We start from the raw sequence: 115,343 nt of genomic DNA on the forward strand, positions 1-115,343 counted from the left end.
TTCCACCGAGCGGTTGGATCTGTTGAAGGGTGCAGTGATTTATGGTGCAAATGCAAGCGGTAAAAGCAATTTCATCAAGGCTATGTCAACAATGAGACGTTTGGTTTTGCAGTCTTTCGAGCAATCATCTGCCGATGAATTAGATATTGTTCCGTTCCTGCTAAATACTGATACGGAGCAATCAGCTTCCTTTTTCGAGACTGTTTTTATCATTGATAATATCCGCTATAGATATGGGTTTGAAGTTGATGATAAGCAAGTACATGCTGAATGGTTGTTTGAGGCTCCTAAAAATGCGGAAAAACCTCTATTCGTCCGTGAAGACGAAGGCATTGAAGTTATGAAAAGCTTTCCGGAGGGAAAAGATCTAGAAGAGCGTACAAGAGATAATGCCCTGTTTCTGACAGTTGCTGATCAATTCAATGGCAAGATCGCCAAGAAAATCATGCAATGGTTTAATAACTTTATCACCATATCAGGCTTGAGCCATGAAGGCTATAAAGGCGTAACTTTTGGTATGCTGGAAAATAAACACACCAGTTCCACACTGCTTAATTTCTATAAAAAATTAGACTTAGGTTTCGATGATATCAATATAAGCAAGAAGCCGTTCGACCCCAAAGAACTTCCAAACGATATGGCTGAGGGTTTATTTAAGCAATTGGTTACGGATTTGGAAGGGGCTTTTAGAATTGATATTAAAACAATTCACAAAAAATACAGTGCCAAAGGCAAGCTTGTTGGTAATGTAGAATTTGATATGCGAAGCCAGGAATCTTCCGGTACCAATAAGCTCTTCAACATTTCCGGCTCTGTTTTCGATGTATTAAATGATGGTGGCGTGTTGGTTGTAGATGAGTTAGACGCAAGCCTTCATCCATTATTGACACTTGCGGTTACTAAACTTTTCAACTCCAGGGAATTTAATCAGAATAACGCACAGCTAATTTTTGCCACACACGACACGAACCTATTGTATTACGGCAACTACCGGAGAGATCAGATTTATTTCGTTGAGAAAGATACCTACGGATCATCTAATATGTATTCATTAGTAGAGTATAAAGAAGAAGGAAAGACAATCCGTAAAGACCGTTCATTCGAAAAAGATTACATCGAGGGACGTTATGGTGCTATTCCGTTTATTGGAAACTTATCAAATGTTGTAACGGAATGGCAAGAAAAATAAAAATCCCAAATGAACACTTAAAGCGGTTTGCGAGAGAAGAACAAAAGCGCAAAAAGGACATACGAAACAAACGGAAATATTATCTGATCGTATGCGAAGGAGAAGCCACTGAACCCAATTACTTTGAAGGGTTAAAGCAGGATTTGCCAAAAGGAGTATTGACCGCCTATCAAATAGACATTGCGGGAACCGGTCGTAATACTCAATCTTTGATAGATGAGGCCTTCCGTTTGCAAACAGTATATGAAAAAAGCACTACGCAAAAGATAGACAGACTGTGGGTGGTTTGTGATAAGGATAATTTTTCAGCCCAGGATTTCAACGGTGCTATTCAACGTTGCCATACTTCAGATGTGGGTTGTGCCTGGAGCAATGAAGCTTTTGAACTATGGTATCTTCTACATTTTCAATATTACGAAAATGCAATGTCCCGGAGGGTTTATAAAGACATGATCGAAAATCATCTTAAACCTCTTTTAGATGAGGATTTTCGATACGAAAAGAATAGTGAGCAGATGTACGCTTTGCTAAAAGAACACGGCAATTTACAAGATGCGATCCGGAATGCTAATAGATTAGCGGGACGATTTGAAGGCAGGCAGGATTATGCAAATCATAACCCTTGTACGATGGTATGGATGCTGGTGGAGGAATTATTAAAACTTAAACAATAAAAATTATGTGGGCGGATAATGAAACATCAGAAGACCTGCTTGGATTTAAAGTTCACGCAGACTTATTAATAAATGTAATCAATGACGACACTGTATTACCGGTAACGATCGGGGTATTCGGTGATTGGGGAAGTGGAAAATCAAGTATCCTTCAAATTATAAAAAGTGAATTTGATAAAGAAGAAAACAAGGATACTTTATGCATCTATTTTAATGGCTGGACATTTGAGGGATATGACGATGCAAAGGCTGCGCTCTTAAATGCTATTTTAAAAGATCTGGAGGACAACAAAAAATTATCTGAGGAGGTAAAGCAGACTGTCAAAGAAAAGGCTAAGAAACTGTGGAAGTCAATTGATTGGATGCGAGGTGCGGGTATGGTAATGAAAAACATAGCACTCCCGGCTGTATCAGCTTACTTTACCGGTGGATTGAGTTTAATTCCATTTGCTGCACAAAAATTATCAGAATGGGAAATCGACAGCCCTGAAAAATTAATTGCAAAACTTCAATCTGAAGAAGGTGCAGGCGTATTTAAAGCTCTTACAAAAGAACAACAGGAAAGAGAAGATAAGACTAACGCAGTCGCAGATTTCAGAAAAGACTTTGATGATTTATTGACAGCTACAAAGTTCAAGAAACTTGTTGTTATTATAGACGACCTTGATAGATGTACCCCTGACAGGATTATTGACAATTTAGAAGCAGTGAAGCTGTTTTTAAATGTTTCAAAAACAGCTTTCGTCGTAGGTGCAGATCCCAGAATTGTAAAGCACGCTATTGAATACAGATATAAGCAAAAAGGTAAAATAGTCGATACCGACGATGCTGATATTGTAAAAGACTATTTGGAGAAATTAATTCAAATCCCCTATAACCTTCCTAAATTATCAGACTCCGAAGTTGAAACCTATATTTCGTTATTAATTTGCAAAAGGGAATTACCTCAAGAGAATTTCAAGAAAATTCATGAGTTTTTTACCACATTTAGACAACGGGATCGGTATTCTGTATGTGGATTTGCAGCGATGAAAGATTCGATTGATGAAGCCCACAGGGATAAGATACTTCAGAGCTTAGTATCTATACCCGCGCTTGTTCCAATAATAACCCAAACACTTTCTGGCAATCCCAGACAAATTAAGAGATTTCTTAACACCCTGACTTTAAGGCAAAGGCTGGCTACAGTAGCAAACATACACGGTTTCAACACGGCTATATTGGCGAAACTCATGGTACTTGAATATTCAAATACCGAAATTACCCTTTTCAAACAGCTATACGATTGGCAGGTAGACCAAAAAGGCATCCCAAAAGAAATCAAACAACTTGAGACAATAGTTAAAGAAAATCCAGATCCGCTTAAAGCAAAACAAGAAATCGAAAAAGTCGATGAACTCAAAAAGTGGAGTAGCGCTCGCATTGTCAATTGGCTAAAAGTAGAACCCATTCTTTCCGACATTGATCTAAGCGATTACTTCTGGTTATCCAGGGATAGAATAGCATCAACTATTCCTGGAGCATCCCTCATCCCAACTGTAGTAAAAAATCTTTATCAAAAGATGGATTCGGAATCAATGACCGATGCCGTGACAAAAAAAATTATTTCTTCCGAGGTACTAATTCTTAGTGAATTTGAAAGGAATAGCTTTCTCGAGTTTTCATCCCAAATGCTTATACGACACCCGAAGAAGAAGAGATCTTATGACATCTTTCACTTGATGATTGATTCTAAAGTGGAAAACGCAGAAATAACCTATGCGAATGCCCTTGACTTCATATCTGCTAATGATATTCCTCCTGCGATAGGTGTCGCGTTGAAACGGTATGAGGGAATAAATGTAATTAAGAACTATATCGAGAATAAACTAAACAAGGTTGAATCAACGGCAAAAAAGGCCTATAAGACAAAATAATGGGGACATCAAAATCATATTCAGCTTCGATTAAAGGGCAACCTCAATGGGGCAATCTAAGCGGCGCAGTAACCAGTAGTTGCGGAGGTGGTACGGTAACCTCGAGCAATTTAGGAAATATACTTTCAAGATATGTTTCCGTAATCGGAGGATCTGGAAGCGCAGGACGAGGAAGGTCAAAGATTGCAGGAAGAGCAGGTATAAGGACAGCCAAAAATCTTGGAGCCTTCCTCGGATCATTTAGTAGCTCGGGGGGCGATGTAAGGGAAGCATTAGAGCAAATCGGATTGCCAGGACTTGGTGGACTTCCGTTAAATGAGGTGATTGATAGACTCATTGAGCATTGTACAGGCCCAGCATCCACTTTGGACGATGTTGCGGCTAAGGCTGCTTCGCAAAAAATATTGGAAGAATTGGTTTCTGACGCTGAAACAATAGAGGAATGGCAACAACAGTTGACTGAAGTGCTAGATAAGGAGACATTAGAAGAGGTTATTGAACGATATTTTGGATATTATATATTCGAACATCTTTCAGTAATGTTCTACGAGAAACTGATAGTTGACAAAGGGAAATCAGATTGTGAAAACCTGTTTAAGCAGATAAAGGATTATATTTTCGAAAAAGTCAAGAATATGAATCGAACTAACCCGCTTAATAATATTAATTGGGCAAGTGATGAGGCCGACCGGTTGATCAAAAATATTCAGGAAGATGTTTTAAAAGTATTTGAAGGTTATGAAGGTTAATGTAATAATTAGTAATCCGCCAAAAACAGGTCGTTTTGCAACGGTTAAGCTGTCATTTGAAGACGCATCTGGAAATACCAGGTCGGTAGACTTACATATATCCTTTCAATCCATGAAGGATTTTTCAAATGATACCACTTCAATAAGTTTTGATTTTTTTCTGGTTTCCTCATTAATTTATGGGATTGACAATCTATTGGAGAGATACCAATATTCAATAGATGGATGGGCAAGAGATATAGAAGTAGCCCTTCCTGTTAATAACCTACAGATTTGGAATGATAATAAAGATCTGTTCAATCAGCTACTGAATTTTCTTACTGGTGATTATTGGACTGTTACTTTTGAAAAAGTTGGCAATATTGATTTTTACACCGATAAAGCAAAAAGGTGGAAATCCAAGATCCCAAGATATAATTTAGATGATTATACTTTTGCTTCCCTTTTCTCAGGTGGACTTGATTCATTGGTCGGAGTTATAGATGGTTTGAACAGTTTAGACGACAATAAAAAAGGATTGTTGTTATCTCATTTTGATTCTTCTTCTCCTGGTGCAAATAGTGATCAACAAAATATAATCAACTTTTTTGCCGGCAATGCTGAACTAAAAAATAAATATGATTGGATACAGTGTGTTGTTGCTCTTGACAATCATGATAATAACGACAATGAAATTATTAAAGAAGCAAGCTTTAGAAGCCGTTCTTTGTTATTCATTGGCATCTCTCTATTTTGTGTAGAAAGACTACCCAATTGTAATGTACTTACGGTTCCTGAAAATGGGACAATTTCTATTAATTATCCCCTAACCCCATCCCGCAGCAGTACGCTTAGCACACGCACAACCCATCCGCACTACATCAGCCAACTCCAAACACTATTAAATAAACTTGGTTTAACCACTAACCTAAAAAATCCCTATAAATCCTTAACTAAGGGACAGCTTGTGCAAAGCTGCAACAACGAAGACCAGCTTAAGAAAACATATAGCCTATCTGTGTCTTGTGGAAAGCGGGGAAGAAAGATGCATTGGGATACAAAAGCTGGAACTCATCACTGCGGTATATGTATGCCGTGCATTTATCGCAGAGCTGCATTGCACACTCTTAATTTAGACAATCAATTATATGGAATAGATATCTTTTCAACTCCAAATCAAATATTTGATAAGTACGATTTTCCAGCGCTGTTCGATTTTCTGAACAGCAACTTGACATCGGAACAGATTAGGCGGACATTATTAGTGTCCGGTGCAATTCCCTTAAATGAAATGGATGATTCTGTTCGGGTAGTTGAACAAGTTCGAGAAGAAATAAAACAATGGATTGGAGACAAAGGAAATAATAGTTTAAAAAAATTGGCTGGTATTCAATGATAGACACACATTGCCATATTGATTTGTATCAACAACCTGAAAAAATTCTTTCAGAATGTGAAAAGGCTGGAGCAACTATAATAACTATGACCAATTTGCCTAGTCATTTTGAAATGGGTTTTCCACATGTTTTACCTTTTAAGAGAATTAGGATGGCCTTGGGCATGCATCCTCTGTATGCGGAACAACACATTAGGGAGTTCCCTACTTTTTTAAAAAATTTACATAAAACCTCCTATATCGGTGAAATTGGATTGGACTTTTCGAGAAAGGGCTTTTCAACAAAAGAAACCCAGATTGTAACGTTTAGCAAAATATTGGCGGAAATCAACAATCAGCCGAAAATATTAAGTGTCCATTCAAGAAGAGCGGAAAAAGAAGTATTAGACATGTTGATTAAAAACAGAATACAGTATGCAATTTTTCATTGGTATTCAGGGCCATTAAATCTAATAGATAAAATCACAGAAGCAGGCTATTTTTTATCTGTTAATCCGGCAATGATAAAGTCTGAATCTGGCAAAAAAATCATTCAAAGAATTCCAAAAGACAAATTGTTGACTGAAACTGATGGACCATTCGTTGAAATTGACCATCGTCCGATAAAGCCGGGCGAGGTGATGGGTGTGTATAGATATCTTTCCAATGTTTGGGAAATACCATTAATTGAGGTCGAAAAGCTGATTTCGAACAATCTTAAACAGATAATTTTAATCATCAATAAATAAATGTGAACTCTGTACATCATAACTACGAATGTATTTTTTACGGCTGGCTATATGAAAAGTTGAGGACTTATTATACACTTCAACAAAAAAGGGCTTAAATGGCTTGCGAATAGCTTCTGTGATACTATTAACGGTTTTCGATATATGGACAATTTAAACAGATACTAATTCACAATGATATACATAATTCCGACAAAAAGAGGCCTGGGGGTAGAAATTTGGGGTACCTATGACGACTTGAATAACTTTTACGATGTTATCGGAAAGTTCTGGAACGATGAGAACAAAACAAATAAAAAAGGCTTCGATAACAGAGATACCCTGATCAGTGGCTTTTCGTACGAAATACGAAAGGCAAAAGACGGAAGCCGGTTAAAAAGAGGCCGTGGGCATTTCTCTTTCGAGGAACAAGAATACTTTGGTACTCAGATATCCTGGGTTCATTTCTTGTTTTCATTAACTGCGTTAAAATTCAACATGCGGTATGCTGAAACCAACAAGTTCGATATTTCACAAATTCTGCTGATAGAATTTTGGCTTGAAAAAGCAATGAACAGCTATGATGAAGTCGGTGCAAGAGCCTTGATTGGATTCCAAGAGGATGGACTTTATGGAGGGAATAACCACATCTACCAATGTATGAGAAGTGTAAACCTTGATTTTTTTCTTTTGGGAGGTGGTAAAAAGGCTTTTCGAAAGCTTCCCGATCTTTTAAAACGGGGTGTTTATTATACTGAAGAATACAAAGAGTATGAAAAGTTTTTGGAAACAGAAGCTAAAAAACTAAACTGCAAAATTTCAGACCTTGAATTAAGTGACGATGATTTTGATTATGAAAACTTAAAATGGTAAACGTTATAAAGCTACAGTAGTACTGGTTTCCGTCTGCAATAACCGACACATTTCGTCCCTCTTTGCAAATCAAAACTTTCCTGGCTATTTTGATAGGTTGTGGAGTGTCTAAACAAATATTACTTAATAAATGAACTACGAAAAAGCCTTATCCTTTTATAAAAACGACAAGACCCTTCAGCTACTTCGGGCAGAGCACTTCCCGCTATTAGTTGCTTTCTTTCATTTAGCATTCAAGCAGCAAGACAGGATTTCGTATTTGCAGAGTGAATTGCAAAGCCTTTTGGGAGACTACATATATGCACTCCAGCAGCAGGGTATCAATGATTACGGAAAATCAGCCGTGGATTATTTGCAAAAATGGGCCGAACAAGGGTATCTGCGGAGGTATTATGAAAGAGCGGACGAACCCGTTTATGAACTCTCCCCTGCTACAGAGAACGCCTTAAAATGGCTGGAAGATCTAAATAAACAACAGTTTATAGGTACCCATAGTCGCCTCATACAATTCTTCCATTTACTGCAACAGATTGTCAATACAACCTCCGGTCCTTACGAACGTATCCAGCAATTGCAGGAAGAACGCAATAAAATTGATCAGGAAATCGAACAGATCAGACAGGGGAATTTTTCCAAGCCATCCAGCACCCAGGTCAAAGAAAATTACTTCCTGGCAGAAGAAACAGCCAGAAGGTTGTTATCCGATTTTCGACAGGTGGAAGAAAACTTCAGAGAGCTGGATACACAAACCCGGCAGACGATCATCAAGAGCAGTCTGGCAAAGGCAGACCTCTTGGACAATGTATTTCAACAACAGGATTATCTCTGGAATACCGACCAGGGAAAAAGCTTTAAAGCTTTCTGGGAGTTTTTGATGAGTGAGCAGATGCAGGAAGAACTCGAACAGTTACTTGAAAAGATCAACAGCATACCTGCAATCGTGGAAATCAAAAATGAACAGACGGTGAACAGAATTAAAACAAATCTCGTGGACGCAGGTGATAAAGTAAATCGCAGCAATGATGGTTTAATAGAACAGCTCAGGAAGTTTGTGGAGCAAAAGAACCTCTCGGAAAGCAGGCATATCCTTCAAAGCATCGAACAGATAGAAAGCCTTTTGTTGGAGCATAAAGAAACTATAGACCAACAGGAAGTTTGGATGGAAACCAATGGACTTTTTAAACCCTCGCTCACGATGGATCGTCCGCTTTTTAATCCTCCGGTAAAAGTTGCCTTTGAAAATACAGCTATCGAAGACGGTCTGGCCGAAGCAGATACAGACATCCTGTTTGAACAATTTTATGTGGATATAGATCTGCTGAGAAACAACGTGAGATCCTTATTAAGACACAGATCCCAGATCGCACTTTCCGAGTTGTTAAACCATTACAAACCTACCAAAGGCGTTGCCGAAATATTAGGCTATATGCAGATAGCTACAAATGAGGGCAAACACATAGTGAACCGGGATCAACTCGAATATCTGACCATTGAGAACACGAGCAGCGGGAAAAAGTATCGTATGGAGACACCAGTCATCATTTTTAGCCGATAAACAATATGGAACATAAATATTCTCTAAGTCTCATTGCCCTGCTAAAAGGAATTGTGTACAATCACCAAAAAGAAGTATGGGACAACTTACTGCACTACGAATCCGATATCAAAAAATATTTCGTCCCGATCGGTCTTGAATTGTTTTTGGATAAAAGTGAAGGTTATGCTTTTCTACGACAAAAAGAATGGGAAGAAGATGAGTTGCAACTGCCAAAGCTGGCAGAAAAACGGCAGCTCAATTTTATGACTTCGCTAGTATGTATTGTGTTAAGAAAATATTTGCTTGAACATGACGCTCAGGGAGGGTCCGTACGCTCTATCATCAGCGAACAGGAAATCATCAACCGGACAAAGGTGTTTTTACCAAACGCAAGTGATGAAGCCAAACAGCAGGAAAAGATAACAACCACCATAAACCGGGTACTTGAAATAGGTTTTTTGAGAAAGCTGGAAGATCTGGAAAAAAACTACGAGATACACCGCATTATCAAGGGTTTTGTAAATGCCGATGTAATAGACGATACATTGAAGAGGTTCCAGAGCTATGCGGCAGAAAAACAGACAACAGAATAAACATTAGGTATGGAAGAAATTTTAAATATCTTACCGGAAGAGATTAATCTGTCTGGTTTTCGGCTTCAATATTTGGAAGTACTCAACTGGGGTACCTTCAACAAAGTGCGCTGGCAAATACAACCCAACGGGCATAACGCTTTGCTGACAGGCGATATCGGTTCCGGTAAATCTACCCTGGTGGATGCCCTGACCTGTCTTTTGGTACCGCATAACAAGATTGTTTTTAATAAAGCTGCCGGAGCCGAAGGAAAAGAGCGCAACCTATTGAGCTATGTGAAAGGCGAGTATAAAAAGGAAAAAGAAGAGATCACCAAGGTAGCCAAGAAAGTGTATCTACGGTCGGATGAAAATACCTATACGGTAGTGATCGGGAATTTTCACAATGAGGGTTATAATGAAGATATCTGCCTTGCTCAGTTCTTTTGGATAGGGAAAGAAGGAAAAGTAGAGAAATTGCTCATTATAGGAACAGTCCCCTTAACTATTAAAGATCACTTTGGAAATTTTACAGATATTAATGATCTGAGGAAAAAACTCCGTAATACGGAGGGTGTACAACTGTTCAACGAGAACTTCTCGCAGTATAGCGAATATTTTCGAAGGCTTTTTGGCATGAACAGCGATAAGGCCATTGACCTGTTTTATCAAACCGTTTCGATGAAATCTGTGAGCAGTCTTACTGATTTTGTCCGCGAACAAATGCTGGAGAAGACCGATGTCAAAGAACAGATCATAGCGTTGCTGAAACGGTTTGATGATCTTAACAAAGCCCATGCCGCTGTGGTTCATACCAGGGAGCAATACCTGATATTGAAACCATTAACCGAAGCTTGTATCGAGTACGGAAAAGTTACCCGCGAGATAGAGGATATTGAAGCCATGCTGGAAGTGATGCCAGTATGGTTCGCTGAAAAGAAATGGGGGCTGTTGGAGCAGGCTATTGAAGATGCCAGCAATGAATTGGAAAAGGTCATGCAGCAGCAGCAACGTATGGTAGAGGAGCTGGACGACCTAGAAGGCAGAAGGCAAACGATTATACAGGATATTGCCAGCAACGGTGGAAAAAGAATAGAGCAAATTGCCGGAGAGATCAAAAGGCATGAACAGGATAAGGAAACCAAGCAGAAAGAATTTGACGATTATGAACGTCTTGCGCTGCAAGCAGGACTTAAAGGCGTACAGGAGGAAAGTGAATTTGAGGAAAATATTAAAAAGGCAAAGGAACTTGACGAACAATGTGGACAGCTTGAAGAACAGCTTCGTGAACAGCGAGACAATCAGGTAACGGAGTTGCGCAAGCAGGAAACAGAATACCGCCAGGAAGAAAAAGAACTTCAATCCTTAAAAGAACGAAAAACACAGATACCGGCCTGGCTTGTCGGCTTTCGTTCGCAATTATGTGATGATTTGCGCATTGATGAAGAAGAGCTGCCTTTCGCAGGAGAACTCTTGAAAGTGAATAAAGATGAAACTGCATGGGAAGGTGCGATAGAAAAACTATTGCACGATATTGGCATCAGTCTCCTGGTGCCTAAAAATCATTATAGGAGCGTTAGCACTTACGTAAATAACAACCCGTTAAAAAGTGCTGATGGACGGGGTATCAAACTCACTTACCTGGAAGCGGATTTGTATAACAACAACAGCCGCATAATTAAGGAACTGGATCAGGATAGTATCGCATATAAAATGGACATCAAGCCTGAAACACCTTTTTACGATTGGCTGGAAGCCTATATACAACGGAGCTTTGGAGACTATATCTGTACCGATGTAAATGGCTTGCAACATGTCTCTTTTGGTATTACCCAACAAGGTTTGATAAAAAGCGGCCGTATAAGACATACAAAGGATGACCGCAAACGTATCGATGACAGGCGTAACTATGTATTGGGATGGAGCAACACGGAAAAAATAAAAGCACTGGAAACTTCTGTTGATAAACTAGAGAAAAAGATAAATGAGCTAAGATCGCAACTTAACAATATTGAAGGGCAAGAGAAGAAAAACAAAGAGCAAAAGCAACTCCTAGGTTTGTTACTTTATGTCAGAGACTTTTCCCGTATCAACTGGCAGTATCACGTTGGGAAAATCTATGAACTGGAGCAGGAACGCAATGAATTGCTTCATAACAACGATGTTCTTGCTCAATTACAACGCAATAAGAGCGATGTCGATCAGCAGATCAGTGAAACCAAAACAAAAGAAAAACAATTAACAGAAAAAATCGGTGGTTTAAAAACGACCATTAACAGCTATGAGGATCAGCAACAAAGTGCCTATCAGCAAAAGGAACAATTAGCCATCCACCTAAAAGAAAAATGGTACCCGTTGATTGAACAAAAACTCACTGAAATAAAAATCACCCTAAGAGGTATCGATAACAGGCAGGAAGAATTCCGTAAACAATTTCAGGGCGAAAATGGCGAATTACGAAAACTCCGGGGAAGACAAATGGGCTATCGTTCCTCCATTGAGAAAAAGATGCGGGAAATTAAGGAACATTCCAGGGCTGAATACAGTGAGATTGCGGAAAGTATCGAAGCCCGGGCAGAGTATATTAGAAAGTTTGAACAGTTGGTTTCCGAAGATTTAAAGCGTCATGAAGAACGTTTCAAGGAAGAACTGAACAAGAATGTGATAAACAGTATTGCGGTATTCGACAGTCAGCTACAGAAACATGAAACGGATATCAAACAAAAAATACGTACCATTAATCAACATCTTTCCGAAATAGTGTACAATGCTTCGCAGAATACCTATATAACCATTCTCATGGACGCTACCGCCAATAAGGAAATACGTCTTTTCAGAGAAGAGCTAAAAAAGTGTTACATCCATTCGTTCAGCAGTAATAATGATTTATATACGGAGGAAAAGTACGAACAGGTTAAACGCATTTTGGATCGCTTCGCAAGTATGGAAAATATAGACCGCGACTGGACTTCTACCGTTACCGATGTGCGCCAGTGGTTTGAATTTAATGCCAGCGAACGTTTTCGCCTGGACGACAGCGAAAAGGAATTCTACGAGGGTTCCGGCGGAAAGAGCGGTGGTCAGAAAGAAAAACTGGCCTATACCATTCTTGCAAGTGCCTTAGCCTATCAGTTCGGACTACAATTCGGGGAGAGTAAAAGCCGAAGCTTTCGCTTTGTGGTGATTGATGAGGCTTTCGGTAGAGGTAGCGATGAAAGTACGCGCTATGGGCTTGAACTGTTTAAAAAACTTAATCTGCAGCTGCTTATTGTTACCCCCTTACAAAAAATACATGTGATCGAAAGTCATGTCAATTCTTTTCATTTTGTCAGCAACCGGGAAGGTAACAACTCACAGGTCAGTAATTTTACAAAAGAAGAATATAAAACTGAACGGGATAGGCATAACGGTGTCTTTCAAAATGTATCAGACCTATGATTAGTCCAGCCGAAATAAAAAATCAAGCTTTAAAGTGGTGGAAGCCTTTGTTACAGAGCTATATTCGGGAAGTACTATTTTTTCCAAAAAGTATAAACCGTATTGGAAAAGTCAAATCAAGTCATGTCACGGCAAGATTTGAATCGCTGCAACAGGAAATCGAAGCGCTATACCGTCATTCTAAAAATCAGACCGGATCAGGTTATGTCGTACAGACTGCCGGTAGAAATTTCAGGCGCACAGGTACCCATGAACTGCCAGATGCCATTGTCTTTGAAACCATAGAGGACTATATAACTTTTACAGGTTACAATAAGGAATGGAATGTTTTTCTGACAAATTACAATATTATTAAAAACAGCATTCCTTCATTGCATGATTGGGCTTTGCAGAATTGTTTATGGCTAACGAATAAGAATATCAATTGGAATGATGTACTTAAAGTTTGCCAGTATTTTATAAAAACTCCAAGGCCTCAGCTTTATCTACGACAGCTGCCTATAGAAATACATACCAAATTCATTGAGGAAAATAATGCATTAATCCAATCTTTGCTTGATTATCTTATTCCCGACCAGATACGATCAGTAGGTCAAAAGCGTTTTGCAGAACGCTATTTTTTGAAATATGACGAGCCGCTTATCAGAATACGCATGCTGGACATAGATCTGACCTGTTTTGGTAATTTCTCTGATATTAGTATCCCACTTTCTGATTTTGAAAAACTGGATATACCAGCAAGGAACATATTGATTACAGAGAATAAGATGAACTTTCTCACATTACCGGCCATGCCTTCTACAGTTGCTGTTTGGAGCGGCGGCGGATTTAATGTCAGTTACCTCAAAAATGTTCACTGGCTGACGGAGAAGCGCATTTTATATTGGGGAGATATTGATGAACATGGTTTTCAAATTCTCCACCAGCTTAGAAGTTATTATCTAAGTACACAAAGCATCATGATGGACTGTAAAACTTTTGAGTATTTTTCGAAGTTTGCAGTAACAGGATCACGCAACAAATCTGAACGGCTTTCGTTACTAAACAATGAAGAACACAACCTTTTTGAAAAATTAAAACAAATAGATAATAACAGGTTGGAGCAGGAAAAAATTTCTCAGAGGTATGTCGAAGAATATTTAAAAAGCCTTCTACCATAAAAGCTTTCAGCAGAAATAAGAAATATGGAAGAACTTGCATTAAGTAATAGTACAATGCATCGTTTAATAGAATTAACACGATAACATTTAATAGAATTACAACAAATTCCCGAACGCATTATTAAATGATCGTAAATTTTTAATAAAGTCGCTAGCTCGATGTTTTAGATGTTTACAATTCACTTAGTAGTCTTAAGTCCGCTAAAAAGTGGTTCGAGTTTTGTACCACAGGGTTCACGGAGTAACCTCCAAACAAGCACAAAGCCACTTGAAAAAGTGGCTTTTTTGCTTTCCAAGGCACATTTCTCAAAAATTTCAGTACAAACAAATCCAAAGGAAACCAACCAAATCGGTTACCTATTCGGTTACCGGTCGCTTCTTCCGAAATTAGGTAACCGAATTCAAGATTAGGTAACTGAATTATTTGAATTCCATTATTTAAAGAGCTGATTTTCAAAATTTAAAATTTGAAATCATGAAAATTAATGAAGATTTATCGGTACTGTTTTGGTTATTCAAGGCGAAGAAGACGAAAGATGGAATGATTCCAATTTACGTTCGGATCACCATAAAAGGTGTGCGCGAGGATTTTTCCTCGGGAAAGAAGATTCATGCAGACTATTGGGATGATGAGAACGGGAAAGCAAAATCCTCCTGCCCGGATGCCAAGCAGATCAATAGTTATATCCGCAAAACTCAGGTTGAGCTTGAGAAGCACTATGAGCGCTTGAAAGGCGACAATGAGGTGATAACACCAAAAATGGTTAGGGAGGCTTATCAGCCCGCTCCAGTTAACAAAAAAACGCTCATGCAAGCCTTTGTTTTTCACAATAGCTTATTCAGCCAACTTGTGGAAAAGGGAAAAGGATCTCCCGCTACCCTAAAGCGCTATGAAAGGCTCAAGGGAAAAGTAGAAGGTTTTCTAACTAAAAAGTTTAAGGTTGAGGATATACCATTGGAGGACATTGAATATGCAACTGCCACAAAATTCTACCACTATCTCTTGATGAATGATATTGATGAAAATACTGCAATGAAGTATGTGAAGACTTTAAAGCAGGTTATTAAAAAGGTTGTGGATCACGGTTGGATCAAGTACAATCCTATTGCTGGGTTTAAATGTCCGTATAAAGACCCCGACAGAGATTATCTCGAAATGAAAGAAATCTTGTCTATTTACAAAAAGGAAATCGAAATAGAACGTGTAGCCACCGTTAGGGACGTTTATATTTTCTGTTGCTTTACAGGCTTTGCTTATGAAACGGTTTACAGCCTTCAATACGAAAATATCTTTACCGGAGTAGATGGACGCCTCTGGATTTCAAAAGACAGAGCTAAATCAGGAACCGAAGAAACTGTTCCTCTTCTTCCCATTGCCATTGAGATTATAGAGAGGTATAGGAATCACCCGTATTGCCTGGAGAACGATAAGTTGCTTCCGGTTAATTGCAATCAGCGATACAATGCATACTTAAAAGAAATCGCCGATTTATGTGGCATTAAAAAGAATCTGACAACCCATACAGCCCGGCATACATTTGCAACAACCGTTACACTTGAAAATGATGTCCCGATTGAAACTGTAAGTAAAATGCTCGGACACAAGGATATCCGTACAACTCAGATCTATGCAAAGATCACTAAGCGCAAAATGAGTAATAATATGAAGGATCTGCAGGAAAAGCTATTCTGTGAGGAGGGATTTTTAAGAACAGCATTATAGGTGAATTATGGGAACTATCAATAACACACTTCTTCATTCCGTATCTCTTTTAATTGAAGAGTCGAGAAAGGTATTGGTAAGAAACGTAAATACTACAATGGTATTTACCTACTTCCACGTTGGGAGGATGATCGTTGAAGAAGAACAGCAAGGTAGCCAAAGAGCAGCATACGCCGAATCGATAATATCCGAATTAAGTACCCATCTCACCCGGGAGTATGGGAAGGGGTTCTCGAAACGGAACTTAGAGTATTTTAGGCAGTTCTATCTCTTATACAGAAGTAAGATTGCGCAATCGCTGATTGCGCAATCTAAACAATCAGCTGAGCCGTCTTCCATTGCGCAATCACTGAGTGCGTTTTCTGAGGTATTTCGATTAAGCTGGACTCACTACATTCACTTGATGAAGATTGAAGATTCTGAGGAAAGAAAATTCTATGAGATTGAAGCCATTTCAAACAACTGGTCTGTAAGAGAGCTACAACGGCAATTCAGCTCTTCACTTTTTGAACGGCTGGTTCTAAGCAAGAATAAAGCTAGCATTAAAGACCTCTCTTCAGTTGGCAACGTCCTTGAAAAGCCTTTTGACGCTTTAAAAACACCTTTTGTTCTCGAGTTTTTAAATCTGAAAGAAAGTGAATCTTATTCCGAAAGCGATTTGGAAACCGCTATAATCAATAAGCTTGAGCATTTTATGATGGAGCTTGGTAAGGGATTTTTATTTGAAGGGCGACAACGACGGATTACGCTTGTCGGTGACCACTTTTATATAGATCTCGTGTTTTATAATCGGTTACTAAAGTGCTTCGTCTTAATTGACTTAAAAATTGGAAAGCTTAGCCATCAGGATTTAGGACAAATGCAGATGTACGTTAATTACTATGACCGCAAGATTAAGTTACCTGACGAGAAAAACACCATTGGTATTGTCTTATGTAAGGAGGAGAATAAGGCAGTTGTAGAATTTACCTTACCCCTGAACAACGAACAAATTTTTGCGAAGGAGTATAAGTTGTATCTACCAAGTAAAGAGGATCTAAGGAAGCAACTGGAGGTGTAAGTGCAGCAACCTATTCAGTTTAGATTAGAGGGAATGTGTGGCTATTGAATAAAAACGATTTGGATTTAGGAACGTCCCTTCCTAACATATCATGGATTATACTTATAAAAAAACTGAACTTATCAATAATTTCGGTATTTCGAGTGGCGATTTGCAGAACAGTATATTCCGAAAATTCGAAGATCGATACAATTGATGCTTTGTCTTATTGTATTTCTTTCTGATCGTTTGCAGCAGTCGGCAACCAGAACGCTCACTTCTTCCGGTAATCAGCATCACATCTTTTGGGTAGATACAAATTCTTTCAGTTATCATAGCTTTAGAATTAAAGACGCAAGGTGAAAAAAAGCTAAATTTTTGAATGGACATTTTTTAAAGTGTACCTCAGTCAGGATCATGGTTTCGTGGTAAAATATTAGGGTTCCTATAAGCTTCTTCTCAGCAGCTGGGCGTTGATGGCGACAATAATGGTGCTTAAACTCATTAATACAGCCCCAGCTGCGGGACTAAGAATAAATGAGGGATATAAAATGCCTGCAGCAAGTGGGATTGCTACAACGTTATATCCTACCGCCCACACCAGGTTCTGAATCATTTTACTGTAAGTTGCTCTGCCAAAGCGAATCATGGCAGTTACATCACGAGGGTCGCTGTTTACAAGAATAATATCAGCTGTTTCCGCTGCCACGTCTGTTCCGGAACCGACAGCGATGCCGACGTTAGCCTGAGCCAGGGCGGGAGCGTCGTTCACCCCGTCTCCCGTCATAGCTACAATTTCCTGTTTTTGCTGAAACTCCAGCACTTTTTGTTGCTTCTGATCAGGAAGAACGTTAGCCAGGAAGCCATCCATTCCCAGTTGTTTTGCTACCGCGGCAGCAATTTGTTCGTTATCACCTGTCAGTAAATAGGATTTTATTCCCATGGATCTTAGCTCATCTACTGCCTGGCGGGAAGTAGGCCTGATTGTGTCTGCCAGAGTAATTATACCAACCGGCTTCCCTTCAATTAGTACAAAATTGAGCGTCTCCAGCGACTGGTTGATCTGTGGGGGGATTTCCGGCAGCGCCTGACCATTTCCTTTAAAATAATTCGGACCGGCTGCAACCACCTTCCTGTCTTTAACCCATGCCGAAACACCTATCCCGGGAAAGTACTCAAAACCGGATGAGGGCCATAGCTCCAACCCTTTTTCCTTCAGCAGTGTCAAAACTCCTCTGGCAATATAATGCTCAGAGTGCTGCTGGATAGCCGCAGCGTTCTGAAGGATCTCATTTTCCGAGAACTGAGGGTCAAGAGAAATAACCTGCTGAACCTTGTGTGCACCTTCGGTAAGCGTTCCGGTTTTGTCATAGATGACGAGGGTTAATTTCCTGGCATTTTCAAAGGCAGTACGATTGCGGATCAGAAGGCCTCTGGTAGCCGCTCTGGAGGTAGAAATGGCAACCACCAAAGGAATGGCAACGCCGAGCGCATGCGGACAGGAAGTAACCATCACGGTCACCATTCTCTCGAGCGCAAATGCAAGGTCGCCTTCTTTTCCAAACCAGTAAATAAAAGTACCCGTACCAACAGCGAGGGAGATATAGGTGAGCCATTTGGCTACGGTATTTGCCAGATTTTGCGTCCTTGATTTCGTGGCCTGAGCCGTCTGAACCATATCTATTACCTTATTAAGGTAGCTCTCTTTTCCCGTTCCGGTAACAAGAACTTTTATCGATCCGTCGCCGTTGATTGATCCCCCAATCACCGGATCCTCTGTCTCCTTATTTACAGGAACACTCTCGCCGGTAAGCATACTTTCGTTAATTGAAGAATGGCCTTCAGTTATTTTCCCATCTGCAGGAATTTTCTCGCCGGGTTTGATCTCGATCAGATCCCCCTTCTTTAAATTGCTGAGGGGAATATCAACCAGGGAACCCTCCCGATAGACATGCACATCCGAAGGAAGCAAAGCAACCAGTGATTCCAATGCCCGGGAAGCAGCCAGTTGAGATCGCATCTCAAAATAATGTCCCAGCAGCATAATGTCGATCAGGGTAGCCAGTTCCCAGAAGAAATCCATTCCCTTTAAACCAAGAACGACTGCGGCACTATAGGCAAAAGCAGCCGTAATAGCTATGCCGATCAGGGTCATCATACCCGGATTAACCCTTTTTAGCTCACGATACATTCCGACCAGAAACGGTTTCCCTCCGTACAGAAAAATGATCAGACCCAAACCAGCCAAAACAAAACTATCACCGGGAAAAGCAATGCGATAACCGAACCAAAGCTGAACCATTTCCGACAGAAGGATCACCGGGATGGTGAGCGCGAGGCAGATCCAAAACCTTCTTAGAAAATCTTCTGTATGATGCCCGGCATGTTCGTCATGGGCACTGTGCTCTGCAGTTCCACGATCTCCAGGCTTTTTAATCTGTTTCCCATGCTGCTCATGCTGGTGGTGTTCGGAATGGTGATGCTGATGGTTCATACGAAAAACTTGAACTTAAAAGTGAGGAACGGCTGCTGATTTTCCTGTTCCTGAACCTCTTGCCATAGAAGAAGGTCAGATCAGTAGGTGACCGTCAAACCAGCGCCGTATCCCATATCGCTATCATAGTGTGTAGACAATGAAAAATATTTCGTTAAGACGTATCGCAGCCCTCCCATAAATTCCCGGTCGGTATTCCCCATCAGTGTGGCTCTTAGGCGGTTGGTTACAGGAATATCCTCTCGCCTTAACTGGAACCGTAGCTTTCCCTTGCTGTCGATACGGAACTCTGAGTTAACGAGCATAGGAAGCGTATACTGGATACCCGCAACGAAGGCTTTCCGGTTATTCTGATTGGTGCGCTGACCGAACATATTCTTTTCGGTTTCATTCTCAACATTGTTTTTATGGTAGTCGAAGCCGATGAAAGGAAAGAGCCACTGCATTTTGCCAAAGAAGCGACCGAAGTAGGTTTCGCTCTCATATCCATATTTTGATTTTATTCCCAGGCGCCACTCGGTAGACAAGCGATAACGGGTATTGTTGAAGGCCGCTTCCCCATCGCTGCCATTGCTTTCCAATCCCACATTGGTCATGAAGTAGTACATGTTGCTGTTTTCTTTCACGAACATACGGCGGGCCCGGGCAGGGTCGGGAAGTTCAGGGTTTGGGGGCGAATTCACATAACTGAAGACGCGTCCCATACCGCTCATCATATGATAAAGGATGTGGCAATGGAAAAACCAGTCGCCGCTTTCTGAGGCTGCGAATTCAATCGTATCTGTCTCCATCGGCATAATATCGATAACATTCTTCATTGGAGCGTATTCTCCCTGCTTATTCACTACTCTGAAATCGTGACCATGCAGGTGCATGGGATGCCGCATCATGGAATTGTTGAACTGGATAATCCGTACGTTTTCCCCTTTTTTAATCAGGATCTTGTCGGATTCGCCTACTGTTTTATTATCGATCGTCCATACGTAACGATTCATGTTGCCCGTTAGCTCGAACCGGAATTCCCGCCATGGGCCTTCCTTTAAAGTTGTTTTTTCAGTCGCCCGAAGCATTCCATAATTCAGGGTAACCATATCAGAACCGGTGCCAGCATTCATGTCATGGCCTTCGTGCCCCGCAGGCTGAGGCATCTGATGTCCTTCGTGTCCCTGCATCTCTCGGGGAGCTTTCCTCGTGGTGTCCGCTTCCTTAGACTTGTCCATGTTGTGCATGTCATGGCCTTCGTCAGCCGGCATCCCGTTTTCTTCGCCCGTAGCTTCCGGATACATCACTGAATTCATATCCATCTGCTGGTTACTCATCTGCATCCCCATGGGCTCCATGTCCCCATTCATTTTCATCATGCCATTCATCATCTTCATGCCCTCGAAGTACTTCAGTTTCCCTAAAGGTTTTGCGGGCATCTTCATCCCGCTACCAAGCCAGAGAGAGGTGGATTGTGTCCGGTCTTCCGCAGTCGCCAAAAATTCGTAGGTCATATTTTCAGGAATGGTCACAATGATATCGTAAGTTTCAGCAGTGGCAATAATTAGACGATCTACCTCTACGGGCTGCACATCATTCCCATCGTTCGCCACCACGGTCATTTTTCCTCCGGAATAGGTCAGCCAGAAATAGCTGGAAGCACCGCCGTTCACTACCCGGAGCTTGACCTTATCGCCGGCTTTGAACTGAGGAGCCTCGGCAATGGGCTTGCCATTGGTGAGGAAGCGATCGTAGGCTACGTCACTCACATCCATGGCGGTCATCCGCTTCCATTCGTTAATCAGCTTCGTTTTAAAATAGCCCTTTCTGATCGCCTCCCAGTAACTCTGGGTGGACCCTTTTCTTATGGCAAACCAGTCTGTAGCATTATGCAGCGATCTGTTTACTTCCATAGGGTTCATATCAGTCCAGTCGCTTAACACGATTGGAATTGCAGGAATGGATGGTTCGTTCGGTTTATTAAAGATCAGCGCGCCATACATGCCGCTCTGTTCCTGCAGTTCAGTGTGACTGTGATACCAGTAGGTTCCGTTCTGAATGACGGGAAACTTATACACATAGGTTGAATGAGGCTTAATCGGCATTTGAGTAAGATAGGGTACCCCGTCGAAACGATTGGGCAGGAACACTCCATGCCAGTGAATGGAGGTTTCCATATGCATCATATTATGCACATAAATCTCAGCGGTATCTCCCTGGGTAAAAGTTAAGGTCGGGGCAGGAATACTACCGTTAATTGCCACCCCCTTCCTGTTTTTTCCGGTGAAATTGACTATTGTATCGTTCACATACAGATCGTAGCGTACCGTTTTAGGCTTATAGGTGAGTCCTGGTTTTTCAACTTTGTGTCCGGCTTTTGGAACTGGGCGTGCTTTTTCCACCGGATTTTGAACCGGCATCTGTTCTTTCTGTAGTGGCGTGGCTTTCGCAGGTGGCTGTTTTTTTACAGGAGCAGGTTTGCTTACTTTTTTCGGCTGCTGCTTTTTGGGTTCTGCCGGCTTAGCGGGCGCGCTCCGCTTTGCTGTTTTCTTAACCAGTTCCATCCCGCACTTCGGGCATCTGCCCGGCTTATTACTGATCACTTCAGGATGCATTGGACAGGTATAAACCTCTTGTCGTACAAGCAGTGCTGACTGATCAGAAGTTTGCCCGAAAAGTGCCACAGAGGAAAAAGTAAATACCAGATAGATGAGTAGTGTTTTCATGATCATTTTAATTAAGGCTCGCCCGCACGCTGTCGATCCATTTCACTAAAAGCTCCTTTTCCTGCGAGCTAAGCCTTGCTTCGCTATGAATGATGGTGTAAGATGACAGAGGCATGGATCCGTCTTCGATACTTTCAGCCATCGACTTCAGCCTGCTTTTTCTCCGGCGGGCCGAATAGTCTTTAAACTCAGACAAATTCAGTTCCTCTTTTCCCTCTTCTATATGGGAAGACAGCCACCAGCCGAAAGGTTGGATATAAGAATACCAGGGGTAATGGGTTGAATTGCTGTGGCAGTCGTAACATGCTTTGCCAAGGATAGTCTTCACATTGGGAGGCATTGGATAAACACGGAAAATGTCAGCCGATGTCTCCGGTGCTGTGTTGTTTTTTGAAGACTGAAAAAGCTGCATAACAACAAATACAACAACCAGAATCAGCAATATTTTCGTTTTAAGGCCCATGCCTGCTATAGTTCTTCTTTAAGCGTTCCACACTCCGGCATCGACTTTCCTAAATAAGGGTTCTGAACCTCTTTGGTTTCGCTGACCCAATTAGCGCCTTTGCCTTCATTATACATGGGGCAATGCAGATAGTAAAGCTTCTGATCTCCTCTGACAGCTTTTTTAAGATCATAAATATCTTCGCTTAAGGTTTCAAAATGTTCCCTCTGGTGGCTGATATTTCCGACGTTCCTGGAGATGTGGGAAGCATGATCAATTGCATCTTCCCGGATGTCTTCAAATGCTTTCAGTTCAGCTTCCTTCATGCCCGACGTGTTGATTTCTTTAAAGCTTGCAGCAAGTTGCTTTCCCGCTTCTGCCGCAGCCTTGTCATCGTCTTTTACCAGCGCGTTTTTCAAATCAAGGTAAGCTGTCATTATTGCTTCAGCTCCTCGATCGGATTTTCTACTTTCAGTTGCTTGTTGCGAAGTATCAGAACTGCCTCCACGAGCTATTTCCTTTTTCGAATCGCTCTGGCAGGATACCAGGAGCATAATAGCTGTACTAATAGTGATCAGGGATATTTTCATGCAGTCTTTGAATAAGATTATTTGTATTTCAGTCCTTATTTTCCATTCGCTTAAGCATCTGTTTCATTTCAGTAATTTCCTTTTCCTGGGAACGGATGATTTGTTCAGCCAACCGCTTCAGTTCCGGATCTTTCAATTTCGCCTCCTGGCTCACCAAAATGGCAGAAGAATGGTGAGGAATCATTGCTTTTATATACTGACGATCACTTATAAAGGTTTGATTTCTAAGAAACACCAGCGTCAGGATGAACACGGCAATGCTCGTTAGAGCAATTATCCCATTTAATCGCTTGTTGGGGTACATCATGGGCATCATTGCCAGCATCAGCAAGGCCATCGGGGCTACCATAAGCAAGGCCATATAAGCCCGTGTAGTACTCAGATACACATGATCCAGCTTGTCGACATTAAGGAACATCACCGCGTACATGATGATAAATGATGCCAGTAGCATCCATCCAAACTTGTTATAATTATTCGGTTTATTCTCCATTCCAATGATTTGTTTTTACACTATCGCTTAAGACTATTTTTTATGTTTATCCAGCCACTCGTCTAGCTTCTCAATGTCTTTTTTCTGCTCCTTCATGGTTTTCTGAGTCATCGATTTAAAGTTGGCGTCCTTAGCGTGTTTCACAATCATTTCACCCATTTCGACGCCGTCCTTATGGTGTTTTTTCATCATGGACGCAAACTGATGATCGGTGCTCTTCGACATGTCATGGCCCATCTCCATCATTGATCTCATACTCTTATCCATGTCTTGCCCAAGACCTTCGTTTTTATTCGCCGGATCATAATTTTTCGGACCGGATTTATATTTGTCAGCAATGGCCTCCAGATCCCGGATTTCCTTCTTTTGTATATCGATCGTTTTCTGAGCCATATCTTTCAGCTGCTCATCGGTTCCGGATCTGAGCTCTGCTTCCGACATATCGATTGCTCCCTGATGGTGATGTTTAAGCATCATCGCCAGATCGTAATCGGCATTGCCGGTCATTTTCATTCGGTGCATTTCTTTCATCATAGCATTCATGCCCGCCATCATGGAAGAGTCTTGACCCATCATTGAGGTATCTGATCCCATACTGGACATGTGCTCGTTAGCAGACGTGTCTTCAGTGTTGGTTCCACTGCGAGAATCGGGATTTTGGCAGGCGCCAATAAGTAGCCCGAGGGCGATGCACGAAAGAACGATTCTAATTGTTTTCATAGTTTTGGAATTAGTTGATCTATCAGAATGTTTGACTTAAAATCGGACCGCATTAGCAGCTGGTATCTAACAATACACATTGAAAAAAGTAATTGTTTTTATAATTATACCCGTTTGAACCGAGGGATATTCGTCCTTTTTTGAATGTACATTTTTAAAAGCGTACCTCCAGGAACTGCCCCCTTATAATCTTTGTATGCTAATCTTTTTAATATGGCTACTGAAATAATTACAAGCGAAGATTTGCAGCAGTTCCGGGTTCAATTATTAGAGCATTTCAAACTGCTTTTAAAAGATTATAAAGATCTTCCAAGAAAAAAATGGCTTCATTCAAATCCTTTGAGGTGATGACCATGTTGAATATCACAAAAAATACCTTAAAAACCTATAGGACAATAGGGATCCTATACGGCAAGAAAATTGGCGGAATTTATTATTACGCTTACCAGGAGATTCAAGGATTACTTCAAAAGAAATAAAATAAATTAATTAATGGTGGCAGGTCTTCTACAAATCAACTTTGATCAAGATTATTTAAATCATTGAAGATTGCTCTGGCGGCATCAGAACTGATAAATTTCTGAGTATTCTTTTTGACCTCCTGAACGATCTTTTCTTGCTGGTGTTCTGAAGCACCCGGGATAGACTCTATAACTCGCACCCTTTGTATTACATTTTCTATCATGTGCGCGTCGTGTATATGCTGAGGAAAATGTATAAAGCCTCGACTCGGGCGGATTTGAGGCTCGCTGTTTATGTTTGTATGTCTTTGATCACTGACCATACCATAAACCGTAAGAACTTGCAGTATGTGGCAACAAAGGAACCGTCAGAACTGGCGAAGATGGTAAAATCCAAAGTTCGTGTAAAGTAGTAGTCTAGTCCGGTAACATTTATATTATGAGCGCGAATTGAATCAGTTAGAAACAAGTTAACGTCCGGGAATTTAACAGGGGTTGCTCCACCTCTTAGATAATCCTTCCACTCTCTTTCAACCTCAAAAAGAGACCCATAATATTCCTCTTTGACATAGTCCGGATTTTCAAGTTCGGATAGTAATCCTCGCCAAAGAAGGGAGATTAAAAAGTAATAAAGATTCTCATCATATTCGAAGAGTCTCCTTTTTTCCTCTAGAAAAGGATTAAAAATTTTCTCTGCAAACCACTTTTCCCTCTTGCTAAAATCCAACTCGGCCCTTTCTGACAAGTAGTAGCCTTTTTTACCGTCTTGTCTTCGCCTATTCGGGTCAACGACTGTCCTGAGATAATTAGATCCAGTTTTTTTAAAATAATCGATAATAAACTTAAGAAGAATGTGGCTTTCCTTCAATTCGCAGGGCTCCTCATATAGTTTACAAATACCAATCATATTTTAAAAATTGTAGTTCTTAGAAAAATAGGGATTGCCTATTCAAACTCCTCTCTGTCTTCTCTCGCCCATTCTATACATTTATTGACACCGCACTGCAACGCAAGTAAAAATGGTAAACCGTCCTTTCCGACAGCGCTATTAGGGTTACAAAGCTCTAATAATGCGCTGAGTGAGTTGGAAAACCAGGAATAATTTCCTCGAAGAGGGGGAATTGCCTGTGCATTTAAATATCTGATCGCACCCAGCAGTATTGCTTCGGAATCCGGAATATCTTCTATCTGATAGTAACACTGTTTTGCAATTCTTACAAATTCATTTGTCATTTCAGACAATTCTGCCATCTGTTCAGGGAGACGTTCAATCCGGGCCTGTTCACTTTCCCACATTAAATCGTCAGCTAATGAAAAGCAGGCCTCAAATACTTTTGCTTCTTCCATGTGTTACTTTTAATATCGGAAAATTAAGAGATGTTAGACAAGTTTGGATTCGCATAGAAGTCGACTATTCCCTATATTTTCCCCTACCTTTGCATATGCCCAATGAATTAACAGTATCCCAATATATCAATCAGTTCTTTCCTCAATTCGAGCCTGGCTTGAAGGAAAAGCTGATCGCAAATTGCTATATCAAAAAGTTTGAGGCCGAGGAAGTAATGATGTCTCCCGGACAATACTTTCGCTCTACCATGCTTATAGTGGAAGGCCGGGTAAAGCTTTATCGGCAGGGCGAAGAGGGCAACGAGTTTTTCCTGTATTACATAGAACCGGGTGGAGCATGTGCTTTGTCGATGATCTGCGCTGCAAGGCAGGAAACCAGTGAAGTAATGGCTAAGGCCGTTGAAGACACTGTCGCCTTACTTATTCCCATACAGCTGATGGACGAGCTGATGCGGGATTATAAGACTTGGTACTATTTCGTACTGGAAACCTATCGTAACCGCTATGAAGAACTTCTTACGATGGTAGATAATATCGCTTTTAAAAGCATGGATGAGCGATTGGAATTTTATTTGAAAAACCAGTCAGAGAAGCTGGAAACAAGGCAGTTAAATATCACTCATCAGGAGATTGCCAATGACCTCAGTACTTCACGTGAAGTGATATCAAGGTTATTAAAGAAGATGGAACAAAGAGGTTACCTAGCCCTGCACAGGAATTATATAGAGTGGAAAAAGTAAGATTCTTTAATTTCGAACAAGGGGCTAAAAAATTTATATAGAAACTAAATGTGGAGGTTTTTATAATGCTTTTCGACCTCTGTACCGATGAGATTAACCGTCTCCTGATCGATCATTCCTGCAACAATGCTCCACGAATTATCACCATTGTTGATTATCGAAATTGCTTGCCCGTCTAATTCGAAATCAAAAGTTTCTGTATTATGAGTCAGAAACAAGGTTCTTTGTTCGCCGTTTCCATTCAGATCTACGGTAATACTAAAAGGCTGTTTCATCTTGTCCATACTTCCTTTAACTATGCATTCAGATATTTGTTTATGATCCATGAATTTGCATCAGTAAACGCCTCGGGATTTGAAATTTTACAATTAATTCCCAAGTCCCGCTTTCAGACCTCCTGGTGACTTTTGTCACAAACATTCGTTTCTATTCTCCTGACTTTTGTCTAAGGAAAACGAGAGACGAATGGAAACACTTAGAAAAACATTACTCACCGGTTGGAATTTATGAGGTGGTTGAGGTTAGCAATGGGGGTACTTGTTGCTTACCAAGCTTTTGAATTACAAAACGGACTATTAGGACTTCTGGCAGGCTTGTTTGTTTTCCAGGCCCTGGCAAATGCAGCTTGTTGTGGAACGAGCGCTTGTAATACCACTCCGAGGAAGCAAAACATCGATAAAACAGTGGATGTTGAATTTGAAGAGATTAAGGGTAGATAAACAGAAAGAGATATGGCAACATTTTTTGAGATCATAAATTCTGATAAACCTGTATTGGTTGACTTCTCTGCAGAATGGTGCGGCCCGTGTAAGATGATGGCGCCTATTTTAGAGCAATTAAAAGGATTGGTTGGTGAGGGTGCAACGATTTTGAAAGTTGATGTGGATAAAAACCCTGAGGTAGCTCAATCTTATCATATCCACGGAGTTCCTACTTTAATCTTATTCAAAAACGGAGAAACGAAATGGCGGCAGTCTGGCGTCATGCAGGCTTCCCAGCTAAAGCAGGTCATTGAAAAATATACTTAATTCACTTTTGAATCGTTACACTACACAAGAGAAAGAATACATTTAAGGGAAAAATGGTTAAACAGCTCAACGGATTTTCTAGAAAAATTGGCTTCTTGTCGGTATTCTTACTGACAATAAGTTTCCTTGTGCTGGGCTCGTGCCCCTTGAAAAAGGCCATTAACGTTTACTTGAATGGTACCAACCAAACGGAGCATACCGGTGGCGGGCAAGGGAAAAGCCTCGCTTCCGTTATATGTGTCGCTGGAGAAAGTAGCTTCAGTAAGAAAATGTCTTTGCCTGAGCGTCCGGCAGAAGCTAATGCGCCCTTGTTTACAGCTGTATTAATTACTGCTTTTTGGGCTATCTCGGCCATGTTTAAATCCGATTCCCTGATTTTATTTTCCAGGGAACGTGAACCCTTACCCCTGTATTCTGTTCCCCTATATCTTCGGAACAGGACCTTTCTGATTTGATTTCGCCCAAACTTTCTTGTATCTGAAAACCTGCTTACAGGCTTTCACAGGCTGCACTATGTCTGGTTCAGCACTAATTATTCAATTTATTTCTTACGACTCTTCGGAGCCAACTATTAAACACCAAAAAATGAAATCTAAGATCTTTTCTAAGGCAGGCATCTTTTCTGCTATTATCATACTTATTACTGGAATTTTATTAATAAGCCCGGATGCGAAAGCGCTTTTATTTGGAGGCGCAAAAAATAACACCAGTGAATCTGAAATCAACGCAGAACAGGAAGCATCCGTTTCTGCTCAAGAGGTAAACAATGAATCTACAGGAACTGCAGAACTGGCTCCGGCCCCATCAGTGGTATTTAAAGATGGCAGTGGTAAAACCGTGGATATTTCTAAACAAAAGGGAAAGGTCCTCTTCATTAACTTTTGGGCGACCTGGTGCCCTCCTTGTATTCAAGAGATGCCATCTATTAATGAGCTTAAAAAGCAATTCGACGAAAAAGACATCCAATTCCTCATGGTAGATGTAGACGATAACTACAAAAAGTCGAGCAAGTTCATGGTGAATAATAAGTACGACTTGCCAGTATATACCGCGGTTAGTTCGGTTCCTCAGGAGTTCCTTTCAGGATCCATCCCAACGACTGTAATAATTGACAAAGATGGTAAAGTAGTTGGCAGGCATGAAGGTGGTGCAGATTACATGAACCCGGAAATTGTAAAGTTTTTTAAGGAATTAACAAGTAAATAAACAACTCCCAGATATTGGGTAGTCCAATAATATTAAGATGAAAAATATCCTTTTCCTGATAGTAGCACTGTTTTTCAGTGCTACTTCATATTCTCAGATTTTGAAGCCGGTGAAGTGGTCGTACGCGACAAAAAAGACCGGAAAAAACGAGGCCATTATCTACTTGAAAGCAACGATCGATAAGGGCTGGCATATTTACTCGCAGAGGGTACCGGAAGGCGGTCCCGTAAAAACAAGCTTCAGCTTTACTCCCTCTTCTTCTTATAAGAAGTTGGGGGCAACCCTGGAGCCAAAGCCAAGTACGGCGTTTGAAAAGGCTTTCAACATGAAAGTCAGCTACTTTTCAAATACAGTCGTCTTTCAGCAAAAAGTAAACCTCTCCAGGCTACCTGCAGTAGTTAAGGGAAAAATTGAATATATGGCCTGCGATGACTCCAGATGTCTTCCTCCTGAAGAGGTCGATTTTAGTCTTACAATTAAATAATCATTTCAATCATTAAACGATTTTAGGATGATCAGGCTGATCTATCTCGTTATATTAACACTTCTTATCAGTGTCACACCGATATTGGCGCAGGAGGAAAGTATTGCAGATACTTTCACCGATATTGAAAATCTGCAATTTACTCCCATCGAACAGAATGGGGACAGCATTCAAGCGGAAGGCTTAGAATTCACCGAAATCCCAGCGGAAACCGATGAGCCAAAAGAGAGCGGTAGCGAACCGACACCAACAACACGGAAGGCAAAAGAAACCTCCAGTTCGCTTTGGTCGATTTTTCTGGCTGGCTTACTTGGTGGTTTCGCAGCTTTTTTAATGCCCTGTATATTCCCTATGCTGCCTCTAACAATCAGCTACTTTACGAAGGCAGCCGAAAACAAAGGAAGAGCTATTGGACGATCGCTGGTATACGGTATTTCCATTGTCGTGATTTACGTAGTATTGGGTTTATTGGTAACAGTGCTTTTTGGTGCTGATGCCCTCAACGCCCTATCCACAAACGGAATTTTCAACTTCGCATTCTTCCTGCTGTTACTGGTGTTTGCTACTTCCTTCCTTGGAGCATTTGAAATTACCCTTCCAGCATCCTGGGTAAATAAAATGGATGCGAAGAGCGAGAAAAGCGGATGGATGGGGATCTTTTTTATGGCTGCCACACTGGCCCTGGTATCTTTCTCCTGTACCGGACCAATCATCGGTACGCTATTGGTGGAAGCTGCTTCCACCGGAACCTTGCTAGCTCCGGCAATTGGAATGTTCGGATTCGCGGTGGCACTAGCTATTCCATTTGTGCTGTTTTCTATGTTCCCATCCTGGATGAAGTCCTTGCCTCGTTCGGGTGGATGGCTGAATATGGTGAAAGTGGTACTGGGCTTTCTGGAACTCGCCTTAGCCCTGAAATTCCTGTCGAATGTAGATCTGGCTTATCATTGGGACTGGTTTGATCGTGAGGTATTTCTTTCCCTTTGGATTGTGATCTTCGGTCTACTTGGACTTTACCTTCTGGGTAAGCTGAGGTTTTCTCACGACTCAGATAATTCTGTCATCAGCATCCCTCGCCTTAGTTTTGCTATTATGACTCTCTCTTTTACGATCTATATGATCCCTGGCTTGTGGGGCGCACCTTTGAAAGCAATTTCGGCATTCTTTCCGCCTCAGACTACGCAGGATTTCGATTTGTATACTAATTCGATCTCTTCTGCAGGTATACCTTTAGATCAAAAGTCGAAGAGGAAGTACTCCGATATTTTTCATGCACCCCTCAACCTGAATGCTTTTTTCGATTATGAAGAGGGTTTAGCCTATGCAAAGGAAGTGAACAAGCCTGTGCTTATCGATTTCACCGGACATGCCTGCGTAAATTGCAGAAAGATGGAGTCAACCGTCTGGCCCGAGAAGGAAGTTTTGCGCAGGCTCCAAAACGACTATGTGTTGATTCAGCTGTATGTGGACGACAAGACCGAGCTACCGTCAAACGAGCAAAGGGTTTCATCTTTCAGCGGTAAAAAAATCAAGACAATTGGAAATAAATGGAGTGACTTTCAGGCAAGTCGTTTCAATTCCAATTCTCAGCCTTACTATGTCCTGCTTGACCATGATGGCGAAATGTTAAATGAGCCTCGTGGTGCAGATTATGATCCTGAGTCATTTGCTGATTTTTTGGATGAGGGTAAAGTCCGATTCGAAGAAAAGAAGCTTACTTTAGTTCAATGAAACGATTAAAAGCAAAAGATATACTGTTCGTCGGTCTTCAGCTTTTGCTTTTCATTTTATTTTTTCTGTTGCCATCCCGGCAGGGATGGCAATCTCCTTCCTGGGTTAAAGTAGCGTTCCTGGTTATAGCGATCATGGGTTTATTGATTGCAGTACTTGCCCTGCTTCAGCTAAGAGGAAATTTAAGTCCATTTCCCAGGCCGGTATCCCAGGGAACTCTTATTCAAACCGGTTTATACAAAAAGATACGGCATCCCGTATACACTGGACTGCTTCTGTTTTTCTTTGGGTACGCTATGTGGGAACCAAGTTTGTTCAAACTCTTTATCGCCTTTCTTTTGCTGCTGTTGTTCTATTTTAAGTCAAGCTACGAAGAGAAATTGCTGCTCGAAAAGTTTCCTGAATATAGAGAATATCAAAAACGCAGCTACCGATTCTTCCCCTTCCTATAGCTAAGCCACACCGGGTGACTTTTGTCACAAACTCCAGAAATTCTAAGCATGACCTTTGTAGTATCAAAACAAAATAATGGAACTACTAGGCTATATTGCATCAGCTTTAATCGGGATCTCACTGGGATTAATAGGCGGCGGTGGATCGATCCTGACCGTACCGGTGATGGTTTATCTTTTTGGGGTATCTCCCTTGCTGGCAACTTCTTACTCTCTTTTTATTGTTGGTTCAACCAGTCTTATCGGATCCGTAAATAATTTTCGTAAAGGGCTAGTGAGTTTGAAAGCGGCTTTATTTTTCGGAGCCGCCTCTGTAATCACTGTATTTGCAACACGGAAATTTCTTGTTCCGATCATTCCCAGGGAAATAACTACAATAGGCGGATTTACCATTACAGAATCATTCCTCACCATGGTGCTTTTCGGATTACTAATGCTGGTAGCATCCATTAGCATGATCCGGGACAAGAGTGGAGCCGGTCCTGAAAAAGAATGCTCCGACTGCATTAAATTTTTCAAACTACTCGGCTATGGTATTAGCATCGGATTAGTTACCGGCTTGCTTGGTGCCGGAGGTGGTTTTCTGTTAATTCCAGCCCTGGTGTTTCTGATAAAACTGCCAATGAAAAAAGCGGTGGGGACATCTTTGGCAATTATTGCCATGAACTCGCTATTCGGTTTTGCCGGAGATTTAGGACACTTTACTATCAACTGGACTTTCCTTTTAACCATTACAGGAATTGCAGTGGCCGGAATATTTGTAGGCGGCCTATTGAGCAAGAAAATACCGGGAGAAAAGCTTAAAAAAGGCTTTGGCTGGTTTGTTCTGGTAATGGGTATTTACATCATTTTCAGAGAAATAAGCGGATAGTTCCTTCTGTAACAAAAGTCACCGTCCCTGCTTTAGGAGATACCGAAATTTGTACTATCAAAATGAAATTAAAGAATAATAAAGATATGATCCTTGAACAAATTTACACCGGATGTTTAGCACAGGGTGCTTATTACATTCAATCGGGAAACGAAGCTGCGATTATAGATCCACTACGGGAAGTCAGTCCATACATAGAAAAAGCTAAGGCAAACGAGGCAATCATCAAGTATGTTTTTGAAACGCATTTCCATGCTGATTTCGTTTCAGGACACGTAGATCTTTCAAAACAAACAGGCGCTCCCATTATCTACGGACCGAATGCCGACCCCAGCTTTGAGGCTTACATTGCCAAGGATAACGAAGAATTTAAAATTGGGGATATAACCATCAGAGTTCTTCATACTCCCGGCCACACAATGGAATCGACTTCGTATCTTTTGATTGACGAGCAGGGGCAAGAGACTGCTTTGTTTTCGGGTGATACACTATTTATCGGAGATGTTGGCCGCCCCGACCTGGCACAAAAAGCAGCGGATATGACTCAGGAACAGCTTGCCGGAACTCTTTTCGATTCCCTGAGGACTAAAATCATGCCCTTGAATGATGACATCATTGTATATCCTGCCCACGGTGCGGGTTCTGCTTGTGGCAAGAATATGAGTAAGGAAACTACTGATACGTTAGGCAATCAGAAGAAAACCAACTATGCGTTAAGGGCAGATATGACCAGAGATGAATTCATTAAGGAGGTTACCCATGGTCTGACTCCTCCTCCTGCATACTTTCCTTTAAATGTAAAATTGAATAAGGAAGGCTACGAGAGCTTTGAAACCGTATTGAAAAAAGGAACACAGGCTTTAGATCCTGAAGCTTTTGAGGCAGCAGCGAATGAAACCGGAGCCCTGCTTCTAGATACTCGTGATCCTCAGACATTCGCGAAAGGTTTTGTACCGAATTCAATCAATATAGGGATTGATGGAAGTTTCGCTCCATGGGTTGGGACTTTAATTCCGGATATTCAGCAAGAACTATTAGTGATCACGGATGAAGGCCGGGAAGAAGAAGTTATAACCCGTTTGGCCCGCGTTGGTTATGACAATGCCTTAGGATATCTGAAAGGCGGCATCGAAGCCTGGAAAGCAGCCGGAAAAGAAGTGGATCAGATTGAGTCGATCACTCCTGAGGAGCTGGCTGACAGAGTAGCAAATGGTAAGGAAGTGAATATCCTGGATGTGCGGAAAAATACAGAGCATTATTCAGAGCATCTGATCAATTCAGAAAACGCGGCTCTTGATTACATCAATGACGCAATGACTCAAGTGGATAAAAATAAGCCCTACTATGTGCATTGTGCAGGTGGATATCGCTCCATGATCTTCAACTCGATACTTCGTGCACGTGGCTTTGATAATCTTATAGACATCAAAGGCGGATTTAAAGCGCTGAAAGAATCAGGAAAATTTGAAATTAGTCCTTATGTATGTCCAAGTACAATGGCCTAAGCATAAAAATCTATTAATCATTAAAAAGCACAATCATGTTTAACAGCATTTTTTCAAAGAAAGAAAACGATTTAGACGGAAAGAATTTCAAACAGAAGTTTGAAACAACAGATAAAGCAGAGCTGATTGACGTACGTACTCCGGGAGAGTTCTCCTCTGGTAGTATTCCCGGAGCAAAGAACCTCGATTTGATGGCTCCTGATTTTCAAAGCCGGGTTCAAAAGCTCGATAAAGACAAAACTTACTTCCTGTATTGCCGTAGTGGCAACAGGAGCGGAAGCGCGGCATCGCTTTTTGAGAAGCTTGGATTAAAATCTTACAATTTAGTTGGTGGAATTGGAGCGTGGCCACGATAAGGGCGACCTCTTTTATCAATAAAACAATGATGGAAACTCTAAATATTCTAATTCCTACCGATTTTTCTGAAGTGAGTTCCCTGGCTATAGAAATGGCGCAGGTGCTTGAAAGAAAAATCCCGATCCAGATTCATATGCTTCATGTGATGCAGGTGAACGATTCTGATTCCGACTATCTTGAAGGTCGCTCTGATGCTGTGCTGGAGAGCAAGAAGTTGGAAGCCTTAAATAAGTTTGAAGCATTGAAAAGCCGCGGGGCGAAATTCGAAGCGCATATACGTGTAGGGAAACTGACAGACCAGATCAATCTGGCCACTGCTGAACTGGGAGCTGACCTGGTATTAATGGGCACTAAGGGTTCTGATGGATTTATGGAAATGATTTCCGGATCGGAAGCACAGCACGTGGCCCGCTATTTACAGGTTCCTGTTCTGACAATACGTCCGGGAACACCGATGCTTGACCTGAAAAACATCCTTTTAGTTGCTGACTTTGAGCAGTTTGGAAAAGGCATTCAGATCGAGACCATTAAGAAACTGGCAAAGGCTTTTGACAGCACCATCCACCTGCTCCAAATCCTGACCGAAGGTGAGGAAAAATATGCGGATGAAATTGAAGCGCAGATGAAGTTTTTCGCCGAGGAACATCAGTTGGAAAAATATGAGACACATCTGTACCGCGACAGAAAAGTTACCGATGGTGTCAGAAATTTTAACCGCGAGGCCGAGATGGATCTGGTATGTATCAGAACTAACGCCCGTAAAGGGATTAATCATCTATTGTTTGGCAGTATTGCCGAACGTTTGGTGAATCATTGCATCAAACCTTTATTGACATTTCAAATAAAAAAACAACATGCTTGAACTACTTAGACAGCCCTGGCCCTGGTATATTTCGGGAGCGGCTATTGCTTTCATCATGGTATTGCTTCTATTTTTCGGCAAATCATTCGGTGTATCGGCAAACCTGCGCACCATGTGTACTATCGCTGGTGCCGGAAAAAAAGTAAAGTTCTTCGACTTCGACTGGAGAACTCAAAAATGGAACCTCCTCTTCCTGTTCGGATCTGTGCTGGGAGGCCTTGTGGCCTCAACCATTCTTCAGAACGAGGAGCCGCTTCGCCTGTCAGCAGCTACGATCGAAGATCTGAAAAGCCTGGGGATAGCCTTCGACGGCGGATTAAACCCTTCGCAGCTTTTTACGGCAGATGTTCTTACATCCCCGAAAGGGATATTGGTTTTACTCATTGGCGGAGTACTGGTAGGCTTCGGAGCCCGGTATGCGGGAGGATGTACCTCCGGACATGCGATCAGTGGTCTTTCCAATATGCAGCTCCCTTCTCTCATAGCAGTGATCGGATTTTTTATAGGTGGTTTGGTAATGACTCATTTACTACTCCCATTAATATTTTAAGAGATAAAGATGAAAGGATTAAAATATATTTTAACCGGACTGGTCTTCGGCGTAATCATGGCCAAGTCTGAAGCCATTTCATGGTACCGTATCCAGGAGATGTTCCGTTTCCAATCGTTCCACATGTACGGAATTATCGGAACGGCTGTGGTACTTGGGGTGTTGGCTGTGTTTCTCATCAAAAAATTCCGAATGAAAGACACTCAAGGCAATCCAATTACCTTTCAGGATAAAGATAAAAGCTGGCCGAGGTATATTATCGGAGGCTCAATCTTCGGCCTAGGCTGGGCCTTAACGGGAGCATGTCCCGGCCCGATGTTCGTAAATATCGGTTACGGCTATTTGGCAATGATCATCGTCGTGATCGGAGCCCTTTCGGGTACTTATTTATATGGGTTAATTAAAGACAAACTACCTCACTGATGCAGAAGACAACATTAATTACATTTGTTCTCACCCTATTTGTAGCGTTTACGTCCTGGGCGCAATTTCCAGCGAAGCCACAATTGGTAAAGGATCCCTGGACTAGAACTGACTTGATGGCCCCCGCTTCGCTGGCGGCTATGATAAAAAATCCGAAAGGTTCAAAACCGCTTATCTTCAATATAGGCGTGGTTGAGAATATCAAAGGGGCAAGAAATATGGGTGGTGCTAGCGAAAAGGAAAATCTGGACCGGTTTAAGAAGGCTTTATCAAGCATTCCAAAAGCTTCAACGGTAGTTGTTTATTGTGGCTGTTGTCCGTTTGACCGTTGTCCGAACATCCGTCCGGCCTTTACCGCCTTGAAAGCTGCCGGATTCAAGAATGGGAAGCTTCTAAATTTAGCAACCAATATTAAAGTCGACTGGATCAATAAGGGCTACCCTGTAGAATGAGCAGTAAAATCCAACTGGGGCTCCGGCAGAACTGGAAGCAGTTCACGCTTCTTATAATCATAAATGCCTTTGTTGGGGGAATGATCGGTCTTGAACGTTCGATCCTACCCGAGTTAGCGCGGGAAGAATTTGGGATTGTAGCTAAATCCGCACTTCTTTCTTTCATTGTTGTTTTCGGTTTTACAAAGGCTATAGCAAATTACTTTGCAGGAGCACTTGCAAATACTGTTGGCCGGAGAAAGCTCCTGATCTACGGATGGCTTTTTGCCATCCCCGTGCCGATCATACTTATCTTCGCTGAAAGTTGGACCTGGGTAGTTGCTTCTAATGTGCTCCTGGGGATAAGTCAGGGATTAACCTGGTCATCCACCGTGGTGATGAAGATCGACCTGGTAGGAGAAAAGAACCGGGGACTGGCTATGGGACTTAACGAGTTTGCTGGTTATCTTGCTGTCGCGCTGGTAGCTCTTCTAACCGGTTTTATTGCTTCTGAATATGGCCTCAGACCCTATCCTTTTTATATCGGAATTGCTATTTCCACTCTGGGCCTTGCTGGCAGTATTTTTTTGATCAGAGACACCAGGGGCTTCGTCTTAACAGAAAAAAAGACATCAACCATAAAACCGCTTGACAAAGTTTTTCTTGACACAAGCCTTCGTCATCCAAATTTATCATCAATTACGCAGGCAGGTTTAGTTAATAATTTAAACGATGGAATGGTCTGGGGGCTGCTTCCTCTTCTTTTAAGTAATCATGGATATGGACTGAAGGAGATAGGGATGATTGTTTCGATCTATCCTGCAGTATGGGGACTAGGGCAGCTTTTTACCGGTAGACTTGCTGATAGAATAAATAAAAAGACACTGCTATTTTGGGGCATGTTTGCCCAGGGCTTAGCTCTGTTGCTGTTAATCCCTGCATTCGAGTTGACTCATTACGTGCTTATCTCAGTAGTTTTAGGGATAGGAACTGCTGTGGTATATCCAACCTTTCTGGCCGCTATTGCAGATGAAACGAGGCCCGAACAAAGGGCTGAAAGTCTTGGTATTTTCAGGCTATGGAGAGATTCCGGCTATGCTTTTGGTGCAATCCTTTCAGGAATCCTTGCAGATACTTTCGGTCTTTCCACGGCTATCGCAGCAATCGGTGGGTTAACTATTTTATCATCCCTGGTTGTGCAGCTTAGGATGATCCCCGGACAAAAGAAAGGGAGGTCATAGCGCAAAATATCATTCAGTCTTCCTTTCCTTTTTAAACGTATTACCCAGTAAACCACCCATCAATGCCCCGTACAAAGTGCTGTTTACGGGACTGGAAGTAATTGCGCAGGTGCCGCTTACACAGCCCACATAATTCCAATATAGAAATCCTGCTAACATCCCAAGTACAATTCCTAAAACTATCCCTGTGTTTCTTTTTGAAAATTCCATAGTCCACAAATTTCTTACAAAGCTAATTTCGGTAACGTGAATGTTCGGTAACTTTTGTCACCAAAGACGCTTTATCAACTCCTTACTTTTGTATTAGTCGGGCAACTTTTACGAGCCCGGTAAATGTTAGTGTAAAACCTTAAGAAGTGATAGTGATGACTAAGATATCAGCTGGGATTAATGAAAAATGTCCACGGTGTAGAAAGGGTGATATTTACAAGAACTCAATATTTAGTTGGAAGTACGCTGCTATGCACGAAAGATGCCCATACTGTAATCAAAAATATGAGATAGAACCGGGTTTCTTTTACGCTGCGATGTACGTCAGTTACGCATTTACGGTAGCGGAACTAGTGATAGCAGGCATAGCCGCCTTTTATACTGTTGGAGAAAGTAATTTATGGCTTTTAATGGCAATTACCATCTCACCCGTTATCTTACTCATGACAATCAATTTTAGGTATTCAAGGACGATATTACTTCATTACTTGTCACCAATTAAATATCAAAAGGATCTCTAAACGGATCCTTTTTGATTTTTTATCTCTCCACTTTTTAGTACCACTGGCGAACTTATTGCAATTGTTCATTTGGCAGAATCAGAGAACTTAATGCGCTAGAGGGTGTTCTATCTCTAATCGTGAACATTTAGCAATGGACCAGATGAATTATTATCATACCAGGGAAGTAAGCGACTCTTTTGAAACGGCTTTAACAAAGGTTAAAAAGGCACTGGCAGACAGAGGGTTTGGAGTCATTACTGAAATAGATCTAAAGGAAAAATTCAGGGAAAAACTTAACGTCGACTTTCGTGAGTACCGTATTCTCGGTGCTTGCAACCCAAAATGGCTCACCAGGCAATTGAACAGGAAGATAGAATAGGTGTATTACTACCATGTAATGTACTTGTTCAGGAACGCACGAACGGCAAAGTAGAAGTATCTGCAGTCAATCCTATGGAAACGATGTCTGCAGTTCAAAATCAAAATCTGGAAGCAATAGCTGGCGAAGTGAGCCTGAAATTGAAGGAAGCGATCGATTCACTCTAATTATATAGCAGCAGATGAATCAGGAACTTTTACGTCATCTGAAGGAGAAACAGCAAGTTGTAGAGTCTGTTCCCTCTAACGACATCATTAAAGGTTGGGTACAAGACCTTATTTTCCTTTTATATCCGGAGCACAATAAAATAATTTACCCCAGCACTGCGGAAATAGACAATCGATTTGATTTGTTAAAAGAGCAACTTTTAAAAATATTCAAAGGTACTACGGCTTGTGATGGCTGCGACAATGAATTAAAAGCCGAACAGTTTTTTGAAAATATCCCTGAATTGTACCGGGTCTTGAACACGGATGTAGATGCTATTTTCCAGGGTGATCCTTCAGCTAAATCGCGTTTCGAAATAGTTAGAGCTTACCCCGGGTTCTTTGCTATTTGCTTCTATCGCGTCGCGAATTCATTGCTGAAGCTTGGGATACCCTTACTTCCCAGGATTATCACCGAATGCATTCATGCCCAAACCGGTATTGATATTCATCCCGGAGCTGAAATTGGCGAGTATTTCTACATCGATCATGGAACAGGACTTGTGATTGGCGAAACCTGTAAAATAGGGAAACATGTTAAGGTCTACCAGGGTGTGACTTTAGGCGCACTGAGTGTCGAAAAAGAACTGGCTGAAACGAAACGACATCCAACTGTTGAAGACTCGGTAGTAATTTACGCGAATGCAACTGTTTTAGGAGGCTACACCGTAATAGGTCATGATAGTATTATCGGTGGCAACGTATGGATTACAAAAAGCCTTCCTCCGTTTTCAACGATTTATCATACTTCAACGAATAAGGTTATTGAAAATCAATAGGAAATTGATTACATACCACGTTTTTAAAGGATAAGGCCTGCACCTTTCGCAGGCCTTGAATCTCCCTACAAAACCTCTGCTTCCGCCTGCTCCATCTCATCCTTATACGTCTTCCACAGCAGGTAACCACCGGAAAGATTAGTGACATTCCTAAATCCGCTTTGAACAAGGATCCGTTGTGCCAGGTAGCCCCGCATTCCTTGCTGGCAGAAAATATGAAGCGGTTTATCTGTAGGAACTTCAGTCAGGCGATTTCTTATTTCATCCAGAGGAATATTCACAGCGCCTTCAATTGTTCCTCCTGCAAACTCCGTCGGGGTGCGCACATCAATTAAAGCTGCATTTGCTTCCACTGAATCCAGTTTTGAACATTCGATAACTTTCAACCCGCCGAGTAAAATATTTTCAGACACAAAACCCACCATATTAACAGGATCTTTAGCGGATGAGAACGGAGGCGCGTAAGCTTGTTCAAATTCAATCAGATCATAAATCGTTCCCTTGTTTTTGATTACCGAAGAAAGCACATCCAGCCGTTTATCAACGCCTTCTCCGCCAATAACCTGGGCACTCAGCAGTTGTCCGTTTTCAGGAGAAAAAGCAATCTGGATAGTCATCAGTTGGGCGCCAGGATAATACCCCGCATGTGAATTTCCATGAATGGTTGCAGTGAGGTGAGGAATTTTATTTCGTTCCAAATGTTTTACAGCCATCCCAGCAGCTCCTACAGTCAGGTCGAAAAGCTTCACAATAGCGGTATTGATCGAACCATTGTATTTCTGATTATTGCCGAACGCTAAATTATTTGCACAAATGCGACCCTGCTTATTCGCAGGCCCTGCAAGAAAAGTAATTGTCGGCTGACCAGATATCGGGTTAGCATACTCGATGGCATCACCAACTGCATAGATATCAGGATCGGAGGTTTGAAGATATTCATTTACCCATATCCCTTTTGCCTGTCCTATTTTTAAACCTGCATTTTCAGCCAGCTTCGTATCAGGCCTGACACCGATAGAAAGGATTACCAGATCTGCATCCAGGGCTGCCTTATCCTGCAGCTGAACTTTCAAGTGGTCATCTTCTTTCTCAAAGCCGGTTACAGCAGTGTTCAAATGCAATTGAATCCCTTTTTCTCTGAGATGTTTCTGCGCAATAGCGGCGATAGGAAGATCTACCGGAGCAAGGATTTGATTGCCCATTTCTACCACACTTACTTCCAAACCGAGTTCATGCAGATTTTCGGCCATCTCTAAGCCTATAAAACCGGCTCCAATCACAACGGCTTTTTGTGGCTTTGATTCGGTAACGTAGCCTTTAATATAGTCAGTGTCGCCCACATTCCGAACGGTGAAAATCCCCTCGATCTGTATTCCAGGTAGAGCAGGCCGTATCGGACTGGCGCCCGGCGACAGCACCAGTTTATCATACGATTCTGTGTACTCTTCGCCAGTCAAAAGATTAATGGCGCTTACTGTTTTTACAGAAGGATTGATGGCGGTGACTTCGGTACTTACTCTCACATCTACATTGAATCTTGCAGCAAAGGAAGTGGCAGTCTGGACGAAGAGTTTGTTTCTATCCTTGATCACATTTCCGATGTAATATGGAAGTCCGCAATTGGCGTAAGATATATACTGTCCTTTTTCAAAAATGACGATTTCCGCATGTTCGTCTAATCTTCTTAATCTTGCTGCGGTGCTGGCTCCGCCCGCTACAGCGCCTATAATTATGTATTTCACAATCTTTTTTGTTTCTCCAAAATTGCTCATAATGAGAAAGGGAGCTCGGTGACAATTGTCACAGAACAAAAGTGATTGTGGTCATACTTTTGCATGAGGACAAACACAAAATCTATCCAAATGAAAGTTCAACAATTTGAGGACAAGTATTTAGCACAATACAGTTACGCAGTTTTAAGTGAGTGCGAAAATCAAATAGTGTTAATAGATCCTTCCCGCAATCCTAACCCATATTATCGATTTGCAGAAGAACACAAGGCTGTAATTATTGGAGTGATCGAGACGCATCCACATGCCGATTTCGTGAGCAGTCACCGGGAAATTCAAAATAAAACCGGAGTAAAGATCTATGGAAGCAAATTGATGAAGGCAAGTTATCCTGTTACTCCTTTCGATGAAGGCGATAGTATTGAATTTGGAAAGATTAAGCTAAAAGCTCTAAATACCCCAGGTCATTCTCCCGACAGTATTTCTATTGTTTTAGAACACAATGGAAAAGATAAAGCAGTGTTCACCGGAGATACTTTGTTTGTTGGTGACTGCGGTCGTCCCGACCTACGGGAATTTGGCGGAGAGCAGGAAGCTTTACGCGAATACCTTGCGAAGCAGATGTATTCTTCGCTGAGAGAGAAACTGGCAAAATTGGATGATGACGTCGTTCTCTATCCCGGACACGGAGCCGGAACACTTTGCGGAAAGGCTTTGAGCGATGCAAGCAGTTCCACTATTGGCGAAGAAAAGCAACACAACTGGTCGTTACAAGATCTGCCGGAAGAGCAGTTTGTGAAGGAACTAACTTCTGACCTACCGTTTATCCCGGTATACTTCTCCTACAATGTTGATCTGAATAAAAAAGGAGCACCAGATTTTTCACCAAGTGTTGCCGCTGTGCAGATTGCGAAGAAGATCAATTCTGAGGAAGATACAAAAGATCTGGATAAGCAACTCTGGGTAGTAGATGTCAGAAACGATAAGGATTTCAAGAAAGGGCATCTTGCTCATTCTGTCAATATCATGGAAGGCGAAAAGTTTGAAACCTGGCTTGGCAGTATCATTAAACCTGGAGAAAGCTTTTATCTGGCAGCTAAAGACGAAAATCAATTAAAAAAGATGATTGAACGGGCGGCTTCAATTGGCTATGAAAGCCGGATAAAGGAAGCTTTTGTTCTTGATTTTGCGGAGCAGGAAGAGGCCCTTTTGGATCTCAACAACCTTAAGGAAAATCCTGAGGAATATACCATTGTTGATGTGCGTAATCCTTCGGAGGTAAAACAACAAAAGATCTTTGCAAACAGCCTGTCAATTCCTTTAGCGGAACTCCGTGGCCGGGTAAAGGAAATTCCAACCCATAAACCGGTAGCAGTCCATTGTGCTGGAGGCTATCGGAGCGCCGCCGCCAGTTCGCTGCTTTCTTCAGAACTGAAAGGCAAAGCCGACGTGTATGATATCAGTGAGGCGATAAAGGAGTTTCAAAAATAGCTAGCATTTGAGGGGCTGCATCGCTAGCCTCCTTGAACATAAACGATCAGATAACACTATGAAAAGAATAGCAATTCTTCTTACACTTTTTGCATTTGTTTTCCTCTGCACTGCACGAGCTCAGGAAAATATTCCTTTTACCGGGGCAAAAGCCACATTAGACTCTTATAAGGCCTTGTACGTTTTAAATAATGGGGACGAGAAAAAAATCAACGGAACGCTCAGAAATATCCAAAATGCATTGGAAGACCCGCGATTAAAAGGCAAGCTTCAAATCGAATTAATTGTCTTTGGAGACGGCGTGAAGGTGTATGAAAAAACAGGGCCTTTTGAGGCTAAACTTAAAGATCTGCAACAGAAAGGCGTGATCCTTGGTATGTGCGAAAACACTCTGCGGGAAAGAAAGATCGACAAGAGAGCATTGTTCCCTTTTATTTCGTATGTCCCTTCCGGTAATGGAGAAATTATTATTCGCCATTATGAGGGCTGGGCCATTGTTCATCCATAAATAGCAATGTATGAAACTATCAATCGCTTTTATTAATGACGTTCACGGATATTTAGAACTACACCCTGAACTATTTTTTACGGGGAATGGAAATGTTGTAAGAACTGCGGGGGGATATTCTAGGATTCAAACTCTGATCAAAAGCATCAGAAAGGACAATCCTTATACTCTTGTTTTTGATGGGGGCGATACGTTTCACGGTACGCTCCCCGTAGTTGAGTCGAAGGGAGAAGTTCTCATACCAATCCTAAATGAAATAAGATTCGACGCGATGGTAGGGCACTGGGATTTTGCGTTTGGCCCGCAGCAGTTGTTGCATCTGTCTGGACAACTTCGCTATCCCATTCTAGGGATCAACGTTTATAATGCTGAAAAAGAGCGCCTGCTGAAGCCTTACTCCCTGCAGCAGATCGGAGAAATAAAAGTAGCTACCATTGGCATTTGCTCTAATATCATCGACAAAACAATGCCCGAACAATTCAGTCAGGGAATAAGTGTAACTACCGGCATTGATGAACTGCCTAAATTTATTGAAGAAGTAAGGAGTCAGGGAGCCGATCTTGTAATACTATTATCTCATAATGGTTTTCCTCAGGATGTGAGAATATTGTCGCAGGTTCCGGGCGTTGATGTTTGCTTAAGTGCCCACACACATAACCGATTGTTTGATCCCGTTTTGGTGGATGATACAATTGTTATTCAAAGTGGTTGCCATGGTTCGTTTCTTGGACATTTGGAGCTAGAAATAGAATCGAAGACTATCAAAAGTTTCAACTACCAACTTAGAGAGGTTCAGGAATCTTTGGCTCCGGATCGGGAAATGGAAGGATTAATAAATGCGGCGCAGGAACCGTATCAATATCTACAGAAACAAATTATTGGTGAAACTTCAACCGTTTTGCACAGGTATGACACTTTGAACAGTTCTGCGGACCATCTACTTCTTTCGGCTGTACAAGCAGCGACTAAAGCCGATGTTAGTTTCTCTAATGGTTGGCGCTATGGCGCACCGATTCCAGCCGGCCCAATTACAAAATGGGATATTTATAATTTAGCCCCAATGAATCCTGAGATTTCAACTGTCGAAATCACGGGATTGGAAATTACGGAAATGCTGGAGGAAAACCTCGAACGGACTTTCTCAGTAGATCAGGTGTCTCGGACTGACGGTATTCATGAGGATCGAAAATCCGAAAGGAAGCAGAATTCAACAAATCTTTATTGGAGATGAACTTTTGAGCAAAGAGAAGGTGTATAGTGCCGCTTTTATTACCACCCAGGGAGTGCCTGACAAATATGGAAGAAATCGGCAACATACGCAGGTCAAATTAGTGGAAGCAGTAGTTTCATACCTAACGATGCACTGTTCATTCGATGTAAAAAACTATCAAAACTTCCACCTAATTTAATTGTTACTTGTGGTTCTACCCATTAAGCACTTATCTTTGCAGCCAATGTTCAATTCCAGGATAATAAGTTGTATCAGGAAAGCAAGTAACCTTAAAACTATCGTTTTAGGCTTACTTGTTACTTGTATGCTGTTATCAACCTGTGCGGTGAGGAAAAGTATTGAAGCGTTTTTTCAAGGTTCAGCTCACACGGAATCCAGCATGGTTAATGGGTTTGGGTTTAAGAAGATCAGGGCAATATCTGATAATGTTCAGTTTGCAAGTCCTCAACTTTGCTCTTCTGATGACAGAACTATATTGCAAAATATTGATCAACCAGGATCAAAAGTCCTGGGTTCATTATTACCACAAGCACTGTTTCTAACTACGCTGCTGGGTTTCATCTCCGCTGTCTTACTTGCTCTATGGCATCACAGGCTCGCACGGTTTTATCCGCAAGCTTCACTTGCTTTCAATAGCACACCTCTCTACATAAAGAATAGATTACTTCTGATTTGATCCTTCCCTAAGCCAATCTGGCTTAATCATTTCCTGCCTTAACAGGCAGCTTTAATTCTATTCATTTCTTAAAAATTTCATAGCATGATAAAGCAGAAGCTTTACCTGACGGCGGTTCTCATGCTGCTCGTCAATCTTAAGTCTTACTCGCAAGAGAGACAATTACCTCTTTCCGAGGCGTGGGAAGCCGCCTTTTCGAGATACCCGGGCTTGACGGAAAAACAGGCCCTGATACGGGAATCAGAATATCAGAAAAGGGAACTGCAAAACGACTTTCTACCCAACTTACAGTTGCAGTTGCAGAATTCTTACGGAACTTTTGCTGGGAGTACAGGTGCATTTTTCCCTTTACCGGGTACGTTCAATGTAAGCGGCAATCCGGCGATTTCCGGAGCTTCAGCCGCTGCAAACACTTTTGGGTCAGTTCTCGTGGACTGGCGCGTTTTCGAGTTCGGAAGACAAAGGAAGGCCGTACAAGCTGCAAAGGCAAATATCCAAAAAGCGGAAAGTACTTTTGATGCAACAAAATTATCCGTCCAGGCAAAGGTAAGCCGTCTGTATTCCGATATCCTCTATACCGGCTCAAAACAGCAATGGGCAAAAGACAATGCGGAGCGGGTAAAGGAGATCGTTGAGCTGTCCAAGACCTTAGCTGACGCAGGGTTAAAACCAGGTGCTGACACCCTGCTTGCCGCTTCTTCCTACCTGCAGACCTTAGGAGAACTAGACGACTGGACAGGTCGGCTTGAAGCAAGCAAAGTCCGTTTGACAGAGCTGGTACCGATTAACGAAAAAAGCGTCTATTTCGGCTTTTCAAACTATCTTTCAGCCGCTCCGCTTTCACCTGCGGATACATCAACTGCTGGCCATCCCTACTTAAATGTCATTTCAGATCAAGTGGAGAATGACAAGTTAAGGGCTGAAGTTGCTGCCCGAAAACTGTTTCCAAGCGTATCAGTTCTCGGGGGACTTAGTTCACGAGGTAGTGGCATTGGATCAAATGGTCTGATAAATTCCGGCTGGTCGTCTGGTTTCAACAATCAGAATAGTAATTATCTGATCGGCGTTGGCCTGACCTGGAATATCAGCAGCGCCTTCAATAGTATTACAGAAAGAAACCGGATTAAGCAACAACAAGCTGCTACCCAATCAAGATTTGAGGCGCAGAGCCTGCAATTAAATACCGGTTTACAATCTGTTAACAGCCGCCTAAATGAAAGCAGGAAGCAGGTTGAAAAGACCAATAGCGCGGTTGATAAGGCCCGGAAAGCTTATGACCTGTATTTATCGCGCTATCAGAACGGTCTGATCAATTTGACCGAACTGCTGCAGATCCAATTACTTCTTCAGCAATCCGAAAAGGTAAACATTGAAGCCTACCAGCAATTCTGGGATCAGGTGATTGCCCGCTCGGAGCTATCAGGCGACTTTAGCTATCTCTCTAACCAATTCAAATAGAACAAGATGAACATGATAAGACTTGCTCTGAGGAAACCCATCACGGTAATGGTGGCGGTGCTGGCCATTGCCTACTTTTCCTTCACAGCAATAAAAAAGATCAATGTCGATATATTCCCGGAAATAGAATCTCCGGCTATCTATATCGCCTTGCCATACGGAGGCTTAACTCCGGCCTACATGGACGGTTTTATGGCCAACGAATTCCAGAAACTGCTCATATTCGTCAGTGGCGTTAAAGATATCGACTTTAAAAGTATTCAGGGTTTTACCCTGATGAAGCTGACGTTTTATCCCGGAACAAACATGGCGCAATCCTCAGCGGAACTTTCAGCCCAGGTCTCCCGTGCGATGGCGCTTCTGCCGCCCGGGGCCATTCCTCCTCAGGTAGTACGTTTCGACGCCAGTTCGCAACCTGTAGGACAACTCGTATTTGAGAGCCCCAAGCGGACCATTACGGAACTGCAAACATTAGCGCTCACCAAGATACGACCGATGTTCGTAAATATCCCTGGTGTTACCGCACCTGCCCCATTCGGAGGGAATGTCCGGACAATTGTGGTAAAAGTAGATCCTGGATTGATGCAATCCTATGGTTTATCTGCAGAGGAAGTGACTACTGCCATTGCCAAAAACAGTTTTCCATCTCCTGCCGGAAATATTCGAATTGGGGATAAAAACCTGATGAGTCCGGTAAATACCATGGCCAAAGGTCCGGAAGAGTTTTTGAATATGCCACTTCGCACAGGTTCCGGAACTACGGTTTTTGTTAAGGATATCGGAACGGTAGAAGATGCCGCGGATATCACAACCGGATATGCAGTCATTAACGGAAAGCGTTCGGTGTACCTGCCGGTGATCAAAAAAGCAGATGCCTCTACTCTGACCGTCGTCGACAACCTGAAAAAGTCAATCCCCATGCTGGAAGGTGCTCTTCCTGAGGATGTGAAAGTGAACTATGTATTCGATCAATCCGGCTACATCTCAAGAGCTTTGAATAATCTTGTACATGAGGGAATTCTCGGTGCCGTGCTCACCGGATTAATGGTTCTGTTGTTCCTGGGCGATAAACGGGGCGCACTGATCGTGGTGCTGACTATCCCGATAGCAATCCTCTCCGCAGTGATCATGCTTTACATTATGGGTCAGACGATCAATATTATGACGCTTAGCGGTCTTGCTCTGGCAATAGGAATTCTGGTAGATGAAGCAACGGTAACCATCGAAAACATTCACCAGCATTTTGAGATGGAGAAGCCCAAAGACCGGGCAATTCTGGATGCCCTGCTGGAAATATCCATCCCTAAACTACTGATCCTGCTTTGTATCCTGGCAGTACTGGTGCCATCGTTTATGATGACCGGCATTCCAAAAGACATGTTCCTGCCTCTGTCTTTAGCCGTTGCTTTTGCCATGATCGCCTCTTTCATCGCATCGCAGACCTTCGTTCCAATTCTGGCGAACTGGCTGATGAAAACGGATAATTTTCATCATCACCAAACGAGCTTCCATAAGAAAAAACTCACCCGTTTTGAGAAATTCAAGCGCTCTTATTTATTACTGACCCGAAAAGCGGCAAACAACAAAAAGAAGGTCGTAGCACTATATGCCCTGTTAGTGGTGGTAATGATCGGCCTTGCCGCTTTACTTATCGGAACCGATATTCTGCCAGCCAGTAACAGTGGCGATATTCAATTGCGGATTGCAGCACCCCAGGGTACAAGGCTCGAGAAGGCAGAAAAATATCTGAAGGATGTTACTCTGCTGATCAGGAAGCAACTGCCCGACAATGCCGTAAAAATTGGCTCAGCTTACGTAGGACTTCAACCTTCCACCACTGCGATCAATCCAATCTTCCTGTTTACCAGTGGCTCTCATGAATCCGTTCTTCAATTATCGATTGATCAGGAAGTCTATTCCGAATCTATTGAAGAATTAAAAGAAAACATCAGAAAAGCAGTTAACTCCAAATATCCGGAGCTGCAGTTAACTTTCGAGCCCATGGAAATGGTGCAGAAGATTATGAGTCAGGGCGCAAATACTCCTATACAAATAAAGGTTGCTGCCGGACCCTTAAAGACGGCTGTTAAACACGCCGGCAAAATATCAGAGGAACTAAAGAAAACTCCGTTCTTCAGAGATGTACGGGTGGTGGAGCCGGTTCAGTACCCGAGCGTTCAGATAGATGTCGACAGGGAATTAGTCGCTCAGTTTGGGTTAAGCATGCAGGAGGTTTCCAAAGCGCTTACCATAGCTACTTCTTCCACGCGATTCACCAACAAAAACCTGTGGGTAGATCCTAAATCAGGATTGGTGTTCCAGGTGCAGCTACAGATCCCGGAAGCAGAATTGCAATCACTTGAAAATCTACGTTCGCTGCCCTTAAAATCGGGATCAACGCGGCCTGTTTTGGAAGATGTAGCTACACTTCGTTTAACCAAACAGCCTGGTCAAGTAAACAGACAGGGGCCTAACCGGTACGTAACCGTTCAGGCAAATACCTACAATAAAGATCTTGGCTCAGCCTCGAAAGCTGTGGAACAGGCATTGATGAATGTGGGAGAAGCGCCGCGGGGAGTGATCGTTAAAACCGAGGGAACATTACAGCTACTTCGTGAAACGATGGACGGATTACAAACCGGCCTGGTGGTTGCTGTCGTGGTGATCTTCCTCTTACTTACAGCCTATTACCAATCCTTCGCGGTTTCGGCGCTCATCCTCTCGGTTGTTCCTGCGGTTTTAGGTGGGAGTTTACTAATTTTACTTGCCGCTGGAAGCACCTTAAATCTTCAATCCTACATGGGAATAATTATGTCTGTAGGTGTTTCGGTCTCTAATGCAGTCCTGCTGGTAAATCAGGCTGAATTAAACAGGAAACGAGGAATGGAAGCTTCACTCTCAGCTTTCCTTGCAGTCTCTTCAAGACTAAGACCAATCGTGATGACAACCCTGGCTATGATCGCTGGAATGATCCCGATGGCTTTGGGAATGGGTGACGGCGGCGAACAAATTGCCCCCTTGGGGCAAGCTGTCATTGGCGGTCTTATACTTTCAACCGTTACCTCACTACTGGTATTACCACATCTGTTTGTCATGGTGCGAGGCAAAGCAACTCTCACCAGCAACTCCCTGGATCCAGATGATCCGGAAAGAATAATTCTAACGAAAATACCTGTTAAAATAATCTCAAAAAAAGAAGTTTATGAAATCTAGAAATATAGCATTATTTATAATCACATCCGGACTGGCAGCCATTATGAGTGCTTGCTCGACCGGTAAAAGCGAAGAAGCGAACACCGGAAAAGAAGCATCTGCAATCCCTGTAGTTGAAGTAATTAGTCCCTTAGCAGATCAGCCGCCTTATCCACTGTCTTTACCCGGAGAGCTTAAACCCTTTGAGCAAGTAGACGTTTTTGCCAAGGCGAAAGGATTTGTCAAAAAGCTTTATGTAGACAGGGGCAGCAGGGTGAAAAAAGGTCAGCTGCTTGCTGTACTGGAAGCACCTGAAATTAGTCAGCAGTACCTGTCGGTTCAATCCAGCGAACGAAAGCTCTATGAGAACTATCTTTATAGCCGGCAAGCCTACCAGCGGCTTAAAAAAGCAGCATCAAAAAACGGTGCCGTAGCGGAAATTGAACTGGACCGGGCAAGGGCGCAACTCCGTAGTGACAGCGCTGCCTATCATTCGGCGAAGGCATCGACCGGAGCATCTGCCCAACTGAAAGATTATCTGAGGATTACAGCTCCCTTTAGTGGCACCATCGTTTCCAGAAATGTTTCTGTGGGTGCATTGGTTGGCGAAAATAATTCTACGCCATTGTTTACTATCGCTCAGCAGGAACGCTTACGATTAACTGTTTCCATTCCTGAAAAACATGGCCATTCCGTAACCAGAAATACCCTTGCTACTTTTACTGTCAGCAATCGCCCTGGAAAAACCCACAAAGCATCATTGTCAAGAAACAGCGGTCTACTGGATCAGGAAAGCCGATCAATAGCAGTCGAGTTCGATGTAGACAATCGAAATCAGACATTGGCAGGAGGTGAATATGCACAGGTAAAACTAATGCTTAAACGCCCGGATTCTACTTTATGGTTACCTGCAAGCAGTGTCGTTCAGGCCCAATCGGGAGTGTTTATTTTGAAAGTTGAAAATGGATTAGTTGAGAGAATTCCGGTAGCACTTGGAATCAGAAAAAAAGAAATGCAGGAAGTTTTTGGAGATCTGACGACTGAAGACAAAATTTTAAAATCGGGAACCGAAGAACTGGAAGAGGGTGCTGCTGTTCAAATAAAGAAGTAAAATGAAGTATATCAAATCAAATATTGGCTTCATCATTAGTATGGTGGTGCTTGCAGTAATTGCTCTCAATCCTGAAGCAAAAAGTTTACTCCTGAAGGGACTTATAAAATCTGGCTTGTATGAGCCAGATTTTGTTCCGGCAAAAGCCGAAGGTGAACGTGCCGTACCCTCCGCACTTTTCAGATCTGTAAACGGCGAACTAATTGATGTTGCAAATAGCAAAGGAAAAGTGATTTTCATAAATTTCTGGGCAGAGTGGTGCCCGCCATGCATTGCAGAAATGCCCTCAATTAGTAATCTCGCGAAACATTTCAAAGACGAAAAAGATCTTCTGTTTTTAATGGCCAATGTGGATGGAGAATTGAAGGCGTCTCAGGATTATTTTGAAAAAAATAACTATCCCTTACCTGCATTTATCCCAGCCGGAACAATTCCGAAAAGTATCTTCCAGGGAACGTTACCAACCACAGTTATAATTAACAAGAATGGCGACATTGTTTACCAGCATGATGGTATAGCAGATTATAATACTCAGGAAACGAAGGACTTTATCAAGCGTTTGCTGGAGGATTAGAGTTTACAAACCAGTAAAACAAGAATAATTAAGTTCTACACCAAATGGTACACCTAAGTCATGCAAAAGACAGAGTTACCTTTAGATAGGTTACTTAGTGCTTCCTTTGGCGACTATCGCCATATTTATTCTCGCGAAGACTCATAACTGACCTTAACCAAAGCATGAGAGAGGATGAACGCAAGTCCTCTTCACTTTTAAAAAAAAACTGGACTGGTCGCTTTTAGGCGTTGCCGATCCAAATGCCGTTGCAGCATTACCATCTGTCAGATGGCGCATGATAAATTTGGAAAAAATGTCCACTTCCAAACACAAGCAGGCCTATGAGAGATTGGCGGTCATTCTATTTCCTAGCCAATAAGAGTTATTCCTGAGTGTATTAATGTTTAGCCACTTGATGTGAGCTACGTAAACAAGACAGCACCAATTTTTCTTTCCATGTCGACTCTCAGATTTAACAGGTTGCTGTAAATAAATTTGCTGTTGTAATAAAATTTATTTTATCTTTGTAAGCGAACACTCACTTACCGGGTTTAATGAAGTAGAGATAAATTTAGTTATTAAAAAATTGATGCTGGATTATGACAAATAAGGATTTTACTGAAAGGCAGATAGAGATAATGGAAGCCGCCACTTTGCGGATTGACCAATATGGCATACAAGAATTAACAATAAAAAACTTAGCTTCTGATCTGGGACTATCGGAGGGTGCTTTGTACCGACATTTTAAAAGCAAGAATGAAATTTTACTTGGCCTTTTGTCCTATTTTATTTTTGAAATGAAAGATCGGGTTGCAGCGATTATTTCTAAACAAGAAATTACGCCGACAGAGCAGTTAAAAGAAATCTTTGATTCTCAATTAAATGCATTTTTAAATAAACCGGCTATTGTTAGTGTAATTTTTTCCGAAGGTATTTTTCAATTTAATAAAGGCCTTAGTGAGAAGGTTTCAGCTATGATGGAACTCATGCAGGACCACATCAGTGCTATCATCAAAAAAGGTCAGGACGAAGGACTTTACCGTGAGTTGATCGGTCCGGCAACTATTTCAACTATTATTCTGGGCAGTATGCGCATGACTGTGTTAAAATGGAAACTCTCTGGACATAATTCAAATTTAATTAAAGACGGAAGCATCGTTTTAAACGGACTGTTAAATATGATTGAAAAATAAACAAAGTGAAAATGGAAAGTTAGTTCAGGTTCCTTTAGTTTTTGATATGATAAAGTATATCCATAACACTTAATTCATATTTCCATTATAACCAACTAAAAAATTTGATTTGTCATGTTAGTAAATATTCACATACCATATATTATCCTGCTGCTTTTAGTAGTTGGACTAAATCCATCAAACGCTCAAGTCTGGACTTTGGAAAAGTGTATTGACACCGCCCAGGTTCACAACAAAAATCTGCAAATAAGCAGAAACACGATTGCTATCGGCGAACAAAAGCATAAAGAGGCAAAAGCGAATTTAATGCCTAAAATAACTGCAAACGCAGATTATAAGTATTTTACAAATTTACCTTATCAGTTAATGCCACTTTCAGTTTTCGGTGGCGCTGATGGAAAATTTAAAGAAGCCCAATTTGGTGTTCCGCACAATATTAATGCAAACTTACAATTGTCAATGCCCTTGTATAATCCGCAAATGTACGGAGCTATCCAAACCACTGAAATAGCCTCAGAATTAACAGATTTACAATACCAGAAAACAGAAGAACAGATTTATTTTGAGATCACAAACCTATATTACAATGCACAAATATTGCATCACCAATTGGCTTTTATTGAGGGCAACCTTGTAAATGCCAGAAAACTTCTTCAAAATACAGAACTACTTAAAGAGCATCTTCTTGCCAAAGGGACAGATGTAAGTAAGGTAAAATTGCAGGTTGCACAAATTAGTACACAAAAAGAAAGTATAGTCAGTAAATATGAGCAAGTTCTCAATGCTTTGAAGTTCGCAATGGGAATTCCCGTCGAACAACATTTACAAATTCAACCAGAAATTGAATATCAAAAGGTTAAAGAATATACAAGGTTATCAATATTGGATATTGGTATTATAAAAACACAAAACCGGTTGTTGACAAGTGAATTAAATACTTTAAAACATTCAAAACTGCCCTCGATCTCATTGTTCGGTACTTATGGATCGACTGGTTTTGGCTACGACAAGAGACCGGATAATTTTCTAAAATTCTATCCGGTTGGCTTCGCTGGTATTCAATTATCGTCTCCCATATTCAGCGGAACGGTTACGAAACGAAAGATCAATCAGAAAAAGTTAGAACTCCAAAATAATGAACTTCAATTGGGCTTACTTACCGAACAAAATAAGATGCAGGTAGAAAATTCAAAACTACAGAGATTCGTAGCCCAAAAATCCGTGGAAACCACAGACCCACAAATTAAACTCGCACAATCTATTTACGAGCAAACAATCCTGCAGCAAAAACAAGGAACTGCAAACTTAACTGATGTTTTACTCGCAGATAATGCTTTGCGGGAAGCACAGCAAACATATTTATCTGCTGTAATAGATTATCTGAAAGCAGATTTAGAACTTAAAAAAGCAACCGGAAATATTTTATCGACTAAATAATGGCTAAAATGAATGCAAAATCATCAACCCTGAAAAAAGCACTATACCTTATCATACCATTGATAGTAATCGCTTTTGTCGTAATAAAATTGAGAAGCAATAAAGAAATTACTCAAAGTAAAGTTTATCAATACAATAAGGAGCAGGCTATTAAGGTTCAGGCAGATACATTGCAATTTGAAGATGTGGATGATATATCTTCTTATTCAGGAATATTTGAACCAAACAAGGAAACCAAAATAAGCGCTGAAATACAAGGAAAAATTAATGATGTTTTAGTTGATGTTGGAAGTGTTGTACATAAGGGTCAGCCACTGATTAAGTTAGATAATTCTTTATTGAAATTACAATTGCAGACACTTAAAGTGCAAATCGATGGTTTAGAAGCTGATTTTAAACGTTACACAATTTTAGCTAAGGTTGATGCCATTCAAGGTATACAGTTAGAAAAAGCAGAATTGGGTTTAAGATCCGCCAAAGTGCAAAGGGCAACATTGCTTGAACAGATTTCTAAAACAACTATAAAGGCTCCTTTTAATGGAATTGTTACAGCAAAACTTAGTGAGGTAGGTGCTTTTGCGGCACCGGGTGTTCCGTTGCTTCAAATAACAGACATCTCAAAGTTGAAATTCACTGTAAACATCCCTGAGAATGATCTGCATAATTTTCAAATGAACCAGAGTTATCAAGTAACAGCAGATGCTTATTCAGGAATTTCCTTAAGCGGCAAAACCACAATGATAGGAAGCAAAGCAAATACAGGAAATAGTTTTCCGGTTCAGTTTGCAGTAAATAACACAGCGGCTTTTAAAATTAAATCGGGCATGTTTGGTAAAGTGGTTTTGAAAAAAAGCACACCAGAGGATCGGATTGTTATCTCCTCTGCTGCAATTATGGGTACGGCTAAGCAACCGCAGGTTTATCTTATTAAAAATGGCAAGGCCATTTTACAAAATATTACCATATCAAATAAAATACAAAATAAAACAATAGTGTCAGGTGGATTGAAAGCCGGTGATGTAATTGTAACCAACGGATTTATAAATCTATATGACGGTGCGAATGTAACCGTGAATTAAATCAGCGAAAAATGAATATTACCGAAATATCAATCAATCGCCCTTCGCTGATTATTGTGCTTTTCAGCGTATTAACCCTTCTTGGAATTATTGGGTATAAAAATTTAAGTTACGAATTAATGCCCGACTTTAATCAGCCGGTTGTGGTGATTAAAACAGGATACCCGGGCGCAGAGCCCAATGAAGTAGAAACTTCCGTTTCACGTAAATTGGAGGATGCCCTGTCAAATCTGGAAGGCGTAGATTACCTCGTTACAAAGTCCTTGCCCAATGCTTCGGTTATTATCGCTAATCTGAAATACGGGTCAGATCTGGATAAAACAATGCAGGATGCTCAACGATACATTGATAATATCCGCCAGGATTTGCCTGAGGATATTTTAAGTCCGGTAATGAGTAAAGTTTCTCCAAACGATTTGCCAATAATGTCAATCAGTGCAACAAGTAACTTGTCTGCCACTGAATTTTATCAAAAAATGAAAGATGACTACCTACCCCAGATTCAACAATTAAAAGGAGTAGCAGAAATCACCATTTTAGGAGGAGAAGAGAGAGAGATACAGGTAAAGGTAAATCAGGAAAAACTGAAATTGTATAAAGTGTCCTTGTATCAAATTGCTGAATCAATTAATCGTTCGGGACTTGATTTACCAGCCGGGAAAGTGCAAACCGACAAAGAGAGCAATTCAGTTCGTTTAACAGGGAAATTTTCAACGCTGGAAGATATAAAGAATGTTCAGGTAGCGATGCCTCTTCCCGGCAGTCCGGTTTATGTAAAAGACGTAGCGACCGTTATTGATGGTACAAAAGAGACGACCTCGATCAGTCGCTACAATGGCAAAAATGGTATCGGCTTACTATTGAAGAAACAAGGTGATGCCAATGCGGTGGACGTTTCAAAGTTAGTGCGCGCAAAATTTGAATCCATTGAAAAGCAGAATCTAAATTCAGGCGTGAAATTTATTATTGCTGACGATAGTACAGATAACACTATTGCTGCTGTTAACTCAGTTGTTTTTGATTTGGTTTTGGCGGTAATACTAGTATCGTTGGTAATGCTCTTATTTCTCAGAAGCTTCAGAAACTCAATCATTGTTTTAGTTGCTATTCCAACGTCTTTAATCACTGCATTCGCAGTAATGTGGCTTTTGGGTTACACACTTAACTTAATGACGTTGCTTGCTATGTCCTTAATCATAGGAATCTTAGTAGATGACGCTACTGTAGTATTAGAAAATATACAGCGCCATTTGGATATGGGGAAGGAAAAAAGAACGGCATCATTGGAGGGACGAATGGAAATCGGATTTTCTGCATTATCTATTACTTTGGTTGATGTGGTAGTTTTTCTACCCATTCTATTTTTACAGGTATTTGTTGCCGATATGCTTAAGCAATTTTCAGTAGTTGTAATCACTTCTACGCTTACCAGCTTATTGGTTGGCTTTACCCTAACACCCTGGATGGCCTCACGAATCGGGAAAAAAGAAGATTTACAACTGACCAATTTTTTTAATCGGTTCTTACTCTGGTTTGAAAGTCAGTTGGAGAGATTTATCAATTGGTATGGCCGAAAATTAGAATGGGTTTTGAGCCATAAACTCATTTTTGCAGGATTGGTATTGTTACTTTTTGTAATAACCGCAGGCATAATGAAACAGGGTATTATTGGTAAAGAACTTATCTCAACAGGAGACCAGGGGAAATTTAGAATGTCGTTGGAGTTTGACAAATCGACTTCCATTGAGCAAAATAACCTGGTTAGTCAAAAGATTGAAACTTACATCATCCATCAACCTGAAGTCGCAACGGTATTCAGCAATGTAGGTGGACCGAGTACAGGAGTCGGAAGTCTGGGCATTGGTTCTTCTAACAAAACTGAATTCACTATACAATTAAAAGATAAAAAGCAATTGAAGAATATTCCCACCGAAGAGTTTATGAAAAAACTCAGAGAAGATTTGAAAAGGAAATTTCCGGGAATAAATTATTCGATGGCAGCCCTGGGTCTAATTCCAAAATCTGCACCTATTGAGATAACATTAAGCGGAAATAATCTGGATATGGTGATGCAAAGCGGAAACGACTTAAAAGCAATTGTGGAGAAAATTCCCGGTGCAGACAATGTGCGTTTATCGGTTGAAGAAGGAAGTCCCGAATACAAGATAATCCCTGATAAAGATAAAATGCAGAGATTGGGTTTAACAACGGCATATGTTGGACTTAATCTGAGAACAGCTTTTACAGGTAATGACGATGCAACTTTAACTGAAAGCGGCACAGAGTATCCTGTAAGAATTCTGCTTGATGATTTTAACCGGAGAGATTTTGAGGACGTGCAGCAACTTTCTATTATTAATCCAATGGGTGTTCCAGTGGAAGTTTCACAATTTGCTATTGTAGAGCAAGACAATTCCCCCTCTTTGCTGGAGCGGAAAGACCGTCAGCCCGCTATTACACTTACTGCTGATGCATTGGGAAGGCCATCAGGAACTGTAGCGGATGATGTAGTGGCGTACATAAAAGAAAATCCGCTACCAAGCGGTATACAAATGACCTGGGGCAGTGACATCAAAAGGCAAAATGATAGTTTTGGTGCATTAGGTTCTGTGTTACTCATCTCCTTTCTGCTTATTTATCTTATTATGGTGGCGCTTTATGACAGTTTTGTTTACCCGTTCGTGGTTTTATTTTCCATTCCTGTTGCCGCGATCGGCGCATTTTTAGCATTAAATTTATCATTGAGTAATATTAGTTTATTTGCATTGCTTGGTATGATTATGCTGATGGGCTTAGTGGCGAAAAATGCAATTCTAATTGTGGATTTTACCAACCAGTTAAAAGCCGATGGCAGACATTTTAAAGAAGCATTAATTATTGCGGGTAAGGAGCGTATGCGCCCTATTTTAATGACAACGCTGGCGATGGTTTTTGGGATGTTACCCATTGCGCTTGCAACAGGAACAGCAGCAGAATGGAAAAACGGACTTGCCTGGGTAATTATCGGTGGATTGTTTTCCTCTTTAATTTTAACCGTATTTCTGGTACCGGTAGTCTATTACTTAGTAGATACAGCGAAAGAAAAAATAAAGCATAAAAAATAATGAAGGTAAAAACTTGCATCAGAATATCAATAGCACTTACGCTATCCTTCATGTTTTCTTCATTTACCAAACCAAGCCCAGAAATGTATTCCTTAACCATACACGTAAAGAATTTAAGGAATGAAAAAGGAGTTGTTCAATTTGCGTTGTATAACAAGGACGGATCTATACCTGATGAAGGATATAAAAAGTTTTACAAAATTTTAAAGGGAGAGATCGTAAATAAATCCTCTACAATTACCTTTAATAATATACCTGCCGGGAAATATGCAGTTAACGTTTTGCATGATGAAAACAGGAATGGTAAAATTGACAAAGGTTTTATTGTGCCGGTTGAAGGTATTGGTTTTTCAAACTACTCCTCACTTGGATTGAAAAACCGACCTGATTTTTCTAAATCAAGCTTTGATTTAAAGGAGAATAAATCTTTAAATGTGAAGGTGATTTATTTTTAAAACAAATGATTCAAGGCTACCGTTTGAAGAAACCAACGGATAAGTAATTACGTCTTGGAAAATCGCTTTTAAAATTGGCAAAAAAATATGTTCTAATTCAACATATCTTTTCGAATACCGAATATAAGAAGCTAGCTGCTGGCTAAAATCCATGCGGCCGTGCAGAATCTTCAGTATAAACAATGGGAACTATGTCGGCAATTCAAAAGTCAAATTTGGAATCAATTGCTGAAGAAGTCAGTTCAAAATTGAACGAAGCAATTAAGTCGCTTTAGCGAGCGCTTGGACAATTAATAAGGTAAACACAAAATCTATGCTTACCTATAATGGCGGAATGGGCTATAATAGCCCTTCATCCGCAAAAGAATAGTAACTGTCTGCAGTTATTATTAAATGATCTAAAACCGCTATATCAAGCAATTCACCTCCGTTTTTAATCTTCTTTGTAAGATTCAAATCAGCCTGGCTGGGTTTCAAATTTCCTGAAGGATGATTGTGACTGAGAATGATGGAGCTTGCACAAGCCTTCAATGCAGTGGAAAATATTACCTTCGGATCTGCAACTGTGCCTGCAAAACCTCCGGTAGATACTTCGAATATTCCTAAAACTTTGTTGGCCCTATTTAGTAACATCACTTTAAATTGTTCGAGTAATTCAAGCTTGTTAATGTCCCAATTATTAAATAGGATATTATAAACATCTTTTGATCCTGCAACAGCTGGCCTTTCTGACGCTTTGAACTTTGGTTTATAAGACACTTGAATTTCTGATACCTGGAACAATGAAATCTGGTTTTGTAGCTTTTCCATAATTAGCTGATTTAAAATTTATTGAATTAATTATGGTGCTTGACACAGGCTAAGGGTAATCAAGGGCAAAAGGAAAAGGAATAAATGGCCAGGAGTGAATGGTTAGAGCGTTTATGCCGGAAGCTTTTGCCCGCTTCAGCAGCCCTTAGCCTAACTTGGTGCCAATGATTAATGAATACATATTGTCATGTATGTTTTCAACAAGTCTTCCATCAACTGACTTTTCGAATTACTTTCGCGGCACTATGGGAATGCCACTTAGAATTACTTTTCGTGATCGTGACTACAGTTTTCAAGTTGTGAATGAGGAGCCTATTACTAGGGATACCACTGAAATACCAATAATTTTAAACGGAGAGACGCTGAAGTTGATAAAAGGCTCAAATGGCTGGAATACGAAAGAGGCAGTTGCGGGTATAGACGCCGAAATAGTCGAGGCAATCGGCCGGGCAATAGAACTTCGTTTTAGACTCTAGAAAATTTGCATTTGACATTCAGGTTCTTATTTTTGAAATCACAAAATTGTGATAAGGTTTAGGTTGCCCTGTTGCTCACATAGTTTCAGGGCTTTTTTGTCCATGTCACATTTGAATAAAGTTGACTAAATCGAAGTCAACAAAATAAATCAAGGAAAAACATCAAAAGACTCACCGGAAGATTACTTACACAGAATAGTTTAAGCGCTCGGTAGTGGCCGATCCCAAATACAGACCGATGTGATGTATTAATAAGCTTTTCTTAATCTATCTGCAAATTCGTCGGGCAGGGGGCTTTGTTCTACCCCTATGGCTGCTTTTTCTACATCATATTCAAATCTCACAAATTCTACCTGAAGGCTATCCGCTACAGAAAGACGGCCACTTTCCTTGAGCGTTAGTAATACGTAACCGCCCCTAACATCGCCGTCTTTTGGCTTCCCGACGGAACCAGTATTAATGACATGCTTTAAATCTGCCTTTTCAGAAGCTTGCAGAATGCGATGATAGGGTTTATGTGAATGGGCGCAAACTAAAATATCTGCGCCAAATTCATAGAGGAGAGCTTTGATATAATGTTCATCTGTATCTGCTAAAATATACTCTTCGTTGCTCTTTGGACTGCCGTGAACTAATAAAATATTGCAGTTTCCTTCATCCAGTTTGTACTCCAAACGAATATGAGCAGGAAGAGCTCTCAGGTATGCCTGATTTTGCTGAGTGATAATATGATATGCATAGTTTTTACCGGTAGTATCGGTCATTTTCTTTTTGACCTTTGTGTCGTGATTACCTGCTATAGTAACTATTCCTCTTCTCCGAATTTCCGCAATAATCTCATTAGGCCAGATGTTATACCCAACGAGGTCACCTAAGCAGTAGACAGCATCCGGCCTTTTTTCGTCAAGGTCTTTCAGGAAAGCGGTAAAAGCAGGAAGATTAGCGTGTATATCTGAGAATAAAGCGATTTTCATGTATAGGATGACGAATAGAATTTATTTAACTTCTACCAAGGATTCATTTTTATAATATTTATTTCGTAACCAGAAAGCGACGTTTACTAGGGCTATTAAAGCAGGTACTTCTACCAACGGTCCGATAACTCCTGCAAATGCCTGCCCTGAATTAATTCCAAATACTCCAATGGCTACAGCAATAGCGAGTTCGAAGTTATTTCCGGTTGCCGTAAAAGCAATCGATGTGCTTCTTGAATAATCCGCTCCGAAGGATTTACCCATGAAAAAGCTTACCAAGAACATGATGGCAAAGTAAACCACCAGCGGAATGGCGATACGAATCACGTCAATCGGGATCTGTACAATCAGTTCGCCTTTTAGGCTAAACATTACCACGATGGTAAACAGTAAGGCAATCAGGGTAATTGGAGAAATAAACGGAACGTATTTTTTCTGGAACCACTCTTCGCCGTTAATTTTTATTAGAGCATAGCGACTGACGATACCAAGGGCAAACGGGATGCCGAGATATATACCTACACTTTCTGCAATTTGACCGATCGTAATATCTATTTGGAGTGACTCAAGGCCGAAGTAAGGCGGCAATACGGTAATAAAAATATAGGCATAAACGCTATATAATAGAACTTGGAAGATACTGTTTAAGGCAATAAGGCCTGCTCCGTACTCACGATTTCCTTCTGCAAGCTCATTCCACACCACCACCATCGCAATACAGCGGGCGAGGCCGATCAGGATAAGTCCCACCATATATTCAGGATAATCGCGGAGAAAGAAAATTGCCAGAAAAAACATCAGTATCGGGCCTACTATCCAGTTCAGGAAGAGTGAAGCACCCAGTACTTTGGTGTCTTTAAATACTTCGCCCATGTTTTCATACTTGACCTTGGCGAGAGGTGGGTACATCATCAAAATCAGTCCGATTGCTAATGGGATGTTAGTTGTTCCCGACGAAAAGGAATTGATAAAGCCGGACGAAGATGGCATGAAGTAACCTATCGCTACTCCAATAGCCATCGCTATGAAGATCCATAAGGTTAAATACCTGTCCAGAAATCCAAGTCTTTTACGTTCTGCTACTGGAGCGCAATTAGTTGCTGACATAATAATCTACTGTTATTTATGAAAGATGCTGTTTAACAAAGTCGGCACAATAAACTTTTATCATATCTCTGACTCTTACAAATTCCTGAAATATTTCTTCTTCTGAGCCTACCGCTTTTGCAGGATCTGGGAAATTTTGATGAAAACGTTCAACATTTCCAGGAAAGAAGGGACACGCCTCATGAGCATTGTCGCAAACCGTTATCACATAATCAAAAGGAATGTTCAGATATTCGTCTACATGGTTAGATGTATGCTTTGAGATATCAATATGATCTTCGGCCATTACTTTAATGGCTTTTGGATTTACTCCATGCGTTTCGATACCGGCGCTGTAGACCGCGGCTTTATCGCGAGCAAAGTGTTTTAAATATCCGTCTGCAATCTGACTTCTGCAGCTGTTACCCGTGCAAAGCACTAAAATATTCTTCATTTATTTAGTTTGAATTGAAGGAATCATCCTGAGATTCTTTCTCAGGATAATTCCATTTAATTTTAATTACAACAGTTTGGTCCGCAGCATGCTGCTGTTTCAGGTACTGGTTTTTCTGCATATACTGTAATGCTGAAGATTCCGGTATTGCCGGATGTAAAAGCTGCTATCTCGGATTCATTTAGATAATTTACAAGAATATCTTTCGGAATATGAATCTGCTTTTCTTTTTGTATTGTGATGTTCTTGAAACCGTTTGACTTGACAAGTTCAAGGTATTCCTCTTTTTGAATCGCTCCTGAAACACATCCGGCATACATCTCAGCGGCGGACTGTAAGCCCTCAGGAAGATCACCAATCAGTACCACATCAGATATACTAAAATGTCCATTTGGCTTTAACACCCTAAATATCTCTTTAAATACACCATCCTTGTTGGGAACCAAATTTAAGACACAATTGCTTACAACCACATCGGCAACATCAGACGTAAGAGGCATTTTTTCGATGTCCCCTTGTCTGAATTCAACGTTATTGAATCCCAGCTTTTCGGCGTTTAGCCGTGCTTTCTCTATCATAGCCGGAGTGAAGTCAATCCCGATAACTTTCCCTTGTTCCCCTACTTCCGACCGTGCTACAAAGCAATCGTTGCCAGCACCGCTGCCGAGATCGATAACAGTATCGCCAGGCTTTATCTTAGCAAATTGCGTTGGAAGTCCGCAACCTAAACCCAAATCTGCTTCCGGGTTATAGGCTTCCAACTTCGTGTAATCATCGTTCATGATATTATAAACTTCGGTGCTGCAACCACCTGCACCACAACATGACGACTGGTTGGTTTCTTTATCCTGAAGTGCTATTTCGCTATACTTCTGCCTTACAAGTTCTTTTAATTGATCATCTGTTTTCATAACATTTGCTATTAGGTTATTGCAATATTGCGATACTTTTATTCAAATTTTTTTAGCAACAGGTAGTCGGCCCCTTATAGGATTTGAAGAATCCATCTAATTCATTCTTCAAGGTTTCCCAGGAGTCAGGGTTAATGCAATAACACACACTGGCTCCTTCGATGGTACCTTGAATAAGTCCGGCGTTTTTCAATTCTTTCAGGTGCTGAGATATTGTGGCCTGGGCAAGCCCAAGTTCAGAAACCAAGTCGCCACAAATACACGCATTACTATTTATAATCTCCTGCAAAATAGCGATTCGTGCAGGGTGAGCGATTGCTTTTAATAAAACCGCCAGCCTGTTCTGCTGTTCTGTAAATATTTCTGTTTTAGTTACTCCCATTTATATCGCAATATTACGATTATTTTTTTTCAGTGCCAAATATTTAGTTAAAAAAATACTTCCTCGAGGATTTGACATTCTATCCCTGACTATTTTATCTGTACACGTATTAAACCTTTAAATTGTCTTAAATGAGGAATCTTCATCAATGTACAGCCCCGCATTTTTCGCTTTTAAAGATCTTTACCAATAGTGGAAAATGCGGGGCTCCCGGTGACTTTTTTGAAGATGGGAGGCTTTTCCGCCTCCCATAAAATTATACTAATTGCTATGGATTTTTCCCTTCGTGAATTCAATACAAAGTTTGAAGGCTGCTTGGGTTTTGGTTAACCCTGTTCCGAAATGCACTGATTTTAATTTACATTCTTCGTTCTTGTACTGTTTTACGTTCTGAAAGTAGCCTGTAATTGCGTTGTAAGCTCCAAATAATGTTCCTTTTGTTGTCGCCGTTTGCTGGCTAGGGCTCGTAAAAGCATATTCACATACATTTTGACAAACGTTGTTAAAATATGTTGAATGCTCGTCTTCTTTGCCTGCTAACACATTTTGAAGCACTTCTTTGGACGGGGCCATTGCCTTTTGCACGAGTTTTAAAACCTCCTTATCAGAGATTCGAACCTTAGCCCATTTGTTAAAAATGTCTGTTAGCTCTGTGGCTAAACTGTTAGAAATGCCCATTATTTTGTGAGCCTGTTTTAGCTTGTCCTGAGCGCTTTGCGTATGTCGGATTTTGATACAATTGCTCATATTGGCTATGGCAGCATTTAACGTATTGTTGCAAACTATTCGAACCGGTGTAAAGGCAGCCGTAATACTTCCGGAACCATCGTGCGAGGTGGTCAGGAAAAGGTACTTTTCTATTAAATCATCGTAACCTACCCGAATATAATCAGGTAGCTTTGCGGTAATAAAAATGCGTTCTCCTTTCCCTAGTGCTCCGGCTGTCTCGTATAAAATACCTTCTTTACCATCCACAATAGAATCGAAAAAAGAAAAGGCATCGCGGTTCTGCACCACCTCATACTCATTGCCTAGCTTGTCACCTAAAACCTCGTGATTGTCTAAACGGTAAGTGAAAAATGAGTTTGCTGAGACTTTTATGCCTCCATCTGGAAACCGATGCAAATTTGGCGCTTTGATTACTTCAAAATCTAGTCCGGCATATTTTATCGCTTCGGAACTGGTTGGGTAGTCTGAAACGATCTGACCTAAATTATGCCAGGCTTTTTCTTTTACAGAAAAAAAGCTGTGTTGCCCTGTTTCTTCGTTGAAATTTATGTTGTGTGCCATCTTAATGTTTTTTTGGGTTCCTTACTCGGGTTAATAGTAATTCAGTTTTTAAGATCTTCACGTTCCGGGTATCTGAAACCATTAGAGCTGCCTCCGTTTCAATCTCGTGAACTGTATCTGAAATGTGTTTTAATGACGATTGAACCTCAACCAGTACCATTAAATAGAGTATTTCTTTCATTGTTTAGAAGTTATAGAGGTTTAAAAAATCGTTGAACTCTGATGAAAATTTTGCAGGGTTTTCTATTGAAAGCTGTTCTGCGTAACCTTGCCAAAATAGTTGGTCTGTTACTTCTATAAATATTTCAATCATTTGTAGCTGCTATTATTTTGTTGGAAAATACTCCCGGCTTTTGCCGGGAGCGTTGAGGTTTAGGACTGGGGAAAAACGATATTTGATTCAATTTCTCCCAATTTTTCAAGACAAGCCCTATGAATAAATTCAGCTACAAGCTTTATTAAGCCCGCTGTCTGTGTAATGAATTTTCTACCCTTATCATCACTAATAATTAATTGGCAGCCTTGGAAATGATTGCTTTCCAGTTCGTCGCCTTCTTCAATTAGGGTAATTTCAAACGCATCTAACTGGTGTATCCGGTTTAACAGGTTATCTCTTTGAATACTTCTCCGGTGTAAATCGTCGACTAATTTTAAAGTTGCTTCAAGATTTAAAGCCAGTTTCTTAGGTTGTTCTGCTTCCTGGGGCTTTTGTGTTCCAGCTTTTAGTTCCGGCTTCACTTCCAGGTTTTGGATGTCCGAAGGTTTTTCCTCCACTTTGGACTTCTCTTGTTGACCGTTAGTTAAAGGCTTTACACTCTGAGAAGCTGCTTGAATGCTTTCTTCTCTTCTGTCTTCTGCAGGTTGTACCGCTCCGTTGCTTTTTTCTGATACTTTCATTTTAGTAGAATTTTAGTAATTAAAAATCTGTTATACCAATTCGGCATGCGCCTCATTTGGCTTTTGATAGAGGCAAAAAAATTGAGCGGGGGGCTGGCGAGGCAAGGTTTTGAGGCGAAAAAATACTACCCAGAGCGAAGCGTAGGTGTGGAGATTTTTTTGTCCAAACCCGAAGGGCTTGACCTTTTCTGCCGAAGAGGTTTAACTTTGCCTCAGCAAAAGCCAAAATGAAATCTTTAGGAATAGTTCTTATTATAGTCTGGCATCACTGTTTTTAATAATGGCTGAATGGAATGGGACGGAATGAAGCTATTGTGGATAGTTGTGGCGTCGATTCAATAACTACAATTCAGGTATATACCGGAACGAGTACCCGAAGGGCGAAAGCTTTTCGAGGAAGGAGAAGTGGTTTCGGTTATGTAATTGAAGCGTTAGTTCATGACAAGTGGTATAAGCATATTTAAGTCTTTCATCCTGGCATCAGCTTATCTAAATGTTGTTTTCCATAGTCCTCTAATGTTTGGATTATGGACTCTGTAAGGGTTTGGAGATTTGTAACTATATCTTTCTCTGCCGCATACTTCCTATTAGACTTCACGAAGTCGTGGCTCTTAAGCAGTTGTTTGATAAGTTCGTTGGTATGCTCGTTCTGTAGGAATGGCGGAAGGTGACCGACAACGTTGTTAGTCAAAGCAAAAAGGCTTTCTAAGTTCCTGTTATTTCCGTTAAATCCAAGGAAAAGGTTGATGGCGCCCCGGCAGGCAAGTTCCATGGCTTGGTGGAGCATGAATGCCATTAAATTATAATCCTCGTGAATAAATCTATCTATTCCTAATCCTTCCTTTATAGTAGTACCTGGCCGGAAGGTTTATAGAATATTCATTTTCGAGTTTTCTTTCTTCTTGCGGAAAGGTTTCGTTCTCCTTGTTAAATACATCGTTGGCAAGATTGTATTTCAGGAGTCTTGATAGACGAGTGCCACTTGACAGAATCAGAATATATCCTACTGAGGTGCAAGATATATAGAGATATGTTATAGTTATAGGCCTAACTTTTAAGATAAAAAGTAAGGAGCTTATACTATAAAGCAGTAAGCCTATAACTGAATAGGTCAGCAAGGATCTAACATCTGACTTTTCATCCTTTCTGCCTTTAGCACCACACAAAGAAATCAGCAGCAACAATATGCTGCCAATTTTCGCAGACGATATGGAATTAAAAATTTTCATTCGCGATAACACTATCAGCATTCGATCTGTAACAGGCCACGAAAGTCCATTGTCTCTAAACACTAAGTAGCAGGTTAAGTAAAAGTGGATGACGAGAATAGCTACCGAAAGCATCCTTGTAAAGTCGATAATTTTGCGTAACCCTTGTTCATTTTCTCCGGTTCCCATGGCTTTTTTATTTTGATAGTCGTTTCCTCTTTTTCTTTCGTCTGTTTTGCAACACGCTTCTCATGGTTGAGACCTCTGAATAATCTGGTTGTAATAGACCCTCAATCAGACTCTTGTTGGAATTTTGATTTATAGGGGCCTGAGGACTAAGTGTATTGCTTCCTGAAATGTAACCTGTTGAAGTTGACCGTGAATGTAAACCTTCCCTTGGTGGCAACGTATTTGGTGTTTCTTGAAAATATTTATTTAGAGCTGCTGCAGTATATTTCTTGCCAAGATCACTTCCATTACATACCACCTTATTAGTATGATCCACGTAGGTGACACCATAGAGATAGTTGTTTTCATTACATCTAAATACCACTTGGATTCCTTTATTAATAAGAGCCTGAGAGAATCCTCTAGGACTAGCTTTCGTCATTAATACCCCATCAATTATTGGTTTCAGTTTCTCAACCAAAGGTTTCCGGAGTTCCTCGTTTTGTTTAAATCTTTCTTCAAGGTTCTTAAGCGTGGGACGCCCGTAAATGCTACTAGCCTTTATTGGCACTCCAATCTTATTGCCTTTGTTGTCGACTACCCAGTAAAGAAGTCCTTTGCTAGCAAACATTCTGGAGTCTTTTGCACCCCTGTCAGCCAGCACATTATAACTCTGTAGTACTGCATTCAGTTCCGGCAAACTTGTAAAACGATACGTTTTAATCACCGCATTTATAGTATTAGTCAAGGCTCTTTTAGTATCAACTTTACCATATTCAACCTTATTCAGGGCTGAGGAATCAAGTGCTTGGCTTTTAGTGTTTTTGCCTGCTTGTACTAACCCGAATTTTTCTTCAAGCAGCTGTCTGGCCTCTTCAGATTTGGTACTTCCTAAATTGTGTAAGCTGATCCTTTCGCCTGATGATTTTATGTTTGTGCTTACTATATGAACATGGGGATGAGCTGCATCATTGTGCTTGTAAACCAGGTAGGGTTGATTCCCAAAACCGATCCGCTCCATATACTCATTGGCAATCTCCCCCAACAAATCGGGAGGCAACCTTTCATTGGTGGAGAAGTTTAGAGAGATGTGGACTGTATTAGTTTTTACCCGTTTATTTCTTAGCGTCAAGTCTTTCAATCTTAGGAGCTTATCATTGAAATTTAATTGAATAAGATCTTTTGCATAACCACTTTGAAATATTAATTCAGCCTTGCCCTGATGTACCTTATTCTCATTATAATTGAGCGCTCCGATCAGACTTTTTCCGCTAATAATTTTTGCGACCATAAATCCGAATAGTTATTGATCCGCTCTTTAATTTGCCTGAGGGAGGGCTCCAATTGATCTCTCAAAACTTCAAGCATTGATTGCCAATGTTTTGCTTCTGGCATTCCATTTACGCTGTTCAATTTTCTAACCGTTTGGTTGAAGTTGTTTCCGAAAAAATTGAGCTCTTTACGTAGTAGAATTAGTTCCTCAAGCGTGTCATCTATGGCTTGATCTCGATGCAAAACTGTTATCGTTTTTTCTAACAAAACGTTCCGGCCATAGTCGCTTAAATTCCGAAACATCGTCTTCTTACAAGACTGTTTTATATGGGCATACTCGTCTGGCATCAGTCGAATCGTGAACCATATTGTTCGATTACTTTGTTCCTTTTTCATTGCCTTATCTTTTTAAAGCTTCGACTTCGGAGAAGATTCAATGGTTTTCCCGACTGACTTCGGAAGGTAGGGCAAGATCCGTTTGTGCCACAAACGTACATCTTGCTGACTGCGGCGAAGCGAGGCAGTCTACTTCCAACTCTAAATTTGTTCTTCTCACTTCTTAAGTATTTCCTAAAGCATGACTGGTTTTCCACTCCTCAAGCCTTCGTGCCTGGTAGTAGTTATAGAGCCAATCAGTCGCAGCAACTTTCCAATTTTTTATTTGTGCCCCTCTGTCAGTTTTCCAGCCCAATGTTTGTTGCTCCGAATAGAATTCCAACGCTAGTTTCGCCTCACTTTTCTGATCGAAATAAATTAGAATCAAATCGAATTCGGGTGGCATTTCATAACCAAATCCGGCTTGCAAACTCTTCGCTTTTGAGACAACTTTTTCAGGAGCATTTTCAATTATCCGCCTTCGTTTGGCCTTTCTTTTTTTCACGCTAGTTTCAGTTTTTGGTTGAAGGTGTCAGACTCCATAAGCTGCTGGATTTGTTCCATATCATAGTACGTAACTCCACCTAATTTTTTAAAAGGAATCACTCCTTTATCCCTTAAGTATTGAAGCTTTCCAGGTGACAAACGTAGCATCTGTCTAATCTCAAATGCTTTCAACCATTTCTTTTCTTGCTTTGGAGATTGATGTGAAAGCAGTTCTTTTATTTCTGCTATTAGTTGTTGTTTAAAATCAATCATGTCCTGAACTGTTAAAAGCTGATCTCTTAAAACAGAACCTCTGGTCGAAGCTCCACCCATGTTGTTATTAAAGTTTTCCATAGATTGAAGATTTGCTGCTAAGTTCCGGAGAGATAGCTTTCACCTTTCACACCTTGCACCGGAGTTACGTGTTTTTTTCTTACATCTATAGATAGAATCTTTCCGTTTGTAAAAGCAAAGTTCTCGCACTCAACCACCTGGTCAAGAGCTTTCACGGCATAAACTCGCCTTCGTTCCTCCGTCCGATTTATTCCATGTTCTCTTGACAAGTTGTTTCGCTATGAGGAGGGCGGCTTAACAAAAGGAAAGGGGAGGATTACGTAAATTACTTCGTAGGTAAAAAAAAGTGTGATGTGGTAGTTTACTCTGTAAAGGGTTATATTAGAACTGTATGTCAGACTTAGTTTTAGAACGCCTTAACAAGATTTCTACTGAAGCGTGGGGCCAATACCTATTAAACAAATTTTTTATAAAGATTCGTACCGGGAAAGAACGAAAAGATGTTCCTTCTTATGATTTTGAGAATAATACATTTTCTGTAGACGACCAAATGGAATTGCAAAAGCAGAACTTCGTCGCTCTGTTTCATGAATATGTCCATTATGTTCACGAAGTGAGTACGATGGTTGGCATCACAACCTTTCATTTCCAGGTCTATAATCGAGGTCTTTTTTCTTCGTATGTTGATGTTCCCAATAGCTCAGGTTACACCAATATAAAAAAGGAAGATAAAATCAAAATTGATAAGATCTCAACAACAATTGCAGCCTTTCAAGGGCATAATAAGTCTAATGTAGATGGAAGGTTAGTCTTCAACATTAAAGAAATAGTAATGATTTCGAGAGATTGGAGCATTCCTAATTCTGATGAAACTATTAAATTCAATGTCCCTTTGGTTACTTACGATTATTTAGATAATGGTGCTGGGGAAATGAAAACGGATTCTTTTTTTTTCGGGAGCTATTTCATTTATGAAGGGTTGGCATTTTTACTGGATCAGGAAGTTGCTTTGCAATTATCCAAACCTTTAACTACAGCAAGCCAGGTAGATTCTGAATATAAGGTTCTTGAGATGATAGCACGCAATATTTACCCTGAAATAGATAAGCGCATGATGTTGGAAATCGCGTCCTTATCTTTATCATATCTAAACTGCGGTGAGTGGTTTATCATTATGATACATGACCTTGCAACAGCTGATGATAAGGAGCAAAAATTGAACGAGTTTAAAGCGATTGTTTCAGGTTTGCTTCAGGAGAGATTAGATGACTTGAAAAATACTTTGGCAGAAATTGAAGCAGCCTTTGAAAAAAGACAAGGGTTACATGGGGCAGTAAAACATCTTACAGCCACAATGTCGGCTGGTTATCAATTACGTATTGCTAATCCAACCTTTGAGGTCGATATTACATATTCAGGAAATCTGAGACTGATGGATACTTACATCCGACTCTGTCCTCTTGTTTATGAATTTACTGACACTGAAACATATATGAGAGATTACGCAGGTAGTTATTTTGATCCTTTACTAAGTTTTGATCTTGTTACTCTTCTTTGCCATGTTGATTATTATCAGTCCTCTATAGCTAAAGAGGATACTCATGCCTGTCCAGCATTTACGTTCTGTTCTCATCCAATAAGGCAAAACAAGCCACATCAATGTTGTAGTAAGCCAAGGATGGCATTTGAGGACAGTAACCATTTTGGTTTTTGTAACTACTCTAGGGCTGTAGCTTATATGAAAGCAACGGACGTTTTGTAGGGTATAGAAGCCGCCATAGCATGTTAAGAACGGGGAAATTTGTAGCGCGCCCTACAGAATGCGATGCTTTAACCTACTATTCAGGTTTAATTACTTATTTCTCGATGCGCTGGAAATGGTTTTGTTGAATATGTAATAAAGATTTCCTTATAATTTATATATGCATTTTCTATTGTGAAATTCTTTCACCATTTTTAGTTATTCCATCAAGGGGGATGCGAAGCTAATTTTGGTAGATCTTCATTATCGCCTATAGCTGTGAGCTATAGACATAAATGAGCGCTTGAAATTCCAGCTTTGCTAATTAAAATTTCATTATTTATTTTCCTATGTACCTACGACAACTAAAGATCTCGGGGTTTAGAGTTTTTAATAGCGAGTTTACTGTTGAACTGACCGAAGGGCTAAATATTTTGGTGGGTGAAAACGCATCAGGTAAGAGTACGATTATAGATGCCCTAAGACTGGTTCTTTTAGAAGACGAATATGGGAAAGCTGGGATTGCGGATACAGATTTTCATCGTTCGATAGTTGATCCGGCAAAATCAAAAGGGGTAGATCGGATTTTATTTAAATGTGAGTTCCAGCTCGAGGGAGAACACGAACAAGTTTCCTTTTTGCCTTGGCTATCTGCCGCTAATCCAAATTCTGCTCTTTTGAATATGGCAATCGAAAATAAGGAAGATGGAAGAGGACGTTTTAAAAGGAAAACGTGGGGGAATGACTGTGAAAGTGGTCTTTTTGAATGGGAGCTACTGTCCACTATCTCTTGCATATATTTACCTCCTTTACGAAATGCTGAAGAGAAATTGCGAGCTTATAAAGGTTCTAAGCTCGCTCGTTTGATTAAAAAGTTGCATCCTGAATTAGGAGACGGAGAGACGCACCCGCTTGAAGCAAAAATTTCCGCATTAAACAAGGAAATGCTAAAAGATCCATCAATTCAAAAAGCTAATAGAATTATTCAAGGTAATATTGTAAACGCAATAGGCTCTATTTTTGGCCAAGATGCTTCTCTTCAATTTGCGGAAGTTAGTATCGATAGGATTATTGAGAAGATAAGGCTATTATTCTACCCGTTTCTTCCCAAGGACGGAGAGCAAAATAATCTCAATTTATTTCGTGAGTTATATGAGAATAGTCTTGGTTATAACAATATACTCTACCTGGCGACTATTCTAGCAGAACTAGAAATTGATTTTGATAACGATATAAATCATAAAGTTCTTTTAATTGAAGAGCCAGAAGCTCATCTGCATCCCCAATTACAGCTTAAATTATTACAATATCTTCAAGAGAAAGCAAAGGAAAGTAAAATTCAAATTATTGTTACAACCCATTCCCCAACCCTTACATCATCTATAGACCTTCATGCTATAAAAGTCCTATCAATCCCGGAGGTGAACGACGCACCAATTTTCACTACCGTAGCAAATTGCGGGGTGTCTCTTCAATCCAAAAGGTTTTTAGAGCGCTGGCTGGATATAACTAAATCACTTCTTTTCTTTTCGAAAGGGATTTTATTTGTGGAAGGAATAGCTGAAGCAATTGTAGTAAAGGAACTTGCGAAGACAGTTTTGATAAAGCTCAATACCGAGTTGGGACATTCAAAATATCATGCTGACCTAGAAGAATATGGCATTTCGATTATCAACTTAAATGGGATTTATTTCAATCACTTTTTTTCTCTGTTTAAAGGATATATACGTTTAGAATCTGGCAGATTTGAACCTTGCGAAAGTATTCCTGTTAGATGTGCAGGTATAACTGATAACGATCCTGAAAAAGGATCTAGGCCTACATCGTCCAATAAAGTTCCTGGAAAAAATCCTCAATTATGGCTTGTTGAGGAGCTTGCTGGGAATTCTCCAAATTGTCGCTTATTCTCAAATCTTAAAACCTTCGAATACGATTTGGCTTTGGAAGGGAATAATTTAAAAATCATGTCCAGCGCGTTGCTTCAGCTTATAGAAACCGATGGGATTATCAAAAGTACCTTGCTTTCATACAGTAAGAAAGAGTGGATAGGTGTGCTTGAAAACGAAAAGAGTGACGCGGCATATTATCTATTAGAGCGAATTGATAAAGGGAAAGGGCAGTTTGCACAAGAGTTGGTTAATTATATAACCGAAAATGACATCAAATTAAGTGTGCCAAGCTATATTGAAAAGGCAATAAAATGGATTATAGATGGAAGAGAATAAGAAAAAGAAAATTCTCTACAAGATCAGTCGTATTCTTAAGTGCAAACTAGAGACACTTTCAAATTTAAGTGACGAACAAGTTTTTTACATTAATTTCTATTGTTTAAGATCTTCATTCCTTGACGCGTGTCCGGGTAGTGGAAAGACTGAGGTATTAAGTTTGAAGTGTTGTCTTGAAGTATTAAAATGGAGGAAGAATAGTAGTGGAATTGCGTTACTAACATTTACTAAAAGTGCAGCTTCTGAGCTTACTAGCAGAATCGGTAAATTTAATACAACCATATCGTATCCTCACTTTGTAGGAACCTTTGATAGTTGGCTCCACGCCTACATTCTTCAACCGTATTGTCATGATCTGGTAGGGTATGGAGGAAAGAATGGTGACAAAAGTATTAGGATTATTGAGGACGACAAAAATGCTTATTTCTTAGCTAATTATAGTTCCATAATCTCATATAAGGGAAAGACATTAGGAATAAGAGTTACACAATACCATTTTACATCAGATTGGAAAGAGGTTTATAGTTATGACGAAAAGTTCGATGTTATAGTGAAGTCAGTTTCTGAAAAGGACTTTAATCAATTGAAAGAACAGAAACTGAAGTTTATCAAAGATGGTTTTGCAACTTATACCGATGCAGAATGCTTATGCGAAAATATTTTAACAAGATTCTCTTTTGTAAAGAGGTTATTAGCAAAGCGGTTTCCTGTTATATATATAGATGAATGTCAAGATCTTTCTGAATTTCAACTAAGGATAATAGAAGGATTGCAGGATGAGGGCGTTTTGATTCATTGCGTGGGCGATCCAAATCAAGCGATTTACAAATTTAGAAAGGTTGATCCAAGCAAATTTTTGAATTTTGTATCTCAAAGCGGGTTACAGATATTAAAACTTAGCAACAACTACAGAAGTAATCAAGCTATCGTTAGTATATGTAGAGAACTTATCAATAGCCGGAAAGAAATTGTAGCTTGTCGATCAATGCCCTCACATCCGGCTACTATTCTCTGGGAATATACGGAAAATGACTTTGGTGATTTACCAAAGCGGTTCTCGGAATTTTTGACTGCGAACGACCTGGACGTTAATAAATCTGCAATTTTAGCTCGCGGCAAAAATACCCTTTCTTACTTTAATGGTTATTCCGAAAATTACAATTTGAACAACGCTGAATTACTTCTTCAAGGATTAGTGCTTTGGACTAACCCAAGTAGAAGAACTGAGGACTTAGATTCAGCATTACAGTTGATCGGTCGAGCTTTATGCAATCTAGGATTTGGAGGCCTTGGTAACAGAAGAAATCAGTTTTGTCCTGATGGAATTAGGCGGATCATATGGCGTAATCAAATTGCAATTTTAGCCAATCAATTGAAAAAACATTGTCCCTTAGTCGACGGAGAACAGCCACTCAAATGGTCACAATGGATAAAGCTGTTAAAGATTGCTGTCCGAGAATATTGGAGTAAGTTCAAGTATTCCACGACTACCTACGAAGAAATAAAGTTAAAGTTACGAGTCCCTAATAATTGTGGGGAAGTGTTAGTTACTACTACTTCAAGCAGAAGAAGACATAAAAACTCCTCCTTAAGAGCAACTACAATCCATAGCGTGAAAGGGGAAACCCTGGATGCGGTATTGCTTGTTTCTCACCGAAATAAGAGCAGCAAAGGAGGGCATCACTCTGATTGGATTGAAGGAGGTTCAAGAGATGAAGAACATGTACGATTTGCATACGTGGCATGCTCTCGTCCCAAACACCTCTTAGTGTTGGCAACACCAAAATTAAGACAGGTAGAATTAGCCAATTTAATCAAGCTTGGTTTTCAAACAGTATAATAGCGCCACTTCTAAACAACTCTTGAAGAGTTTCTTTATTATTTTCATGTTATTTAAAACACGATGAAACAACAGCAAAAATATAATAACGGTCAATCTTTATATTACATTGACTACACGGGTTACGAGGTTTTTAGAGCTAAGATAACAGTTTATGAACCGAGCACCTTTTTATATAAAATCAATTTTAAAGTATCAGGAACTGATTTAGTGATGATTGCCGATGTGCCAGAGCAAAGTCTGATTACGTTAGAAGAATTGATGACAAATAGAAATTCAGTGAATACCAATCTTCCAGAGGGCTTTAAAGACGAATCTGTCGGGACATTGCTTTTTGTGTCAGCAGGAGAAATTTACGTTGGTACATTAAATTTTGATAAAAATTGGAAAGATTACAAGACTGGGAACTACGTAGATGATGTGACTCATTGGATGCATGTAGAAGGATTTCCAGACACAGAATTTGGAAGCGCCAGGTTCTATGATGAGGGAGAACTAACAGATGAACCTCAATAATTTTTACCTTTTTCTATACATTTAAAGCTATTTTTTTATATTTGCATAACGAAATCGTTCTTTAAACAAAATCAAATAAGTACAAAGAAAAAGGTTACTAATTCGGTTACCTAGATTTTAAAAGGCTTTGTAAGTTACTGACATTCAAGTGAATGTGATAAAAATATACGATCCCAGCGGGATCACAAAGGCAATTCATATTCGGGATTGCCTTTTTTGTTAATTCGGTCTAAAAGCATTGACTATTGGGATTCAGCAACTTAAATCCTCGCTTTCCTTTCGAAATCCTGATCCAAAACAATTTTCCAACTGACTACCATCACCTCTATAAAATGACGCCCGTCATAGCTATGTAAAAGTTTTGTTTACAAATTGTGAGCAATAAAAATCTTATAATTATGAAACTAAAACTTTTTACAACTTCCATTTGCATGGCTTTGCTTTTTGGATGCGGAAACGCAGACAAAGTAGCCGATGCGACCACCGACCATCAACATGAGCAAACCGCTGGTGGCGGACAATCGACCGTGAAAGACGATGATTCGCAAAAAAACATTGTACAGGTAGCCTCAGAAAGCCCGGACCACACTACTTTGGTGGCGGCCGTAAAAGCAGCAGATTTAGTAGATGCATTGGTAAATGCCGGCCCCTTCACCGTATTTGCACCAACAAACGCCGCCTTTGACAAATTGCCTGCGGGTACGGTAGACGATTTATTAAAGCCAGCCAACAAAGAGAAACTAGCGGACATTTTGCAATACCACGTTTCTTTAGGCGTTTTAAAGACGGCTAATTTTACAGACGGACAAGTAATTGGACAAGTGAACGGAAACAACATTACCATAAAAATGGAAAATGGCAGACCTAAAATTAATGGCGTGGCAAATATAATTGCCGAAGTGCCTGCTGCCAACGGCGTAATTTATGTAATTGATAACGTATTGTTGCCTCCAACAAAATAAAAGAGCTTTCCCAAAGCAATAAGCTTTTGGGAAAGCCTTAAACTTTTTAATAAAGCTTATGTGTTGCAAAAAAAGTCTTCAACGCTTCGGTAGTAGCTTCTAATTTATCGTGGTGCAAACTGTGTCGGCTACCTTCAATATGGATGAGCTTACCGCTCTGTATCACCTTAGCTACTTCTTCATTTGATTTACGAACATCTTCGTTAGCATCTGCCTTTAAAACAAGTGCAGGCACTTTGATATTTGCTAAGGAGTTGCCAATATTCATGGTTCCACTCATAGCCTGTTGTGCCCCTGGCGTATAAGCGCCATGATATTGTATTTTAGACAAAGCGCAGTATTTCAGATCTGTATCGCTCCACATTGGGTTTTGTTTACGGCCATGCGCTAACAGCTCATCAAATGTGTAGTTATTTTGGGCTACTAATTTTTCTGGCGCACCGAACATCCCTACAGAAACTTTTTTAGGGAGAGTTTCGTTATTTGTAGTATTACTTTTTGCAGGTGGCGCAAGCAAAACAAAGGCTAACAGTTTTAAGGTTTTTATATCCAGCCTATTTGATGTTTTTACGTTCAACTTTCCAGCCTTCAGCATAGGGGAACTTGCTTAAATCGCCTTTAAAAATAGATGCGGCTTTTTTATCATCTTTCAACTGCCACTTATACCAATCTGTTGCCACACGTGCAAATTCGCCTCCGTGGGCTTGGCGATAAGTACCGCCATGGCCTACATTTAGATTTGCTAAAAATATCGGCACATGATTAATGTTGGCATAGTCGTCCATCCCATTTTTGTACGCAATATCTTTTTCGCCCCCCAGCATATAAATCACCGGGGTATGGATAAGCTTTAGATTTTCTTTGGTTAAATTCGGCATATTGCTAATGCCGTTTCCCGGAGTGTTAAAAATACCGCTATTGAATACGCCTAGCGCGCTTACCCGGGGGTCTGATGAAACTTCAAGCGCTTGTAAACCGCCGCAAGACATGCCGCTTACCGCGATTTTTTTAAGATTTAGGGTTTGATAATAAGGTTGGGATGGATTTTTATCTTGCTCAAAAGCCCAATCTATGGCGTCCGTCAGCTTAGAGGAAGTAGATTTCGCACGCTCTTCCTCTCCTTCTACCGGTATTGGCCCCACGGCAATGATAAAGAAACCGTGGGATGCAATTTCTGAAAGAAAATTGACATGTTCCCAAGGCGAGTTGGCGCAAGCGCCATTACCCCAAACAATAATGGGGAGTTTGTTTTTCCCTTTAAAAGCCGACATATCTTTTGGCCTAAAAATCGTGTGCGTAGGCAATGATGAATCTGTCAACATTAGGGCTTTAAAAGGTCCGGTGCCGCCATCTTCCACAACGCGCGATTTGAGGGTTGAGGATGGTAGTTCTTGAGCTTTTAACCCATTAGGATAAGAAAAGGTGGCGAGCAGAAACATCAGCGCACTACCTATTTTTAGTGTTCTTTTCATTTATAGGTTTCTAATTTTTAAAAACCTAAAATAAAGATTATAAATAATATTAGTTAGCGCTGTCATTGGAAAGTCTGAGAGGCACACCCTTTAATTCTTAGAGCCCTGAGGAACCTCTAAAGGACGGGTAGATTATTCTAAAATCCCTTCTATCCGAAGAATTTAGCGAAGAGCCTCTAAGGGGATTCAAGAATGGAACAGCGTCTCCAGACTAGCAAATCCATCAATAAAAAAAAGCCGCCCAAAACAATTCTGAACGGCTCTTCCTCCACTTAAAGTGCAAATTAAAAACAATATTTATTAGCGTCTATCAATTGTTTCGCAACCCTTTGGCGGGCATCTTTAATATTAAAAGGCTTAACTTTTGTAAAGCGGCGCAAGCCCATCAACATCATGTTCAGCTCGTCGCCTTCGGCAAAAGAATTCAGTGCTTCCTTGCCTGCTATAGCTACCTTGTCTACCGCTTCTTGCAGGTAAATGCGCGCCATATCCAGCTGGCCTTTGCAAGCTTCCTCTCCGCGCATGCTCACCAATTTCTCCACCCTCAACAAAGTAGATTCTGCCACATAAACATAACCTATGATATCCGCAATGTTCATTAAAATTTCTTGTTCTTTAGCCAAGGTCATCATCAGCTTTTGCACAGCCGAACCGGCAATCATCAAACCTGCTTTTTTGAGATTCTGTAAGGTTTTCTTTTCTGCTGCAAAAAGGGTGTCATCTTCCTCGGCAAAATCCGGAATCGACATTAATTCTCCGGCCACTGCCGTCGCAGGCGTCATCAAATCTAACTCGCCTTTCATCGCACGCTTTAGCAGCATATCCACAATCAGCAAACGGTTAATTTCATTGGTGCCTTCAAAAATGCGGTTAATCCGGCTATCGCGATAAGCGCGCTCCATCGGCGCATCCGCGCTGTAACCCATACCTCCGTAAACCTGCACACCTTCATCTACCACATAATCCAACATCTCAGATCCCCAAACTTTTATAATGGCACACTCTACCGCAAAAGCCTCTGTAGATTTCAATTTGGCTTTACCCGAATCCATTCCGCCTGCAACCAAAGCATCGTAGGCGTCGTCAATATTTTGTCCGGCGCGGTAAGCTGCGCTTTCCACTGCAAAATTACGCACTGCCATTTCTGCTAATTTATAGCGTATAGCACCGAATTTTGAGATGTTAAGCCCAAACTGCGAACGCTCGTTAGCATAATTTATGGCCTGATCTATCACCTTACGGGACGAGCCAATTGCCGCCGCGCCCAACTTAATACGCCCGATGTTAAGGATGTTCACCGCTATCTTAAAGCCGTTCTCTCTTTCGGAAAGGAGGTTTTCTTTTGGAACGGGACAATCGTTAAAAAACACCTGACGGGTAGATGAACCTTTAATACCCATTTTGTGCTCTTCGGGGTTCATGGTAATGCCACCAAAGTTTTTTTCTACAATAAAAGCAGAAAGGTTTTTATCATCGTCGATCTTTGCAAAAACGATAAACAAATCGGCGAAGCCGCCGTTGGTAATCCACATTTTTTGTCCGTTGAGGATGTAGTGCGTGCCCTCGGCATTTAAAACAGCTTTGGTTTTACCCGAGTTGGCATCCGAACCGGCATTGGGTTCTGTTAAACAATAAGAAGCCTTCCATTCGCCCGAAGCCAGCTTAGGGATGTATTTATCTTTTTGTTCCTGATTGCCATAATATAAAATCGGCAAGGTTCCAATTCCGGTATGTGCCGACAAAGCTACCGCGAAAGAATGGCCAGCGCCAATGGCATCAGTCACCAACATGGAAGTATTGAAGTTTTTACCAAAACCGCCATACTCTTCGGGGATAGAGACTGCCAGCAAGCCAAGCTCACCGGCTTTGTCCAACAGCGATGGCATTAAACCTTCTTCCAGCTGGTCAATCCGATCGAGGTTGGGCGTAACTTCCGTTTCCAGAAAATCCTCGCAGGTTTTTTTAATCATCACCGACTCTTCATCAAATTCTTCTGGGATGAATACGTTTCTAAAATCTGTTTCGGAGATGATGAACTCTCCGCCTTTTGTTGATTTCTTTTCCATCTTGTTAGGATTAACGATTAAAGAAGAAGGAACAAATAGAGGTTTGCCAACATTAAGCAATGGCTTCTTTTCACTTCTTCTGAATTTATTTTTGTAATGTTTTGATAAAAGCTACCATCATCTTTTGTAAATGCACTATTTTATCAAAGATGTCGTTCGATTCGGACGCAAAACCAAGATCTACCGCTAATAGTAATTGAGTTTCCAACTCATAAAGTGAGCCTAGACTGATGCGTAAAAACTGACAAAAATCTTTGTCCGTGCCTCTGGCGGATCCTTCGGCAATGTTTGAAGGGACAGAAATAGCGGAGCGGTTTATTTGGCTAACCAGCCCAAATTTCTCTTCCATTGGAAAACTGGATGTTAGAACATAAACTTGCTTTACCAATGGACGAGCATCTTTCCAAATATTCAGCTGTCTAAAATTGTGCATCAGTAAATCTTTTGTAATTTCTTTATTCCTTGTTCTTTAATCCTTGTTCCTCTCTCTCCTCTCTTACATCTCACATCTAAAAAACCTCAAACACCCCGGCCGCGCCTTGCCCCGTGCCTACGCACATGGTTACCATTCCGTATTTCTGGTTTCTTCGTTTTAGTTCGTTAAAAATCTGGACAGAGAGCTTTGCCCCGGTACAGCCCAGCGGATGCCCCAATGCGATGGCCCCTCCGTTTACGTTTACTTTTTCGGGATTTAGACCTAAGGTTCGGATAACAGCCAAAGATTGTGATGCGAAAGCTTCGTTCAGCTCTACTAAATCCATCTGCTCTAAACTCATGTTTGCTTGTTTAAGGGCTTTTGGCACCGCTTCTATGGGGCCAATTCCCATTACACGTGGTGGAACGCCGGCTACCGAGTAGCTCAGCAATTTCGCTACTGGCTCTACATTTAAAGTCTTCAGCATCTGTTCCGAAACTACCAAAACGAAAGCTGCACCGTCTGATGTTTGGGACGAGTTACCTGCCGTTACAGAGCCTCCAGCGGCGAAAACCGGTTTCAGCTTTCCCAAAGCATCTAAAGAAGTGTCAACACGTGGCCCTTCATCCGTGTCTACCACGTATTCACGGGTTTTCTTCTTCATATTATCGTCTAAGTAGGTTTCTTTTACTGTAATGGGTAAAACTCCCGCTTTTAAATGCCCGTTTTTGATGGCCTCTATTGCTTTCTGGTGCGATTTTAACGCAAACTGGTCCTGGTCTTCGCGACTGACCTGATATTCTTTCGCTACGGCTTCGGCGGTTAAGCCCATGCCCCAATACCAATCGGGGTTTTTCATGGCTACCTCCGGATTAGGCACCACTTTCCATCCGCCGAAAGGCATTCCCGACATTACTTCGACCCCGCCAGCAACAATGCAGTGCGCCATGCCCGCTTTTATCTTCGCCACCGCCGTAGCAATGGTTTCTAGGCCCGAGGCACAATAACGGTTCATGGTAACGCCGGGAACTTTATCGGTATCTAAAGCCATTAACGAAACCATCCGGGCAATGTTTAAACCTTGCTCGGCTTCCGGCGTGGCGTTGCCAACAATCACGTCGTCTATTTGTTCCGGGTCAAGGTTTGGGACAGATTTTACCAATTCTTTAATTACTTCCGCCGCCAAATCGTCGGCCCGGGTAAAGCGGAAAACACCTCGTGGTGCCTTTCCAACTGCTGTTCTGTATCCTGCTATGATGTATGCTTCCATTTTATTTAGTATTGAGTAGAGCGTAAAGACTGAATAATACCCGATATTCAAATCTCACTACTATTTATTTACTTAACGATAATTGAAGTTTGTAATTCATTTTTTGGATTTCATCAATGTTTTCTAAGACTTCATCTGTAGACTTTTCATCAATAAAATTCAATCTATTTGCGATAATGGCTTGAGTCTGTAATTCGTAGGCAGAGCCATTTGCAATTCCAAGAAATTGTTTAAACTCTCCTTTGGTGTTCCGCCCGGCACCTTCAGAAATGTTAGACGGAATGGAAACAGCGCATCTTCTTGTTTGAGAAGTCAATCCAAACCGTTCATCCGAAGGAAACTTAGCTGATAACTCATAAACTTTTACAGCTAAATCTATTGCCTTATTCCAGATTTTCAACTCTTTAATATTGTGCATAATTCCATATTCTTATTACGTTTGAAAGTTCTCAATACTCACATCGCAATACTAATTGCGCAACGGTTTTCCTTTTGTTAGTATCGATTGTATTCTTTCCAAAGTTTTCTTCTCGCCGCACAGGCTCAAAAATGCTTCGCGTTCTAAATCCAGTAAATATTGCTCTGTAACCAAAGTTGGTGCAGATAAATCGCCACCGCACATCACATAACCTAGCTTTTGCGAGATTTTTTGATCGTACTCTGAGATGTAATTGGCCGAGCGCATACTGTTGGCACCGGCGTAAACCATGCCTAAGCCATACTTACCTAAAACTTTGATGTCTTTCCGTGGTGCAGGTGGCGTATAACCTGCGTTTGCTAATTCTAGCGCCTTCGCTTTGGCATCGGCAATTAAACGGCTGCGGTTCATGGTGATCGCATATTTATCTTTTAAAAGATAGCCAAGCTCATAAGCCTCTACCGCAGAAGTTGAAACTTTAGCAGTAGCTACGGTCAAGAATTTCTCTTTAAGCACATTTTGCTCAATTTGCTCTGCATGGTATTCATCAGAAGCGCGCAAAGCCATCTCTTTTGTGCCGCCACCGCCAGGAATTAAGCCTACGCCAAACTCTACCAAACCCATATAGGTTTCTGCGTAAAGCTGCACATGGTCGGCGTGCATAGAAAACTCGCAACCACCGCCTAAGGTAAGGTTATGTGGCGCTACCACTACCGGAATTGCCGAATGGCGTATCCGCATGGAAGTATTTTGGAATAGCTTAATCGCCATATTCACCTCGTCCCACTCCTGCTCTACGGCCATCATAAAAATCATTCCCACGTTGGCGCCAGCAGAAAAATTAGCTCCATCGTTGCCAATCACCAAACCGCGATAATCTTTTTCCGCAAGGTCTATCGCTTTATTAATACCGCTCAAAACCTCGCCGCCGATGGTATTCATTTTGGTGTGGAACTCCAGATTCAAAATTCCGTCGCCTAAATCTGTGATGGTAGTACCGGCGTTTTTCCAAACAGTTTTGCTTGCGCGGATGTTATCTAAAATAATAAAAGCATCTTGCCCGGGGATGGCTTTATAACTTTTGCTGGCGATGTCATAATAGCGTTTGTTGCCGTTTTCAATTTGGTAAAACGACTGATGACCGGCATCCAGCATTTCGCTAACCCAAGCTGCAGGCTGTTTGCCATTAGCTTTCATCATTTCTACACCTTCTTTTACGCCCAACGCATCCCAAACTTCAAAAGGTCCAAGCTCCCAACCAAAGCCTGCACGCATAGCATCATCAATCCTATACAGCTCATCCGATATCTCTGGGATACGGTTGGACACATATTCAAACAATCCGGAAAACGAAACCCGAAAAAATTCGCCGGCTTTATCTTTCCCCTGCGCATAAACCTTCATGCGCTGCGCTAAGTTTTCTATAGGTTTGGTGGCTTCTAAAGTTGCGGATTTAACTTTCTCTTGCGGGCGGTATTCCAACGTCTTTAGGTCCAGCGCCAATATTTCGGTTTTGCCGCTTTTGTCTTTTGTTTTTTTGTAAAAACCTTGTCCGGTTTTATCTCCCAGCCACTTGTTTTCCTGCATTTTCTGCACATAGTCTGGCAACACAAAAACATCTTTTTGCTCATCATCCGGCGCATTCTCGCGCAAGCCGTTGGCAACGTTAATCATCGTATCTAAACCCACCACATCTGTTGTGCGGAAAGTTGCCGATTTTGGACGTCCCAAGGCCGGACCGGTAAATTTATCAACCTCCTCTACCGTTAAATCCATTTTTTGCACCAAATGCAAAAGCGCCATAATGGAATAAACGCCAACTCGGTTTGCGATAAAAGCCGGCGTATCTTTACATAAAACGGTGGTTTTACCTAAAAACTTGTCGCCGTAGTGCATTAAAAAATCCACCACACTTTTATCCGTGTGCGGTGTCGGAATAATTTCTAACAGGCGCAAGTAGCGCGGCGGATTAAAAAAGTGAGTGCCACAGAAATGTTTTTGAAAATCTTCTGAACGTCCCTCGGCCATTAAATGGATGGGGATGCCAGATGTATTGGAACTTATTAACGTTCCTGGCTTGCGAAACTGCTCTACCTTTTCGTAAACGGATTGCTTAATTTTTAGGTTTTCTACCACCACCTCAATTACCCAATCGCAGGTGGCAATGTCTTTCATATTGTCGTCAAAGTTGCCTGTGCGGATGTTGTTAAGCACCGATTTGCTGTACACCGGCGAAGGGTTTGATTTTACCGCGAAAGCCAGCGCATCGTTTACAATGCGGTTGCGCACTGCTGGGCTTTCTAGAGTTAAACCCTTTGCGGCTTCCTTCTCGTTGGGTTCTTTTGGCACAATATCCAACAGCAAAACCTCTACACCGATATTTGCAAAATGGCAGGCGATGCGCGAGCCCATGATCCCCGAACCTAAAACTGCTACCTTTTTAATTTTTCTGTTCATCATTTTTTCAAGGCTTGTAATTATTTGTCAAATCGTTTACGCGTATAAGCGAACTGATTAAATGCTGTTTTTCTTCCTCGCCCAAATTGGCATCTAAATAATCGTTAAACTTTTTTACCACCACGCGCGCCAAGTGCCGTTTTTCTTTGCCTAAATCTGTTAAATACAGATTTACAGAGCGTTTATCTGTATGGTGCGCTTCGCGATAAATTAAACCGATACGCTCTAAATTGTTGAGCATCCGACTTAAACTGGTGGACTTTAAACCCAGTAACGCGGCCATATTTGACACCGTAGTTCCATTTTGTTCATCGATATTCATAAGCAAATAACCGATGGACTGCGTGATACCAAACTCTGCAGCCAGCTGGTTATAACTGTTGGCGATGTTTTGCCACGTTATTTTAAGATGGTAATCAATAGTTTCCTGTTGTTTCATATTCAAAGGTTTGTGGTTACAGGCAGCTGCAGTACCAAATGTAAACATCTTTCATTTATTATGCAAGCATAATAAAATTATCATTGGGTTGGAGCTTGGATTAAAAAAAAACGCCGGATTAAAATTGATTTTGTGAGATGAATTAATAAAAAAACGCCGGGCTAAAGGCCGGCGCTATTGATTTTAAAATGTGTTTGGATGTATAAAATCTGGACTAAAGTTCCAGATTTAGCCGTTTGCTTACAGCCTAATTTTCAGTTATTTGCTCACCGGCAACCAAACGGACATTTCGCTCACATGCCCGCGGTTGCCCCAAGCGTAATACGGAATTAAAGTGATAGGTGCTTTTTGTTCTGTGGCATTTACCTCGCGATATAACTGGTTTTTCCAGCTCTGTTGGTTGTTTATCAAAGCTTCGCCGTTTAAAACTAACATTTTAGCACCCTCAATTTCTTTTAGTTCTGGTGAAAACCGGATATCCGTTGGTATGGTGTAATCAAAAACTTTATTGCCATTATCTTTAGATTCGGCACAATAAACCACCGGACCGTATTTTACGGCCACTTGGTTGCGTGATTCTTCCACCATCGGGTTGGCTTCCATCAATTTGGCTTCCATCGGCAAAAGCAATTCTATCACATCTCCTTTCTTCCATTTCCCGTTCACTGCAAAATAGGCTCCCGCCAGCAAAGCATCTTTATAAAGCTTACCGTTTACACTTATTTTAGCTCCTTTACACCATCCCGGGATACGGAAACTAATATCTTGCGTCTGCTTTAAACTTTTATGGATTTTAAGTTTTACCAAGCCGTTCCATGGATAATCACTGTCTTGTGTCAGGCTTAATTCTTCGCCATTCTGTAATTTGGTTTTAAGCGTGTTGCTGCCGTACAAATTAACGAATAAGCCGTTTTTTCCGATGCTATAAGCGTAATCACTTACCTCGGCAATGGTGCGCACCACATTTGGCGGACAGCAATTGGACAATGAGATATAAGGAACACGATCTTTAGACCAACGTTGCTTAAACGGTAACTCGTCCGAGTAGCTCAAAGGGTTGGTATATAAAAACTTTTTTCCGTCTAAACTAATGCCCGATAGCACGCTGTTGTACAAAGCCGTCTCCATAACATCGGCGTATTTGGCATCGCCGGTAATTTGCAGCATACGCCAGTTCCACAACACATTGCCTATGTTGGCGCAGGTTTCGTTATGAGCAGTGAAATTTGGCAATTGATACGGACGGCCGTAAGCTTGGTGAATTTTTTGAACCTCGGTTGGGTTATAAGAGGTCCCATCAGGCGAAGTACCGTCATACAGCGAACCGCAGCCACCGGTAATGTACATTTTATGCTGTGTCAAATCATCCCACATCATATTTAAACGTTCCATTAGCTTGGCATCGCCGTTTTCGGCATATAAATCTGCTACGCCGGCATATAAATAATTGGCACGCACGGCATGCCCGGTAATGTGCGTTTGTTGCAAAAACGGAATACGGTCTTGGTTATCATCGGTTCCGTCTTCAATATCACCTTTTATAGCGATAAGGTGTTTAGCCAGTTCTAAATAACGAGGATCTTGTGTGGTGCGATACATTTCTATGGTACCCATGTAATGCGATGGGCAAATGGCATTGCGCGCCAAAGTTGGCGATGCCTTTTTATAGAAGTTATACAGGTAATCTGTCGCTTTTTTAGCCACGTTCAGCAAAGACGTTTTTCCGGTTGCGCGGTAATGCACGCAAGCAGCGGTCATTAAATGGCCAATATTATAAGCTTCAAAACTTAAACGATCTTGAAACTGGTTTTTCTCGCCAGTGTTGCGTTGTTCAATCATTGCTTTGGTGTAGATATAACCATCTGCACGTTGTGATTTTGCAATCACCGCAATAGCTTTATCCATCATTTGATCCAGCTTTTTGTCTTTGGTAACGGCGTACATGTTGGCCACACCCTCCAAAACTTTGTAAAAATCGCCATCGTGAAAAGACGGTCCTTTATGCTGGCCGGTATCCAAACCTGCTGCAATCTCAAAATTTTTGAAGGCATGGCTTACGTCGGCATCCATGTAGGTATCCCAAATGTGTGGAATCATTGAGGTTCGGCAAACTTCAAACCTATCGCCCCAAAAACCGCCTGTCCAGCGCACATCTTCCATGTTTGGACTATGGAAAACCGCAAATTTGCTGTTAGCTGTGTTTGTTAAAGCCTTTTGTTGGGCAAAACCATAATTAAACGCCAGCGCTAAAGCCAGCGCAAATCCTACAAATCTTTTTCCCATGATATTTATTTTAGCTCTTTTTCAATTACAACTGGGCCTAGCAAACCTGCCGGCAATAAAGGGTCGCCCTCTAAACGGTAAGGCGCGGTTGTGTGCGTAATACGTTTGCTTTCTGGCAAAGTTTGGTCTCCTATTAAACGATTGTGCCAAGTATTAGTAAGCGAAATTTCGACGCTATTTTCCCCTTTTTTTAAGGCCTTGGAAATATCAATGCGATGCGGTGCAGTCCAAACCGTACCCAATTGCTGGCCGTTTACTTTTATGCTTGCCAAATCGTGCATCTCTCCTAAATTGAGGTATAAATGATTTTTTATTTCTCTCCTTTTCAGCTTAAACGTGTTGCTGTAAACCACTGTGCCCGAATAATATTTAACTGCCGAATCTGCAAAAGACGTCCAGCTTTTTAGGCTGTCAATTTTTAAACTTGCTGTAGGGCCACCGTAATTTTCATCGAATTTTAACGTCCAGCTTCCGCCGATGGTTTTTAACGCTTCATAGCTTTTCCAGTTTGCGGCACCAGATTTTGTTTCGCCTTTCGGCTGATTGTTGAACACCACAAAAAGCGATTGTGCAGGAGCAAGTTTTATAGGGATGATGCTGCGGTTGTTTTGCGTTGTCAGCTGGTTTACCGGCGACCATTTGTCCCAAACGGGATCATAAAATTGTGCTTGTGCGGCCGTGTGACGAAAAGAGAAGGTTAATAGGCGCTCTTTTTCTTGCTGGTTGCTGATGAAATAAATTTCTTCATTGCCCGCAGATCGGTGGTTAAAGGCAATATCTTGGGCATACACGCCAGAATCTTCTGTAACTATCAAGTCCTTCTCGATCCCAAATTCAGAAAAATCTGCTTTCGTGTAAGGCTTGTCCTTAATTACCGCAATGCCTTGTTGCTCTAGTTCGCTGATTTTATTTATGGTGGCTTCGCTGATGATATTACTTGGGTTCATCAAGTTTTCTACGGGCAAAACCAGTATTTTATAAGCTACGCCATTTTTGCTAAACTTTACACGCCCATCTTTTACAACAGCATTTTGCAAAGCATCCGGATTAAAAGAGTCATAGGCGTAGCCTTGTAAAGGATTAACCCATTTTTCGGCTTGGAAACCGTTCGCAGTATTGGTAACCCCTTTCGGGATTTTTTGCAGAGGTACATCTCTATTCTCGTATCTCAATTTCTCAGAAGCTACCCTTTCGGCACCAAAAATCCCCGGAAGGGTACTTACAAAACGGTCGGGCAGTAAAGAACGGCGCGGAACTTCATCGCCGGTGAACACCGCAATATCCCGTACAGGAACACCTTTTTGCAGTAATTTTTGAACGTTGTACGCGTAATTTACCCAAGCCTTGCCCGGTTTCCACCAAGTTTGGTCGCGCTGGAAATATAAACCTACGCCGTCTAAAGTCATCCCGGGTTTTTTATCCAACCAGGGGTTTAAAGTGTAAACATGATAAACCAATTTATTTAGCCCAAGCGCGTAGTTGCGGTCTTGCAAAGTCTTTAACATCCCGGGCTGCTCTGTCCAATCCATCCTCACGGTAGTAAAACCTTCTGCTTGGATAATCGGCTTACCGTAAATATGACCGGCCGAAACTGCATCCAGCATATCATTGGGTTTGTCATGCGTTGGGCTGTTTAACCAAAACTCGCCCATAGGCACATCCACCGTTTTAAAATGTAACATGCCATCGCTAACCATGGTAGGCGCCACATTTTCTGCCGCAAAAGAAAGCTGTTGCTCATCGCCCAGCTTGCGCAAGGTTTTATAAAAAACATCGTTCACCAACTCGGCAATGGTTTGGCGGATATCATACAGCACCTGCTCAGATTTGGCTACGCTTTCTATCGGCACGCCGGCCATCACAGGCAAGTAAGGCATCAGATCATAGCCTCTTCTTTGCTTAAACTCGCCAGCAAAATTAGCCGACCAATTTTGGCTTCCACACTCCCAGCTATCAATATAAAAACCGGGAATAGCATCGCGGTTTTCGGCACCTACCCTTTTCAAAATTTCGCCCAACCAACTGTTAAAATGCAGTTCTACCGCTTTAGGATTAAATTTATCTAACTCTAAACCTATACCGCCGCCGCCGGTTGCGTTGGTGTGCCCAGTTGAGGTATGGCCCATCCTCAAGATTGTCCAGTTGCCGGCTGGCGCTTTCCAAGTCAGGTTGCCATCTGCATCTACAAAGTGGCTTATATCAATAATTTGCGCGGGATTTACGCAAAGCTGATTGCTGATTTCTTCTTCGGTAGTTCTTTCGCTGATGCGCCACACGCCGCCGTTCTTACTTTCGAATTGATTAATTACCGGCTCCGAGAACAATTGTAGTCCTGTAAGTTTTAAGGACGGCTTCCATTTAGCGGCGTCCAAATTTTCATCGGCCGGTAAAGAGCCTTCTTTATTATACACAAAACGGAAATATTTTGCGGTAACAGGTTTTATGCTGTACGTATGTTCTTCATCTGTATCTTGCCAACCGTGGCGTGGGGCTTGCAGTTGCTGATGATTGGTGAAATTTAGCCCATCTGTGCTGGTTTGCAACAATAAACGTTGTGCTTGGTAGTTATTGCCATTACTTTCAACCCGTACGTTGCGCAAGGTAAATGGTTTTGCAAACTGGTAAGTAATATACGCCGGCTCTGATGAACGGAAAGATTGTTTACCATCTGGCCTGACCAAAAAATCAACATTCTCGCCGGTGCTGGCAGTAATTTCAGGATTTAATGTCTGGCTGTTCTCGCCTGCTCCAGTTAAAGATGGGAAAGCAAAAACGCGAATGTCTTCGTAATAATCTGCATGATGTTTGGGCTTGGTAAGCTTCAGTTTCAGTTGCCGGCCGCCGGTAACATCGCTTCTGCTAAACACTACTTTTTGCATAGAAAGCTCCGGCGTAATCCAAGGACCACCGGCTAAAGCGAAACCATCGCTCACGTGCATCGTAATTTTTAAATCCAAACGTTTGGCCTCCGCCACAGCGAAAGTGACCATCTCCCACCACTCGGGACTTAGTTGTTCTGCAATAGGCGTATAAGGCGGATTATTTTTGCCACTTTGGATAAATGCCAAGTAGGCGCCACCAATGCCAGCCTGTTTCATCGCTTCCAAATCGGCGGTGATGCCGGCTTTAGAAACGCCTGCTTTAACCCAATACCACATGACTAAAGGCTTGGCGTTTTGGTTTTCCTGTGCCTGCAATTGCAAAGCGCACAACAACACCAAAACCGCCAAAACTCTTCTGCAAAAAATCATTACGTTGCCTTTGTTTTTACTTTGTAACCAAATAATCCGAAATATAAAATGATGAGGAAACAGATAAGCGGGATGATGTAACCTGCCTGTATATCATCGTGTTTCATATCAATTAAAGTCCCCATCCCGTAAGGTAAAATTGCACCGCCAACAATAGACATTACCAGCCACGAAGAGCCGGTTTCGGTGTTCGATTTAAGATCAACAATACCCAATGCAAAAATGGTTGGGAACATAATAGACATGAAAAATCCGATGCCGCCCAAAGCGTAAATCACATAAATTCCGCTTCCATAAATTGCCACTGCGCATAGGATTACGCTTAAAACGCAATAGATAGAAAGCAGGACGTGATCTTTAACATATTTTAGGAAAAAAGTACCGATGAAACGACCTGCCATAAATAAAAAGCCGTAGATACCAAGGTAATAACCCGCCGTTTTCTCGTCCATTCCGGCGCCCTGCTCGGCCATACGGATAAAAAAACTAGTTACGCAAACCTGCGCACCCACATAAAAAAACTGCGCTACTACCGCCCAGCTTAGGTGCGAAAACTTTAAAACCGAGAAAAAGCCCGGCTTCACCTCCACCTCGGTATGTTCTGGCTTCATTGCCGGCAACTTCATAAAAATGAAAATAACCGCCACCAATAGTAACACGCTACCCAGCACAATGTAAGGCAGTTTTACTGACGACGCCTCGCTCATAAGGTAGGCCGAACGCTCTAGCTCTGGCATGGCTTCCATTTGCTCTGGCGTATAATTTTTGCCCGAAAGGATAAACAAAGAACCCACTACCGGGGCTACCATAGCCGCCAAGCCGTTAAAAGAAGCTGCCAAGTTTAAACGCTTTGAAGACGACTCTGGCGGACCTAAAATAGCGGCATAAGGGTTGGCGCTGGTTTCTAAAATGGTTAGTCCGCAACCAATTACAAACAACGCGAATAAAAATAGCTCGTAAGCGCGGGTATTTGCTGCCGGCACAAATAAAAATGCACCCAAGGCAAACACCAATAAGCCGGTTACGATGCTGTTTTTGTATCCAAATTTTTTGATAATCATCCCGGCAGGGATAGCCATTACAAAATAAGCGAAAAACACCGCGGTATCAATTAAGGTAGATTGCCTGTTATTTAGTTGGCAAGCTTTTTTTAGATGCGGGATAAGGATGGAATCCAGGTTGTGCGCCATTCCCCATAGAAAGAATAAAAGCGTTACTAAGATAAAGGGCAACAGGTATTTATTGCCTTTGCCTTGTTCGGTGGGCACTTCGTGCAGATCGCCCAGTTGATTGGTTACTTGCATATTTCGTTTGTTAGGATTTAGTTGGTTAGGTGTTAGTTGGTTAGGTGGCTAGGAATTAGTCGGTTAGGGCTTAGGTGGTTGGTTAGCGTGCATCTTGCTACTTACTACTTGCTACTTACTACTTGTTATTGCTCCCCTTTTCTGTTCACTAATAATAAATGATCGCACACTAAAACAACTTCGCCTTTTTGGTTGATAATTTCCACGTGCTCTGTTACGGTGCCCATTTCCGGCCGTTTATGGTCGCCCTTTTCGGTAATGGTAATTTCCGAGTGGATGGTATCGCCAATGTGTACAGGTTTTACAAAGCGCATTTTATCATATCCGCGCGAAAAAGCTTCGGGGTTTATTTCTGATGCGGTTAAACCGATACCGATGCTGAATATCATGGTGCCATGTGCAATGCGCTGTTTAAAAGGTTGAGTTTTGCACCACTCGGCATCCATATGGTGCGGAAAAAAATCGCCCGTATGGCCGGCATGTACCACAAAATCTGTTTCGGTGATGGTCCGGCCTAAGGTTACCCGCTTATCGTTCAGTTGGTAATCTTCAAAAAAAGTTGATTTTATAAACATGTTAGGTTTTTAGTTTATTAGGTTTTAGTTTGTCCGTTTGTTGGTCTTGATACTTGCTACTTTATACTTGCTACTATTCTCCACTGCTCTCGTAACATTTTTCCACTACTTCCATAGTGCCTAAAACGTCTTGTACGCTGGCATGTAATATCGTGTCTGAGCCTTCTTTAAAGCGCATTAAGTTGGACATTGTTCCAATAAAAGCTTCCGGAAACCAAGAACCTTCCAATTGTACTTTTTGCCATTCGTATTTCCCCTCTTCATTGCGGATGGTGTATTCAAAAACATCTGGCAAACCTTCCGGATAATTCATCAGCAAGCCCATTTTAGCTTTGATAGCGCCTTTTGTGCCCTCCCATTTGATATAGCTTTCTTCGTGCTGTGGACCAAACTCGTGGTCGTGGTTGGTATTGATTACCGCACGTAAATCATCACGGTAGTTCATTAAAATGGTAGAACGTGATGACGATAAGTCTTTGGCAGGATGCTTATAGGTATGTGCCTGAACAGATTTAGGGTTGCCCAAAAACGAGCGGATGCAGTCGATATAATGCACGCTGTGGAACAAAATCTCTAAACGCGGATGCCCTTTAATTACCGGAAACAGATGCCACGGTGTATTAACCGTAACTCTAAACTCTAAGTCGTACAAATCGCCAATTAAACCTTGGTTAATGATTGAACGCGCCGCCATTACAAATGGAGAAAAACGCAATTGGAAATTGATGGCGGCTACCAAATTTTTCCGTTCGCATACTTCCACAATTTCTTTTGCCTGCGCCAAATCATTGCCCATTGGCTTTTGGATAAGCACGGCAGCACCGTTTGGCAGTTGCTCTAAAATCTCGATGTACTGATCCGGCAAAACCGTAATGTCATAAACCGCGTTCTCCGGAGCGTTCTTCACCGCGTCTGCCACACTTTCAAAAACATGAGGAATGCCAAAGGTCTCCGCAAAGTTTTGCGCTTTAGCAAGCGTTCGGTTGGTAATCCCAAAAACCTCAAAACCGGCCATTTTATACGCCGGCAGGTGCGCATCTTTTACAATGCCGCTTGCGCCGATGATGATAATGGGTTGTTTGGTTTGGGGAAGCTGGGGTTTATAGGTGATTTGCATTTGGAAAAGTAAAAAATCAAAAGTTTAAAGTAAAAAAGCGCATTGTTAAAACTGAAGTTTAGTTTATAATAGTTCCTGAATTTTAAATTGCGTTTTCTTCAACAAAACGGTTGAAGGGATATCTGTTATAACGGCCTGCAACACCATTTGGTCTATCAGCTCGGCTATTTGTGGCCAGTTTTTAATTTGCGGCAAGGTGCGCGCATTCTCGTGCATTTGTGCCAGTTGGTGGTAAAACGGGATTTCTGCGTTCACCTCTTCATCTGCCCAGGTGGATTTTCGGCAACCGATACCGCCTTCTTGCGTCAGCAATTTATCAGAACTGGCGCGAGTGGCAAAGCGCAGAAATTTGTAGGCCAAATCCTGATATTCGCTCCCTTTACCTATGGTATATAACCAGTACACATTTAATGATGCAGTTTGCCCGCCAGCTTCCGCCGGTAATTCGGCAATGTTCACCTTGCCTTTAATTTTAGATTCGGCAATCACCTCGCACATTGATGCAAAACCGAACCAGTTGATGGCTAAAGCAGCTTCGCCCTTGGCAAATGCCATACCCGCACCTACCGATCCAAAATTACGCGAACCGGGGTGACAGGCTTTCTCGTCATTCACCATTTTACGATAAAAATCGAGTGCGTTTACCGCAGTTTTATGGTGGATTTGTATCTGACTTTTATCGTCTAATAAGCTGCCTCCGCGCGTCCACAGCTGTAAGCAAAAATCAAAAACCATGTTGTGGCCGTCTGGATAGTTGGCAAACACACAACCGTAAAGATTTTTATCGGGCCGGTTAAAGAAACGTGCGATATCACTAAACTGCTTCCACGTTTTAGGCACCTGCAAATCGTAGCCGTAAACGTTTTTAAAATGCTCTTGCTCAGCTTCGTCCTCAAACAAATCTTTGCGGTAAATTAAACATTCGGGGCCGTCATGAAAAGGTAAGCCGTACGTTCCACCGTTTATTTGTTGCAATTTTAACAAAGAGTTGTGCCATCCATCCGGATAATTATCAGGTGAATTGTCTGCAATAAGCGGATTTAAATCCGCCACCGCATGTTTGTTAACGGCATCTAAAATCCAGTCGGTATTTAAGTGTGCAATATCCCAATAACCATCTTTTAACCCATTTTGGGTAATGGTTTGGTAGTACAAATCGTGCAACTCAAAAGCCACCATTTCTACGGCAACATCTATTTTATATTCTTCTACAAAAGCATTCCAAAGCTTTTCTAACGCGCTTTCAAAAGGTGCAAACTTGCGTACCGCAATCCTGAATTTTCTTTTGGCCATTTTAGTCGATAAATTCCTTGATAATTTTTTCGTTATCCTGCCCTAATTTAGGCGAACCTTTATCAGCAATGAAACTTTCTCCGTCAATTTTTATCGGGCAACGCGTAGTTTTGTAGCGGTAACCGTCTTGCATTTGTACTTCCTGCACAAAATCCAGCACTTTAAATCCTTCTTGTGCAAACAATTGCTCGTAGTTTAAAACATCAGAACACCAAATATCTGCCGGCTCTAAAATATTAAGCCAGTACGCAGTATCCTGCGTTTTAAGGTGCTTTGCCAAAACCTCTTTAATCTCGTTTCTCAATTCAAAACGGTTTTCGGGATAAGCCTGCAAAGCATCGCAAGCCAATAAATTCGCCAAAACCGGAATTTCGCCCATGGCTAAAGCCAGGTAACCATTTTTGGTTTCGTATATGCCGTAAGGTGCGCCTAAATACGCATTTGCGTTATTGCTTTTGCTACGTTGTGGCAACTCGCCACCATCGTTATAAAAGGTGGTGATGGTTTCAAACTGAAAATCAAAAGCCGACTCGAGCATGCTCACCTGTACCAAGGCGCCTGTTTGGTGCATAACTTTACGGTAAAGCGCTGCTAAAATTCCCTGTGCCAAATGTGCGCCGGCCAGCATATCAACAATGGAAAGCCCCATTGGCACCGGGCCATCGCCGTCATTTCCGTTGAGCCAAGTGAGTGCGGTTAAAGACTGCAACAGCAAATCTTGCCCGGGCATGGCTTTTAAAGTACCATTTGCGCCAAAGCCAGAGATTTCGCCATACACTACCTGCGGATTAATCGCTTTTACATCCTCATAACTTAAACCTACGCGCTCCATTACGCCAGGCCGAAAGTTATGTAACACCACATCTGCCTTCGCCAAAAGCTTTTTTAGCTTGGCTAGCTCTTCGGGCTGCTTAAAATCTATAGCAAAAGATTCTTTATTGCGGTTGATGGTATGAAAAACGGACGATTCGCCGTTCATAATTAAGTCTGAAGTATAAAGGGTGCGACAGATATCGCCGGTGCCCGGTTTTTCAATTTTGATGACGCGCGCCCCCAAATCGGCTAAACGTAAACTCGCCGACGGGCCAGATAAAAACTGGCTAAAATCTACTACTAAATAATCTTGAAGTGGCTTCATCTAATTGTTTATTAAAGCGGCTAGGGTTTGGTTATGCTCGCCAACTTTGGGCGCCGATTTTTTACTGGTTAAAATTTCACCATCCAATTGTATTGGGCATCTGGTGGTCACCAAGCTATGGCCGGGTAAATCTAGCGTTTGCTTCATCTGCATCCCAAAATCAAATTTGTCTAAAGTTTCATAATCTAACACTTCGCCACACCACACACCTTTTGAACCTAACAAATTAAGCCAATGAGCGGTATCCTGGCCGCGTAGCTTTTGCGCTATCAGCTGGCGGATCTCATCGCGGTGCGAAAACCATGTTTTTGAATCGGCGTAAGCAGAAAAATCTAAATCTAAAAGCTGGCCGATGTATAATAAATTGCCCATGGCTAGTGCCAAATAACCGTTTTGGGTTTGATAAACACCGTACGGCGCACTTAAAAAAGCGTGTGCGCTGCCGTTAACATCTCCGCGCTCGGGGATTTGCCCGCCATCATTCAGGTAGGATGTAATGGCCTCAAACTGCACATCCAAAACCGACTCCAGCAAGCTTACTTCTACCAAAACGCCTTTACCGGTTTTAGCCCGCTTTAACAGCGCTGCCAAAACACCTTGCACCAAATGGTTGCCACACATAATATCGGCAACGGAAAGCCCAAAAGGCACCGGCGCCTGACTTTTTTTACCGCTAAGCCAAGCCAAGCCGGAGAGCGACTGCACCAACAAATCTTGCCCCGGTTTACGCGCCCAAGGTCCTTTAGTGCCGTAACCGGTAACCATTCCGTATACGATTTTCGGGTTTATAGCTAAAACGTCTTGATAAGTGAGGCCTATTTTTTCCATCACGCCCGAGCGGAAATTATGCGTCATCACATCGGCTTTGGCAATCAGTTTTTTTACCAAAGCAACATCGTCTGCATTTTTTAAATCTGCCGCAAAAGACTCTTTATTTCTGTTGATGGTATGAAAAAGCAAGCTGCTTTCGTCCACAAAAAGGTCTTTAATACTCAGCTGCCGGCAAGCTTCGCCTTTCACCGGTCGCTCAATTTTAATAACGCGGGCACCCAAATCTGCCAATTTTAAACCCGCAGACGGTCCGGCCAAAAACTGGCAAAATTCCAACACAACTAATCCTTCTAGTGGCCTCATGCAGTTTGTAAGTTTAAAGAATGATGATAAAGCTCATCTAGCTGGTTTAAAACGCTTTCCTCACTGCCACCGTTCATTAAATAATTGCGCACAACGTCACCGGCATGATCCTGAAAATCCATGTGGCCAGAATAGCGCGGACGTAAAAATGCACGCTCTAACGCCGGCAAGGTATTTTTAAAATATTGATGCGTGTAAGCATTTATTTTTTCGCTAGTCCAAGCTTTTAAATGCCCCGGCTGCCCGCCATTATCTGTAAATAAATGCTCTTGCACGGTTGCCGAACCTGTAAATTGAGCGTATGCTACGGCTTCTGCCTGATGTTTGCAATACGCCGAAACCGCCAAACCGGTACCGCCCAAGGTGCTGCACATAGCTTTGCCATTTACGCTTACCAAATCGTAAAAATGGAGTACATTTTTAGCGTAGCCCTCGCGTGCGTAGTTAGAGTAGCCATAAGCAAAAGGGCAATAGGCAATATCATTTGTATTTACCATAGCCTCATATACTTTTATTGGATTACGCTCAAAATTCTCGGGAGCAATATGGCTGGCCAGCTCTCTAAACATTTTTAGAGCTTTGACACCTGTTTCGACAGAAATTACGCGCTCTTCTGACTGGAAAGGCGCTTCGTCCAAACTGCAGCAGAACATATAAAAGCTCATCAGCAAATCAATAGGGATACCTGCAAAAGCCACCAGGCCCTTTTTTGTCAAAGCCAGCAAGTCATCAAAAGTTTGCGGAACGGTGAGACCATTTCTTTCTAAAATATCTAAACGTGCAGATGCAACGGGTGTTGCCGCATCAATTGGCAATGCCCAAAGCTTGTTTTTAAACACATAACTTTCATAAGATTTGCCCACCGAATTTGCTTGCTGATCGGCAATGTAGCTTGCAGGCATAAAATCCGACAAAGGCAAAATCACCTCTGTTTGCGCACCAAATCCCGTCCACGGATGGTCTATCACCAACAAATCAAAACGCTTTGCCAAATCTTCGATAGAGGCATCGGCGAAAGCCTGTAAACTTCTTTTTTCCCAGCTAATCTCCACATCGGGATAAAGTTCGCTGAACCGTTGCGCAGTGGCTACCATTGGCACAAGCCCCCTGCTATGGTTCCAAGTAATCCCCTTTAACTTTTTAATACTCATTTATATTATTTCAATTTTTTGTAGATGGCCATCAACTTTTCTGTTTGGGCGCTGGCCACCGGTTTGATGTAAAAACTGTATTTGTAATTGCCTGCCTTAATTTGGTATTGTGGCAAAGGTTGCGAAACATCGCTCCAGGTATCGTTTCCACCAATGCCCATTTGCTTTAAATCAACATTTAAAGTCACAAAACCTGCTTCAGACAATTCATTGGTATGCTTTGCTTTATTGATGTTGGCTTCTGTCCACGGCCAAGCACTCATGCTCAGCAGGCTATCGGCAACTACCATAATGCCGTTTTGTTTGTTGGTGAAAGCCATCCAACGCACATCTGTTCTGTTGCCGTTTTCTTGCGGATACACATAAGGTTCCACAAAATTTTTAATATCAAGCTGGTACAAACCGGCATCAAAACCAAAAGCCCTGTCGATATAATTCTCTTGCGGACCTTTTCCGTAAAAAGCGATGTTTTGCAAATCATTAGCGATGGCACCTTGCATACCCACTTTCGGGATATTTGGCAAAGCCTGATTTGCGGTTAAAGCGTAATCCACTTTAAGCCCGCCATCCGCATCAATATGGTAAGTAAGGCTTACGCTGGCGCTGTCTTTAATAATTTGATAGTTTGCCTGATAAACCGAGCCGGCTTTTATTTCTTTAAAATCCGTTAATTCGGGCACGGCGTTATACCACTGTTTTAATTTTTTCGCAGGTTTCCAACCTTTACGGTCGTTATCCGTTTGTGGGCGGGTAAAATGAGGTAAAAACGGAGATTTAACTAGCTCTTTCCCGTTTTTGATGTACGAACTTAAAGCACCGTTAGTGAAGGTAATTTGGAAATCTGTACCTTTTAAGCTTAGGCCAGATGCGCTTTTCTGCGCCACCGTAACTGGCTTTTCGGATATTTTGATACCTTCTAAAACCGAAGTTAAAGGCAATTGGTTGTAAGCAACCTCGTGTCCTTTTGCTGCCCAAGGCAAATTATTTTTTAGCTTAAAGCTGATGTTGAGCAGATACTCGTTGCCCGTTTTTAGATTAGGGTAGTATTTACGGATGTTCAGCTCTTTCTTCTCGCCTGCGGCAACAGCTACTGAGGGAATCTGCAAGCTCTTAATCACTTTCCCATTTTCTAAAAACGAAAGGAAAAGATCATAATCCTCAAGATTTTTTGATGCGTGGCGGTTTTCGATTTCCAAAACGCCAGCTTGCTGATTTTTCCATTGCGTTTCTGCCGGTTGGTAAACATGCTTACACTCGTAAATTGCTGCTTTTGGCCTGCCGTCTGATGCTACAATACCGTTAATACAGAAGTTGCCATCGTTAGGCTTGTCGCCAAAATCGCCGCCGTAGGCAAAAAATTCTTTTCCGGCCGAGTCTTTTTTAAGCAAGCCTTGATCTTTAAAATCCCAGATGCAACCGCCAATCAGCCTATCCCGTGAACGGAAAATATCCCAAAACTCTTTCATATTGCCGGTTGAGTTACCCATAGAGTGCGAGTATTCCACAAAAAGAATAGGTCTTTTATCGCCGTTCGCTTGGTTCAGCAACAAATCTGGCGTGAAAATTCCGGGATAAAAGCGGCTCACCATATCTACATAATACTGGTCCACAGGATTTTGGAGGCGGTGCGCATGGTCCACAGATTTTGGATAGCGCGGATCCGACGGATCAATGTATCCTTCTTCTTTTGGACTTCCCATGGCCGGTTCGTAATGTACGGGGCGGGTAATGTCAAAATCGTGAATCCACGCGGCCATTGCGGCATTATTTGGTCCGCGACCTGCTTCGTTACCTAAGCTCCAAATTACCACACTCGGGTGGTTTTTATCGCGTAAAACCATTCGGCTGGTGCGCTCCATAAAAGCCCCCGTCCAGCTAGGGTCGTTGCTTAGTTTACCGCCCAAACCGTGGGTTTCATAGTTAGCTTCGTCCATCACCATCATCCCATATTTGTCGCACAACTCGTAAAAATAAGGGTCGTTAGGGTAATGGCTGGTCCTAATTAAATTGAAATTAAACTGCTTTAAGGTTTTAACATCGCGCTCAATATCGGCACGGCTCAATGCTTTACCCTTCACTGGGTCATGATCATGGCGGTTAACCCCATAAATGTAAGTCACCTTTCCGTTAATCAGCATTTTACCGTTTTCTTTAGAAAACTCGATGCTGCGGAAACCCACTTTACAGCTTTTAGCCTCCAGCAAATTGCCCTTATCGTCCACCAAAGAAATAACTAGGGTGTATAAATTCGGTGCTTCATCGCTCCACTTTTTCGGGTTTTTGACCTCAGTTTCTAAAAGGCCGAATTTTACATTGTCTAAACGGGGGTAAATTTCGTTCACGATAGACTCGGCGCTACGTTGTAACGGCTTTGCAAATACAGCTCTGTTGCTATCATCATATAACTGCGCTTTAACCTCGTAACCTTCCGGGATAAACTTGCCGGTAAAGTTATCAAGGCGTGGGCGCAGACTAAAAATGGCGTCTTTGTATTGCTTATCCAACTTGGTTTGATAGTGGAAATCGGCAATGCGGATTTTAGGTTCTGCCAGCAACATCACTTCTCGCTGTATGCCGCTCATCCTCCAATGGTCCTGGTCTTCCAGATACGAGCCATCGTTCCAACGGATTACCTGTACCGAAACCACATTTTCACCTTCTTTTAAATAAGCCGTTGCATTAAATTCCGACGGCAAACAAGAATCTTCACCATAACCCAAAAACTTGCCGTTTAGCCAAACCCTAAAAGCAGAACTTACGCCACCAAAATGGAGCGTGATGTTCATATCTTTCCAGTTTGCAGGCAGCGTAAAACTTCTTTGGTACGAGCCTACACCGTTATAATCTTGCGGTACAAAAGGCGGGTTAACCGGGCGAAAAGGAAATACCGCACTTTTATAAATCGGAATGTCGTAACCCTTTAATTCCCAATTAGAAGGCACTTCAATTTTATCCCAGCCGCTTACTTTTTGTTTATAAAAATCTTGTGGTGCATCAGCAGGCTTAAAAGCGAATTTGAAATCCCAATCGCCGTTTAACAACAGCATTCTTGATTTGCTGCGGTCGCCGTTTAAAGCGTCTTCTACAGAAGCGTATGAGTAAGAGGTTGAACGCGCTTTGTCGCGGTTAATTTCGGTTATCTGCGGAACTTCCCAAGGCGGTGTATTGTAAATGCCGGGCACCATCGGGATGGCAGCAGGCAAACCGTCAACCGTTTGCGCCAAACCAAAGGTTGCGCTAAATAACAACGCTAAACTTATTTTTAAAGCCTTCATTTTGTTAAATCGATATTGAATGTTGCTGTTTGTAAACCCGGAGCGCTAGCTTTTAAGGTAGCCTTTCCGCTTTTGTTTGCTTTTAAAATAACTAAGGCTTTGCCGTTATATAAATTAATGTGATGCGCCTGGAAAGATTGCAAATTGGCTTGGTAACCGTTATCAACGCCTACAATTTCGGCACCGCCCTCTACGCTTAAATACACGTTGTTCATCGCATCCGGCACAGCCAAACCCTGTTTGTCTAATACAGAAATGGTTACGAATGCTAAATCTTTACCATCCGCTTTGATGCTGTTTTCTTCGGCAGTTAAATGCAATTGGTTTGCAGCGCCTGTGGTTTTAATGACTTTGCTTAATACCACTTTGCCGTTTTTGCGCGACACCGCTTTTATTTCGCCGGCTTTGTAAACTACGGGCCAGCTCACATGTGCCTCATTCTGGCTTTTACGTTTAACACCTTGCGATACGCCGTTCACAAAAAGCTCTACTTCATCGGCTTGGTTATAATAGGTCCAAACATCAACTTTCTGCCCTTCTTTCCAGTTCCAGTGTGGCAACAAATGCAAAACGGGTTTGTTTGTCCACTCGCTTTGGTACATGTAATACACATCTTTTGGGAAACCCGCCAAATCAACAATTCCGTAATAGGAGCTGCGCGCCGGGTAGTTAAACGGATGCGGCTCGCCTAAATAATCAAAACCCGACCATACAAAAAGCCCCGCCATGTAAGGTTTATTTTTTACGGCCAGCCAGCTTTCCTCGTGCGTAGTGCCCCAATAAGCCGCCACGTTATCATACGCAGTAACCGTCCAGTTGCCGTTTAAGTTTTCCATGTACTTATTTTTTGATGTGGCCGGCCACAATTGCACGGTATCTTGCGGCTGCACATAAACCCCGCGCGTTTCTAGCGCCGATGCAGTTTCTGTAGCTAAAAAACTTTTGCCCGGGAAAGCACCAGGCAAGGTTGGGTACAACTTATGTTTGTAGTTGAAACCGTAAATGTCCATGTTATTTGCTTTCGCGATGAAATTTTTATCCGCCTCCATCTCTGTCATCGCGGTGGTAACCGGCCGCGTTGGATCGTATTTTTTCACGATATCCACCAGCTGTTTTATAATTTTAGTGCCCGATTCGTCAAACTGTTCACGGATTTCGTTGCCCACGCTCCACATAAAAATGGATGGATGGTTGCGGTCGCGCAGTACCATTGCCTTTAAATCACGCTCGTGCCATTCGTCAAACTCCTGATGGTAATCGAACTTGTTTTTCTTCTTGCGCCACATATCAAAAGCCTCATCCATCACTAAAAAGCCCATTTCATCACAAGCCTTCAAAAACTCTGTCGATGGCGGATTATGGCTAATACGGATGGCATTGGTACCCATTTCTTTTAAGATGCGCAACTGTCGTTTTATCGCGCTTTCGTTCACCACGGCACCAATAGCGCCTAAATCGTGGTGCATACAAACCCCTAAAATCTTCATCGGCTGGCCGTTAAAGAAAAAGCCTTTTTTAGCATCAAAACTAAAACTGCGGATGCCCAGTGGCGTATCGTAAGCATCAACTTGCTTGGCGCCGATGAACACCTGCGTTTTTACGGTGTACAGGTACGGATGCTCCGGACTCCAAAGCTGGGGCTGCGACACCTTAAATTTTTGGGTAGTTGTTTTTAGGCTGTTGTCCAAATTGAGGTAATTCACCGCCTGCGCAACCATTTTGCCCGATGCATCTATAATCGCAGAAACGACTTTTGCTTTTTCGGCTACTGGCGCATCATTCCGAAGGCTGACGTCAAGCAGCACATTGGCCGATTTTTTTGTGATTTTTTCGCTCCGTACAAAAGTTCCCCAATGGTCAACCGCAATTGGGTTGGTACTCACTAGGCGCACATTGCGGTAAATACCACTTCCGGTGTACCATCTGGAGCTGGGTTGTTCAGAGTTATCCACCCTTACGGCGATGTAATTTTGTTGTCCGTATTTCAAATCGTCGCTTAAATCGTAACGGTAAGAGGTGTAACCATAAGGCCAAAAACCAATTTTTTTGCCGTTTACATAAACCGTAGCGTTGCGGTAAACCCCATCAAACTCGATGTATATCTTCTGGCCCTTTTGAGATACCGGAACGTCAAACGTTTTGGCATACCAGCCCATACCCGCGGGTAAAGCGCCTTGCTGACTGGTGGTAGGATGTTTTTCGCTGAAATCGCCTAAAATGCTCCAATCGTGCGGAAGCTGTACTTCTTGCAGTTTTTGCAAATCTTTTATTTCGTAGCGTAAAGTGCTGTCATCGCCTAAATAAAATTTCCAATCGGCGTTAAAGTCTTTGCTTATTCTCTGCGAAAAAGCCTGCGTTAACGCGGATACAAAAAATAAAATCAGGTATGCTTTCTTCATTATTTACTTTCCTTGTTAAAAGGTAAAAATTGTATGTTGCTAGTTCCTAAATCTTTAGAAGTGGCTACTGCAATGCCCCTTTGGTCGTTTTGGTTAACGGCACAATAAAAATGGTAAACCACACCTTTATGTTTTAACACGTAAGATTTGTGTGCGTAAAGTGCATCATAATCTTTTGACGAGGCAATTAAGTTTTCTCCCTGCCAATCGGTCCAGTGAATTAAATCTTTTGATACTGCAAAACGGTTAAACGCTCCTTTTCTATCTTCCCAAAACGCCCCGAAATAAAACATCACGTAATTGCCGCCCATTTTTTGGATAACTGCATCTCCGGTAATCCCCACCGGATGGTGCACCACAGGCTCTGTTTTAAAACGTTTCCAGTTTACCATATCGTCAGACACAGCCATGCCAATGCGCTCGTACCACCTGGTTTTTTTATTGTTAGCTAAAGAATCGCCAACAGCATTGTAATACATCACAAAACGGTGACCGGTGAAACGCTCTTTATCTTCAATTACACTGCTTTTAAACAATTTATGGCGGTTCTCCCACCAGCGCACATCAGCATCCAAAGACGATAAAACAGGTTTTGGCAAACGCTGCCACTCGTGCGCCACCCAAGGTTTATGCTTAGTAAAAGCCATCCCGATAGAAAGCGGCTCTACTTCATACCCGCGCTCTTTACCGCCAAAATACGACATCCAGTATTTACCATCGTATTTATTAAGCTTGTACTTACCGCCCCATTTCATATCTACCAAAGCGTTGTAGCCTGCTTTTTGGTTGGCATCCCAGACATCTTCATCAGAAAAAGAAAGTTGCTTGCCCTCGTTTTTCCAGTTTAACAAATCTTTACTGCTGGCCAGCCAGGTTTCGTAACCGCGCCCGTCGTAAATAAGATAACTCATATACCACTTTCCGCCTTTACGAAAAATTGTGGGGCAGTCCATCTTTTTATCATTGCTTTGCGGCACCATCACTAAACCGTATTTATAAGGCGTTTTCACTTCCTCGTAAATCTGTTGCATGGTTTCCGCATCAACTTGCTGTTGCGCCCGTGCGGGCAAGTAAAGCATCAGCAATAAAAGCAATGGGCTTAATTTTATCATCTTATTTTTCAGCAACTGTAAATGTATATTGTCCCGAACCTATCTTAATTCCGCTTTTGCTGTTATTTATTGTCTCTCCGTCCATCGTGGCATCGCCCGAAGGTAAAATTACCTTTGCATCACAGCCGAAAGGCACTTCCACATTTAGCGTAAAGCTTTTTCCGTCTTTTACCCAAGCACTTTTAATTTCACCGTAAGGCGATTTAAAGCTGGCTTCCGCCTGATTTACGCTCGGTACAAGTTGCGGGTTTATCTCGATTTGCTGAAAAGCCACGCTTCCCTCCGCTTGGCTGATGCCGGCCAAACCACTGTAAAACCACTCCATCAAATGCCCCAGCATAAGATGGTTGTTTGAAACAGTAGGCAATGCCGCCCAGGATTCTGTTAACGCAGTGGCGCCCTTGGCAATTTGATAACCGTAGCCCGGCACATCAGAGCGGTTGTTCATTTTGTTAATCACGTCGGATCGCCCAGCTTCCTGCAAAACGCGTAGCACGTAACGGTAGCCGATATCGCCGGCTGTTAAGCTGTTGTTCCGCGCTTCAATGTCTTTAACCAAGTTATTGATTACCGCTTGGCGGTCGGCCTTATTTACCAAATCCATAAATACCGCCATGGCATTTGCCGCTTGGCTGCCAGTTGCGTATTGTTTGGTTTGTGCATCAAAAAACTTTGCGTTAAAAGCACTTCTTACCTTTTCGGCAATGGCCTGATATTTCTGAACATCGTCCGTTTTGCCTAAATGCGCCGCTATTTTGCACATCAAAGTTAAATCGTAATACCACATGGCGGTGGCGGTTACTCCTTTTGGCGTTAACTGAGAAACTCCGGGCGGATTTGGCCCTAAATCGTACCAATCAGATAAACCTTTGTAATTAATATAATCAACAGACTCGGCTTGCAAATAGCTTAAATAATTAACCATCATCTGGTAATTGTCTTTTAAAACTTGGTCATCGCCATACCATTGGTAACTGTACCAAGGCACAATGATAGCGCTGCTTCCCCACTCTGGTGAATCCCGAAAAATATCGCCACCCCATTTAAAGAAAACAAATTCGGGTGCAGTTTCTGGCACCAAACCGCTGCTCAATTGCGATGCACGCATATCGGCCATTGCTTTGTTTAACATAGGTGCAATGTGGTAATTTGCGTTTACCGAGTTGCCCATTAAATGCACCTGCTCTAACCAGCCCAACTTTTCGCGGTGCGGGCAATCCGTTAGCACGCTTGCCATATTACTTTTAATAGCCCAATCAATTAGTTTATAGGTTTGATTGTATAACTGGTTTGATGAAGAAAATGAGCCCGTTTTTGGTGCCGCGTTACGGGTGTGCAAACCCTTTAATTCTACAATTTGCACAGGTTTTCCGCCATCTTTCGGCATGTTACGCACTTCCAAGTAGCGGAATCCATAATAACTAAAACGTGGTTGCCAGGTTTCGCTCCCTTTTCCTTTTAATATATATTGGAAATAATATGGACGACCGGAGGCTCTTTGGTTGACGGTAAAATCCTTGTTGATTAGCTCGGCAGGATAAATACGCACCGTATCACCGGCGTTGCCTTTCAATTTTATAGCTATGATGCCCGAGAAATTCTGGCTTAAATCAAAACTGCTGGTTTGTGGATTAATATCTGCCAGTTTTTTTGCCTCAAAGGTTTCAAACACCTTTAAAGGCTCTTGTTGTTGTGCAATGAGTTTCGGCGGGCCGTCTGTTATTAAAACGCTTTTCCATTGGCTGCCATCAAAATTTGGTTTTGCCCAGTTTTTCTGTTCTAAACGCGCGTCATAATCCTCGCCTCCGTAAATGCTGCTAAAAGTTATAGGTCCTTTGGCTGTTTTCCAGCTTTCATCGCTAAAAATTTCTTCCACAGAACCGTCGGTATATTCTATCTTAAGCACGCAAATCAGTTTAGGCAAATCAAACATGGTTTTGGTTTTGCGGTAGCGCCCCTTCATTGGCGGCACAAAATAAAAACCGTTGCCTAGCATCACCCCAATGGCGTTATCGCCTTTTTTTAAAGCATCAGTAACATCAAAACCTACATATTGTGCTTCTTTGCTGTAGTTTGTCCAGCCGGCATCTAAAAAATGATCGCCTATTTTTGAGCCGTTTATCAAAAGCTCAAAATGGCCTAAGCCCGCAATTGCCATATTTGCATTACGGATTTTCTTTTCCGTTTTAAATGTTTTTCTGAACAATGGAAGCTGGTTGGCAAAGTTGGCCTTGTCTTTTTCGCCATCCGTAGGTAACGGATTTTTTAAACTGTCTGCCAATTTTTCGTCTGTAATCCACTTAGCACCCTTCCAATCTGTTTTGCTTAAAACGCCAGTGCTAAATTTATTTGGCACGGACCATCCCGATACGTTTCCGCGGTTATCCTTAACGCGAACCCGCCAAACATAATTGGTGAGCGCTTGTAAAGCTGGTCCTTTATATTTAACATTAATAGAGGAAGCATCGCTTTGCCAATTGCTATCCCACAAAAAAACGCCGCTTTTTAAATCTTTTATGCTTTTAGCAAACTGTAACTGGTAAGCTAGCTGTTTGCTGTTTTTTAAAGAAGACTTATTTATCCAGGCCAATTTTGGCTCACGAACATCTACTTCTGTGGCATGGCCACGATATTGTACGCTTAAATCTTCCACCGATAAATTTTGTGAAACAGCATTTTTCCCGAATGCTGTTAACAACAAAACCAGAAGGCAAAAAACTTGCGCTATTTTTTTTATGTTTCTTAAGGCGTAGCTCGGCATGATTTTCATTCGTGCATCAAAATTACAAAACCAATTTAGGCTCTAACCGTATCTGTCTTATTATCCGAACCTTAAGAAAACTTTATCTATAAACCGATTGATTCTATGTGAAAAATTCAGGTTCGGTTTTGCATTAAGGCTTATTCAAATATAAATATAACATTTATATTTAAAAGAATAAAAGGGAATTTTGCTGAGGATGGGATGCGGTAAAACTGTGGGATATTATTATTTTTGATACAAAATGGAAACCGAAACAAAAACTAAATACCAAGCGCCCGCGCTAGAAAAAGGACTCGACATTCTTGAATATCTATCATCACAATCTGTACCGGTATCGCAAACAGAAATTGCCAGCAATTTAAACAAGAGCTCTAACGAGATTTACCGTATGTTGGTATGTTTGGAAGACCGGGGCTACATCATCCGCGACCAAATATCATCTAAATATAAGCTGTCTTTAAAGCTTTATCATTTATCGCACCAGCACTCTGTTGTTGATGAGTTGCGGACAGCCTCTATTCATTTAATGGAAGATTTAGCAAGTGAGGTGCGCGAAGCCTGCCACATGAGCATTATTTACCACAATAAGGTGATGGTGATTTTGCACGCACGCAGTCCCGAGCCTATTGCGCTATCTATTGAGCAAGGCAACCTTTTCCCTATTGCTTTAACCGCATCTGGCAAAGTGCTTTTGGCCTATATGAAACCCGAGACCGCGAATGCCATCCTAAAAAAAGACCCGGATTATAAAACATTTACTGCCGAGCAAAAGCAGGCTTTTCAAGAAACGATAAAACAGATCCGCGAAAAGGGACACTTTTTAAAGGAGAGTGACTTTGCCGACGGTATTGTTGACGTTACAGTGCCTGTGGGCGATGAAAAAACTGGGGTAAACGCGTGTTTAACCATTTCGAGGTTGCATACCAAAAGCGCATCGCACAAAGAAAAAGACGAAGAACTGATTAAAGCGATGAAAAAATATGCCCAAAAAATACAGAAGAAAATTGGTTTGATCTGATGTGATTGATGCGGAAGCAAAAAGCTATTCGTGATAATTTTCTAATTTAGCCATCAAAATCGTTTTATGAGCTCGAAACAAATCCTAATTCTGGATGCAAATCAGATACAGCAAAAGATAAACCGTATTGCCTATCAAATTTTGGAAGACAATTTTGATGAAGAGGAAATTATTTTAGCCGGGGTAATTTCGCGCGGCTACCGCTTGGCTTTACGTATTGAGGCGGTGCTTTCGAAAATTTCGGACATTAAAATCAAGATTGTAAAGCTGGAACTTAACAAATCAAGCTCGAAACTGGAATCTTCTATAGACATCCCGGTTGAACAATGCGAAAACAAAGTGGTGATTTTGGTGGATGACGTTTTAAACAGCGGCCGCACCATTGCTTACGGCTTAGGCGTATTTTTAAACATCAGGCTTAAAAAATTGCGCTCGGTTGTTTTGGTAGACCGTAGCCATAAAAACTTCCCTGTAGCTACAGACTTTGTAGGTTTAGAGCTTTCCACCGTTTTAAAAGAACACGTATCTGTTGTTTTGGACGAGAATAACGAGGAAGACGCGGTTTATCTGCGGTAAGCTTAACAAATAACAATATGAAGAAGGGCTTTTCGCCCTTTTTTTATTTTGGGCCAGATTAAAGCGCTACCAATCTCACAAACGGTTTCATTAAAATTTCCTAATTTCAGCCTTCCATTTTTTTAGGGAGCGCATGCAGCTAAATAAGCTTGAGATAAAAGGTTTTAAGAGTTTCGGAGACAAAATCACCATCAATTTTAACGAAGGAGTTACCGCCATTGTGGGGCCAAACGGTTGCGGAAAATCTAACGTGGTGGATGCTATCCGCTGGGTTTTGGGCGAGCAGAGTACCAGAATGCTCCGGTCGGAAAAAATGGAAAACATCATCTTCAATGGCACCAAAACCCGTAAACCGGCCAATTTAGCAGAGGTTTCGCTCACTTTTGACAATACTAAGAACATATTGCCCACGGCTTTTTCTACCGTAACCATTACGCGTAAACTTTACCGCAGCGGCGAATCGGAATACCGCTTAAATGACGTGCAATGCCGTTTAAAAGATATTTCTGATTTGTTTTTAGATACTGGAATTGGCTCAGATTCTTACTCAATCATCGAGCTGAAGATGATTGATGAGATTATCGCAAATAAAGAAGGATCGCGGCGGAATTTGTTTGAGGAAGCATCAGGAATATCCAAATACAAACTGCGCAAAAAACAAACATTTGGCCGTTTAAAAGATACTGAGGCAGATTTAAGTCGGGTTGAGGATTTGCTTTTTGAGATCGAAAAAAACCTGAAAACCTTAGAAAACCAAGCAAAAAAAGCCGAACGATACTATCGTTTAAAAGAAAAATACAAGATTTTAAGTTTGGTTTTAGCTTCCTTCCGCATTTTAAATTTTAGAACGGAGTTAAACGAGCTTGAAAAACTGGAAGAGGCACAAAACAGCGGGAAACATATTTTAGCTGTAAAAATCGATGATTTAGACGCGCAAATCCAGAAACATAAATTCAACAGCTTAACTAAAGAAAAAAACCTTTCTGTACAGCAAAAAGCCACCAATGATTTTGTGGCTAAAATTCGCGCCTACGAAAACGAGAAAAAAATTAAAAACGAACAGCTTAAGTTTTTGCAAGACAAAGAGCGGCGCTTAAACGAAGAGCTTGAAAAAGACCGCGCACAACTGCAACACGTGCATTATAATATGAAGCGCTTGAGCGAGGAACGTTTGCAGGAAGAGCAAAACCTTAACAGCTTAACCCAGGCTTTAGATGATTTAAAAGAAGAAGTTGACGAGTTAAGGGTGCAACAAGCAAGCGGAAAAGTAAGGCTAGAGCAATCGCAACAGCAAAATACCGACTTGCAAAACCAATTGTACGCGCTAGAAAAAGAGGTAGACATTTTAAATATCCAGCAGGAGGCTTTATTGCAAGAAAGCAAACGAAATATTGAAGATACGCAAAACCGCGAGCAGGAGTTAACAGAATTTAACAGGGTTTTATACGAGCTGGAAGCAGGCATCAGCGCCAAGCAAAACGAGCTACAAACCTTAACCGAGCAAGAAAGCGCTACCCAAGAAAAGTTGGGAATTTTAGAGCAAAAACTATCGGATAATCGCGAAAGTTTAAACCAAACCAGCAGAAAAATTGACGCCAAGCAAAACGAATACAACCTTACCAAAAGTATGGTTGATAATTTGGAAGGTTTCCCAGAGTCTATCCGATTTTTAAAGAAAAACACACAATGGAGCAAAAATGCTCCTCTTTTGTCGGATATTTTATTTTGCCGGGAAGAGTATCGCGTAGCTATTGAAAACTATTTGGAACCCTTAATGAACCATTATGTGGTGCCAACTTTTAACGATGCTGTTGAAGCGGTGAAGCTGTTGAGCAACGCATCGCGCGGCAAAGCGAACTTTTTTATTTTAGATCAGATACAAAAACCTGATACAGCGTTAGCCCCACCTTTTGCTGATGCTTTACCGGCCTTAGAAGTGGTGGATGTTGACAAGCGCTACCAAACGCTGGCGATGCATTTATTACACAATGTTTTTTTGGTGGACGATGACAGCGAAGTCGCTTTAAATGCACTGCCAAAAAACGACGATGCCGTGATGATTGCTAAATCGGGCAAATATTATAAAAGCAAGTTTATGCTCTCTGGCGGTTCTGTGGGCTTGTTTGAAGGGAAAAGGATTGGTCGCGCTAAAAACTTGGACAACCTGAGCAAGGAAATTAAATCGCTAAACCAAAAATCGGCAAAAGCCGCGGACGAGATTGAAAGCATCAAGCGCGAGATTGAAAGTTTAAAAGCCTCTTTACAGCCGCAGGTTTTACAGGCGCTTCAAAAAGAAATCAACTTGGCAGAAAACGAGCTGGTATCTGTAAAAACCAAGCAAGAGCAATATTTAAGCTTCATCCAAAACAGCCAAAACCGCAAGCAAGATATCGAACAAAAACTGCTCAATATTTCATCGGCTTTGCTAGATCTGATGCCTAAAATCCAAGAAAGCAAAACACAAAAACAAGCTTTCGCCGATGCTTTGCTCCAAGAGCAGAGCGATTATGCACAGCTGAGCGAATTTTTGACGGTAAAATCGACGGCCTTTAATACAGAAAATCTCAAATTTCATCAGCAAAAAAACAAGCTGAACAGCTTAGACAAAGATTTGGAATACCGTGAAAGTCAGCAAGAAGACTTAGATACGCGAATAAATAAAAATCAGGAAGAGTTGGACGCTACCAAGGCTTCTATATTGGAAACTGTGGTGCACACCGATTATGACGACGAAGATTTGTTGGCGATGTACCAGCAAAAAGAAGAACTGGAAAAGGCGGTGCAAGAGGCAGAAAAAGATTATTACGAGAGCAAGGAAAAAATTAATGCTTTGGAAACCGAACTTAGCGACTTGCGAAAAAACAAAGACAGCGCCGAGCTGTTAAGCAACGATTTAAAAGATAAAAAAAACAACCTAAAAATAGAGCTGAACGCTTTGAAAGAACGTTTAGCGGTAGAATTTAGCATTTCCATTGAGGATATTTTAGACGATGAACCACCGGAAGACGAGGATGAAGATGCGGTGAAAGAGAATGTGGAGAAGGTAAAAAAACAGCTAGACGAGTTTGGCGCCATTAACCCCATGGCTATGGAAGCTTATCGCGAAATGGAAGAGCGTTTTACCTTCATCAGCAACCAAAAGAAGGATTTAACTGAGGCCAAACAATCTTTATTAGAAACCATCAAAGAAATTGACGATACCGCTAAAGAGAAGTTTATGGATGCTTTTACGCTGGTGCGCGATAACTTTATGAAGGTTTTCCGGTCGCTGTTTAATGAAGAAGACAGTTGTGATTTAGTGTTAAGCAACCCCAATGCACCTTTAGAATCAGACATCGACATTATCGCCAGGCCCAAAGGGAAACGTCCGCTTTCTATCAATCAGCTTTCGGGTGGCGAAAAAACGCTTACGGCTACTGCATTGCTGTTTTCGTTGTACCTGCTTAAACCGGCACCATTCTGCATTTTTGACGAGGTGGACGCGCCTTTGGACGATACCAACATTGAGAAGTTCAACAATATTATCCGCACTTTCTCTAACCAATCGCAGTTTATTGTGGTATCGCACAACAAAAAAACCATCGCCAGCACAGATATTATTTACGGCGTTACCATGGTAGAGCAAGGCGTCTCCCGCGTAGTGGCAGTTGATATGCGGGAAGTAGCTTAGCTAGGTGGTTAGTTTGTTAGCTGGTTGGCCAGGGGTTGGCTTGCTAGGTTCTCAAATCTCACGTCTCATATCTCACGTCTCAAATCTCATATCTCACATCTGATTTATCTATATTTGCAACAATGGCAACAACAGACATTAACATCCGGAACAAGAAAGCGAAGTTTGAGTATCATTTATTAGAAACATTTGTTGCCGGCATCAGCTTATTGGGAACCGAAATTAAATCAATCCGCGAGGGCAAAGCCAATATCAGTGATGCTTTTTGCACGTTTATTAACGGCGAACTTTATATCCGCAATCTGCATATTTCTGAATATTCTCACGGTTCTTTTTATAACCACGAATCTAAACGGGACCGCAAATTATTGCTTACCAAAAAAGAAATCAAAAAACTTTTGGTAAAAAATGAAGATAAAGGCTTAACCATAGTTCCTTTAAAAATTTTTATCAGCAGCAGAGGCTTTGCAAAATTAGAAATTGCCCTGGCGCAAGGAAAAAAAGCTTTTGACAAACGCGATGCGATGAAAGAGCGTGATGTGAAGCGCGAAATGGATAAAGCGATGAAGAGGTTTTAAAAGAGCCTCAGCCCCCGGCCCCCTCTCCGAAGGAGAGGGGGAGGAATAGACGGGTTTAAGTTTTATTTATATTGTGTAGTTACCATAAGAACGAACGCGAAAAACCTATAAAATTAAACGAGCTTAAATTTTATTTCGTATTGTAGTTAACAAGGGTTCCCTCTCCTTCGGAGAACCTGCTCCGCACAACGGAGGGGCTGGGGTGAGGCTCTACCAAGCCTGATCCCCCAACAATGGCACAAACCTGAATGTATCGAGCACAATTTTATCAAAATCGTTTTCGCCTACGCGGATAACCGTCACCATTTTTTGGGCTTTTTCATCGCCAACCGGGATAACTAAAATGCCTCCAACCTTCAACTGTTTCAATAAAATTTGAGGCACCATAGGCGCACCGGCAGTTACAATAATTTTA

At 41.5% G+C, this 115,343-nt stretch carries 102 protein-coding genes and 1 pseudogene (2 of these 103 cut by a window edge); 54 read left to right on the plus strand and 49 right to left on the minus strand.

Features of this window, described 5'->3' with window-relative positions; translation table 11 throughout:
- The 13 genes from BCY91_RS11065 to BCY91_RS11130 form a co-directional block, all read left to right on the plus strand.
- On the plus strand, positions 1-1,189 hold the 3' portion of the coding sequence (locus BCY91_RS11065) for an AAA family ATPase (RefSeq protein ID WP_120182019.1). It extends 104 nt beyond the left edge of the window; 1,189 of the gene's 1,293 nt are visible here — the last part of the coding sequence; its start codon lies beyond the left edge, outside the window; it ends in the stop codon at positions 1,187-1,189.
- Positions 1,174-1,863: an RloB family protein gene (locus BCY91_RS11070; protein WP_120182020.1), complete on the plus strand. Its 690-nt coding sequence runs from the start codon at positions 1,174-1,176 to the stop codon at positions 1,861-1,863. The genes BCY91_RS11065 and BCY91_RS11070 overlap by 16 nt, the downstream gene beginning before the upstream one ends.
- A gap of 5 nt (positions 1,864-1,868) precedes the next feature.
- Entirely contained in the window at positions 1,869-3,779 is a 1,911-nt protein-coding gene (locus BCY91_RS11075) for a KAP family P-loop NTPase fold protein (RefSeq protein WP_120182022.1), read from the plus strand.
- Positions 3,779-4,528 carry a hypothetical protein gene (locus BCY91_RS11080; RefSeq protein WP_120182024.1) on the plus strand — a complete coding sequence of 250 codons (750 nt, stop codon included), beginning with the start codon at positions 3,779-3,781 and terminating at the stop codon, positions 4,526-4,528. The genes BCY91_RS11075 and BCY91_RS11080 overlap by 1 nt, the downstream gene beginning before the upstream one ends.
- On the plus strand, positions 4,518-5,903 hold the full coding sequence (gene qatC, locus BCY91_RS11085) for a Qat anti-phage system QueC-like protein QatC (protein WP_120182026.1): 1,386 nt from the start codon (positions 4,518-4,520) through the stop codon (positions 5,901-5,903). Before BCY91_RS11080 ends, qatC begins: the two co-directional genes overlap by 11 nt.
- Positions 5,900-6,631 (plus strand): Qat anti-phage system TatD family nuclease QatD, encoded by a 732-nt coding sequence (gene qatD / locus BCY91_RS11090; RefSeq protein ID WP_120182028.1) that lies wholly within the window; start codon positions 5,900-5,902, stop codon positions 6,629-6,631. Before qatC ends, qatD begins: the two co-directional genes overlap by 4 nt.
- Before the next feature lie 174 nt (positions 6,632-6,805).
- On the plus strand, positions 6,806-7,483 hold the full coding sequence (locus BCY91_RS11095) for a DUF6904 family protein (RefSeq protein ID WP_120182030.1): 678 nt from the start codon (positions 6,806-6,808) through the stop codon (positions 7,481-7,483).
- A 130-nt stretch (positions 7,484-7,613) separates the two neighbouring features.
- Complete coding sequence (locus BCY91_RS11100) at positions 7,614-9,038, plus strand: DUF3375 domain-containing protein (RefSeq protein ID WP_120182032.1); 1,425 nt, start codon at positions 7,614-7,616, stop codon at positions 9,036-9,038.
- Between the two features lie 5 nt (positions 9,039-9,043).
- Positions 9,044-9,613, plus strand: a complete 570-nt coding sequence (locus tag BCY91_RS11105) for a DUF4194 domain-containing protein (RefSeq protein ID WP_120182034.1) — start codon at positions 9,044-9,046, stop codon at positions 9,611-9,613.
- 9 nt (positions 9,614-9,622) lie between these two features.
- A complete protein-coding gene (locus BCY91_RS11110) occupies positions 9,623-13,030 on the plus strand; it encodes an ATP-binding protein (protein WP_120182036.1) in 3,408 nt (1,135 codons plus the stop codon).
- On the plus strand, positions 13,027-14,190 hold the full coding sequence (locus BCY91_RS11115) for a Wadjet anti-phage system protein JetD domain-containing protein (RefSeq protein WP_120182037.1): 1,164 nt from the start codon (positions 13,027-13,029) through the stop codon (positions 14,188-14,190). The genes BCY91_RS11110 and BCY91_RS11115 overlap by 4 nt, the downstream gene beginning before the upstream one ends.
- Positions 14,191-14,665: 475 nt before the next feature.
- Positions 14,666-15,913, plus strand: coding sequence for a site-specific integrase (locus tag BCY91_RS11125; protein WP_120182040.1), 1,248 nt, complete (start codon positions 14,666-14,668; stop codon positions 15,911-15,913).
- A gap of 7 nt (positions 15,914-15,920) precedes the next feature.
- Positions 15,921-16,973: a PDDEXK nuclease domain-containing protein gene (locus tag BCY91_RS11130; protein WP_182995362.1), complete on the plus strand. Its 1,053-nt coding sequence runs from the start codon at positions 15,921-15,923 to the stop codon at positions 16,971-16,973.
- Between the two features lie 424 nt (positions 16,974-17,397).
- Here BCY91_RS11130 and BCY91_RS11135 read toward each other — a convergent pair whose 3' ends face one another.
- From BCY91_RS11135 to BCY91_RS11160, 6 genes are all read right to left on the minus strand, one after another.
- Positions 17,398-19,446, minus strand: coding sequence for a copper-translocating P-type ATPase (locus BCY91_RS11135; RefSeq protein WP_120182044.1), 2,049 nt, complete (start codon positions 19,444-19,446; stop codon positions 17,398-17,400).
- An 80-nt stretch (positions 19,447-19,526) separates the two neighbouring features.
- Positions 19,527-22,154 (minus strand): multicopper oxidase domain-containing protein, encoded by a 2,628-nt coding sequence (locus BCY91_RS11140; RefSeq protein WP_120182259.1) that lies wholly within the window; start codon positions 22,152-22,154, stop codon positions 19,527-19,529.
- A 7-nt stretch (positions 22,155-22,161) separates the two neighbouring features.
- Complete coding sequence (locus BCY91_RS11145) at positions 22,162-22,617, minus strand: heme-binding domain-containing protein (RefSeq protein ID WP_120182045.1); 456 nt, start codon at positions 22,615-22,617, stop codon at positions 22,162-22,164.
- Between the two features lie 5 nt (positions 22,618-22,622).
- Positions 22,623-23,186 carry a DUF3347 domain-containing protein gene (locus BCY91_RS11150; RefSeq protein WP_120182047.1) on the minus strand — a complete coding sequence of 188 codons (564 nt, stop codon included), beginning with the start codon at positions 23,184-23,186 and terminating at the stop codon, positions 22,623-22,625.
- A 28-nt stretch (positions 23,187-23,214) separates the two neighbouring features.
- Entirely contained in the window at positions 23,215-23,679 is a 465-nt protein-coding gene (locus BCY91_RS11155; protein ID WP_120182049.1) for a DUF305 domain-containing protein, read from the minus strand.
- Between the two features lie 33 nt (positions 23,680-23,712).
- Positions 23,713-24,399, minus strand: a complete 687-nt coding sequence (locus tag BCY91_RS11160; RefSeq protein ID WP_120182051.1) for a DUF305 domain-containing protein — start codon at positions 24,397-24,399, stop codon at positions 23,713-23,715.
- 213 nt (positions 24,400-24,612) lie between these two features.
- On the opposite strand from BCY91_RS11160, the gene BCY91_RS17960 reads away from it, so the two are divergent.
- Complete coding sequence (locus BCY91_RS17960; RefSeq protein WP_262696801.1) at positions 24,613-24,747, plus strand: hypothetical protein; 135 nt, start codon at positions 24,613-24,615, stop codon at positions 24,745-24,747.
- Positions 24,748-24,913: 166 nt separating this feature from the next.
- Here the strand turns inward: BCY91_RS17960 and BCY91_RS17620 are convergent, their stop codons facing one another.
- The 3 genes from BCY91_RS17620 to BCY91_RS11180 form a co-directional block, all read right to left on the minus strand.
- Positions 24,914-25,084, minus strand: coding sequence for a hypothetical protein (locus BCY91_RS17620; RefSeq protein WP_182995363.1), 171 nt, complete (start codon positions 25,082-25,084; stop codon positions 24,914-24,916).
- A gap of 68 nt (positions 25,085-25,152) precedes the next feature.
- Positions 25,153-25,767: a hypothetical protein gene (locus BCY91_RS11175; RefSeq protein WP_120182054.1), complete on the minus strand. Its 615-nt coding sequence runs from the start codon at positions 25,765-25,767 to the stop codon at positions 25,153-25,155.
- 38 nt (positions 25,768-25,805) lie between these two features.
- Positions 25,806-26,207 carry a hypothetical protein gene (locus BCY91_RS11180; protein ID WP_120182056.1) on the minus strand — a complete coding sequence of 134 codons (402 nt, stop codon included), beginning with the start codon at positions 26,205-26,207 and terminating at the stop codon, positions 25,806-25,808.
- 158 nt (positions 26,208-26,365) lie between these two features.
- Between BCY91_RS11180 and BCY91_RS11185 the strand changes: the two genes are divergently transcribed.
- Positions 26,366-26,947 carry a Crp/Fnr family transcriptional regulator gene (locus BCY91_RS11185; RefSeq protein ID WP_220699473.1) on the plus strand — a complete coding sequence of 194 codons (582 nt, stop codon included), beginning with the start codon at positions 26,366-26,368 and terminating at the stop codon, positions 26,945-26,947.
- 44 nt (positions 26,948-26,991) lie between these two features.
- On the opposite strand, the gene BCY91_RS11190 is transcribed toward BCY91_RS11185, so the two are convergent.
- A complete protein-coding gene (locus tag BCY91_RS11190; protein WP_120182060.1) occupies positions 26,992-27,273 on the minus strand; it encodes a hypothetical protein in 282 nt (93 codons plus the stop codon).
- A gap of 201 nt (positions 27,274-27,474) precedes the next feature.
- On the opposite strand from BCY91_RS11190, the gene BCY91_RS17625 reads away from it, so the two are divergent.
- The 15 genes from BCY91_RS17625 to BCY91_RS11265 all read left to right on the plus strand — a co-directional run bounded on the left by BCY91_RS17625 (position 27,475) and on the right by BCY91_RS11265 (position 38,088).
- A complete protein-coding gene (locus BCY91_RS17625) occupies positions 27,475-27,666 on the plus strand; it encodes a hypothetical protein (protein WP_182995364.1) in 192 nt (63 codons plus the stop codon).
- Positions 27,667-27,678: 12 nt separating this feature from the next.
- Positions 27,679-27,975, plus strand: coding sequence for a thioredoxin (gene trxA, locus BCY91_RS11200; protein ID WP_120182064.1), 297 nt, complete (start codon positions 27,679-27,681; stop codon positions 27,973-27,975).
- Positions 27,976-28,028: 53 nt separating this feature from the next.
- Positions 28,029-28,430: a hypothetical protein gene (locus BCY91_RS17630; RefSeq protein WP_120182066.1), complete on the plus strand. Its 402-nt coding sequence runs from the start codon at positions 28,029-28,031 to the stop codon at positions 28,428-28,430.
- A 130-nt stretch (positions 28,431-28,560) separates the two neighbouring features.
- The gene (locus BCY91_RS11210; protein ID WP_120182260.1) at positions 28,561-29,181 is read left to right on the plus strand and encodes a TlpA family protein disulfide reductase; all 621 of its coding nucleotides are present in this window, start codon (positions 28,561-28,563) and stop codon (positions 29,179-29,181) included.
- A gap of 37 nt (positions 29,182-29,218) precedes the next feature.
- Positions 29,219-29,665 (plus strand): protein-disulfide reductase DsbD domain-containing protein, encoded by a 447-nt coding sequence (locus tag BCY91_RS11215; RefSeq protein WP_120182068.1) that lies wholly within the window; start codon positions 29,219-29,221, stop codon positions 29,663-29,665.
- 27 nt (positions 29,666-29,692) lie between these two features.
- Positions 29,693-31,396, plus strand: coding sequence for a protein-disulfide reductase DsbD family protein (locus BCY91_RS11220; RefSeq protein ID WP_120182070.1), 1,704 nt, complete (start codon positions 29,693-29,695; stop codon positions 31,394-31,396).
- The gene (locus tag BCY91_RS11225) at positions 31,393-31,848 is read left to right on the plus strand and encodes a methyltransferase family protein (RefSeq protein WP_120182072.1); all 456 of its coding nucleotides are present in this window, start codon (positions 31,393-31,395) and stop codon (positions 31,846-31,848) included. The genes BCY91_RS11220 and BCY91_RS11225 overlap by 4 nt, the downstream gene beginning before the upstream one ends.
- 76 nt (positions 31,849-31,924) lie before the next feature.
- On the plus strand, positions 31,925-32,719 hold the full coding sequence (locus tag BCY91_RS11230) for a sulfite exporter TauE/SafE family protein (RefSeq protein ID WP_120182074.1): 795 nt from the start codon (positions 31,925-31,927) through the stop codon (positions 32,717-32,719).
- A gap of 62 nt (positions 32,720-32,781) precedes the next feature.
- Positions 32,782-34,224 (plus strand): MBL fold metallo-hydrolase, encoded by a 1,443-nt coding sequence (locus tag BCY91_RS11235; protein WP_245989094.1) that lies wholly within the window; start codon positions 32,782-32,784, stop codon positions 34,222-34,224.
- A gap of 35 nt (positions 34,225-34,259) precedes the next feature.
- Entirely contained in the window at positions 34,260-34,580 is a 321-nt protein-coding gene (locus tag BCY91_RS11240; RefSeq protein ID WP_120182076.1) for a rhodanese-like domain-containing protein, read from the plus strand.
- 26 nt (positions 34,581-34,606) lie between these two features.
- Positions 34,607-35,443, plus strand: a complete 837-nt coding sequence (locus tag BCY91_RS11245) for a universal stress protein (protein ID WP_120182078.1) — start codon at positions 34,607-34,609, stop codon at positions 35,441-35,443.
- The gene (locus tag BCY91_RS11250; RefSeq protein ID WP_120182080.1) at positions 35,436-35,993 is read left to right on the plus strand and encodes a YeeE/YedE family protein; all 558 of its coding nucleotides are present in this window, start codon (positions 35,436-35,438) and stop codon (positions 35,991-35,993) included. Before BCY91_RS11245 ends, BCY91_RS11250 begins: the two co-directional genes overlap by 8 nt.
- A gap of 9 nt (positions 35,994-36,002) precedes the next feature.
- Entirely contained in the window at positions 36,003-36,416 is a 414-nt protein-coding gene (locus tag BCY91_RS11255; RefSeq protein WP_120182082.1) for a DUF6691 family protein, read from the plus strand.
- Positions 36,416-36,868, plus strand: coding sequence for a rhodanese-like domain-containing protein (locus BCY91_RS11260; protein WP_120182084.1), 453 nt, complete (start codon positions 36,416-36,418; stop codon positions 36,866-36,868). Before BCY91_RS11255 ends, BCY91_RS11260 begins: the two co-directional genes overlap by 1 nt.
- The gene (locus BCY91_RS11265) at positions 36,865-38,088 is read left to right on the plus strand and encodes an MFS transporter (RefSeq protein ID WP_120182086.1); all 1,224 of its coding nucleotides are present in this window, start codon (positions 36,865-36,867) and stop codon (positions 38,086-38,088) included. Before BCY91_RS11260 ends, BCY91_RS11265 begins: the two co-directional genes overlap by 4 nt.
- 9 nt (positions 38,089-38,097) lie before the next feature.
- On the opposite strand, the gene BCY91_RS17755 is transcribed toward BCY91_RS11265, so the two are convergent.
- The gene (locus BCY91_RS17755) at positions 38,098-38,298 is read right to left on the minus strand and encodes a DUF6132 family protein (protein WP_120182088.1); all 201 of its coding nucleotides are present in this window, start codon (positions 38,296-38,298) and stop codon (positions 38,098-38,100) included.
- A 251-nt stretch (positions 38,299-38,549) separates the two neighbouring features.
- On the opposite strand from BCY91_RS17755, the gene BCY91_RS11275 reads away from it, so the two are divergent.
- From BCY91_RS11275 to BCY91_RS11285, 3 genes and pseudogenes are all read left to right on the plus strand, one after another.
- Entirely contained in the window at positions 38,550-38,819 is a 270-nt protein-coding gene (locus BCY91_RS11275; protein WP_245989111.1) for a DUF983 domain-containing protein, read from the plus strand.
- Positions 38,820-38,961: 142 nt separating this feature from the next.
- Positions 38,962-39,347: pseudogene (locus BCY91_RS17885) on the plus strand (DUF302 domain-containing protein).
- Between the two features lie 14 nt (positions 39,348-39,361).
- A complete protein-coding gene (locus BCY91_RS11285) occupies positions 39,362-40,165 on the plus strand; it encodes a serine O-acetyltransferase (protein ID WP_120182090.1) in 804 nt (267 codons plus the stop codon).
- 65 nt (positions 40,166-40,230) lie between these two features.
- Here the strand turns inward: BCY91_RS11285 and BCY91_RS11290 are convergent, their stop codons facing one another.
- Entirely contained in the window at positions 40,231-41,937 is a 1,707-nt protein-coding gene (locus BCY91_RS11290) for an FAD-dependent oxidoreductase (RefSeq protein ID WP_245989098.1), read from the minus strand.
- Between the two features lie 90 nt (positions 41,938-42,027).
- On the opposite strand from BCY91_RS11290, the gene BCY91_RS11295 reads away from it, so the two are divergent.
- From BCY91_RS11295 to BCY91_RS11355, 12 genes are all read left to right on the plus strand, one after another.
- Entirely contained in the window at positions 42,028-43,386 is a 1,359-nt protein-coding gene (locus BCY91_RS11295; protein ID WP_120182092.1) for an MBL fold metallo-hydrolase, read from the plus strand.
- Between the two features lie 58 nt (positions 43,387-43,444).
- Complete coding sequence (locus BCY91_RS11300) at positions 43,445-43,894, plus strand: DsrE family protein (RefSeq protein ID WP_120182094.1); 450 nt, start codon at positions 43,445-43,447, stop codon at positions 43,892-43,894.
- A 10-nt stretch (positions 43,895-43,904) separates the two neighbouring features.
- Positions 43,905-45,125, plus strand: a complete 1,221-nt coding sequence (locus BCY91_RS11305; protein ID WP_220699476.1) for a bifunctional metallophosphatase/5'-nucleotidase — start codon at positions 43,905-43,907, stop codon at positions 45,123-45,125.
- A 760-nt stretch (positions 45,126-45,885) separates the two neighbouring features.
- Positions 45,886-47,259 (plus strand): TolC family protein, encoded by a 1,374-nt coding sequence (locus BCY91_RS11315; protein ID WP_120182098.1) that lies wholly within the window; start codon positions 45,886-45,888, stop codon positions 47,257-47,259.
- 6 nt (positions 47,260-47,265) lie between these two features.
- Positions 47,266-50,472, plus strand: a complete 3,207-nt coding sequence (locus tag BCY91_RS11320) for an efflux RND transporter permease subunit (RefSeq protein WP_120182100.1) — start codon at positions 47,266-47,268, stop codon at positions 50,470-50,472.
- Complete coding sequence (locus tag BCY91_RS11325) at positions 50,462-51,562, plus strand: efflux RND transporter periplasmic adaptor subunit (RefSeq protein ID WP_120182102.1); 1,101 nt, start codon at positions 50,462-50,464, stop codon at positions 51,560-51,562. The genes BCY91_RS11320 and BCY91_RS11325 overlap by 11 nt, the downstream gene beginning before the upstream one ends.
- Before the next feature lies 1 nt (position 51,563).
- On the plus strand, positions 51,564-52,136 hold the full coding sequence (locus BCY91_RS11330; RefSeq protein ID WP_120182104.1) for a TlpA family protein disulfide reductase: 573 nt from the start codon (positions 51,564-51,566) through the stop codon (positions 52,134-52,136).
- A 581-nt stretch (positions 52,137-52,717) separates the two neighbouring features.
- Complete coding sequence (locus BCY91_RS11335; RefSeq protein ID WP_120182106.1) at positions 52,718-53,311, plus strand: TetR/AcrR family transcriptional regulator; 594 nt, start codon at positions 52,718-52,720, stop codon at positions 53,309-53,311.
- Positions 53,312-53,425: 114 nt separating this feature from the next.
- Positions 53,426-54,748 (plus strand): TolC family protein, encoded by a 1,323-nt coding sequence (locus BCY91_RS11340; protein WP_120182108.1) that lies wholly within the window; start codon positions 53,426-53,428, stop codon positions 54,746-54,748.
- Positions 54,748-55,827: an efflux RND transporter periplasmic adaptor subunit gene (locus BCY91_RS11345; protein WP_220699477.1), complete on the plus strand. Its 1,080-nt coding sequence runs from the start codon at positions 54,748-54,750 to the stop codon at positions 55,825-55,827. The genes BCY91_RS11340 and BCY91_RS11345 overlap by 1 nt, the downstream gene beginning before the upstream one ends.
- An 11-nt stretch (positions 55,828-55,838) precedes the next feature.
- Positions 55,839-58,931: an efflux RND transporter permease subunit gene (locus tag BCY91_RS11350; protein WP_120182110.1), complete on the plus strand. Its 3,093-nt coding sequence runs from the start codon at positions 55,839-55,841 to the stop codon at positions 58,929-58,931.
- Positions 58,931-59,386 carry a DUF2141 domain-containing protein gene (locus BCY91_RS11355; protein WP_120182112.1) on the plus strand — a complete coding sequence of 152 codons (456 nt, stop codon included), beginning with the start codon at positions 58,931-58,933 and terminating at the stop codon, positions 59,384-59,386. Before BCY91_RS11350 ends, BCY91_RS11355 begins: the two co-directional genes overlap by 1 nt.
- A gap of 339 nt (positions 59,387-59,725) precedes the next feature.
- Here the strand turns inward: BCY91_RS11355 and BCY91_RS11365 are convergent, their stop codons facing one another.
- The 15 genes from BCY91_RS11365 to BCY91_RS11445 all read right to left on the minus strand — a co-directional run bounded on the left by BCY91_RS11365 (position 59,726) and on the right by BCY91_RS11445 (position 70,529).
- Complete coding sequence (locus tag BCY91_RS11365) at positions 59,726-60,196, minus strand: JAB domain-containing protein (protein ID WP_120182116.1); 471 nt, start codon at positions 60,194-60,196, stop codon at positions 59,726-59,728.
- A gap of 724 nt (positions 60,197-60,920) precedes the next feature.
- Positions 60,921-61,646, minus strand: a complete 726-nt coding sequence (locus BCY91_RS11375) for a metallophosphoesterase family protein (protein ID WP_120182119.1) — start codon at positions 61,644-61,646, stop codon at positions 60,921-60,923.
- A 21-nt stretch (positions 61,647-61,667) separates the two neighbouring features.
- Positions 61,668-62,753: an ACR3 family arsenite efflux transporter gene (gene arsB / locus BCY91_RS11380; protein WP_120182121.1), complete on the minus strand. Its 1,086-nt coding sequence runs from the start codon at positions 62,751-62,753 to the stop codon at positions 61,668-61,670.
- 16 nt (positions 62,754-62,769) lie between these two features.
- Positions 62,770-63,186 (minus strand): arsenate reductase ArsC, encoded by a 417-nt coding sequence (locus tag BCY91_RS11385; protein ID WP_120182123.1) that lies wholly within the window; start codon positions 63,184-63,186, stop codon positions 62,770-62,772.
- A 62-nt stretch (positions 63,187-63,248) separates the two neighbouring features.
- Positions 63,249-64,097, minus strand: coding sequence for an arsenite methyltransferase (locus tag BCY91_RS11390; RefSeq protein ID WP_120182125.1), 849 nt, complete (start codon positions 64,095-64,097; stop codon positions 63,249-63,251).
- Positions 64,098-64,149: 52 nt separating this feature from the next.
- Positions 64,150-64,479: an ArsR/SmtB family transcription factor gene (locus BCY91_RS11395; RefSeq protein ID WP_120182127.1), complete on the minus strand. Its 330-nt coding sequence runs from the start codon at positions 64,477-64,479 to the stop codon at positions 64,150-64,152.
- Between the two features lie 261 nt (positions 64,480-64,740).
- Positions 64,741-65,769, minus strand: coding sequence for a DUF932 domain-containing protein (locus BCY91_RS11400; protein WP_120182129.1), 1,029 nt, complete (start codon positions 65,767-65,769; stop codon positions 64,741-64,743).
- A 184-nt stretch (positions 65,770-65,953) separates the two neighbouring features.
- The gene (locus tag BCY91_RS17965) at positions 65,954-66,082 is read right to left on the minus strand and encodes a hypothetical protein (protein WP_262696803.1); all 129 of its coding nucleotides are present in this window, start codon (positions 66,080-66,082) and stop codon (positions 65,954-65,956) included.
- Positions 66,083-66,141: 59 nt separating this feature from the next.
- On the minus strand, positions 66,142-66,666 hold the full coding sequence (locus BCY91_RS11410) for a hypothetical protein (protein WP_120182132.1): 525 nt from the start codon (positions 66,664-66,666) through the stop codon (positions 66,142-66,144).
- A 469-nt stretch (positions 66,667-67,135) separates the two neighbouring features.
- Positions 67,136-67,462, minus strand: a complete 327-nt coding sequence (locus tag BCY91_RS11420) for a hypothetical protein (protein WP_120182136.1) — start codon at positions 67,460-67,462, stop codon at positions 67,136-67,138.
- A 25-nt stretch (positions 67,463-67,487) separates the two neighbouring features.
- On the minus strand, positions 67,488-68,063 hold the full coding sequence (locus BCY91_RS18085) for a YWFCY domain-containing protein (protein WP_120182138.1): 576 nt from the start codon (positions 68,061-68,063) through the stop codon (positions 67,488-67,490).
- Positions 68,064-68,070: 7 nt separating this feature from the next.
- The gene (locus BCY91_RS11430) at positions 68,071-69,333 is read right to left on the minus strand and encodes a relaxase/mobilization nuclease domain-containing protein (protein ID WP_120182140.1); all 1,263 of its coding nucleotides are present in this window, start codon (positions 69,331-69,333) and stop codon (positions 68,071-68,073) included.
- Positions 69,300-69,710 (minus strand): plasmid mobilization protein, encoded by a 411-nt coding sequence (locus tag BCY91_RS11435; RefSeq protein WP_120182142.1) that lies wholly within the window; start codon positions 69,708-69,710, stop codon positions 69,300-69,302. Before BCY91_RS11435 ends, BCY91_RS11430 begins: the two co-directional genes overlap by 34 nt.
- A 163-nt stretch (positions 69,711-69,873) precedes the next feature.
- On the minus strand, positions 69,874-70,194 hold the full coding sequence (locus BCY91_RS11440) for a hypothetical protein (protein WP_120182144.1): 321 nt from the start codon (positions 70,192-70,194) through the stop codon (positions 69,874-69,876).
- On the minus strand, positions 70,191-70,529 hold the full coding sequence (locus tag BCY91_RS11445; RefSeq protein WP_120182145.1) for a helix-turn-helix domain-containing protein: 339 nt from the start codon (positions 70,527-70,529) through the stop codon (positions 70,191-70,193). The genes BCY91_RS11440 and BCY91_RS11445 overlap by 4 nt, the downstream gene beginning before the upstream one ends.
- A gap of 331 nt (positions 70,530-70,860) precedes the next feature.
- Between BCY91_RS11445 and BCY91_RS11455 the strand changes: the two genes are divergently transcribed.
- From BCY91_RS11455 to BCY91_RS11475, 5 genes are all read left to right on the plus strand, one after another.
- Positions 70,861-72,231 carry a hypothetical protein gene (locus tag BCY91_RS11455; RefSeq protein ID WP_120182149.1) on the plus strand — a complete coding sequence of 457 codons (1,371 nt, stop codon included), beginning with the start codon at positions 70,861-70,863 and terminating at the stop codon, positions 72,229-72,231.
- A gap of 329 nt (positions 72,232-72,560) precedes the next feature.
- The gene (locus BCY91_RS11460) at positions 72,561-74,435 is read left to right on the plus strand and encodes an ATP-dependent nuclease (RefSeq protein ID WP_120182151.1); all 1,875 of its coding nucleotides are present in this window, start codon (positions 72,561-72,563) and stop codon (positions 74,433-74,435) included.
- Positions 74,422-76,275, plus strand: a complete 1,854-nt coding sequence (locus tag BCY91_RS11465; RefSeq protein WP_120182153.1) for a UvrD-helicase domain-containing protein — start codon at positions 74,422-74,424, stop codon at positions 76,273-76,275. The genes BCY91_RS11460 and BCY91_RS11465 overlap by 14 nt, the downstream gene beginning before the upstream one ends.
- 63 nt (positions 76,276-76,338) lie before the next feature.
- On the plus strand, positions 76,339-76,791 hold the full coding sequence (locus BCY91_RS11470; protein ID WP_120182155.1) for a DUF551 domain-containing protein: 453 nt from the start codon (positions 76,339-76,341) through the stop codon (positions 76,789-76,791).
- A 398-nt stretch (positions 76,792-77,189) separates the two neighbouring features.
- Positions 77,190-77,753 carry a fasciclin domain-containing protein gene (locus BCY91_RS11475; protein WP_120182157.1) on the plus strand — a complete coding sequence of 188 codons (564 nt, stop codon included), beginning with the start codon at positions 77,190-77,192 and terminating at the stop codon, positions 77,751-77,753.
- A gap of 46 nt (positions 77,754-77,799) precedes the next feature.
- Here the strand turns inward: BCY91_RS11475 and BCY91_RS11480 are convergent, their stop codons facing one another.
- The 21 genes from BCY91_RS11480 to BCY91_RS11580 all read right to left on the minus strand — a co-directional run bounded on the left by BCY91_RS11480 (position 77,800) and on the right by BCY91_RS11580 (position 108,975).
- Entirely contained in the window at positions 77,800-78,348 is a 549-nt protein-coding gene (locus BCY91_RS11480) for an alpha/beta fold hydrolase (protein ID WP_120182159.1), read from the minus strand.
- Positions 78,308-79,225 carry a dienelactone hydrolase family protein gene (locus tag BCY91_RS11485; RefSeq protein WP_120182161.1) on the minus strand — a complete coding sequence of 306 codons (918 nt, stop codon included), beginning with the start codon at positions 79,223-79,225 and terminating at the stop codon, positions 78,308-78,310. The genes BCY91_RS11480 and BCY91_RS11485 overlap by 41 nt, the downstream gene beginning before the upstream one ends.
- Positions 79,226-79,509: 284 nt before the next feature.
- On the minus strand, positions 79,510-81,291 hold the full coding sequence (locus BCY91_RS11490) for an acyl-CoA dehydrogenase family protein (protein WP_120182163.1): 1,782 nt from the start codon (positions 81,289-81,291) through the stop codon (positions 79,510-79,512).
- A gap of 85 nt (positions 81,292-81,376) precedes the next feature.
- Positions 81,377-81,724 (minus strand): four helix bundle protein, encoded by a 348-nt coding sequence (locus BCY91_RS11495; RefSeq protein ID WP_120182165.1) that lies wholly within the window; start codon positions 81,722-81,724, stop codon positions 81,377-81,379.
- Between the two features lie 76 nt (positions 81,725-81,800).
- Complete coding sequence (locus BCY91_RS11500; protein ID WP_120182167.1) at positions 81,801-82,976, minus strand: acetyl-CoA C-acyltransferase; 1,176 nt, start codon at positions 82,974-82,976, stop codon at positions 81,801-81,803.
- 64 nt (positions 82,977-83,040) lie between these two features.
- Complete coding sequence (locus BCY91_RS11505; protein ID WP_120182168.1) at positions 83,041-83,394, minus strand: four helix bundle protein; 354 nt, start codon at positions 83,392-83,394, stop codon at positions 83,041-83,043.
- Positions 83,395-83,445: 51 nt separating this feature from the next.
- Entirely contained in the window at positions 83,446-85,851 is a 2,406-nt protein-coding gene (locus BCY91_RS11510) for a 3-hydroxyacyl-CoA dehydrogenase/enoyl-CoA hydratase family protein (RefSeq protein WP_182995370.1), read from the minus strand.
- A 7-nt stretch (positions 85,852-85,858) separates the two neighbouring features.
- Entirely contained in the window at positions 85,859-86,290 is a 432-nt protein-coding gene (locus BCY91_RS11515; protein WP_120182265.1) for a MarR family winged helix-turn-helix transcriptional regulator, read from the minus strand.
- Positions 86,291-86,548: 258 nt separating this feature from the next.
- Positions 86,549-88,573, minus strand: coding sequence for an aceric acid hydrolase (locus BCY91_RS11520; protein ID WP_120182172.1), 2,025 nt, complete (start codon positions 88,571-88,573; stop codon positions 86,549-86,551).
- A 5-nt stretch (positions 88,574-88,578) separates the two neighbouring features.
- Positions 88,579-91,824 (minus strand): glycosyl hydrolase, encoded by a 3,246-nt coding sequence (locus BCY91_RS11525; protein WP_120182174.1) that lies wholly within the window; start codon positions 91,822-91,824, stop codon positions 88,579-88,581.
- Complete coding sequence (fucP, locus tag BCY91_RS11530; protein ID WP_120182176.1) at positions 91,824-93,128, minus strand: L-fucose:H+ symporter permease; 1,305 nt, start codon at positions 93,126-93,128, stop codon at positions 91,824-91,826. Before fucP ends, BCY91_RS11525 begins: the two co-directional genes overlap by 1 nt.
- A 125-nt stretch (positions 93,129-93,253) precedes the next feature.
- Positions 93,254-93,703, minus strand: a complete 450-nt coding sequence (locus BCY91_RS11535) for a MaoC/PaaZ C-terminal domain-containing protein (RefSeq protein ID WP_120182178.1) — start codon at positions 93,701-93,703, stop codon at positions 93,254-93,256.
- A gap of 73 nt (positions 93,704-93,776) precedes the next feature.
- Complete coding sequence (locus BCY91_RS11540; RefSeq protein WP_120182180.1) at positions 93,777-94,820, minus strand: Gfo/Idh/MocA family protein; 1,044 nt, start codon at positions 94,818-94,820, stop codon at positions 93,777-93,779.
- Positions 94,821-94,883: 63 nt separating this feature from the next.
- Entirely contained in the window at positions 94,884-96,113 is a 1,230-nt protein-coding gene (locus BCY91_RS11545) for an extracellular solute-binding protein (RefSeq protein WP_120182182.1), read from the minus strand.
- 1 nt (position 96,114) lies between these two features.
- Positions 96,115-97,251, minus strand: a complete 1,137-nt coding sequence (locus tag BCY91_RS11550; protein WP_120182184.1) for a CaiB/BaiF CoA transferase family protein — start codon at positions 97,249-97,251, stop codon at positions 96,115-96,117.
- Positions 97,252-98,385, minus strand: coding sequence for a CaiB/BaiF CoA transferase family protein (locus BCY91_RS11555; RefSeq protein WP_120182186.1), 1,134 nt, complete (start codon positions 98,383-98,385; stop codon positions 97,252-97,254).
- Positions 98,382-99,536 (minus strand): ABC transporter substrate-binding protein, encoded by a 1,155-nt coding sequence (locus tag BCY91_RS11560; RefSeq protein WP_220699478.1) that lies wholly within the window; start codon positions 99,534-99,536, stop codon positions 98,382-98,384. The genes BCY91_RS11555 and BCY91_RS11560 overlap by 4 nt, the downstream gene beginning before the upstream one ends.
- Before the next feature lie 5 nt (positions 99,537-99,541).
- Positions 99,542-102,811, minus strand: coding sequence for a glycoside hydrolase family 2 TIM barrel-domain containing protein (locus BCY91_RS11565; RefSeq protein ID WP_120182188.1), 3,270 nt, complete (start codon positions 102,809-102,811; stop codon positions 99,542-99,544).
- On the minus strand, positions 102,808-105,210 hold the full coding sequence (locus BCY91_RS11570) for a glycoside hydrolase family 2 TIM barrel-domain containing protein (RefSeq protein ID WP_120182190.1): 2,403 nt from the start codon (positions 105,208-105,210) through the stop codon (positions 102,808-102,810). Before BCY91_RS11570 ends, BCY91_RS11565 begins: the two co-directional genes overlap by 4 nt.
- Positions 105,210-106,322, minus strand: coding sequence for a glycoside hydrolase family protein (locus BCY91_RS11575; protein ID WP_120182192.1), 1,113 nt, complete (start codon positions 106,320-106,322; stop codon positions 105,210-105,212). Before BCY91_RS11575 ends, BCY91_RS11570 begins: the two co-directional genes overlap by 1 nt.
- Before the next feature lies 1 nt (position 106,323).
- Positions 106,324-108,975, minus strand: coding sequence for a family 78 glycoside hydrolase catalytic domain (locus tag BCY91_RS11580; RefSeq protein ID WP_245989101.1), 2,652 nt, complete (start codon positions 108,973-108,975; stop codon positions 106,324-106,326).
- Positions 108,976-109,327: 352 nt separating this feature from the next.
- On the opposite strand from BCY91_RS11580, the gene BCY91_RS11585 reads away from it, so the two are divergent.
- From BCY91_RS11585 to smpB, 4 genes are all read left to right on the plus strand, one after another.
- The gene (locus tag BCY91_RS11585; RefSeq protein ID WP_120182194.1) at positions 109,328-110,104 is read left to right on the plus strand and encodes an IclR family transcriptional regulator; all 777 of its coding nucleotides are present in this window, start codon (positions 109,328-109,330) and stop codon (positions 110,102-110,104) included.
- Between the two features lie 66 nt (positions 110,105-110,170).
- The gene (locus BCY91_RS11590) at positions 110,171-110,680 is read left to right on the plus strand and encodes a phosphoribosyltransferase family protein (protein WP_120182196.1); all 510 of its coding nucleotides are present in this window, start codon (positions 110,171-110,173) and stop codon (positions 110,678-110,680) included.
- 133 nt (positions 110,681-110,813) lie between these two features.
- On the plus strand, positions 110,814-114,350 hold the full coding sequence (smc, locus tag BCY91_RS11595; protein ID WP_120182198.1) for a chromosome segregation protein SMC: 3,537 nt from the start codon (positions 110,814-110,816) through the stop codon (positions 114,348-114,350).
- A 122-nt stretch (positions 114,351-114,472) separates the two neighbouring features.
- Positions 114,473-114,928 (plus strand): SsrA-binding protein SmpB, encoded by a 456-nt coding sequence (gene smpB, locus BCY91_RS11600; RefSeq protein ID WP_120182201.1) that lies wholly within the window; start codon positions 114,473-114,475, stop codon positions 114,926-114,928.
- A gap of 210 nt (positions 114,929-115,138) precedes the next feature.
- Here the strand turns inward: smpB and BCY91_RS11605 are convergent, their stop codons facing one another.
- Positions 115,139-115,343: the 3' end of a protein-L-isoaspartate(D-aspartate) O-methyltransferase gene (locus BCY91_RS11605; RefSeq protein ID WP_120182204.1), read on the minus strand. It continues 452 nt past the right edge of the window; 205 of the gene's 657 nt are visible here — the last part of the coding sequence; its start codon lies beyond the right edge, outside the window — the gene reads right to left on this strand; its stop codon occupies positions 115,139-115,141.

Source organism: Pelobium manganitolerans (genome assembly GCF_003609575.1).
Taxonomy (GTDB): domain Bacteria; phylum Bacteroidota; class Bacteroidia; order Sphingobacteriales; family Sphingobacteriaceae; genus Pseudopedobacter; species Pseudopedobacter manganitolerans.

Coding starts and splice junctions, on each gene's coding strand:
- BCY91_RS11070 (WP_120182020.1), top strand. CDS start 1,174: ATGGCAAGAAAAATAAAAATCCCAAATGAACACTTAAAGCGGTTTGCG.
- BCY91_RS11075 (WP_120182022.1), top strand. CDS start 1,869: ATGTGGGCGGATAATGAAACATCAGAAGACCTGCTTGGATTTAAAGTT.
- BCY91_RS11080 (WP_120182024.1), top strand. CDS start 3,779: ATGGGGACATCAAAATCATATTCAGCTTCGATTAAAGGGCAACCTCAA.
- qatC (WP_120182026.1), top strand. CDS start 4,518: ATGAAGGTTAATGTAATAATTAGTAATCCGCCAAAAACAGGTCGTTTT.
- qatD (WP_120182028.1), top strand. CDS start 5,900: ATGATAGACACACATTGCCATATTGATTTGTATCAACAACCTGAAAAA.
- BCY91_RS11095 (WP_120182030.1), top strand. CDS start 6,806: ATGATATACATAATTCCGACAAAAAGAGGCCTGGGGGTAGAAATTTGG.
- BCY91_RS11100 (WP_120182032.1), top strand. CDS start 7,614: ATGAACTACGAAAAAGCCTTATCCTTTTATAAAAACGACAAGACCCTT.
- BCY91_RS11105 (WP_120182034.1), top strand. CDS start 9,044: ATGGAACATAAATATTCTCTAAGTCTCATTGCCCTGCTAAAAGGAATT.
- BCY91_RS11110 (WP_120182036.1), top strand. CDS start 9,623: ATGGAAGAAATTTTAAATATCTTACCGGAAGAGATTAATCTGTCTGGT.
- BCY91_RS11115 (WP_120182037.1), top strand. CDS start 13,027: ATGATTAGTCCAGCCGAAATAAAAAATCAAGCTTTAAAGTGGTGGAAG.
- BCY91_RS11125 (WP_120182040.1), top strand. CDS start 14,666: ATGAAAATTAATGAAGATTTATCGGTACTGTTTTGGTTATTCAAGGCG.
- BCY91_RS11130 (WP_182995362.1), top strand. CDS start 15,921: ATGGGAACTATCAATAACACACTTCTTCATTCCGTATCTCTTTTAATT.
- BCY91_RS11135 (WP_120182044.1), bottom strand. CDS start 19,446: ATGAACCATCAGCATCACCATTCCGAACACCACCAGCATGAGCAGCAT.
- BCY91_RS11140 (WP_120182259.1), bottom strand. CDS start 22,154: ATGAAAACACTACTCATCTATCTGGTATTTACTTTTTCCTCTGTGGCA.
- BCY91_RS11145 (WP_120182045.1), bottom strand. CDS start 22,617: ATGGGCCTTAAAACGAAAATATTGCTGATTCTGGTTGTTGTATTTGTT.
- BCY91_RS11150 (WP_120182047.1), bottom strand. CDS start 23,186: ATGAAAATATCCCTGATCACTATTAGTACAGCTATTATGCTCCTGGTA.
- BCY91_RS11155 (WP_120182049.1), bottom strand. CDS start 23,679: ATGGAGAATAAACCGAATAATTATAACAAGTTTGGATGGATGCTACTG.
- BCY91_RS11160 (WP_120182051.1), bottom strand. CDS start 24,399: ATGAAAACAATTAGAATCGTTCTTTCGTGCATCGCCCTCGGGCTACTT.
- BCY91_RS17960 (WP_262696801.1), top strand. CDS start 24,613: ATGGCTACTGAAATAATTACAAGCGAAGATTTGCAGCAGTTCCGGGTT.
- BCY91_RS17620 (WP_182995363.1), bottom strand. CDS start 25,084: ATGATAGAAAATGTAATACAAAGGGTGCGAGTTATAGAGTCTATCCCG.
- BCY91_RS11175 (WP_120182054.1), bottom strand. CDS start 25,767: ATGATTGGTATTTGTAAACTATATGAGGAGCCCTGCGAATTGAAGGAA.
- BCY91_RS11180 (WP_120182056.1), bottom strand. CDS start 26,207: ATGGAAGAAGCAAAAGTATTTGAGGCCTGCTTTTCATTAGCTGACGAT.
- BCY91_RS11190 (WP_120182060.1), bottom strand. CDS start 27,273: ATGGATCATAAACAAATATCTGAATGCATAGTTAAAGGAAGTATGGAC.
- BCY91_RS17625 (WP_182995364.1), top strand. CDS start 27,475: ATGGGGGTACTTGTTGCTTACCAAGCTTTTGAATTACAAAACGGACTA.
- trxA (WP_120182064.1), top strand. CDS start 27,679: ATGGCAACATTTTTTGAGATCATAAATTCTGATAAACCTGTATTGGTT.
- BCY91_RS17630 (WP_120182066.1), top strand. CDS start 28,029: ATGGTTAAACAGCTCAACGGATTTTCTAGAAAAATTGGCTTCTTGTCG.
- BCY91_RS11210 (WP_120182260.1), top strand. CDS start 28,561: ATGAAATCTAAGATCTTTTCTAAGGCAGGCATCTTTTCTGCTATTATC.
- BCY91_RS11215 (WP_120182068.1), top strand. CDS start 29,219: ATGAAAAATATCCTTTTCCTGATAGTAGCACTGTTTTTCAGTGCTACT.
- BCY91_RS11220 (WP_120182070.1), top strand. CDS start 29,693: ATGATCAGGCTGATCTATCTCGTTATATTAACACTTCTTATCAGTGTC.
- BCY91_RS11225 (WP_120182072.1), top strand. CDS start 31,393: ATGAAACGATTAAAAGCAAAAGATATACTGTTCGTCGGTCTTCAGCTT.
- BCY91_RS11230 (WP_120182074.1), top strand. CDS start 31,925: ATGGAACTACTAGGCTATATTGCATCAGCTTTAATCGGGATCTCACTG.
- BCY91_RS11235 (WP_245989094.1), top strand. CDS start 32,782: ATGAAATTAAAGAATAATAAAGATATGATCCTTGAACAAATTTACACC.
- BCY91_RS11240 (WP_120182076.1), top strand. CDS start 34,260: ATGTTTAACAGCATTTTTTCAAAGAAAGAAAACGATTTAGACGGAAAG.
- BCY91_RS11245 (WP_120182078.1), top strand. CDS start 34,607: ATGATGGAAACTCTAAATATTCTAATTCCTACCGATTTTTCTGAAGTG.
- BCY91_RS11250 (WP_120182080.1), top strand. CDS start 35,436: ATGCTTGAACTACTTAGACAGCCCTGGCCCTGGTATATTTCGGGAGCG.
- BCY91_RS11255 (WP_120182082.1), top strand. CDS start 36,003: ATGAAAGGATTAAAATATATTTTAACCGGACTGGTCTTCGGCGTAATC.
- BCY91_RS11260 (WP_120182084.1), top strand. CDS start 36,416: ATGCAGAAGACAACATTAATTACATTTGTTCTCACCCTATTTGTAGCG.
- BCY91_RS11265 (WP_120182086.1), top strand. CDS start 36,865: ATGAGCAGTAAAATCCAACTGGGGCTCCGGCAGAACTGGAAGCAGTTC.
- BCY91_RS17755 (WP_120182088.1), bottom strand. CDS start 38,298: ATGGAATTTTCAAAAAGAAACACAGGGATAGTTTTAGGAATTGTACTT.
- BCY91_RS11275 (WP_245989111.1), top strand. CDS start 38,550: ATGCACGAAAGATGCCCATACTGTAATCAAAAATATGAGATAGAACCG.
- BCY91_RS11285 (WP_120182090.1), top strand. CDS start 39,362: ATGAATCAGGAACTTTTACGTCATCTGAAGGAGAAACAGCAAGTTGTA.
- BCY91_RS11290 (WP_245989098.1), bottom strand. CDS start 41,937: ATGAGCAATTTTGGAGAAACAAAAAAGATTGTGAAATACATAATTATA.
- BCY91_RS11295 (WP_120182092.1), top strand. CDS start 42,028: ATGAAAGTTCAACAATTTGAGGACAAGTATTTAGCACAATACAGTTAC.
- BCY91_RS11300 (WP_120182094.1), top strand. CDS start 43,445: ATGAAAAGAATAGCAATTCTTCTTACACTTTTTGCATTTGTTTTCCTC.
- BCY91_RS11305 (WP_220699476.1), top strand. CDS start 43,905: ATGAAACTATCAATCGCTTTTATTAATGACGTTCACGGATATTTAGAA.
- BCY91_RS11315 (WP_120182098.1), top strand. CDS start 45,886: ATGATAAAGCAGAAGCTTTACCTGACGGCGGTTCTCATGCTGCTCGTC.
- BCY91_RS11320 (WP_120182100.1), top strand. CDS start 47,266: ATGAACATGATAAGACTTGCTCTGAGGAAACCCATCACGGTAATGGTG.
- BCY91_RS11325 (WP_120182102.1), top strand. CDS start 50,462: ATGAAATCTAGAAATATAGCATTATTTATAATCACATCCGGACTGGCA.
- BCY91_RS11330 (WP_120182104.1), top strand. CDS start 51,564: ATGAAGTATATCAAATCAAATATTGGCTTCATCATTAGTATGGTGGTG.
- BCY91_RS11335 (WP_120182106.1), top strand. CDS start 52,718: ATGACAAATAAGGATTTTACTGAAAGGCAGATAGAGATAATGGAAGCC.
- BCY91_RS11340 (WP_120182108.1), top strand. CDS start 53,426: ATGTTAGTAAATATTCACATACCATATATTATCCTGCTGCTTTTAGTA.
- BCY91_RS11345 (WP_220699477.1), top strand. CDS start 54,748: ATGGCTAAAATGAATGCAAAATCATCAACCCTGAAAAAAGCACTATAC.
- BCY91_RS11350 (WP_120182110.1), top strand. CDS start 55,839: ATGAATATTACCGAAATATCAATCAATCGCCCTTCGCTGATTATTGTG.
- BCY91_RS11355 (WP_120182112.1), top strand. CDS start 58,931: ATGAAGGTAAAAACTTGCATCAGAATATCAATAGCACTTACGCTATCC.
- BCY91_RS11365 (WP_120182116.1), bottom strand. CDS start 60,196: ATGGAAAAGCTACAAAACCAGATTTCATTGTTCCAGGTATCAGAAATT.
- BCY91_RS11375 (WP_120182119.1), bottom strand. CDS start 61,646: ATGAAAATCGCTTTATTCTCAGATATACACGCTAATCTTCCTGCTTTT.
- arsB (WP_120182121.1), bottom strand. CDS start 62,753: ATGTCAGCAACTAATTGCGCTCCAGTAGCAGAACGTAAAAGACTTGGA.
- BCY91_RS11385 (WP_120182123.1), bottom strand. CDS start 63,186: ATGAAGAATATTTTAGTGCTTTGCACGGGTAACAGCTGCAGAAGTCAG.
- BCY91_RS11390 (WP_120182125.1), bottom strand. CDS start 64,097: ATGAAAACAGATGATCAATTAAAAGAACTTGTAAGGCAGAAGTATAGC.
- BCY91_RS11395 (WP_120182127.1), bottom strand. CDS start 64,479: ATGGGAGTAACTAAAACAGAAATATTTACAGAACAGCAGAACAGGCTG.
- BCY91_RS11400 (WP_120182129.1), bottom strand. CDS start 65,769: ATGGCACACAACATAAATTTCAACGAAGAAACAGGGCAACACAGCTTT.
- BCY91_RS17965 (WP_262696803.1), bottom strand. CDS start 66,082: ATGATTGAAATATTTATAGAAGTAACAGACCAACTATTTTGGCAAGGT.
- BCY91_RS11410 (WP_120182132.1), bottom strand. CDS start 66,666: ATGAAAGTATCAGAAAAAAGCAACGGAGCGGTACAACCTGCAGAAGAC.
- BCY91_RS11420 (WP_120182136.1), bottom strand. CDS start 67,462: ATGGCATTCATGCTCCACCAAGCCATGGAACTTGCCTGCCGGGGCGCC.
- BCY91_RS18085 (WP_120182138.1), bottom strand. CDS start 68,063: ATGGGAACCGGAGAAAATGAACAAGGGTTACGCAAAATTATCGACTTT.
- BCY91_RS11430 (WP_120182140.1), bottom strand. CDS start 69,333: ATGGTCGCAAAAATTATTAGCGGAAAAAGTCTGATCGGAGCGCTCAAT.
- BCY91_RS11435 (WP_120182142.1), bottom strand. CDS start 69,710: ATGAAAAAGGAACAAAGTAATCGAACAATATGGTTCACGATTCGACTG.
- BCY91_RS11445 (WP_120182145.1), bottom strand. CDS start 70,529: ATGGAAAACTTTAATAACAACATGGGTGGAGCTTCGACCAGAGGTTCT.
- BCY91_RS11455 (WP_120182149.1), top strand. CDS start 70,861: ATGTCAGACTTAGTTTTAGAACGCCTTAACAAGATTTCTACTGAAGCG.
- BCY91_RS11460 (WP_120182151.1), top strand. CDS start 72,561: ATGTACCTACGACAACTAAAGATCTCGGGGTTTAGAGTTTTTAATAGC.
- BCY91_RS11465 (WP_120182153.1), top strand. CDS start 74,422: ATGGAAGAGAATAAGAAAAAGAAAATTCTCTACAAGATCAGTCGTATT.
- BCY91_RS11470 (WP_120182155.1), top strand. CDS start 76,339: ATGAAACAACAGCAAAAATATAATAACGGTCAATCTTTATATTACATT.
- BCY91_RS11475 (WP_120182157.1), top strand. CDS start 77,190: ATGAAACTAAAACTTTTTACAACTTCCATTTGCATGGCTTTGCTTTTT.
- BCY91_RS11480 (WP_120182159.1), bottom strand. CDS start 78,348: ATGCTGAAGGCTGGAAAGTTGAACGTAAAAACATCAAATAGGCTGGAT.
- BCY91_RS11485 (WP_120182161.1), bottom strand. CDS start 79,225: ATGAAAAGAACACTAAAAATAGGTAGTGCGCTGATGTTTCTGCTCGCC.
- BCY91_RS11490 (WP_120182163.1), bottom strand. CDS start 81,291: ATGGAAAAGAAATCAACAAAAGGCGGAGAGTTCATCATCTCCGAAACA.
- BCY91_RS11495 (WP_120182165.1), bottom strand. CDS start 81,724: ATGCACAATTTTAGACAGCTGAATATTTGGAAAGATGCTCGTCCATTG.
- BCY91_RS11500 (WP_120182167.1), bottom strand. CDS start 82,976: ATGGAAGCATACATCATAGCAGGATACAGAACAGCAGTTGGAAAGGCA.
- BCY91_RS11505 (WP_120182168.1), bottom strand. CDS start 83,394: ATGCACAATATTAAAGAGTTGAAAATCTGGAATAAGGCAATAGATTTA.
- BCY91_RS11510 (WP_182995370.1), bottom strand. CDS start 85,851: ATGAACAGAAAAATTAAAAAGGTAGCAGTTTTAGGTTCGGGGATCATG.
- BCY91_RS11515 (WP_120182265.1), bottom strand. CDS start 86,290: ATGAAACAACAGGAAACTATTGATTACCATCTTAAAATAACGTGGCAA.
- BCY91_RS11520 (WP_120182172.1), bottom strand. CDS start 88,573: ATGGGAAAAAGATTTGTAGGATTTGCGCTGGCTTTAGCGCTGGCGTTT.
- BCY91_RS11525 (WP_120182174.1), bottom strand. CDS start 91,824: ATGATTTTTTGCAGAAGAGTTTTGGCGGTTTTGGTGTTGTTGTGCGCT.
- fucP (WP_120182176.1), bottom strand. CDS start 93,128: ATGCAAGTAACCAATCAACTGGGCGATCTGCACGAAGTGCCCACCGAA.
- BCY91_RS11535 (WP_120182178.1), bottom strand. CDS start 93,703: ATGTTTATAAAATCAACTTTTTTTGAAGATTACCAACTGAACGATAAG.
- BCY91_RS11540 (WP_120182180.1), bottom strand. CDS start 94,820: ATGCAAATCACCTATAAACCCCAGCTTCCCCAAACCAAACAACCCATT.
- BCY91_RS11545 (WP_120182182.1), bottom strand. CDS start 96,113: ATGGCCAAAAGAAAATTCAGGATTGCGGTACGCAAGTTTGCACCTTTT.
- BCY91_RS11550 (WP_120182184.1), bottom strand. CDS start 97,251: ATGAAGCCACTTCAAGATTATTTAGTAGTAGATTTTAGCCAGTTTTTA.
- BCY91_RS11555 (WP_120182186.1), bottom strand. CDS start 98,385: ATGAGGCCACTAGAAGGATTAGTTGTGTTGGAATTTTGCCAGTTTTTG.
- BCY91_RS11560 (WP_220699478.1), bottom strand. CDS start 99,536: ATGAGTATTAAAAAGTTAAAGGGGATTACTTGGAACCATAGCAGGGGG.
- BCY91_RS11565 (WP_120182188.1), bottom strand. CDS start 102,811: ATGAAGGCTTTAAAAATAAGTTTAGCGTTGTTATTTAGCGCAACCTTT.
- BCY91_RS11570 (WP_120182190.1), bottom strand. CDS start 105,210: ATGAAGAAAGCATACCTGATTTTATTTTTTGTATCCGCGTTAACGCAG.
- BCY91_RS11575 (WP_120182192.1), bottom strand. CDS start 106,322: ATGATAAAATTAAGCCCATTGCTTTTATTGCTGATGCTTTACTTGCCC.
- BCY91_RS11585 (WP_120182194.1), top strand. CDS start 109,328: ATGGAAACCGAAACAAAAACTAAATACCAAGCGCCCGCGCTAGAAAAA.
- BCY91_RS11590 (WP_120182196.1), top strand. CDS start 110,171: ATGAGCTCGAAACAAATCCTAATTCTGGATGCAAATCAGATACAGCAA.
- smc (WP_120182198.1), top strand. CDS start 110,814: ATGCAGCTAAATAAGCTTGAGATAAAAGGTTTTAAGAGTTTCGGAGAC.
- smpB (WP_120182201.1), top strand. CDS start 114,473: ATGGCAACAACAGACATTAACATCCGGAACAAGAAAGCGAAGTTTGAG.